The organism is Candidatus Methylobacter oryzae, from assembly GCF_003994235.2.
Lineage (GTDB): Bacteria > Pseudomonadota > Gammaproteobacteria > Methylococcales > Methylomonadaceae > Methylobacter_A > Methylobacter_A oryzae.
The window spans coordinates 1-115343 of the sequence record NZ_RYFG02000117.1 but is presented as its reverse complement, the minus strand read 5'-3'; the positions used below and the strand labels follow the sequence as shown (position 1 = coordinate 115343).

94 protein-coding genes (1 of these 94 running past the window's edge) are annotated in these 115343 nt (G+C 51.9%); 71 read left to right on the top strand and 23 right to left on the bottom strand.

Annotated elements, in window-relative coordinates:
• The 3 genes from nifL to EKO24_RS19010 form a co-directional block, all read left to right on the top strand.
• Window positions 1–752, top strand: the 3' portion of a protein-coding gene (nifL, locus tag EKO24_RS19020) for a nitrogen fixation negative regulator NifL (RefSeq protein ID WP_127029590.1). The gene continues 874 nt to the left of window position 1, outside the view; 752 of the gene's 1626 nt are visible here — the last part of the coding sequence; the start codon falls outside the window, past its left edge; its stop codon occupies window positions 750–752.
• Complete coding sequence (nifA, locus tag EKO24_RS19015; protein WP_127029591.1) at window positions 745–2286, top strand: nif-specific transcriptional activator NifA; 1542 nt, start codon at window positions 745–747, stop codon at window positions 2284–2286. Before nifL ends, nifA begins: the two co-directional genes overlap by 8 nt.
• 154 nt (window positions 2287–2440) lie before the next feature.
• Window positions 2441–2701: a hypothetical protein gene (locus EKO24_RS19010; protein ID WP_127029592.1), complete on the top strand. Its 261-nt coding sequence runs from the start codon at window positions 2441–2443 to the stop codon at window positions 2699–2701.
• Window positions 2702–2894: 193 nt separating this feature from the next.
• Here the strand turns inward: EKO24_RS19010 and EKO24_RS19005 are convergent, their stop codons facing one another.
• Both EKO24_RS19005 and ilvD read right to left on the bottom strand, forming a co-directional pair.
• Complete coding sequence (locus tag EKO24_RS19005) at window positions 2895–3350, bottom strand: hypothetical protein (RefSeq protein ID WP_241674700.1); 456 nt, start codon at window positions 3348–3350, stop codon at window positions 2895–2897.
• A gap of 460 nt (window positions 3351–3810) precedes the next feature.
• The gene (ilvD, locus tag EKO24_RS19000; RefSeq protein WP_127029593.1) at window positions 3811–5658 is read right to left on the bottom strand and encodes a dihydroxy-acid dehydratase; all 1848 of its coding nucleotides are present in this window, start codon (window positions 5656–5658) and stop codon (window positions 3811–3813) included.
• 223 nt (window positions 5659–5881) lie between these two features.
• Here ilvD and EKO24_RS18995 point away from each other — a divergent pair, with 223 nt between their 5' ends.
• Window positions 5882–6079 (top strand): DUF433 domain-containing protein, encoded by a 198-nt coding sequence (locus tag EKO24_RS18995; protein WP_127029594.1) that lies wholly within the window; start codon window positions 5882–5884, stop codon window positions 6077–6079.
• Window positions 6080–6201: 122 nt separating this feature from the next.
• Here the strand turns inward: EKO24_RS18995 and EKO24_RS22935 are convergent, their stop codons facing one another.
• Complete coding sequence (locus tag EKO24_RS22935; RefSeq protein ID WP_206667313.1) at window positions 6202–6426, bottom strand: PIN domain-containing protein; 225 nt, start codon at window positions 6424–6426, stop codon at window positions 6202–6204.
• The gene (locus EKO24_RS18985; protein ID WP_127029595.1) at window positions 6423–6683 is read right to left on the bottom strand and encodes an antitoxin; all 261 of its coding nucleotides are present in this window, start codon (window positions 6681–6683) and stop codon (window positions 6423–6425) included. Before EKO24_RS18985 ends, EKO24_RS22935 begins: the two co-directional genes overlap by 4 nt.
• 258 nt (window positions 6684–6941) lie before the next feature.
• Between EKO24_RS18985 and nifB the strand changes: the two genes are divergently transcribed.
• From nifB to EKO24_RS18945, 8 genes are all read left to right on the top strand, one after another.
• Window positions 6942–8435: a nitrogenase cofactor biosynthesis protein NifB gene (gene nifB / locus EKO24_RS18980; RefSeq protein ID WP_127029596.1), complete on the top strand. Its 1494-nt coding sequence runs from the start codon at window positions 6942–6944 to the stop codon at window positions 8433–8435.
• A 226-nt stretch (window positions 8436–8661) separates the two neighbouring features.
• On the top strand, window positions 8662–8940 hold the full coding sequence (locus EKO24_RS18975) for a 4Fe-4S dicluster domain-containing protein (RefSeq protein ID WP_127029597.1): 279 nt from the start codon (window positions 8662–8664) through the stop codon (window positions 8938–8940).
• Window positions 8941–8954: 14 nt separating this feature from the next.
• Entirely contained in the window at window positions 8955–9377 is a 423-nt protein-coding gene (locus EKO24_RS18970; protein WP_127029598.1) for an ArsC/Spx/MgsR family protein, read from the top strand.
• Window positions 9370–10653 carry an FprA family A-type flavoprotein gene (locus EKO24_RS18965; protein ID WP_127029599.1) on the top strand — a complete coding sequence of 428 codons (1284 nt, stop codon included), beginning with the start codon at window positions 9370–9372 and terminating at the stop codon, window positions 10651–10653. The genes EKO24_RS18970 and EKO24_RS18965 overlap by 8 nt, the downstream gene beginning before the upstream one ends.
• A gap of 226 nt (window positions 10654–10879) precedes the next feature.
• Complete coding sequence (locus EKO24_RS18960) at window positions 10880–11167, top strand: 2Fe-2S iron-sulfur cluster-binding protein (protein WP_127029600.1); 288 nt, start codon at window positions 10880–10882, stop codon at window positions 11165–11167.
• A 211-nt stretch (window positions 11168–11378) separates the two neighbouring features.
• Window positions 11379–11729 carry a 2Fe-2S iron-sulfur cluster-binding protein gene (locus tag EKO24_RS18955; RefSeq protein ID WP_127029601.1) on the top strand — a complete coding sequence of 117 codons (351 nt, stop codon included), beginning with the start codon at window positions 11379–11381 and terminating at the stop codon, window positions 11727–11729.
• 2 nt (window positions 11730–11731) lie between these two features.
• On the top strand, window positions 11732–12313 hold the full coding sequence (locus EKO24_RS18950) for a nitrogen fixation protein NifQ (RefSeq protein WP_127029602.1): 582 nt from the start codon (window positions 11732–11734) through the stop codon (window positions 12311–12313).
• A gap of 112 nt (window positions 12314–12425) precedes the next feature.
• Window positions 12426–14816, top strand: a complete 2391-nt coding sequence (locus EKO24_RS18945; protein ID WP_127029603.1) for a methyl-accepting chemotaxis protein — start codon at window positions 12426–12428, stop codon at window positions 14814–14816.
• 153 nt (window positions 14817–14969) lie between these two features.
• Here the strand turns inward: EKO24_RS18945 and EKO24_RS18940 are convergent, their stop codons facing one another.
• Window positions 14970–15359, bottom strand: coding sequence for a hypothetical protein (locus EKO24_RS18940; RefSeq protein WP_127029604.1), 390 nt, complete (start codon window positions 15357–15359; stop codon window positions 14970–14972).
• Between the two features lie 115 nt (window positions 15360–15474).
• Here EKO24_RS18940 and EKO24_RS18935 point away from each other — a divergent pair, with 115 nt between their 5' ends.
• Window positions 15475–16032 (top strand): TetR/AcrR family transcriptional regulator, encoded by a 558-nt coding sequence (locus EKO24_RS18935; RefSeq protein WP_127029605.1) that lies wholly within the window; start codon window positions 15475–15477, stop codon window positions 16030–16032.
• A gap of 38 nt (window positions 16033–16070) precedes the next feature.
• A complete protein-coding gene (locus tag EKO24_RS18930) occupies window positions 16071–16703 on the top strand; it encodes a pyridoxamine 5'-phosphate oxidase family protein (protein WP_127029606.1) in 633 nt (210 codons plus the stop codon).
• 74 nt (window positions 16704–16777) lie between these two features.
• On the opposite strand, the gene EKO24_RS18925 is transcribed toward EKO24_RS18930, so the two are convergent.
• Both EKO24_RS18925 and merR read right to left on the bottom strand, forming a co-directional pair.
• A complete protein-coding gene (locus EKO24_RS18925; protein WP_127029607.1) occupies window positions 16778–17116 on the bottom strand; it encodes a hypothetical protein in 339 nt (112 codons plus the stop codon).
• Window positions 17117–17276: 160 nt separating this feature from the next.
• Window positions 17277–17693: an Hg(II)-responsive transcriptional regulator gene (gene merR, locus EKO24_RS18920; RefSeq protein ID WP_127029608.1), complete on the bottom strand. Its 417-nt coding sequence runs from the start codon at window positions 17691–17693 to the stop codon at window positions 17277–17279.
• 320 nt (window positions 17694–18013) lie between these two features.
• On the opposite strand from merR, the gene EKO24_RS18915 reads away from it, so the two are divergent.
• The 7 genes from EKO24_RS18915 (at window position 18014) to EKO24_RS18885 (ending at window position 29708) form a co-directional block, all read left to right on the top strand.
• A complete protein-coding gene (locus EKO24_RS18915) occupies window positions 18014–19828 on the top strand; it encodes an ABC transporter substrate-binding protein (protein WP_241674698.1) in 1815 nt (604 codons plus the stop codon).
• Window positions 19829–19852: 24 nt separating this feature from the next.
• Entirely contained in the window at window positions 19853–20578 is a 726-nt protein-coding gene (locus EKO24_RS18910) for a response regulator transcription factor (protein ID WP_127029610.1), read from the top strand.
• Window positions 20579–21139: 561 nt separating this feature from the next.
• The gene (locus EKO24_RS18905) at window positions 21140–23845 is read left to right on the top strand and encodes an EAL domain-containing protein (RefSeq protein WP_127029611.1); all 2706 of its coding nucleotides are present in this window, start codon (window positions 21140–21142) and stop codon (window positions 23843–23845) included.
• Window positions 23846–23957: 112 nt separating this feature from the next.
• Window positions 23958–24185, top strand: a complete 228-nt coding sequence (locus tag EKO24_RS18900; RefSeq protein WP_127029612.1) for a 4Fe-4S binding protein — start codon at window positions 23958–23960, stop codon at window positions 24183–24185.
• A 172-nt stretch (window positions 24186–24357) separates the two neighbouring features.
• On the top strand, window positions 24358–26700 hold the full coding sequence (locus tag EKO24_RS18895; protein WP_127029613.1) for a methyl-accepting chemotaxis protein: 2343 nt from the start codon (window positions 24358–24360) through the stop codon (window positions 26698–26700).
• Window positions 26701–26781: 81 nt separating this feature from the next.
• The gene (locus EKO24_RS18890) at window positions 26782–27552 is read left to right on the top strand and encodes an oxygen-binding di-iron domain-containing protein (RefSeq protein ID WP_127029614.1); all 771 of its coding nucleotides are present in this window, start codon (window positions 26782–26784) and stop codon (window positions 27550–27552) included.
• Between the two features lie 2 nt (window positions 27553–27554).
• Window positions 27555–29708, top strand: coding sequence for a putative bifunctional diguanylate cyclase/phosphodiesterase (locus EKO24_RS18885; RefSeq protein WP_127029615.1), 2154 nt, complete (start codon window positions 27555–27557; stop codon window positions 29706–29708).
• A 105-nt stretch (window positions 29709–29813) separates the two neighbouring features.
• Here EKO24_RS18885 and EKO24_RS18880 read toward each other — a convergent pair whose 3' ends face one another.
• From EKO24_RS18880 to EKO24_RS18870, 3 genes are read right to left on the bottom strand one after another with little or no spacing between them, the layout of a single operon-like run.
• Complete coding sequence (locus EKO24_RS18880; protein ID WP_127029616.1) at window positions 29814–30266, bottom strand: GNAT family N-acetyltransferase; 453 nt, start codon at window positions 30264–30266, stop codon at window positions 29814–29816.
• A complete protein-coding gene (locus EKO24_RS18875; RefSeq protein ID WP_127029617.1) occupies window positions 30266–31219 on the bottom strand; it encodes an alpha-E domain-containing protein in 954 nt (317 codons plus the stop codon). Before EKO24_RS18875 ends, EKO24_RS18880 begins: the two co-directional genes overlap by 1 nt.
• Window positions 31219–32670, bottom strand: a complete 1452-nt coding sequence (locus tag EKO24_RS18870; protein WP_127029618.1) for a circularly permuted type 2 ATP-grasp protein — start codon at window positions 32668–32670, stop codon at window positions 31219–31221. Before EKO24_RS18870 ends, EKO24_RS18875 begins: the two co-directional genes overlap by 1 nt.
• A gap of 547 nt (window positions 32671–33217) precedes the next feature.
• Between EKO24_RS18870 and EKO24_RS18865 the strand changes: the two genes are divergently transcribed.
• From EKO24_RS18865 to EKO24_RS18845, 5 genes are all read left to right on the top strand, one after another.
• Complete coding sequence (locus tag EKO24_RS18865; protein WP_206667312.1) at window positions 33218–34474, top strand: hypothetical protein; 1257 nt, start codon at window positions 33218–33220, stop codon at window positions 34472–34474.
• Between the two features lie 261 nt (window positions 34475–34735).
• Window positions 34736–38134: a transglutaminase family protein gene (locus tag EKO24_RS18860; protein ID WP_127029619.1), complete on the top strand. Its 3399-nt coding sequence runs from the start codon at window positions 34736–34738 to the stop codon at window positions 38132–38134.
• Between the two features lie 238 nt (window positions 38135–38372).
• Window positions 38373–39677 carry a citrate synthase gene (locus EKO24_RS18855; RefSeq protein ID WP_127029620.1) on the top strand — a complete coding sequence of 435 codons (1305 nt, stop codon included), beginning with the start codon at window positions 38373–38375 and terminating at the stop codon, window positions 39675–39677.
• A 320-nt stretch (window positions 39678–39997) separates the two neighbouring features.
• Window positions 39998–42586, top strand: coding sequence for a circularly permuted type 2 ATP-grasp protein (locus tag EKO24_RS18850; protein WP_241674691.1), 2589 nt, complete (start codon window positions 39998–40000; stop codon window positions 42584–42586).
• Window positions 42583–43479, top strand: a complete 897-nt coding sequence (locus tag EKO24_RS18845; protein WP_127029621.1) for a transglutaminase family protein — start codon at window positions 42583–42585, stop codon at window positions 43477–43479. Before EKO24_RS18850 ends, EKO24_RS18845 begins: the two co-directional genes overlap by 4 nt.
• Before the next feature lie 12 nt (window positions 43480–43491).
• Here EKO24_RS18845 and EKO24_RS18840 read toward each other — a convergent pair whose 3' ends face one another.
• Window positions 43492–44403, bottom strand: coding sequence for a bestrophin family protein (locus EKO24_RS18840; RefSeq protein WP_127029622.1), 912 nt, complete (start codon window positions 44401–44403; stop codon window positions 43492–43494).
• 159 nt (window positions 44404–44562) lie between these two features.
• Between EKO24_RS18840 and EKO24_RS18835 the strand changes: the two genes are divergently transcribed.
• The 9 genes from EKO24_RS18835 (at window position 44563) to EKO24_RS18790 (ending at window position 53469) form a co-directional block, all read left to right on the top strand.
• A complete protein-coding gene (locus tag EKO24_RS18835; protein ID WP_241674690.1) occupies window positions 44563–45231 on the top strand; it encodes a TetR/AcrR family transcriptional regulator in 669 nt (222 codons plus the stop codon).
• 3 nt (window positions 45232–45234) lie between these two features.
• Entirely contained in the window at window positions 45235–46653 is a 1419-nt protein-coding gene (locus EKO24_RS18830; RefSeq protein ID WP_127029624.1) for an acetyl-CoA carboxylase biotin carboxylase subunit, read from the top strand.
• Between the two features lie 14 nt (window positions 46654–46667).
• Window positions 46668–48494, top strand: coding sequence for a sodium-extruding oxaloacetate decarboxylase subunit alpha (gene oadA / locus EKO24_RS18825; protein ID WP_143733258.1), 1827 nt, complete (start codon window positions 46668–46670; stop codon window positions 48492–48494).
• A gap of 4 nt (window positions 48495–48498) precedes the next feature.
• Window positions 48499–49545, top strand: coding sequence for an L-threonylcarbamoyladenylate synthase (locus EKO24_RS18820; protein ID WP_127029878.1), 1047 nt, complete (start codon window positions 48499–48501; stop codon window positions 49543–49545).
• A 338-nt stretch (window positions 49546–49883) separates the two neighbouring features.
• Window positions 49884–50639: a proteasome-type protease gene (locus tag EKO24_RS18815; protein WP_127029879.1), complete on the top strand. Its 756-nt coding sequence runs from the start codon at window positions 49884–49886 to the stop codon at window positions 50637–50639.
• Between the two features lie 95 nt (window positions 50640–50734).
• On the top strand, window positions 50735–51049 hold the full coding sequence (locus EKO24_RS18810; RefSeq protein ID WP_127029880.1) for a hypothetical protein: 315 nt from the start codon (window positions 50735–50737) through the stop codon (window positions 51047–51049).
• 203 nt (window positions 51050–51252) lie between these two features.
• The gene (locus tag EKO24_RS18805) at window positions 51253–51444 is read left to right on the top strand and encodes an addiction module protein (RefSeq protein ID WP_206667311.1); all 192 of its coding nucleotides are present in this window, start codon (window positions 51253–51255) and stop codon (window positions 51442–51444) included.
• Between the two features lie 463 nt (window positions 51445–51907).
• Complete coding sequence (locus EKO24_RS18795) at window positions 51908–52432, top strand: phosphatase PAP2 family protein (RefSeq protein ID WP_127029881.1); 525 nt, start codon at window positions 51908–51910, stop codon at window positions 52430–52432.
• Window positions 52429–53469 carry an MJ1255/VC2487 family glycosyltransferase gene (locus EKO24_RS18790; protein ID WP_127029882.1) on the top strand — a complete coding sequence of 347 codons (1041 nt, stop codon included), beginning with the start codon at window positions 52429–52431 and terminating at the stop codon, window positions 53467–53469. Before EKO24_RS18795 ends, EKO24_RS18790 begins: the two co-directional genes overlap by 4 nt.
• Window positions 53470–53536: 67 nt before the next feature.
• On the opposite strand, the gene EKO24_RS18785 is transcribed toward EKO24_RS18790, so the two are convergent.
• Window positions 53537–54220 (bottom strand): hypothetical protein, encoded by a 684-nt coding sequence (locus EKO24_RS18785; RefSeq protein ID WP_127029883.1) that lies wholly within the window; start codon window positions 54218–54220, stop codon window positions 53537–53539.
• Between the two features lie 638 nt (window positions 54221–54858).
• Between EKO24_RS18785 and EKO24_RS18780 the strand changes: the two genes are divergently transcribed.
• The 8 genes from EKO24_RS18780 to EKO24_RS18745 all read left to right on the top strand — a co-directional run bounded on the left by EKO24_RS18780 (window position 54859) and on the right by EKO24_RS18745 (window position 70645).
• On the top strand, window positions 54859–57072 hold the full coding sequence (locus EKO24_RS18780) for a PAS domain S-box protein (RefSeq protein ID WP_127029884.1): 2214 nt from the start codon (window positions 54859–54861) through the stop codon (window positions 57070–57072).
• Window positions 57065–57697 (top strand): response regulator, encoded by a 633-nt coding sequence (locus EKO24_RS18775; protein WP_127029885.1) that lies wholly within the window; start codon window positions 57065–57067, stop codon window positions 57695–57697. The genes EKO24_RS18780 and EKO24_RS18775 overlap by 8 nt, the downstream gene beginning before the upstream one ends.
• 424 nt (window positions 57698–58121) lie before the next feature.
• On the top strand, window positions 58122–60413 hold the full coding sequence (locus EKO24_RS18770) for a methyl-accepting chemotaxis protein (protein ID WP_241674688.1): 2292 nt from the start codon (window positions 58122–58124) through the stop codon (window positions 60411–60413).
• A 592-nt stretch (window positions 60414–61005) separates the two neighbouring features.
• Window positions 61006–62817, top strand: a complete 1812-nt coding sequence (locus tag EKO24_RS18765) for a GGDEF domain-containing protein (protein WP_127029887.1) — start codon at window positions 61006–61008, stop codon at window positions 62815–62817.
• A 99-nt stretch (window positions 62818–62916) separates the two neighbouring features.
• The gene (locus EKO24_RS18760; RefSeq protein ID WP_127029888.1) at window positions 62917–65805 is read left to right on the top strand and encodes a methyl-accepting chemotaxis protein; all 2889 of its coding nucleotides are present in this window, start codon (window positions 62917–62919) and stop codon (window positions 65803–65805) included.
• 1 nt (window position 65806) lies between these two features.
• Entirely contained in the window at window positions 65807–66976 is a 1170-nt protein-coding gene (locus EKO24_RS18755; RefSeq protein ID WP_161990626.1) for a putative bifunctional diguanylate cyclase/phosphodiesterase, read from the top strand.
• A gap of 237 nt (window positions 66977–67213) precedes the next feature.
• Window positions 67214–69724, top strand: a complete 2511-nt coding sequence (locus EKO24_RS18750) for a glycogen/starch/alpha-glucan phosphorylase (protein WP_127029890.1) — start codon at window positions 67214–67216, stop codon at window positions 69722–69724.
• A gap of 129 nt (window positions 69725–69853) precedes the next feature.
• Window positions 69854–70645, top strand: coding sequence for a hypothetical protein (locus EKO24_RS18745; RefSeq protein ID WP_241674682.1), 792 nt, complete (start codon window positions 69854–69856; stop codon window positions 70643–70645).
• Window positions 70646–70650: 5 nt separating this feature from the next.
• On the opposite strand, the gene EKO24_RS18740 is transcribed toward EKO24_RS18745, so the two are convergent.
• The 3 genes from EKO24_RS18740 to EKO24_RS18730 all read right to left on the bottom strand — a co-directional run bounded on the left by EKO24_RS18740 (window position 70651) and on the right by EKO24_RS18730 (window position 75771).
• Window positions 70651–72153: a methyl-accepting chemotaxis protein gene (locus EKO24_RS18740; protein ID WP_127029891.1), complete on the bottom strand. Its 1503-nt coding sequence runs from the start codon at window positions 72151–72153 to the stop codon at window positions 70651–70653.
• Between the two features lie 187 nt (window positions 72154–72340).
• Window positions 72341–73399: an acetate/propionate family kinase gene (locus EKO24_RS18735; RefSeq protein WP_127029892.1), complete on the bottom strand. Its 1059-nt coding sequence runs from the start codon at window positions 73397–73399 to the stop codon at window positions 72341–72343.
• Window positions 73399–75771 carry a phosphoketolase family protein gene (locus EKO24_RS18730; protein WP_127029893.1) on the bottom strand — a complete coding sequence of 791 codons (2373 nt, stop codon included), beginning with the start codon at window positions 75769–75771 and terminating at the stop codon, window positions 73399–73401. Before EKO24_RS18730 ends, EKO24_RS18735 begins: the two co-directional genes overlap by 1 nt.
• Before the next feature lie 404 nt (window positions 75772–76175).
• On the opposite strand from EKO24_RS18730, the gene hemP reads away from it, so the two are divergent.
• From hemP to EKO24_RS18650, 16 genes are all read left to right on the top strand, one after another.
• Window positions 76176–76373, top strand: a complete 198-nt coding sequence (gene hemP, locus EKO24_RS18725) for a hemin uptake protein HemP (protein ID WP_127029894.1) — start codon at window positions 76176–76178, stop codon at window positions 76371–76373.
• 252 nt (window positions 76374–76625) lie between these two features.
• Entirely contained in the window at window positions 76626–76868 is a 243-nt protein-coding gene (locus EKO24_RS18720) for a hypothetical protein (RefSeq protein WP_127029895.1), read from the top strand.
• Window positions 76858–77619, top strand: a complete 762-nt coding sequence (locus EKO24_RS18715) for an energy transducer TonB (protein ID WP_206667309.1) — start codon at window positions 76858–76860, stop codon at window positions 77617–77619. Before EKO24_RS18720 ends, EKO24_RS18715 begins: the two co-directional genes overlap by 11 nt.
• 5 nt (window positions 77620–77624) lie before the next feature.
• Window positions 77625–78476: a MotA/TolQ/ExbB proton channel family protein gene (locus EKO24_RS18710; RefSeq protein ID WP_127029896.1), complete on the top strand. Its 852-nt coding sequence runs from the start codon at window positions 77625–77627 to the stop codon at window positions 78474–78476.
• The gene (locus tag EKO24_RS18705) at window positions 78473–78895 is read left to right on the top strand and encodes an ExbD/TolR family protein (protein WP_127029897.1); all 423 of its coding nucleotides are present in this window, start codon (window positions 78473–78475) and stop codon (window positions 78893–78895) included. The genes EKO24_RS18710 and EKO24_RS18705 overlap by 4 nt, the downstream gene beginning before the upstream one ends.
• 256 nt (window positions 78896–79151) lie before the next feature.
• The gene (locus EKO24_RS18700) at window positions 79152–81449 is read left to right on the top strand and encodes a TonB-dependent hemoglobin/transferrin/lactoferrin family receptor (protein ID WP_127029898.1); all 2298 of its coding nucleotides are present in this window, start codon (window positions 79152–79154) and stop codon (window positions 81447–81449) included.
• A gap of 180 nt (window positions 81450–81629) precedes the next feature.
• Window positions 81630–85640 carry a cobaltochelatase subunit CobN gene (cobN, locus tag EKO24_RS18695; RefSeq protein ID WP_161990625.1) on the top strand — a complete coding sequence of 1337 codons (4011 nt, stop codon included), beginning with the start codon at window positions 81630–81632 and terminating at the stop codon, window positions 85638–85640.
• A 123-nt stretch (window positions 85641–85763) separates the two neighbouring features.
• Window positions 85764–86321, top strand: coding sequence for a MotA/TolQ/ExbB proton channel family protein (locus tag EKO24_RS18690; RefSeq protein ID WP_143733257.1), 558 nt, complete (start codon window positions 85764–85766; stop codon window positions 86319–86321).
• Window positions 86318–86629 (top strand): DUF2149 domain-containing protein, encoded by a 312-nt coding sequence (locus EKO24_RS18685; protein WP_127029901.1) that lies wholly within the window; start codon window positions 86318–86320, stop codon window positions 86627–86629. The genes EKO24_RS18690 and EKO24_RS18685 overlap by 4 nt, the downstream gene beginning before the upstream one ends.
• A 139-nt stretch (window positions 86630–86768) precedes the next feature.
• Complete coding sequence (locus EKO24_RS18680; protein ID WP_206667308.1) at window positions 86769–88901, top strand: TonB-dependent receptor family protein; 2133 nt, start codon at window positions 86769–86771, stop codon at window positions 88899–88901.
• Window positions 88902–88912: 11 nt separating this feature from the next.
• On the top strand, window positions 88913–90121 hold the full coding sequence (locus EKO24_RS18675; protein WP_127029902.1) for an ATP-grasp domain-containing protein: 1209 nt from the start codon (window positions 88913–88915) through the stop codon (window positions 90119–90121).
• Window positions 90118–91935 carry an IucA/IucC family protein gene (locus tag EKO24_RS18670; protein WP_143733256.1) on the top strand — a complete coding sequence of 606 codons (1818 nt, stop codon included), beginning with the start codon at window positions 90118–90120 and terminating at the stop codon, window positions 91933–91935. Before EKO24_RS18675 ends, EKO24_RS18670 begins: the two co-directional genes overlap by 4 nt.
• Complete coding sequence (locus tag EKO24_RS18665) at window positions 91932–93104, top strand: MFS transporter (protein ID WP_127030042.1); 1173 nt, start codon at window positions 91932–91934, stop codon at window positions 93102–93104. Before EKO24_RS18670 ends, EKO24_RS18665 begins: the two co-directional genes overlap by 4 nt.
• A 17-nt stretch (window positions 93105–93121) precedes the next feature.
• Window positions 93122–94945 carry an IucA/IucC family protein gene (locus EKO24_RS18660; protein ID WP_127030043.1) on the top strand — a complete coding sequence of 608 codons (1824 nt, stop codon included), beginning with the start codon at window positions 93122–93124 and terminating at the stop codon, window positions 94943–94945.
• A gap of 1 nt (window position 94946) precedes the next feature.
• Window positions 94947–96173 carry a type III PLP-dependent enzyme gene (locus tag EKO24_RS18655; RefSeq protein ID WP_127030044.1) on the top strand — a complete coding sequence of 409 codons (1227 nt, stop codon included), beginning with the start codon at window positions 94947–94949 and terminating at the stop codon, window positions 96171–96173.
• Window positions 96157–96945 carry an HpcH/HpaI aldolase family protein gene (locus tag EKO24_RS18650; RefSeq protein ID WP_127030045.1) on the top strand — a complete coding sequence of 263 codons (789 nt, stop codon included), beginning with the start codon at window positions 96157–96159 and terminating at the stop codon, window positions 96943–96945. Before EKO24_RS18655 ends, EKO24_RS18650 begins: the two co-directional genes overlap by 17 nt.
• 7 nt (window positions 96946–96952) lie before the next feature.
• Here EKO24_RS18650 and EKO24_RS18645 read toward each other — a convergent pair whose 3' ends face one another.
• The 4 genes from EKO24_RS18645 to EKO24_RS18630 are packed head-to-tail and all read right to left on the bottom strand — an operon-like array spanning window position 96953 to window position 99977.
• A complete protein-coding gene (locus EKO24_RS18645) occupies window positions 96953–97240 on the bottom strand; it encodes an encapsulin-associated ferritin-like protein (RefSeq protein ID WP_127030046.1) in 288 nt (95 codons plus the stop codon).
• A gap of 45 nt (window positions 97241–97285) precedes the next feature.
• Entirely contained in the window at window positions 97286–97696 is a 411-nt protein-coding gene (locus EKO24_RS18640) for a cytochrome C (RefSeq protein ID WP_241674678.1), read from the bottom strand.
• A gap of 24 nt (window positions 97697–97720) precedes the next feature.
• On the bottom strand, window positions 97721–98797 hold the full coding sequence (locus tag EKO24_RS18635) for a metallophosphoesterase (RefSeq protein WP_127030047.1): 1077 nt from the start codon (window positions 98795–98797) through the stop codon (window positions 97721–97723).
• Window positions 98790–99977 (bottom strand): cytochrome-c peroxidase, encoded by a 1188-nt coding sequence (locus EKO24_RS18630; RefSeq protein WP_127030048.1) that lies wholly within the window; start codon window positions 99975–99977, stop codon window positions 98790–98792. The genes EKO24_RS18635 and EKO24_RS18630 overlap by 8 nt, the downstream gene beginning before the upstream one ends.
• 536 nt (window positions 99978–100513) lie before the next feature.
• Here EKO24_RS18630 and EKO24_RS18625 point away from each other — a divergent pair.
• The 10 genes from EKO24_RS18625 to EKO24_RS22925 all read left to right on the top strand — a co-directional run bounded on the left by EKO24_RS18625 (window position 100514) and on the right by EKO24_RS22925 (window position 107870).
• Window positions 100514–100783 carry a hypothetical protein gene (locus tag EKO24_RS18625; protein WP_127030049.1) on the top strand — a complete coding sequence of 90 codons (270 nt, stop codon included), beginning with the start codon at window positions 100514–100516 and terminating at the stop codon, window positions 100781–100783.
• Between the two features lie 159 nt (window positions 100784–100942).
• The gene (locus EKO24_RS18620) at window positions 100943–103084 is read left to right on the top strand and encodes a TonB-dependent receptor (protein ID WP_127030050.1); all 2142 of its coding nucleotides are present in this window, start codon (window positions 100943–100945) and stop codon (window positions 103082–103084) included.
• Window positions 103085–103174: 90 nt separating this feature from the next.
• Entirely contained in the window at window positions 103175–103402 is a 228-nt protein-coding gene (locus EKO24_RS22930; RefSeq protein ID WP_127030051.1) for a hypothetical protein, read from the top strand.
• A gap of 37 nt (window positions 103403–103439) precedes the next feature.
• The gene (locus EKO24_RS18610) at window positions 103440–104111 is read left to right on the top strand and encodes a Fe2+-dependent dioxygenase (protein ID WP_127030052.1); all 672 of its coding nucleotides are present in this window, start codon (window positions 103440–103442) and stop codon (window positions 104109–104111) included.
• Window positions 104112–104131: 20 nt separating this feature from the next.
• The gene (locus EKO24_RS18605; protein WP_127030053.1) at window positions 104132–104788 is read left to right on the top strand and encodes a PepSY-associated TM helix domain-containing protein; all 657 of its coding nucleotides are present in this window, start codon (window positions 104132–104134) and stop codon (window positions 104786–104788) included.
• A 630-nt stretch (window positions 104789–105418) separates the two neighbouring features.
• Entirely contained in the window at window positions 105419–105685 is a 267-nt protein-coding gene (locus tag EKO24_RS18600; protein WP_127030054.1) for a hypothetical protein, read from the top strand.
• A gap of 7 nt (window positions 105686–105692) precedes the next feature.
• Complete coding sequence (locus tag EKO24_RS18595; protein WP_127030055.1) at window positions 105693–106463, top strand: energy transducer TonB; 771 nt, start codon at window positions 105693–105695, stop codon at window positions 106461–106463.
• A gap of 13 nt (window positions 106464–106476) precedes the next feature.
• The gene (locus EKO24_RS18590; RefSeq protein WP_127030056.1) at window positions 106477–107154 is read left to right on the top strand and encodes a MotA/TolQ/ExbB proton channel family protein; all 678 of its coding nucleotides are present in this window, start codon (window positions 106477–106479) and stop codon (window positions 107152–107154) included.
• Entirely contained in the window at window positions 107144–107554 is a 411-nt protein-coding gene (locus tag EKO24_RS18585; RefSeq protein ID WP_127030057.1) for an ExbD/TolR family protein, read from the top strand. Before EKO24_RS18590 ends, EKO24_RS18585 begins: the two co-directional genes overlap by 11 nt.
• A gap of 1 nt (window position 107555) precedes the next feature.
• A complete protein-coding gene (locus EKO24_RS22925; RefSeq protein WP_127030058.1) occupies window positions 107556–107870 on the top strand; it encodes a hypothetical protein in 315 nt (104 codons plus the stop codon).
• A gap of 13 nt (window positions 107871–107883) precedes the next feature.
• On the opposite strand, the gene EKO24_RS18575 is transcribed toward EKO24_RS22925, so the two are convergent.
• The 3 genes from EKO24_RS18575 to EKO24_RS18565 all read right to left on the bottom strand — a co-directional run bounded on the left by EKO24_RS18575 (window position 107884) and on the right by EKO24_RS18565 (window position 113095).
• Entirely contained in the window at window positions 107884–108849 is a 966-nt protein-coding gene (locus tag EKO24_RS18575) for a FecR family protein (RefSeq protein WP_127030059.1), read from the bottom strand.
• Window positions 108850–108931: 82 nt separating this feature from the next.
• Window positions 108932–111325 (bottom strand): penicillin acylase family protein, encoded by a 2394-nt coding sequence (locus EKO24_RS18570; RefSeq protein ID WP_127030060.1) that lies wholly within the window; start codon window positions 111323–111325, stop codon window positions 108932–108934.
• 99 nt (window positions 111326–111424) lie between these two features.
• Window positions 111425–113095, bottom strand: coding sequence for a cyclic peptide export ABC transporter (locus EKO24_RS18565; RefSeq protein WP_127030061.1), 1671 nt, complete (start codon window positions 113093–113095; stop codon window positions 111425–111427).
• Window positions 113096–113651: 556 nt separating this feature from the next.
• Here EKO24_RS18565 and EKO24_RS18560 point away from each other — a divergent pair.
• A complete protein-coding gene (locus EKO24_RS18560) occupies window positions 113652–114164 on the top strand; it encodes an RNA polymerase sigma factor (RefSeq protein WP_127030062.1) in 513 nt (170 codons plus the stop codon).
• Between the two features lie 103 nt (window positions 114165–114267).
• Window positions 114268–114489, top strand: coding sequence for an MbtH family protein (locus EKO24_RS18555; RefSeq protein ID WP_127030063.1), 222 nt, complete (start codon window positions 114268–114270; stop codon window positions 114487–114489).
• Between the two features lie 84 nt (window positions 114490–114573).
• Here EKO24_RS18555 and EKO24_RS18550 read toward each other — a convergent pair whose 3' ends face one another.
• Window positions 114574–114777, bottom strand: a complete 204-nt coding sequence (locus EKO24_RS18550) for a hypothetical protein (RefSeq protein WP_127030064.1) — start codon at window positions 114775–114777, stop codon at window positions 114574–114576.
• Window positions 114778–115343 lie beyond the last annotated feature (566 nt).

Sequence of the window (115343 nt, the reverse complement as noted above, 5' to 3'; positions counted from 1 at the left end):
TGGAAGAACTGCATATCCAAACCTTAAAAACCGTGATGGCGGAAGATGAGCGCGTGCGCGGCATTCGGGAAACGTTGCTCGGCGCAATGCACCAAATTCAAATGCCGATGAACCAAATTAGGGCGGCCGAGCAAATCTTGCGGCACAAAAAGGACGATCAACACGCCGGCCTATTGCAAATCTTGCAACAAATTCAGCAGTCCGGCGAAGAAGCGGTCACGACGATGCAAAAGTGCATTCCCGAGATTCTGCAAACAGCGGTTATCCCGGTGAACATTAACCAAATCCTGCATGAAGTGCTGCTGCTCAGTAACCAGCGGATTTGTAGTAACGATATCGAAGTGCATTGGCAACCGTTGTCCAAATTGCCGGCCATGCTGGGCTCCGAAAATCGCCTGCGTATCCTGTTTAAGCAATTAATAGACAATGCGATTGAAGCGATCCGCGAATCGCACGGCGCCGAACAACGGATCAAGATCGCGACCGATACCGATGCCGACTTGATTTACGTCAGCATTGAAGACAGCGGCACCGGCATTCCGGTTGAAAAGCGCGCCAAAGTATTCGAGCCTTTCTATACCACCCGCGCGATGGGCGGTCATCAAGCCGGCATGGGCCTGGTTATGGCGAAGGAAATCGTCAACCAGCATCACGGCTTTATTGAAATAGACCCGGACTACAATCAGGGATGCCGGTTCAAAATAAGTTTTCCTCTGCACAGACAATTATTTAAAGGGGTAGGCAATGACTGAACGTATACAACTGATCGAAGCTGAACTTGATACTTTGTATATCATTAGTCAGGTTTTAAACAGCACTCACGACCTGCATGCCAAACTACAGGCGGTTTTAGAGATACTGCATAAACGCTCGGGCATGCGCTCCGGCATGATCACACTGCGCGAAATTGAAAATAGCAGCATGATTGTCAGCGTCGTACACACCAACAACGCCAATAAACGTACCGAGCCGGTCAGGTATAACCCGGGCGAAGGCTTAATCGGCGCCATACTTGACGAAGGCAGCACGATCGTCATCGAAAAAGTCTCCGAAGAACCGCGCTTTCTAGGCCGCACCGGCCTATACGATCCCGAGCTGCCTTTTATCGGTTCTCCTATTTATATCGAAGACGGCGACACGATCGGCGTGCTGGCTGCCCAGCCGGATAACAGCCAATTTCTGGGCGAACGCGCCCGCTTCATGGAGATGATCGCCAACCTGATCGCGCAAAGCGTCAAAATGTTGCGGGACATCGAGCGCAAGCAACGCCATCTGCTCAGCGAGCGCGATCAGCTCAAACAAGCGTTAATCAAGAATTACAGCTTTGAAAACATTATCGGCCATTCGCCGCCGATGCTGAAAGTATTCGACCTGATCCGCCAGGTCGCCAAATGGAACACGACCGTATTAATCCGCGGCGAATCGGGCACCGGTAAAGAAGTCGTCGCCAATGCGATTCACTTTAACTCCGGCTGCGCCAGCGGGCCTTTTTTAAAACTCAATTGCGCCGCCCTGCCCGACACCTTGTTGGAATCGGAGTTATTCGGCCACGAGAAAGGCGCGTTCAGCGGCGCGGTCAGCCAACGTAAAGGCCGCTTTGAATTAGCCGACAACGGCACACTGTTTTTGGATGAAATCGGCGAAATTTCCGCCTCGTTCCAGGCCAAACTGCTGCGCGTGTTGCAAGAAGGCGAATTCGAACGGGTCGGCGGTACGCAAACGATTAAAGTTAACGTCCGCATCATTGCCGCAACCAATCGCAACCTTGAAGAAGAAGTGACGAAAGGCGAATTCAGGGAAGATTTGTATTACCGGCTTAACGTGATGCCGGTCCATATGCCGCCGTTGCGCGACAGGACAGAGGACATTCCGCAGCTCTCCGAGTTCCTGCTGCGCAGAATCTCGGAGCAGCAAGGCGGACGGCCGTTGGAAATCAAGGAAAGCGCGATACGCATACTGATGAAGCACACTTGGCCCGGCAACGTCCGCGAACTGGCGAACCGGCTGGAACGCGCGGCGATTATGAGCCAAAACGGCATTATCGACCGTGACGTGATGGTCAGTACCGGATTGGAAGATGAAATCGGCACGGCGGTTAATCTTAAACCGCAAAAAACGCCGCCGATCGATTTTAACGATGAAAACATGGACGACCGGGAGCGGGTCATTGCGGCTTTAGAGCAAAGCGGCTGGGTGCAAGCCAAAGCTGCGCGCTTGTTGAACATGACGCCAAGGCAAATCGCTTACCGGATTATGACCTTGGATATTACGATGAAGCAGATTTGATTACGGCTATTCCCAAGAAAAAACATAGTCCACGAAAAGCACGAAAGCCACGAAAAAAGTATAGTTGGGAAAATCTTGTTAAAAGCTTCTTTCGTGCTTTTCGTATCTTTCGTGGACAATTCTTTTGGATATTCCCAAAATATTCGGAGCAACAATGACTATTTTATATGTGCAACACGATTACGCCGTATTCGGCTTTGGAGAAACCCGGAAAGAAGCCATCGAGATGGCCGCGCAATGGCTCAAAGACGAAACCGGTAAACAAGGCTGTTCGTTTGAGTATGCGGAAAGCTTGCTGGTAATGTCCCCCAAACCCGGCCAGATGACGCTATACCAGACCGATGAACACATTCCCGGCAATGCCGAGAACTGGGGCGGAGAAGCGCTTTTGGACTGGTATTACGATGTGGCTTGAGTTTGACAAATATGTAAGACTGTAAAAATATTATGAAAATCAGTTTAAAAACCTAATCACCACGAAGACACGAAGTTTTTATTTCTTCGTGTCTCGGCAATTGCTCCTGCATTGCTAAGCCACAAGGATGTGGTGAATTCTTTATTTTGTTCTAAAGCGAATACTTTCACAGTCTCATGCACAACCCAAGCAATTATTGCGTTCCCGGACAAGGAGCAAAGCTGCATGACGGCGGCACACGGCCTACATAGGAACCGTCGGGACACAATTTGGCATCTTGCGTACAATAGACCACCTCGGTAATACAACTTTGGGTTGGTTTCACCGAATAGGCAGTAGTCTGCGGATTGGGATGAATAGTCTGCAACTGCCTTATAAAAGCGTCGAGGTCTTCCGCCTGCGCATGCGGAGAGGCCTCGACACAGCCTGAGAGTCCGCCCTCAACCCCGTAGCCGGATACAACGAATTTATCTATAACGCCCTTGGCAACCGCATGGCCAATTACCTGACGGACAGTTTCGTAAGCGGGCACATCAACTGGCGGACCGATACCGGAAATGCTGATTTCAACCGCACGGTCCTGCGCCAATACGGGTTGGCCTGTCAATAACGCCAACAAGAACATAAAAAAATAGCCTGATTTTTTCATAAATTCCCCCGAAATAAATTGGTTAAAACAAAGGAAAAGATCAGCCTGGAATAAAGTCCGTATCGTTTAGGCAAGCTAATGATACGCCTTCAAATTTATAATCAACTCGGTAACATTGCTTACCTTGTGCGGTAGAGAATTTGCGCGGATTAGACCTTCCAGGTTTTTACTGGAACCGCTCCCAGCCGCTCCAGTAAAAACCTGGAAGGTCTGCCTATCGGCTTTTTTGATGAGCGTAACGCGTGGTGACGAGGACATAACGATGTTATCATTAAACACGGAAACTTACTCAGGCACTGCCGGAGTGCAGGCTTCGCCTGCCAAGTACAAGCAAAGCTTGCACTCCAATAATCCCCACTGAGGTATTGAAAAAATCGCAGTCTCGATATTGTGACTAACAATCAGCCGGAACACGCGCTGATTCAGCGCGTGTTCCGGCAAAATCACCCCTTATTACCGATCACTCAACTTGGGAAACGTCTCTGACAGCCCCTTTCGCGGCTGAGGTTGTCATCGCGGCATAGGCCCTTAGCGCGGCCGAGACGACTCTTTCCCGCTTGACCGGTTTCCAGGCCTGCGTGCCTTTAGCCACCATCGCAGCCCGGCGGCGTTCGAGTTCTTCTACCGTCACCGTCAGATGGATGCGGCGATTAGGAATGTCGATTTCTATCGTATCGCCCTCTTCCACCAGACCGATCGCGCCGCCTTCCGCAGCCTCGGGCGAAGCGTGGCCGATACTGAGACCCGAAGTGCCGCCGGAAAAACGTCCGTCGGTCAGCAACGCACAAGCTTTGCCCAGGCCCTTGGATTTAAGATAACTGGTCGGGTATAGCATTTCCTGCATGCCGGGGCCGCCCTTGGGGCCTTCGTAACGAATCACGACCACGTCGCCTGGCTGTATCCGGTCGTTCAGGATACCGGCGACCGCGTCGTCCTGGCTTTCGAAAATACGCGCACGGCCGGTAAACTTCAGGATACTGTCGTCGACGCCGGCAGTCTTTACGATGCAGCCGTCCAACGCGATGTTACCGTGCAATACTGCCAGGCCGCCATCCTGCGAATAGGCATTGGCTTTATCGCGGATACAGCCGTCGACGCGGTTGTCGTCCAGAGCCGGATAGCGCGCCGACTGCGAGAAAGCGACGGTAGTCGGGATACCGCCGGGCGCGGCCCGGTAGAATTCTTTGACGCTTTCGTCCCGGGTGCGCTGGATGTCCCACTGTTCCAGCGCGGCCGCCATGCTTGGCGCATGTACGGTCGGCACATCGCGGTTGATGACGCCGGCACGGTCCAGTTCGCCCAAAATGCCGATCACCCCGCCGGCGCGATGCACGTCTTCCATGTGATATTTTTGAGTGGCCGGAGCGACTTTCGATAAACAAGGCACCCGGCGCGAAATCGCATCAATATCCGACATCGTAAAATCGACGCCGGCCTCGTGCGCCGCCGCCAGCAGATGCAATACCGTGTTGGTGGAACCGCCCATCGCGACATCCAGGCTCATCGCGTTTTGGAAGGCTTCGTAAGTAGCGATCGAACGCGGCAGCACGGAGCTGTCGTCCTGTTCGTAATAACGTTTGGCCAGTTCCACGATCAGGCGGCCGGCACGCAAAAACAGCTGTTCTCTATCGGCATGCGTAGCGACCAACGAACCGTTGCCCGGCAGCGACAGCCCCAAAGCTTCGGTCAGGCAATTCATCGAGTTGGCCGTAAACATGCCGGAGCAGGAACCGCAGGTCGGACAAGCGGAGCGCTCCACTGCGGCCACTTGTTCGTCGCTGATTTTATCGTCGGCAGCTTCCACCATCGCATCGACCAAATCCAGTGCGCGGGTTTGGCCGTTCCAGTTCACTTTGCCGGCCTCCATCGGGCCGCCGGAAACGAAGATCACCGGTATGTTCAGGCGCAAAGAGGCCATCAACATTCCGGGAGTAATCTTGTCGCAGTTAGAGATGCACACCAATGCATCGGCGCAATGGGCATTGACCATGTATTCCACGCTGTCGGCGATCAAATCGCGGCTCGGCAGCGAATACAGCATGCCGGAATGGCCCATCGCAATACCGTCATCGACGGCGATGGTGTTGAATTCCTTGGCTACGCCGCCGGCTTTTTCAATCTCGCGTGCGACCAGTTGTCCCATATCTTTCAGATGCACATGGCCGGGCACAAACTGGGTGAAGGAATTAGCCACCGCGATAATCGGCTTGGTGAAATCCTCCTCTTTCATGCCGGTGGCACGCCAGAGCGATCTGGCGCCGGCCATATTGCGGCCGTGGGTGGTGGTGCGGGAACGGTATTGTGGCATGGTGAACCTCGGAGGAAATTTTCATTAATGGAACGTAATAGCCGGTAATTTTACTGTAATCGGGCATCCGGCTCCACAAGTATGGTTGTTGGTGGGTTTGGGTGATGCTGTAAGCTGTAAAAAGCGCATCAGGAAGACTGTAGCTTGAGGTGGGTTGCCATGCGCATTTATTAACCAACGCGATATAATCCGGTTCGCCCTAATCGCAACCGAGTACAAAGTCATGAGCATCGATTATCACACCATGATTACCATTGAGCCCGGCAAACGCAGCGGCAAGCCCTGCATTAGAGGCTTGCGGATTACCGTTTATGACGTGCTTTCCTGGCTGGCCGACGGCATGGGCCGCACTGAAATTGTCGAAGACTTCCCCGAGTTAAATCACATAATTAGCAACCCCTTAATCTTAGTAAAGTGCTGATCTTTCGTATAAACAGGCATACCTTGCTGAAAAGCAACAGCCGCAATCCAAATATCATTGGTAGGAATTGGCGTTCCATTGTTTTTTAGCTGATCAAGAATCAAACAGTAATACTCAGCTGTCTACTCATCGATACTGTATAGCGTAACTCTGGGTGAATCAAGAAACTGGTTGAGTTCCTGTCGGTTGATTTTTTCTTTATTTCCCGCCTTAAAACCGGAAAGTAGTTCGCCTATTGAGATTGCGGTAATGCCGATATGAGCAACTTGCTGAAGGGTTTCAATTATTTCGGTATCGCCGCGCATAGCGTGGGAGTAAATATTGGTATCAATCAATAAAGCGTTCATTTCCAAAGCTCATCATCAATTTGAGATTCCTCGTCAATTTTTTCCTGAATCTTTTGAAATTCGCTATCCGTCCACTTTCCAAAAAGAAAATCCAAGTCATGGTATTCCTGGGTGAACTGCTTTTTTTTATGTAACCCTGTATGTTCTTTTAATACATCAAGCACCAGTTGATTGACGCTCTTTCCGCTCGCTTGCGCTTGTTGTTTAAGGATTGTTGCCAGGTCGGGATCGATTCCGCGTATAGACAGGTTGCTCATATTTGCCCCTTATATAAATGAATGCAGCTTGCTTGCATGTTATGAATGCTCTGGAGGTTTGTCAACAGAGGCCTAGAGGGACAATTGACTCACCAAAATCATTGTCCCATTAATTACAAAACCCAAAAAAATGACTGTTGCGTTTGCAACAATCCAGCCCAAAAACAAAATAATTACACTTACATATCAACAAGATAAATCCATTGGCACGACCTGTGCATTTGCTTTTGAGTAAATACAACTTACGAGGTCGATGCGATGCAATTACCAGTATTAAACGATGCCCCTGCGGCGAAAAAAGGCGGTTGTTCAGCCAGTTCTTGCGGTTCAACCGACAATCAAATGGATTCATTGCCGGATTCGATACGGGAGAAGGTACAAAATCACCCCTGCTATTCGGAAGATGCCCACCATTATTTTGCCCGGATGCACGTAGCTGTGGCTCCGGCTTGCAACATCCAGTGCCATTACTGTAATCGCAAATACGATTGCGCCAATGAATCGCGGCCAGGCGTGGTGTCCGAATTGCTGACGCCGGACCAGGCCGTTAAAAAGACGATGGCGGTCGCGGCGACTATTCCGCAAATGACGGTGTTGGGCATTGCCGGCCCCGGCGATCCGTTAGCCAATCCCGAACGCACTTTTGAAACCTTCCGCCGCTTAAGCGAGGAAGCGCCGGATATTAAGTTGTGCGTATCAACAAACGGCTTGGCCCTGCCCGATGCGGTCGAGGAATTGTCCAAGCACAATATCGATCACGTCACGATCACGATCAACTGCGTCGATCCTGAAATCGGCGCGAAGATTTATCCGTGGATTTACTGGCAAAACAAACGCATTAAAGGGGTCAAAGCCGCAAAAATCCTGATCGAACAACAACAAAAAGGCCTGGAAATGCTGATCGCCAAAGGCATTTTGGTCAAAGTCAATTCGGTCATGATTCCCGGCGTAAACGACCAGCATTTGGCCGAAGTCAGCAAGGTTGTTAAGTCCAAAGGCGCGTTTTTACACAACGTGATGCCGCTGATTGCCGAAGCCGAGCACGGCACTTTCTACGGCGTAATGGGGCAGCGCGGCCCTACTCCCGACGAGTTGCAAGACCTGCAAGACAGCTGTTCCGGCGATATGAACATGATGCGCCATTGCCGCCAATGCCGCGCCGACGCGGTCGGCATGCTTGGCGAGGATAGAGGCGACGAGTTTACGCTGGATAAGATTGAAGACATGGAAATCGATTACCAGGCGGCGATGGAAAAACGCAAAGTAATTCATCAAGCCATACAGGCTGAAATGGACAGCAAGCGTTTGGAAAAAGCCGAAAAAGCGGCACAGCATAAACAAGAACCCAAGCTGACTACGCGGCCGGTATTGATGGCGGTGGCAACCAGCGGCCAAGGCGTGATTAACGTGCATTTCGGCCATGCCAAGGAATTCCTGATTTACGAAGCATCGCCGGACGGCGTGCGCTTTATCAGTCATCGCAAAGCCGACCAATATTGCGGCGGCGATACGACTTGCGGCGACGGCGAAAGCACGTTGCAGGTGACTATCCGGGCATTGGCGGGCTGCGAGGCGGTGTTGTGCTCGAAAGTCGGCTATGAACCTTGGGAACAATTGGAAAAAGCCGGCATTCAACCGAACGGCGAACATGCGATGGAGCCAATTGAAGAAGCTGTAATGGCGGTTTACAAAGAGATGGCGGCGGCAGGCAAGCTGGATGAAAAGCCTGAAACCGTTAGAGCGAGTGCGTAGCTCCCGGGTTTTGCCCGAAAAGTTTGAGCCGAATTAAATCGCTTAGACAACGCAAACGCTGGTTTCGCCTGGGTTGCCTGCCTTTCAATTCCATAAGGCAGGAGTGCAAGCTTTGCTTGCACTGGCAGGCGAAGCCTGCATTCCGGCAGTCAATAAATTGCCGCTCGTTCCCAAACTGCAACTTGGGAACCAGAAAAAAGATGAACCAATATTTCAGGAGCTTGTCATGGCAGTAAAAATCATTGAATCCTGCGTCAATTGCTTTGCTTGCGAGCCGGTCTGCCCGAGCAACGCGATTTATGAAGCCAAGCCGCATTTTTTGGTCGATAGTAAAAAATGCACCGAATGCGAAGGCGATTTTCCGGTCCAACAATGCGCCAGCATTTGCCCGATTGAAGGCGCCATTGTCGATTCGTTCGGATTGGCATTTAACCCGCCCGGCTCTTTAACCGGCATTCCGCCTGAAAAAATGGCCGAAGCGATGGCCGAGTTACAGTCCCATTAATTGAGGACGCGTTCGTGGCTACTGTCCATTTCTACGAAAAACCCGGCTGCGCCAGCAATACCCGTCAGAAGAAATTGCTGGAAGCTGCGGGGCATCGGGTCGTCGCGCTCGATATATTGACAGAACCCTGGCAAGAAGAGCGTTTGCGTAGTTTTTTCGGCGAATTGCCGGTGCGGGATTGGTTCAATTACAGCGCCCCGCCAATCAAATACGGCGAGATTGATCCCGATCGCTTATCGGAACAACAAGCGTTGGCGCTGATGCTGGAGAACCCGCTATTAATACGCCGCCCGTTAATGCAAGCCGGCGACAGCGTGATGGCGGGATTCGACCAACAAGCGGTCGATAATTGGATAGGTTTGCAAGAAACCGGGACTCGGCAGGATATCGAAAGCTGCCCTCGCCTATCCGCATCCACAAACTGCGGCCATGACTAAACCGCCGGTCTTGACTCTCGATGGCGTGGCGCAAGCGGTTACGCTGTCCGAACGCGTTCATTGGATAGGCGCGCTCGATCCGTCATTGCGCACTTTCGACATTATCTTAAAAACCGCCAACGGCACCAGTTACAACGCTTATATCGTCAGGGGCAGCGAAGGCGTTGCGATCATCGATACCGTCAAGGAAAACTTTGCCGGTGATTTCTTTGCCCGCTTGGAATCGGTTGCGCGTTACGACGAAATTAAAGTCATCGTCCTGAATCACCTTGAACCGGATCATACCGGCGCCTTGCCGGAACTGATGCGGCGCGCGCCGCAAGCCCAGCTTTATATTTCCCAAAAAGCGCAATCGATGCTCAAAGCCCTGCTGAAGCAGGACGAGTTCGATTTCAAACCGGTGTTTACCGGCGACCGGGTATCGCTCGGCGACCGCACCTTGGAGTTTTTCCATACGCCTTATTTGCATTGGCCGGATACGCAATGCACGTATTTAATCGAAGAGAAAACCTTGTTTTCAGGCGACGTATTCGGCTGCCATTTTTGCGATGCGCGGTTGTTTAACGATGAAGTCGGCGATTTTCGCTTTTCGTTTGAATATTACTACGCCCATATCATGCGGCCGTTTAAAGAGTACGTAAACCGGGCTCTGGTTTTGCTCGAGCCTTTGCTGCCGCTGAACAAAATCCTGCCTGCGCACGGCCCGCTGCTGCGCGACCAGCCGCAACGCTACGTCCAGCGCTATCGCGAGTTATCGACGGCGGCATTGCAAAGCGAAATCAGCGCCGGCGAGAAAACGCTGTTGATTTTTTATATCAGCTCTTACGGCAACACGCGGCGCATGGCCGAAGCGATTTATGAAGGCGCGATGTCCATAGAGCAAGTGCGCGTCTCTTTATACGACCTGGAAGGCAGCGAAATAGCGCCGTTCGTCGATTTGATCGAAAGCGCGGACGGCATCCTGTTCGGCACGCCGACCATCAACGGCGATGCGGTCAAACCGGTGTGGGATTTATTGTCTTCGCTGGCTGTTATCAATCTCAAATCGAAGCTGGGCGGCGTGTTCGGCTCCTACGGCTGGACCGGCGAAGGCGTGAAAATGGTTGAGGACCGCTTGCGCGGTCTCAAATTGCGTGTCCCGATTCCGGGCATACGCATTAAATTAATTCCGACCGAAGAAGAAATCCAAATCTGTCGTGAATTCGGGCGTGATATGGCACGGGATCTAATGGGTTTAAGACAACCCAAAACAATCGATATGGCCGATCTTGCTTAGTATTTTTGACTACCAACTTAAGACGGGCGAACGCAAGGCTTAACCGTTCGCCCTGAGCCCTTCGACGGGGCTCAGGCGAACCTTGTCGAAGGGGGGCGTTAAGCCGCCGCTCATGGTTCTCAGGGCCCTCCTGAGTTTATCGAAGGGTTCACCACGAACGGCTTAACCTTAGATTATTCCTGATTAAGTTGGTAATCATATTTTTTAACACATCAGGAGAGTAGCAATGGCGAAAGCGTCAATTACCTTTGAAGACATTAACATCACCGTTTCGGCGCCTGCCGGCACCCGCGTGATCGAAATTTCCGAAAAGGTCGGTTCAGGTATTACTTACGGCTGCCGCGAAGGCGACTGCGGTACTTGCATTATGAAAGTCACCGAAGGCTGGAACAATCTGACTGAACCGTCTGTACTTGAAGATAAGGTCCTGCGCGAGAACATGGCCGGTAAACATAACCGGCTGGCTTGTCAGGCCCAGGTGCTGGGCGGAACCGTTAAGGTTCGGCCGGTTTAGGAACACACGTTTCGCATTTCCGCGTTTGATAGTCGCCGTTATACCAAATTCCGCGAGTTAGACCTTCCAGGTTTTTAAAGCCTGGAAGGTCTCCACCGGTATTTCCGGCAGCGCTATACAGCAGTAAACGTTTGTGGGAATGCAGACACAAGAATAATCGTCAGCATGGCCTCCCATGCAGCAATTTAGCAAATTTATTAAGGAGCAAATCATGGCTTTAATTACCTTTTCAAATCCCGAATACCGGGACAAAACCGTTTATGCGGTTGCCGGCAGTCATACAGAGACGCTGCTGAAATTGGCGCGGGAAAACAAAATCCCGATCAATTACGAATGCGAAGACGGCGAATGCGGCACTTGCCTGATAAAAGTCAGCAGTATCGACAAAAAACACCAACGCATGGGCGGCCCTTTAACTGAAAAAGAGAAATCGGTGCTGCAATCCAGCGGCAAAATCAGCAAAGAAGAAATGGAAAAAATGATTGTCGACGACTTGCCTTCGCCTTGGCGCCTGGCCTGTCAGATGATAGTCAGGGATGAAGATATTCTGGTCGAATATTAATTATGTCCGCCGCACTCCAACTCCATAGCGACCGTGAGCAATTCTTTGCCCGGCTGAAACCCGATTCGTCGGCTTGGCTGTCGCCCAATCACGAATGGCTGGCCTGCATGATCGCAAGCTGGTGTGCCGGGCAAGGCGTTCTGCCCGATTTTATGGGCTTGGAGAGCGGGCAATTCAGTCAATTAAAAAATCATCTTTTTCCCGGCATCGGCATTCCGGATCAAGCGGCCTCGGGCAGCAAGCCGGACTTTAGCCGGATGCTGGAAAAAGATGACCTGATTAATTTGCTGAAAAGTTCTAGTCAAGCGGATATTGCCGAAACAGACTGGATTATAGGCATTCTCGTAGCCGGCAGTTTAGGCAGCGACCACTTATGGCAGGATTTAGGTCTTTGGTCGCGCTCGCAATTGAGCGCGATGCTGCAATACAACTTTCCCGAATTAGCCGCAAAAAACACCAAGGACATGAAATGGAAAAAGTTCTTGTACAAGCAGCTTTGCGAAGCGGAAGGTTTGTACCTGTGCCGCGTACCCTCTTGCGAAGTCTGTACCGACTACGCCAAATGTTACGGTTCCGAAGAATAAGACTGATATTTATGGTAAACCCTATTCCCTTAATTCTAGTTGTTCATACATCCGAAGTTAGACAGTATCAATGCGCAACCACCGCAATCATAAATGTAAATAGGTGCACGTCATGCTTAATAGTTTAAAAAAACCTGGACAATTAACTATCGAAATGCGTTTTACGGTCATTTTGGGCACCTTGATCGCCGGTTTTGCGCTATTCGGTTTTTCAACCTACAAAGCCATGAATACATTGAATGTTAATGGTCCGGTTTATCAACGCATCGTTCAAGGCAAGGATCTTATTGCCGATGTGCTGCCGCCGCCTGAATACATCATCGAATCTTACCTGCTGGCGTTGCAATTAACCCAAATCATCGATTCTGCCGAAATCGACACGCTGGTAACGCGATTTCAAACGCTAAAAGCCGAATACGAATCCCGCCATCGCTATTGGCTAGACCAGCCGTTGGAGCAAGAACTGCAAACGCCGCTGCTTCAAACCTCTTACCAGGCAGCCCGGAATTTTTACAACGAAGCCGAGCATCATTTCCTGCCCGCCATTCAATCGTCTGATCGCAACGGCTCGTTGGACAGCCTGCAAAACATGCATCGCGCCTATGAGCAACATCGCGCGGCTATCGATCAAGTGGTTAAATTCACAACTGCCCGCAATACGGCCGATGAAGCGCAAGCTCAAGACACAATCCATCGTTACGGCATCGCCCTGACCGGCATTTTCGCTTTCAGTGTTGCGCTGGCCGTCGCCTTGACCATCGTGATCAGCCGCAGCATCGTCCGCCAGTTGGGCGGAGAACCGAACGATGTGACTGCGCTGGCCGAAAACATCGCCGCCGGCAATCTTGATAACGTCATAGCGATTAAAGCCAACGATACAGGCAGTTTACTGGCGACCATGAAAAACATGCAGCAACAACTGCTTGAACGCATCACGACGGATCGTAAAATCGCCGATGAAGCCCTGCGCATCAAAACCGCCCTGGACAGCATCAGCGCCAACGTGATGATTGCCGACAATAATCACACCATTATTTATATGAACCCGGCAGTTCATACCATGTTGCGGCTGGCCGAAAACGACATTCGCAAATCCATGCCGCATTTCGATTTCAACAAACTGCTCGGTTCAAGCATCGACACTTTCCATAAGAATCCGGCCCATCAACAAGAATTGCTGGCCAATTTCAATTCGACATTACGAAGCGAGATCACTATCGCCGGACGTACCTTTTACCTGGTCGCAAATCCGATCACCGACCAACGCGGAGACAAACTCGGCGTCGTCGTGGAATGGAAAGATCGCACGTCTGAAGTCGGCATTGAGCAGGAAGTCGCTAAAATAGTAAATAGCGCCGTACAAGGCGACTTTACCCAACGCTTCGACTTGCAAGGCAAGGAAGGCTTTTTCCGCGAACTGAGCATAGCCATCAACCAATTGATGCAAACCAGCGAGAGCGGTCTGCAGGAGGTGGCGCGAGTCCTTGAAGCCCTGTCCCGCGGCGACCTGACCGAAACAATCGCCAACGATTATTCCGGCACTTTCGGACAGCTCAAGGATGACTCCAATACGACAGTTGAAAAACTGAAAGCCATTATCAACCAGATCAAAAACACCTCCGACAGTATTAACGCGGCGGCTAAAGAAATTGCCGCCGGTAATGACGACTTATCGCATCGTACCGAACAGCAAGCCGCCAGCTTGGAACAGACCGCCGCCAGTATGGAGGAACTGACCTCCGCCGTACACAATAATGCCGCCAACGCCCAACAGGCCAACCGGCTAGCCGTTGACGCATCCGACATCGCGGACAAAGGCGTTGAAGCGGTCGGCCAAGTCGTCACGACGATGAATGACATCAACGAATCTTCGCATAAAATCGGCGAGATTATCTCGGTCATCGACGACATCGCATTCCAGACCAATATTCTTGCGTTGAACGCTGCGGTTGAAGCCGCTCGCGCCGGCGAACAAGGCAAAGGCTTTGCCGTGGTGGCCGTCGAAGTGCGCAATCTGGCGCAACGCGCAGCGACGGCTGCCGGAGAGATCAAACACCTGATTGACGATTCAGTCGGTAAGGTTGCTGTCGGCAGCAAGTTAGTCGCCCAAGCAGGACTGACGATGGAAGAAATTGCGGCTTCCGTTCGCGGCGTGACCGAAATGATGGCCGCAATCACGTCCGCTTCCGCCGAACAAAGTTCCGGCATTGAACAAGTCAATCGAGCCATTGCGCAAATGGACAGCGTGACCCAGCAAAATGCCGCGCTGGTAGAACAAGCCTCCGCTTCGGCGGAATTGCTGGAAGAACAAGCTCAAAACCTGGCGGCCATAATGAGCAGTTTTAAAGTGGACGATAACCCGCACAATTTGGTCAATGCGTTTCGTTCGCTGCCTGCACGCACAGAATCAAGACTGCCCGGCCCGAGTCTAGGTAAAAGCTCAATGCTTCCAAAGTTAAAATTGCTGCCTACCGCGGATAATGGTTATTGGGAGGAGTTTTAAAGCTGTCTTAAACAGGACGGTACTAGGATAAATAATCGAACACGGATAACACGGATCTGACGGATAATCACAGATAGAACACAGTGTTTGCTTCTTAAAAATCCGTTTAAATCCGTCTAATCCGTGCCATCCGTGTTCCATTTTGCAGCTCCGTTATACCGCATAATCCAACAAACCGATGCTCACCCAGACAAAACCTATCGTCGTCGCGGCAAAGCTCAAAGCCGTATAGACTTTCCAGAGTGTCTTTTCCCAAAAGTTCAGATCGAAGGCTGCAATAACAAAAACGGAAGGATTCGTGATGCCGCCTATCACCACCAGCCAGCAAGCCGTCACCGATAACGGCACTTTGACCGCATAAAATCCCAGACAGAACAAAGCCATTAGCGCAAAGTCAATGTGCGCCCGAATCAAGGTTTTGTAGTCGGCCAGGAACTCGCCGTCGATGCCTTTAACGGGGAACCATCTGGCAAAAGTCATCAGCCACGCCGAAGCCAACACGGCAAAAATCATCAGCACAGCGCCAATTAATAATATTTCCATCGTATTATCTCTATTCTTATTTCGTTTATAAAAATATACTTACCGGTCAGCATATTGACAACAAAGTATACCGATCGGTATAGTCGCAATCAACTTGTTTCCTCTACCCGAGCCTATGTCATTAACTCTGCAAGAAAAAATCCTGCAAGCCGCAGCTGAATTGTTTTATAGCCAAGGCATCAAAGCGACCGGCGTCGATGCGATTGCCAAAGCGGCCAACACAACCAAGATGAGTTTGTACAAATACTTTCCGTCCAAGGACGAGTTGGTGCTTGCCTTCTTGCGTAAACGGGACCAGGATTTTCGAGCCTGGTTTGTCGAGCAGATTGATGCCAGAGCGGATACGCCCAAGGCAAAGTTGCTGGCGGTTTTTGATGTGATTGGCGAATGGATGGCTATACCTGAATTTCGCGGCTGCGCTTTTATCAATGCGGCCGCTGAATTCCCGCTCGAAGGCAACCCGGTGCATCAAGTATCTGCCGAGTTTTACGACCATTTTCGCAGCTATATTGCCGGTCTGGCCGGACAATGCGGTTCTAAATCCCCGGACAGTCTGGCCCTGCAATTAAGCCTGCTGGTTGAAGGCGCTATCGTCTCGGAACAGATGAAGCGTCATTCAGGCGCGGCCGAACAAGCCAAGCAAGCCGCGATTGTTCTTATCGAAGCCGCTTAAACAACATCTCACCAACCACTAACACCCAGGAACAGCAAATGAGCGAATTTTTTCATGAAGGCAGCCGGCAACTGCAAGACCGTTTCGAAACCCGTCCAATGGCCGACCGCCTGGTCGAAGCGATCGTCAGCGCGCAAATCAGCCCGGAAGACAAAGCGTTTATCGAAGAACAGAACATGTTTTTCTTCGCCACCGTCGACCGGGAAGGACGTCCCAACTGTTCCTACAAAGGCGGCAGCGTCGGCTTGGTCAAAGTGATCGACGAGCAAACCCTGGCTTTTCCGCTCTACGACGGCAGCGGCATGTATTTATCGGCAGGCAATGTATTGGTGAACGAGCATGTCAGTATGTTGTTCGTGGACTTCCAGCGTCAAGCCCGTCTGCGCTTAAACGGCAGCGCTTTTATTCAGGATGACGATCCCCTGCAAAATCACTGGCCCGAGGCGGAACTGGTGTTGCGGGTCAAAGTGCGGGAAATGTTCCCGAACTGTCCGCGTTATATTCACAAGATGACTTTGGTTGAAGAGTCGGCGTTTGTTCCGAAGCAGCATTGCGAAACGCCGGTACCGGCCTGGAAACGCCTGGAAGTGGTCGCGGATGTATTGCCGCCCCGCGATGCGCATCTGGCCGGTCATGAACAGGATGCCGCGGCGGCGTTAAACCGCAGTTAAACAGCGTTCTTTAATTTGACAAACAAGCAGTCTTAATTTTTGTTAAGGCTGTTTGTAATCGATGATTTGAAGCATTACATATGGCGATGCATTTTTGCCATTTTCAAATTTTCCTCGGAAGCTTTTTCGTAAACATCAATCAGCTTTTGAGCATGTGCTTTTAAATCTTCGGCTTGCCTACCGTAGAGATAGCTTTTTTCCTCATATTGATCAAAAAGCTTTTTGTATTCCTTGGATTTTTCCTGCATGTCTTGCGCCGCTTCCTCATAATGTTCAGCCAGCGCCTCATGGTCTTCTTTGGTTTTCGCGTTTTGCAAGGCCAGATCCATATCCATCGGATGCGGGTTCGTCTGGGCGCAAGCCGTCAGCAAACTTAAGCTTAAAAACAAGGTAATCGGTAATTTTGCATTCATGAGCTTTCTCCGGAGAAATTCAAAGTGACGTCGTTTTTCAGATTACAAGCAAGGTAGAGACTCCAAGGCTTTTAATCAATAAGCGCTGTTACTTATTAGCGGGTCTCTGCATTAAGTTTTGAATGCCTTACATCGCATATGATTGCTCGCGGCTCACAAGCTACAAGCTTTCATCCTGCCGGTGTTTTAGTAGTGTATTAATTATCGGACAGGATACCGGATCGATTTGACTCTCGCAGTTTTCGAGTAAATTAGACAAGGTTATTTCTATCATACGCAAGCCTTCCATGCGCTCCCGAATTTTAATAAGCTTTCTTAGGGCTATTTCCTTGGCTTCACGGCAATGCATTTTTTTATCAAGTTTTAATAATACTGAGATTTCGTCAAGCGAAAAACCAAGTTTCTGGCCATGCTTAATGAATTGGATTTGCTGCACGTCTCGCTCGGTATAATGCCGAACGCCTTTTAATGGTTTAACAGGTTCTATCAGTAGGCCTCGGCGTTGATAAAAACGGATCGTTTCTACCCCCACTCCGGCTTTTTTTGCCAGAAGACCAATGGTAAAGTTCTTTTGCATTATTAACTTGCTTCCGTATATAGGTACGGCGTTTATAATATGAAAATTTCAAACAAATAGATATTCGTCGTGCCCCCCAAAAAACCCCTGCTGGTCTTGCATTGATGCGTCCTGTGTTTATGTTCCGGCTCAGCAAATTTTAGATGGCACTGCAAATATTCAAATCCAATCGGATAAACCTTACATTGATATTGTCTTCTCACTGAGTTTGCTGGTGTTTCTATAGCCTGACTCGCAGTTCTATTGAGCCATAGCCTATAAAAGCAAGTTTTAGAATGAACTATTCCCACATAATACCGATCCGTCTGATAGCGATCACGATGTTAATAGGTTTAAGCTTTTCAATAGCTGCCGAACCTGTTCATCTACAGTTACGTTGGCGTCACCAGTTTCAATTTGCAGGCTATTATGCGGCGCTGGAAAAAGGTTATTACAAAGATGCGGGGCTCGACGTCGTTATCCACGAAGGCACGCCTGGCAATAAACCGGTACAGGAAGTCCTGCAAGGCAATGCTCAGTATGGCGAAGCCAATAGTGAGTTGTTATTGGAACGCTTACGCGGCGCACCGCTTGTCGCCTTGGCTGCAATATATCAACACTCGCCTTCTATACTGATTGCGCGCAAAGATGCCGAAATTTCCTCACCCGACGATTTAGTCGGAAAAAAAATCATGTTGATGGATCAGACCGTCGATGCTGATTTTGCCGCGATGTTCAACAATGAAAGCATAGACATAAGCCGTATTCACATTATTCCCAGCAGCTATGAAATTGATGATTTGATTACCGGCAAAGTCGACGCGTTTAATTCCTACCTAAGCAATGAGCCTTATCTTCTAAAGCAACAAGGGATTGAATTTACCGTACTCAATCCGCGCAATTACGGCGTCGACTTCTACAGCGACATTCTGTTTACAACCGAAGACGAGCTTAAACAACATCCCGAACGCGTCAAAGCGTTCCGTCAAGCCAGTCTTGAAGGCTGGTATTATGCAATGAATCACCCGCAGGAAATTATCGATCTGTTGCTTAATAAATATAACGTTAAGAAATCCAGGGAGCATCTTAACTTTGAAGCCGACGCAATACGCTCATTGATAATGCCTGACGTGATCGATCTGGGTCATATGAATCCCTGGCGCTGGCGGCACATGGCGGAAACGTTCATCAACGCGGGCATGGTTGAAAACGATAAGTTCCTGCAAAATTTCAGCTATGATCCCGATCCCAAAGCCGACAATGAGAAACTGCTCAAATATATCAAGATTGCCGCGCTAATAGCCCTCATATCTACCAGCGTGGTTATCGGTTTATTGGCCGCCTATAGATCGTTAGAACGAAAAAATAAAATAATTAACGGTAGGGAAAAATATTTACGTAAGCTTTCCGCCGAGCTTATGTCAAAGCATAATGATAATCTCATTATTCAAAAAGAACTGCGGCTGGCCAAAGAAAGCTCCGACAAAGCCTTAGCCGAGCAGCGTCATTTCGTGGCCATGGTTTCACATGAGTTTCGCTCGCCGCTTGCGGTCATTGATTCCGCATCCCAACTGCTTGCTATTAAGCTGCCCGTAGAAAGTGAAGCCCTCCACATTGTTGGACGAATCCAACGCGGCGTCTCCCGTCTGGTCAATTTTATCGATAACTGTCTGACGGAAGATCGTTTGAATAGCGAAAGCTTAAGTTTGCATCGCCGCGCTATTGATCTTCGGGAATTTACAGCATTGTTAAAAGAAAACGCCCAGCTGATTTCAGAGGACTATCAAGTCGTTGTTGAGCTATCTCCCGGTCTTCCTCCCCTCAATGCCGATCCGCAACTATTGAATATCCTGCTGCTCAACCTGCTCAGTAACGCGATTAAATACTCGCCGCCCGGAAGCGAAGTTCGTTTACACATCAAGCATGTTGACCAAGCTTATGTGTTCGAAGTCATCGACAAAGGCTCAGGCATTCCTGCTGACGAGCTTCCTTTTATCTTTCAAAAATACTATCGAGGTCATGCAAGCTCCAGCATTCCCGGCGCAGGACTCGGCTTGTCGCTGGTGGCGCGCATTGTCGAGCTTCACAGAGGCCATTTAGACGCCGAAAGCCATGAGTCCAAAGGTACGCGTATGATAGTTAAATTTCCGCTATAAAAATAACCGAACGATAATATAAAAATGATAAATTCGTCTGAGCAAGTAACATCGTTGCGTATTGCAATCGTCGAGGATGATAAGGATCTGCTGGAGAGCACGCTGGAGTATCTTTGGGTGCTAGGCTATTATGCTTGGGGCGTCGACAGCGCCGAAGCTTTTTACAAACGGCTTTCGATCGATCCAGTCGACGTGGTCGTGCTCGACGTCGGTTTGCCTGGCGAGGATGGCATCAGCGTCACCGAGCATTTGCACAAACTGCAACAGTTGACGGTAATTATCGTCAGCGCACATGCCTCTCTCGACAGCCGGCTTTTAGGTTTGAGAGCAGGAGCTGACCGCTATCTCGTTAAACCGGTCAACCTGTCCGAGCTGGTCGCCAATATCGAAACGATTCGCAGACGGCTTGAGAATACGATATTGAAAGCCGAGGCTGAGCAGAAGCAAAACTTGTGGCTGCTATCAAGAGAAAATTGGTGCTTGACCGATCCGAATGGGATAAATATTAAGCTCACTGCACGGGAGTTTTTCTTTCTCAATTCATTGTTCGAAGCACAAGGCGAAACTGTTCCCAGAAAAAAGCTTGCTGAACTTATCTTCGGGCCGCGCGTTGTTAATAGCGGAGAAAGGTTGGATGTAATGCTTACCCGTCTGCGTAAAAAAGCCGCAAATAAATTAGAATACCAACTGCCGATCAAAACCGTCTATCAAGTCGGTTATGCCTTTACCGCCTGGGCAATAATCGCATAGAACATTCTGGGCGTATATGTTTCAGCCGAAATCATTACTAAGGATTGGCTTAGCTGCTTTACATACAATCCTAAAAAAGGCGAAGCATTTCCTCTTTCGGTTTATCAATATCCCTCTTGCAGACAATTTACCGGATCGTAGCGTAAGGGGATTTACTGCGCCAACGTGCTTTCTTAGTAGGAAAATCAATCTTTCCGATAATCTAAAAAACCTTGTTTGCAAGAAAATGCAATATTTCGTTATGTTACGACAGTTCAAATTGCCCCATAATTATCAATGAATTAGCATAAATTTAATAAGGTAATTATCAGCATGCTTCCGGTTTGTTTTGATGTCGCGATATTCTCGGATACAGCCAAAAGTTTTGACTTGTTATCCCACCATCGTCGGACAGCTAAGCAGACCTTCGAGCGGCCTAACCTGATCTAATAAAGCCTTCATTGGCTAAACAAGAAAATAAAGCTCGAATAGCAGATTAGCGCATTTGAATTTGAATAATTAAAAATTGATAACTACAGCACTGTCGGCTTATTAGCGACCTTAACTACCTAAGAAAATATTATGGATTCAGTTGAAGTTTTTCCATGGAATAAGAATTTCGAGGTTGGAGTGCCGCTGATCGATGAGCAGCACCAGCGACTGGTTGAGTTACTGAATGCGCTGGCCAGCCATTTGGCCAATCAATCCGATATGCCGACTTTGACCAACTTTTTCAATGACTTAGTTGAATACACTATTTACCATTTTCAGGCTGAAGAGACCATTTGGCATACAGTATTTTCTGAGGATGCTTGGGAAGCAAGCCATATAGACGATCACAGCAGATTCCTGACTAAAGTTAACATGATGATGGAAGCGCAGAGCATTCGATCATCCGATCAGACGATCGAAGAAGTTCTTGGATTTCTGACTCAATGGCTGGCCTTTCATATTCTCGACACAGACATGCGCATGGCTAAGGTCGTGTTGGCGGTGCAGTCGGGCGTACCGTTAATGCAAGCGAAGGAGCAAGCTGACCAGGAAATGAGCGGGGGAATGCGGGTACTGATAGAAACGATGATCTCCATGTACGATGCGCTGTCTTCACGCACTATACAATTAGCCAAAGAAGTCATTGAACGTCAAAAAGCCGAGCAAATAAGCCAGGAAGCCTTTGAGCGGCTCCAGAAAATTTCCAGCCAAGTGCCGGGAATGGTGTTCCAGTTCCAGCTATTTCCCGATGGCCGCTTCCGCATTCCGTACGCGAATGAAGCCATCCATGCTATTTACCGGGTCAGCCCTGAAGACGTCAGTGAAGACGCCTCCAAGATATTTTCAGCCTTGCATCCTGACGATCTGGAAAACTTTAAGGCCTCCTTTAGAGTATCGGCACAAGATTTGACGCCGTGGTGTCAGGAGTTTCGTCTACAGTTTGACGATGCTCCCCTGTGCTGGCTATTCGGTAACGCCCTGCCGCAACGACAGACGGACGGCTCCGTACTTTGGCACGGCTTCATTACCGACATCACCCAACAAAAGCAAGATGAAGTCGATCTGCGCATCGCCGCCACCGCTTTTGAATTGCAGAATGCGATGTTAATTACCGATGCGGACAAAGTCATTCTCAAAGTCAACCAGGCATTTACCCGAATCACCGGCTACAGTGCCGAAGAAGCCATTGGCAAAACCCCTCATATGCTCAGTTCCGGCCGGCATGACAAAGCGTTCTTCGCGGCCATGTGGGACAGCATTAATCGTACCGACGCCTGGCAAGGCGAAATATGGAATCGACGCAAAAACGGCCAGCTCTATCCGGAATGGCTGATTATCACGGCAGTCAGGGAACCTTATGACATGAGCCGCAAAATCAACAACTATGTCGCCTCGTTCTCCGATATTTCTTCGCGCAAGGCCGCCGAGGAAGAAATCAAACAACTGGCTTTTTACGACCCGCTAACGCAGCTTCCTAATCGCCGGTTATTACAGGAGCGGCTAAAACACAGCATCGAAATGGATCGGCGCGAAGGTAAACGGCTGGCACTGCTGATGCTCGACCTGGACCGCTTCAAGGCCGTTAACGACAGCCTGGGCCATCTGGCCGGAGACGACTTGTTGCAACAGGTCGCTGCACGCATCAGCTCAAGATTGCGTGACGTTGACATGGTGGCACGCTTGGGCGGCGATGAGTTTATTGTATTAATGGAAAACATTGCTCATCCGGAAGATCCTGCCCGCTTAGCGGAAGAAATCATCTCTATCCTCAATAAACCTTTCCAATTAAATCAAAATAACGATGTCCAGATTGGCGTCAGCATCGGCATCAGTTTGCACCCGGAACACGGCAGCGACTATGACGAGCTGCTGAGCTGCGCCGATGCCGCCCTGTATCAGGCCAAAGATCAGGGACGCGGTTGTTACGCCTATTTCTCTGAAGACCTGACGCTTGCTTCCCGAAAACGCATTGCCTTGGAAAGCCGATTAAGGCATGCCATTGAACAACACGAATTACGCGTTTTTTATCAGCCGCAAGTGGATATTCTCAGCGGTCGCATTGTCGGCGCCGAAGCATTGGTGCGCTGGCAAGATCCGCAGGAAGGCTTGATTCCGCCGTCACGCTTTATTCCTATCGCTGAAGAAACCGGGCTCATTTTGGAAATCGGCGAATGGGTGATGCGGGAAACGTGCCGGCAAGGGCGGCGTTGGCTGGACCAAGGATTGCCCCCGCTAACCCTGGCAGTCAACGTCTCTCCCCATCAATTTCGGCGCGGTGATATTAGTGCTTTGGTTGCTACAGTGCTGAATGAAACCGGCTTTCCGGCCGAGTGTCTTGAGCTTGAAATGACTGAAAGCGGGCTAATGGAGAACCTGGACAACGTGATAGAGCTATTGAATAAGCTACGTGGCCAAGGTATCCGCCTTGCTATTGACGATTTCGGCACCGGTTTTTCATCGCTGGCTTATCTGAAACATTTCCCGCTGGATGTGCTAAAGATCGATAAAAGCTTCATCGATGACATCCCTCACATCAAAGACGACATGGAAATTGCCGCCACGATTATCGCGATGGGCCATATTCTGGGTTTTAAGGTCTTGGCGGAAGGCGTCGAAACCCCGGAACAGCTCGAGTTCTTGCTGGAGAAAGGTTGCGACATCTATCAAGGCTATTTAAAAAACCCTCCCCTATCGGCAGACGCGTTTGCCAATATCTTAATAAATCAAATGCTTAACAATAATTATCAAAAACCGACAACGGCTTTTAATCACCAGGTTGTCAAATTAGCCGTATGAGTTTAGCTATTCGCGTATGACCAGAAATTCTTAAACAAACAGTAACGTGTTGAGTTTCGACCCTCATCTTGAGGGCCAATATTTAATTAACAAATGTAGTTATGAGTAAATTATGACCTTGATCATTAATGAGGATAAATGCGCCCGATGCGGCGTTTGCGAGCCTGAGTGTCCGAATGAAGCCATTTTCCAAACCGAGGATGCTTATGTCATTAACCCCGTACTATGTAACGGCTGTACACGCTATGGCGCCGCCTTGTGCGAAGCGGCTTGCCCCAACGATTCTATCCAAAAAGCCAAAAAGAGTTTTTTAAAAAAGTGCGGGGAATTATTTAATTGACCGGCAGATAGTGGCATGAAAAAGCAAGCCCCCCAATGCACAGGCATGACATGAGTCACTCCCGCGTTGCCAACGATTCGCTGGTATCTATTTGGATGGGCATCCTACCTAATACTTGATGTGTCAGTGAAAATTACTTTCAAAATATTGATGAATTCCGAGGAAATGTGACGTGAAAATTAATATGCCGACAACGCGTAACGAGGTCGTTTTAAAAAAAGGCACTATTCTGGTTTCACGAACTGACTTGATGGGACGCATCACCTATGTCAACGATGCCTTTGTCGAAATCAGCGGTTTTACGCGCGAGGAGCTGATGGGGGCGGAGCATAATATCGTCCGTCATCCGGATATGCCTTCGGAAGCTTTCGAGGATATGTGGAAGAGCTTAAAACAGCGTAGGCCCTGGCAAGGCTTGGTGAAAAACAGATGTAAAAATGGCGATTATTATTGGGTTGAAGCCAATGCCATGCCTTTATTTAAAAATGGCAAAGTCCATGAATATCTTTCCGTACGGCATCCGCCAAAACGCGACTTGATCCCCGGAACCGAGCTTTTGTACAAAAAAATCAGCAAAGGCGAAGTAAAAATCAACCCCACCGGTTTGAACGCAGTCTTTAAATTCATTAGCGAAATCGCCATAGAGAAAAAAAATGCGTTTGTACTCTGCGCTTTTTTAGCGTCCGCTTTTTTCTCTATGTATCAGTTGTTTTTATCTCAGCAATACGATTTGCTAGCAGGCGCCGGACTATTGGTTATCATTACCTTGATAGTCAATTTATCGATGATACGAGGAATCAATCAAGTCTTGGAATCGGCCATCACTATTTGTTACCGGTTGAGCAGTGGGGATTTTGGCAACAAGGTGGACCTGAAACGAAACGATAAACTGGGAGACTTCCTGCGCGGCCTTTACTGCATGGAGGTCAAGCTGGGCGATGACTTGGCGGATGTCAGGCAGGAGGCGGCCATATCCAAGCGCATCACGCAAGCGCTGGATAACGTTCAATCGGGAGTGATGGTAGTCAATAATAATTTGGACATTATTTATACCAATAACAGCGTAGAGCAATTGTTTAAAAGCGCGGAAAAACCTATTCGTAATCAATTGCCGAGTTTTGAAGCCGATAAATTGCACGGCAGCAATATCGACAGTTTTCATAAAGATCCCTCGTATCAGCGGCGCCTGTTGGAAAATCTCCGGCAACCTTACAGTTCAGAGTTGGTTATTGCCGGCCAGCATATGCAGGTAATCGCCAGTCCGGTGATCAATGATGAAGGTGAGCGCATCGGTTTTGTTGCCGAATGGCAAAACAGGACGCCTGAAGTTTTAATTGAACAAGAGATTGGGCAATTAGTGCAGGATATTAAAACAGGCGATTTAAGCAGCCGTATCGACATGGGGGATAAACAAGGTTTTGCCCGGATGTTGTCCGCCGGAATCAATGAACTAACGGATGTCATCGAAAGCGTATTCAGCGACGTCAATAACGTCATGGAGAATATGGCCGAGGGTGATTTAATCACTGCCATTAGCAGCGAATATCAAGGCGTCTATGCGGAATGTATGAATAACATCAATAACACGATGGCGAAATTGAGCGATTTTATTATTCAAATCAGGGACGCCTCTGACTTTATCGACAGTTCAGCGCAGGAAATGGCAAACGGCAATAACAATCTTTCCCGTCGTGCGGAACAGCAGGCGTCCAGTCTCGAAGAAACGGCCGCCAGCATGGAGCAGCTCGCCAGCACCGTCAAAAATAATGCGCAGAATACAATCCAAGCGACGGAAGTTGTCAATTCGGCAACCCAATTGGCCCAAAAAGGCGGCGGCGTCGTTCAGTCAGCTATCGATGCAATGCAGGAAATTAATGCCAGCAGTAATAAAATTGCAGAGATTATTAGCGTCATCGATGAAATTGCCTTCCAGACCAACCTGTTGGCGTTAAATGCCTCTGTCGAAGCGGCCAGGGCCGGAAACCATGGACGTGGGTTTGCGGTAGTTGCAACGGAAGTTCGTAATCTGGCTCAGCGGAGTGCAAGCGCAGCGAGGCAAAGTAATGAACTGATTCAGAACAGCGTCGAAAAAGTCCGGGCGGGAACCGCATTTGTCAATGAAACCGGTGCCGCGCTAACTGAAATTGTCGAAAGCATTACCAAAGTGGGAGATATTGTTGCTCATATCGCCAGCGCCAGTTCAGAGCAATCCTCGGGTATCGATCAAGTCAATCAAGCGGTTGCGCAAATGGATGATATTACCCAACAAAATGCAGCCTTGGCGGAACAGGCGGCAGCGGGGAGTATCGCCGTGAGCGAGCAGTCTGCCAATATGGCCCAGATGCTGGGTTTCTTTAAAGTAAATTCAAAGCGGGCCAGTCTACGCGTTGAAACAATAGACGGAAATAAATCACCGTCGGCGCCAGTAAAAGCAACCGCTAAAAAGCCAAGCGCCCTCGCCTTATCGTTGAGTACATCAAAAAGCGGCAGTAACGACGAGTGGGAAGAGTTTTGATGATAAAACCGCCGATTGCCGCCTTTATCATCATTATTCATAGCGAAAATCATTTTAACCTAACACAGAATATCAACACGCATGCGCAACATTAAATTATTTGAATCCGATGATCATCGTTTTATCTTGCTCAATGAAAGTGAGCCGGGCGAAGAAGATGGGATACGTTCCAACCAGTATCTGATTACTCACCATGATGAAGGCGTGTTGCTCGATCCCGGCGGTTTCGGGGTGATGCCTCGAGTGCTGGCGGAAATGTTGCGTTACGTAAGGCCTGAGCAAATTAAAGCTATTTTTCTGTCGCACCAAGACCCCGATATCGTCGGGGGTTTATCGACCTGGATGGAACTGTGCCGTTCGCCTGTGCATGTTTCGAGCATCTGGATACGGTTCTTGCCTCATTACGGTTTAAAAGACATGGACCGTTTTATCGGCGTACCTAACGAAGGCATGGATTATGAGTCAGAATTAGGATTTAAATTAAAAGTTGTACCCGCGCATTTTTTGCATTCCGAAGGCCAAATCAACGTATACGACCCGGTTTCTAAAATCCTGTTCACAGGAGACATCGGTGCAGCCATGCTACCCATGGAAAAAGATGACGCTTTTATAGACGATTTTTCCAGCCACCTCACCTATATCGAAAGCTTTCACCGCCGTTACATGTGCTCTAATAAAGCAATACGCTGCTGGTTGGAAACCATTGCCGATCTCGATATTGCCATGATCGCCCCGCAACATGGACCGGTTTATCGAGGAGCCGCGGTGCAGGATTTTCTAAACTGGCTTAAGGATTTGCAATGCGGCATTGATTTAATGCAGGCCGGCGGCCGCTTTAAGGAGTCCGACTGAGCATGAATAACTTACTCCAGCCGGATCATTTGGAGGCCTTACGCTACAGCGTTATCAGCCAGATTGCCGAGATCTTGGAAAATCAGACCCGTACCAAGCGTTATGCAATGAGTATTTCCTGGCTTAATCGTAAGGTACACCAAGAGATTATCAGCATGTTGCAAGGGGTTGTGGCCACCGGCGATTTGGCGGCGTTGTCCCAAATAATATTGCAAGTCATTGAAACAACCGACAAGCTTGACCGGAGTCTTGACTTGCTGTTCCGGCAACGCAGTAACCAGTGGGAAACGAACGACCAGCACATCCAGAGTTTGATGGTGGAGTTTAATCAAACTTTGTACGAGTTGTCTTCGGTTCTCATTGAAAAGGACTTATTGGAACGGCAAAGCCGGGTATTGGAACGCATCATCTTGTCGCATGAACACGTCTCGCACTGGAAGGAGTTTGTACAGGAAATTCTGGCGGATTTTTACGCCATTTTTCCTTTTGATTTATTTTACATCGCTTTTGCCGAAGAAAACGGCTTGGTGCTTTATTTGTATTATATGGGGCAGTGCTCGGATGAAATAAGGGATCAGGCGCGCGGATTACTAAGCCAGCAAATGCTGCAAAGCATTGGACTGCCTCCCGATGCGGTACTGCATATTGAGGAATTTGTTATTTCCGGCGGAGCTCAAATCAAAACACACTTGGATATTCGTATGATTAGTGTGCCTGTGCCTAACCAATCCATTAACTTAGCCGGATTATTGGGCGTCGCTTACGCAGCCAAAAACAATCTATCGCCGCAAGAAGAAAGCATTATTCGCGCGATACTTGCGGTCATGGTCATGGTGGTGGGCTCAAGCAAAGTTTTATCGCGCTCGTTAGCGGAACTTGAATATTACGCAATTCATGACCCCCTTACCGGGCTGCACAATCGCCGCCATTTTAACGAAATTCTACAGTACGAAATCGGCCGCTCCGGACGCCACAAACATCAGTTCAGCCTGCTGATGCTCGATTTGGACGACTTCAAAGACATCAATGATTCCTACGGTCACCTCACCGGTGATTCAGCGCTGTGCGCAATTGCCAATGTCTTGAATGGACACACGCGCAACGGCGACCTTTGCGCCCGCATCGGCGGCGACGAATTTGCTATTATCCTGTCCGAAACAGGACCTGAAGGCGGTAAGAAAGTTGCTGAGAATGTAGGCCGAGCATTGCGTGAGATGACCATAACATCAGCCAGCGATAACCGCTTCCGTTTAACCGTATCCATCGGCTTGAGCAGTTATCCGATCAATGGCCTAACCGCCGACGAGCTGCTTGAAAACGCGGACGCCGCCATGTATACGGTCAAGAATATGGGCAAAGACAGTGTTTATGCCTTTGATGCAACGGATGCCCGCGTAAGCGCTCGCGAGGTGCGCGATATTGCAGAAAACCTGCGCGAGGCATTGAAAGAAGACCGCATCATTCCTTATTATCAACCCATTGTTAATTGTCAAACCGGCGAGCTTTACGCTTTTGAAGCACTGGCCCGGCTTAAATCGCCAACGGGCGAGATTACTTCGGCGGCAGCGTTTATTGAAACCATCGATAAATACGGCTTGGCGCGCGATCTCGACATTGCCATGATCAATAACGCATTTTCCGCCAAGCGCAATTGCATGGAAGCCAACCGGCCGGAAGCGAACGCAAAAATTTTCATCAATTTATCGGTACAAGAAATTCAAGGCCGAGGCATTTTGGGCTATGCGGAAGAACTCTGCCAGAAACTGCAGATTCCTCCCGAAAAGATTGTATTCGAGTTATTGGAGCGCGACGCCATCGGCGATATGACCAATATGCGCCGATTCCTGACCAACCTGCGCCGGAAAGGTTTTGCTTTTGCGCTGGACGATTTCGGCACCGGTTACAACTCGTTTCACTATTTACGGGAGTTACGTTTTGAATACGTCAAAATCGACGGCGAGTTCGTGCGCAACATACTTAACTCCAAAATAGATTATGCGTTGGTGCATAACTTATCGAAATTATGCCAGGACATCGATATTCTTACCGTCGCCGAATTTGTAGAGAATCAGGAAGTTTGGGAAGCGCTAAAGGATATGGGCATCAATTACGCCCAAGGCTATCATATCAGTAGGCCGAAGCCTGACATGCAATAAATGTTTTAATGGAACAGGACACTTTTAAGGCCGGCCCGGCTCCCTTTCGGGAAGCGGCCTTCAATAAAGTGGGCCGGTACCTTATCTGACGTATCTGAAGCAGCGTTATATTTTGTTTAATAAAAGCCTTAACGGAATCATCGCCGAAAAACCGAAGCCGTGCTTTTGATAAAAACGTTGCGCCGGCTCGTTATCGCTGTCGGTCAACAAGGTAATGCGTTTGCAGCCGTTCGAGCGCGCGATTTGAACGGCTTGCTGCAAAAGCAAGGAGCCCACGCCGGAACCGCGGGCATCGGGAGCAACGACCATGTCCTCCAGTAGCGCGACACGGCCGCCGAGCGCGGTCGATACGGTATACAAAAGATTGACCATGCCCACCGCCCTGCCCTGTTCGCGGGCAACGACAATGAGCCCAATCTCGGGGTTGCCGATGATTTGAGCCAAGCCGCGGCTTTGCGCTTCGCGGTCCGGCGTGAAATCGGCTTCTTGCGAAAACAAAATATCCAGCAACTCGCAAAGCGCCGGGATGTCTGACATATTTGCCGGGGTAATTTCCATTATTCAGCCGCCGCATCTTCGCGAATGCCTTGCATAAACCAGTTATTGGCTATCCGGTTATGCAGCTCTCCAACCTTGTTTTGCAGGCTGTCGAGAATACCGCGCAACTGCGCCTGGGTGGTTTGCCGGGTATCGATGGTTTGCACGTACGCTTCCAGTTTTGTGACCTCTTCCGGCAACGAATCGCAATTAGGCAGCGCATTAACGCAGCCGGCAATTTCAGCAAGACAACAACTGACCGAACGAGGCAGGTTCTCGTTCAGCAATAAAAAATTCAGCACATCGTCGCCGTTGACGCTGCTCCTGACATGCTGGCGATACATCAACTGGGCGTTCAGCGCCTTTAAGATATTGACCCACAAGATAGTTTCGTATTGACGCATTTCGTCGCTACGCGAATCGGCCAACAACAACGAAGCCAGGTCCAGAATCCGGCTGGTCATGTCGGCGCGTTCGATATTCTTACCCAAGCGAATAAACCGGTAAGGATGGTTATGGCTCATATAGCCCGACAACAACCCGGTAAAGCACTGGGAGCCTTTCAAAATCTCGTTCAAAAGCACAACGCGGCTGCTGCGGTTGTAGACCGAATCGATATTGTTTTTAACAAACAAGTACATTTCATTGACCTGCTCCCAGGCTTCATCGGGCAGCAAATCCCTGGAAGTGCGGATATTCTCCCTCGCTGCGCTTAAAGACGAAAACAGAGAGCACGGATAAGTGTCATCGATTAACAAGAACCGGGTCACATTGTGTTCGTTGGCGGATTTATATTTTTCATAGAATTGCTGTTCCGAAGCGTTGATACGGACGAGCTGCAACCATCCCATTTCAACGCCGTTAGGCAAGTCCATCAATAGATTCATATGCACACTGACCAGTCTGGCGATATTTTCAGTGCGTTCCAGGTAACGTGCCAGCCAATAAAGGCGTTCTGCTGAACGGGATAACATTAGTTGCGCTCCATATCGATGATCCAGGTATCTTTGCTGCCGCCGCCTTGCGAGGAGTTAACGACCAGCGAACCTTTTTTCAGTGCGACCCTGGTTAAGCCGCCGGCCGTAACGAAGGTGTTTTCGCCCTGCAAAATAAACGGCCGTAAATCGATGTGCCGAGGCTCAAGCTTGCCTTTGCACAACGTCGGTGCGGTTGAAATCGACAAGGTCGGTTGGGCAATATAATTGCGGGGATTTTTTTGGACAATTTTCCGGAACGCAGCTATTTCCCTGGTTGTCGCATGAGGCCCGACCAACATGCCGTAGCCGCCCGATTCATTCGCAGGCTTGACGACCAGTTCCGGCAAATGCGCCAGCACATAGTCCAGATGTTCAGGGTTATCGCACAAATAAGTTTGCACATTCGGCAAGATCGGTTCTTCGTTCAGGTAATAACGGATCATTTCAGGCACGTAGGCGTAAACCACTTTATCGTCCGCAACGCCGGCTCCGGGCGCATTAGCCAACGATACGTTGCCGGCTTTCCAGGCCCGCATCAGGCCCGGAACGCCCAACGCGGAATCTTTTCGGAATACTTCAGGATCGAGAAAATCATCGTCGATACGCCGATAAATCACATCGACTTTTTCCAAGCCTTCGATTGTGCGCATATACACGCAATCGTCGTCGTTGACGACCAGATCGCCGCCTTCGACCAGTTGCGCGCCCATTTGCTGGGCCAGATAAGCATGTTCGAAATAAGCCGAGTTATAAATGCCGGGCGTCAGCACGACGATTTGCGGCTTTTTGATATGCTCGGGCGCGATTGACGCCAGCATATCCTGCAAACGCCCCGGATAATCGTCGATAGGCAGGATGTCTATGTTTTGCAATATTTCCGGGAACACGCGCTTGGTAATGACGCGGTTTTCCAGCATGTAGGAAACGCCGGAAGGAACGCGTAAATTATCTTCCAGCACATACATGACGCCGTCTTTATCGCGTACCAGATCGGTGCCGCAAATGTTGGCCCAGACGTTGTGGCGGGGCTTCAAGCCGATACATTCTTTACGAAAGTTTTTTGAGCTATTAATAATCGCGCCGGGCATTTTGCCCGCCTTGATGAACTCCTGCTGATCGTAAACATCCGCTATAAAACAATTCAAAGCGGTCAAACGTTGCTTTAAACCTTTTTCTATTTTTCGCCATTCTATGGAACTAATAATGCGGGGGATGATGTCGAACGGCCAAGCCCGGTCTATATTGCCTTCGTCGCTGTAAACAGTGAAACTGATGCCCATCTCCAAAATGGCCAATTCAGCAGCCATTTTGCGTTTATCGATGTCGTTTTTGTTCAGCGAATTTAGATATTGGCATAAGCGATAGCTAATCGGTCTCGGTTGGAACTCTGAACACATCAGTTCATCGTAAGCACGATCGGTTTTGTAGTTTTCCCAAATTGATTTCATGGCGTTTCATAAGGCTAGTTGGCTTTAATGAAATAAGAGCATGATTTATGCCATCTCTTACACAGCATAAATGGCTTACACGGCCGCATGTTTGAGGACTAATGCACGGCCACCCGTATCTTTAAAGTAATAGCCGGTACGACGGCAGTTTCAAGAAGGATAAATAAGCCGGTTTTCGATCCGGCCCGCTCCAATTTGGTGCAGCTTGAGCTTCAAAATGAGCTGTTCGGGCAATTCATTGGCGTATTTGCGTCGTTCGCATGCATGGCTCTCGTCGTTATACGCAAGTCCCTATTTTGGCAGTCCTAGATTTGGCGGTAGCAGGGAAACATCCCGATAAGCAGACCTTCCAGGTTTTTAAAACCCGGAAGGTCTAACCCGCACAGCATTAAAAACAGGCGAAATGAAGACGATTTGCTTAACAGGAGTGCAAGCTCCGGCAAATGTTGCGGAAAATTGTTATCTCTCATCCCCTATACAAGACCGGCTAACCACTTGGTACAACACTTGCTTTATTTTCAACAATAAAACTTGTAGAGAGTCCATTATGCCAGCCATTAGCCATTCCTTATCGTTTCCTGTTCAGGGGGACAAAGAAAATTCAGCATTTTTTAACGAATACCTGATCAAACTGCTTGAAGAACGCGACCGCCTGGGCTTGAGCAACATGATTCATCAAATCGATGCGATGATGCTGACCGTCGAGCCCGGAAAATCGATTGAATATATCGGCGAACTCTGCCTGATGTCGCCTTACCATTACCTGGTTACGCTGGAAAGCGAATCGCACTGGACTCATGTTTTGCGCATCGATATGAGCGCGCCGGACCTGATCATACGGGAAGTGAAAAGCAACGATACCAAAGGCATTTTCCGCAGCCTGAACGAAGTGTTTCCAATCGGTTCCAGCAAGCCGCACAGCCGCTACATGGGAGAGATTTTAAGGGTAAGCAACCTGCATAAAGTGGTTAAGTTACAGCAGCAACGGGGCTTTTTGTTCTTTTCACAAGACGATGTCCGCAAGTTGGAACTGCCGGGCAATATAGCCATTACCAAACCCTCCCCTTATACCCATAACATTGTCGCGTATTTGGAGCGTCAAGCCGATGAGCCGCGCGTTTATGCGCTGGGCGTCAGCAGTATTCGCAGCGATGCCCGGCAAGCCTGCGAAACCGCCAAGCAGCGGCAAAAAGCGCTGGGCATCGACGGCTTGATTTTACCGGTCGATCATTTGGCGACGCGCATTTACAGCCAAAACCGTGAAGTCGCGATTTTGGAATGGCTATCGCTGTCGAGTTATTACTACTGGGGCTCGTTCGATATTGTCGATCAAAATTCATCGACCAATGTCACCAAAAGCATTCATTATGCCGACGAAATGCGCAGCCCCGCGAAAGTGTTTACCGCCAACAACACGCCGTATTTCGTCAACCATTTCAAGATATTCCCGTCGCCGACCGAGAACTTCGTGCGCAACTACGGCCCCCGGCTGCACCATATCGCCTTGGCCGTTAAAGACGGCAATCAGCACGGCGTAGAAAACATCGATTTCGTCGTCGATGCGATTAGCGAGCAAGGCAAAAGCTTTTTGCTGGATGTGATCGGTTCGAAAGACGAAGGCTTAAAACAGATTTTTTCCAGCGCTTCCGAACATTCCTCGTTGATTATCGAGTATGTGCAGCGCTTCGGCGGCTTCCAGGGTTTCTTTACCAAGGATAATGTTGCCGAACTGACGCATGCGGCGGGTATCGAAGAGGAACTGTTGCGGATGCAGAATGAAGCGCAAAAAGCTGTCGGGGTTTAATAGGAACATTGTCCACGAACAGCACGAAAGCCGCGAAAAATAAGCGCTATGTTCACTTGTGCGGGGCAGGATTTCCCTCGTTCCCACGCGCTGCGTCCTGCTTCGATATGCCCGGCATTTAAGCTTGAGCGCACCTTGACTGCAACGAAATAAAGCTCCCGCTTGAAAACTAGCGCAATCCGGCTCTTTTTTCGTGCTTTTCGTGGACTTCGCTTTTAGAACTTTTTGTAACGCTGATACTTCGGCAATAGGAACGAAATCATGACCATTCGAGTCGCTGTCAACCACAAAACCGTCTACAGCTTTGACAGACCGGTAGCCCTGTCGCCGCATGTATTCAGGCTGCGCCCGGCGGTGCATAGCCGGACGCCGATCAAAGGCTACAGCTTGCGTATTGAGCCTGAAAACCACTTTATCAACTGGCAGCAGGACCCGTTCGGCAACCTGCTGGCGCGGGTCGTGTTTCCCGAAAAATGCACAAAGCTCAGCATTGAAGTTGAAGTCATCGCCGATATGACGGTCATCAATCCGTTCGATTTCTTTGTCGAAGATTATGCCGAACATTATCCGTTTCAATACGATACGCTGTTGCAAAAAGAGTTGCAGCCTTACCTGGAAATCACCGAGCAAGGCCCTTTGCTGAAGCAATGGCTGGCCGGCTTTAATCTCGATAAACGCAACACTAACGACTTCCTGGTCGATGTAAACCGCAAGATTTTCCAGGCGATCGGCTACAACATACGCATGGAAGCCGGCGTCCAAAGCTGCGAAGACACGCTGACCAAACTCAGCGGTTCTTGCCGGGATTCGGCCTGGCTGCTGGTGCAGACATTGCGCCATTTAGGACTGGCGGCGCGCTTTGTGTCCGGCTATCTGGTGCAATTGACCGCCGACGTCAAAGCGCTGGACGGCCCATCCGGGCCGGAACAGGATTTCACAGACTTGCATGCCTGGACTGAAGTCTATATTCCCGGAGCCGGTTGGATAGGGCTTGATCCGACCTCCGGCTTGCTGGCCGGCGAGGGCCATATCCCGCTGGCCTGCACGCCCGATCCGGCCGGCGCCGCGCCGGTCGACGGCGGCACCGATAAATGCGAAGTGAAATTTTCATTCAGCAACACGGTCGTGCGTTTGCACGAAGACCCGCGCGTAACCAAGCCTTATAGCGACGAGCAATGGCAGCGCATTGACGCGCTGGGCCGACGAGTCGACCGGCAATTGCTGGCTGACGATGTGCGCCTGACAATGGGCGGCGAACCGACGTTTGTCTCCGTTGACGACATGGAAGGCGCGGAATGGAACGTTGCCGCCGACGGTCCGCACAAACGCGAGCTGGCCAATGCGCTGACCCAACGCTTGCGCGACCGCTTTGCCAAAGGCGCGATGCTGCATTACGGACAGGGCAAATGGTATCCCGGCGAAGCTCTGCCGCGCTGGCAGTACGGCATTTTCTGGCGCAAAGACAACGTTCCGATTTGGCGCAATGCCGAATTGCTGGCCGATATTAATAAAGATTACGGCCATAGCGTTGAACAGGCCGAATTATTTATCAAGCAATTGACCTTACGTCTGGGCCTGCAACCGCGCTATATCAAGACCGCTTTTGAAGACTGTTTTTACTATCTCTGGCAGGAAGGAACGCTGCCGGAAAATATCGATCCATTAAAAACCGACCTGAAAGATTCGCTTGAACGCCTTACCTTGACGCAACTGCTCGATGCCGGTTTAGGCAAGCCCGCAGGTTTCGCGCTGCCGGTAAAATGGGACTGGTCGCAGCAAAAATGGCAAAGCGGCCCCTGGGATTTTCGCCGTGGTCCGATGTTTCTGCTACCGGGCAATTCGCCTATCGGCATGCGTTTGCCATTAAACAGTTTGCCTTGGATAGCCCCGGACAAACGCGATAGCCAGGACGCGCAAAGCCTGTTTCAGGAACTACCGGAACTGGGCGATTATTACGGCGAGATCTCGCGCCGTTACAGCCATATCGAGAAAAAACTGAAAGCTCATGCCGAGCTGAGCGAACAGGACTCCGGCGACCAGCAAAGCGTCGAAGTTGAAGTGCCGCATACCGCCGTTTGCGTCGAAGCCCGCGAAGGCCGCGTACATATCTTTCTGCCGCCGCTGACTTCGCTGGAACATTATCTGGAGCTGATCGCCGCCGTTGAAGCGACCGCGGAAAACCTGGCTATCCCGGCGGTATTGGAAGGCTACGAACCGCCAAGGGATTACCGCATCGAGCGCCTGATGGTAACGCCCGATCCCGGCGTGATCGAAGTCAATATTCATCCGTCGAAAAGCTGGCAAGAGCTGGTCGACAAGACCACGATTCTGTATGAGCAGGCGCGCCAGGTCAGGCTCGGTACCGAAAAATTCATGCTCGACGGCCGTCATACCGGAACCGGCGGCGGCAACCATATCACGATCGGCGCCGAAACGCCGGCCGACAGCCCATTGCTGCGCCGCCCCGACTTATTGCGCAGCCTGATCACTTACTGGCAGCATCATCCCGGCTTATCGTACCTGTTTTCCGGCATGTTTATCGGCCCAACCAGCCAAGCGCCGCGGGTTGACGAAGGCCGCGACGAAAAGTTGTATGAACTGGAAATCGCGTTCCAGCAAATGCCGGAAGGCGAAGTGCCCTCCCCTTGGCTGGTCGATCGCTTGCTGCGGCATTTACTGACCGACATCACCGGCAACACCCATCGGTCCGAGTTTTGCATCGATAAGCTCTATTCGCCGGACAGTTCGAGCGGACGCTTGGGCATTCTGGAATTGCGCGCGTTTGAGATGCCGCCGCATGCACGGATGTCGTTGGTGCAAACCTTACTTTTGCGTGCTTTGATCGCCTGGTTTTGGCGTAAACCTTACAAACACGGCCTGATCCGTTGGGGCACGGAATTACATGACCGTTTCATGCTGCCGCACTATGTCCGCGAGGATATGAAACAAGTCTGCAAGGATTTGCAACGGGCCGGCTACCCTTTTGAGCTGGAATGGCTGGAGCCGTTTTTCGAATTCCGTTTTCCGCGTTACGGCAACACGATGATAGACGGCATCGACCTGGAAATGCGTTTTGCGATTGAACCCTGGCATGTGCTCGGCGAAGAAATCGGCAGCACCGGCACCGCGCGTTACGTCGATTCGTCGGTAGAACGCGTCCAGGTCAAAGTGACAGGCTTTACCGAAGGCCGCTATCTATTAACTTGTAACGGCCGGCGCTTGCCGTTGCGCAACACCGGCCGCAAAGGCGAATATGTCGCCGGCGTGCGCTATCGCGCCTGGCAGCCGCCGTCCGCATTGCATCCGACGATCGGCCCGCATGTGCCGCTGGTGATCGACGTGATCGATACCTGGAACGGACATTCGGTCGGCGGTTGCACTTATCATGTCGCCCACCCCGGCGGCCGCAGTTACGACATATTTCCGGTCAACAGTTACGAAGCCGAGGCGCGGCGCGTAACCCGCTTTTGGGATTTCGGCCATACCCCCGGCATTATTACCCGTCCGCCAACAATAATGCAGACTGTAGCAGCGCCCGGACAGCCCGAATTGGCCGGATTTAGCGTTAACGAAACAACACCCAGACCGACGATACCGCCGATTGAGGAGCTAAATCATGAATATCCGTTTACAATGGACCTCCGGCACCGAGGCGGATAAAGCCAAAGTCCGCGGATTATTCTAAAATATGGGCCGCGTAGGGTAAGGGGCGTACCGTTAATTTCGACGACGCGCCCTATGCGGCTAAAAATTTTAGAAAGTATTTTTTCAAGCAGGAGCTTGGAAATCAGTAAGTGAACATGAGCGATCATGTCATCAGCTGCGTAGGATGTTAAACAGCCTACGAGCTAAATAAAATTAAGTGATGGTGGAACCATCAACTTGGAGATTGATGCAAATGACCGATAAATTAAAAAAACTACCTGCGGCCATATTGACGCTGGATGATAAAAATTACGAACTGCCCACTTTGGTCGGTGTCGAGGGCGAAAAAGCCATAGACATTTCCAAATTGCGTAGCCAAAGTAATTACGTAACCTTGGATGAAGGCTATGGCAATACCGCCAGCTGTGAAAGTTCAATCACCTATATCGACGGCGAGAAAGGCATATTGCGTTATCGCGGTTATCCTATCGAGGAACTGGCCGAAAAGTCGCGCTTTATTGAAGTCTCCTATTTACTGCTGAATGGCGAGCTGCCTAACAGCCGGCAATTATCGGACTTTTCAACCCGGCTTAACGAGTCTTCGATCATTCCCGAAGACATGCACCATTTTTTTAACGGCTTCCCGCGCGGCTCGCACCCGATGGGTATTTTGGCGACGATGGTTGCGTCGTTATCGACGTTCTACCCGATCCCGGACCGTCTTGACGCAGCATCCGAACAGCAGATCGTTATCAATTTGATCTCCCAAGTGCGCACGATCGCGGCTTTTTCGTATAAGAAATCGATCGGCGAACCGTTGATTTATCCTTCCTACAAGCTCAAATATGTGCGCAACTTCTTGAACATGATGTTCTCGTCGCCGGTACGCGATTACCAGTTGGACGACGATATTGTCCGGGCTATCGATATGTTCCTGATCCTGCACGCCGACCACGAACAAAATTGCAGCACCTCTTCGGTGCGGACCGCAGGCTCAAGCTTGGCGAATGTCTACGCGGTGGCTTCGGCCGGCATCGCCGCATTGTGGGGGCCACGCCACGGCGGAGCCAACCAGGAAGTCATCCATATGCTTGAACAAATACATGCCGACGGCGGCGACGGCACCGAGTTCATCAATCAGGCCAAGGACAAAAACTCGCCTAACCGCTTGATGGGTTTCGGCCACCGCGTGTATAAGAATTTCGATCCTCGCGCGATGGTATTAAAGAAACAATGCGACAAACTGTTCGACAAAGCCGGCGTCAGCGATCCGTTGTTCGACATTGCCCGCAGACTCGAAGAAATCGCGTTGAAAGACGATTACTTCATCTCCCGCAAACTGTACCCGAACGTCGATTTTTATTCCGGCCTGATTCTGCGCGCGGCCGGCATACCGACCAACATGTACACGGTATTATTCGCTATCGGCCGCATGCCCGGCTGGCTCGCGCACTGGCGGGAAATGCTGCACGGCGAACAAGTCGTCATTACCCGTCCCCGGCAGATCTATGTCGGCGAACCGTTGCGCCACTATAAAAGCGTTGAAGAGCGGCCTTAAGGTCCACGAAAAGCACGAAAGACACGAAAAGACCTATTATGCAGCTATAGAAGCTTAATCCGGTTAAGCTTCATTAATAACGGCATTTAAAGATGCAACACGGATGCGACGTATCGGCACGGATTTTTACGAGGCTAACTTCTTATAAAGTTCTCCGGTATTTTGGAGTGCAGGCTTTGAACATGAATCGGAAATTCATATTCGGCTATCTGTGTCAATTCGTAAAAATCCGTGTTCTTTATTAGTTGTCATCAATGTATTTTAATGACTTGCAACACCTAAGTTTATTCAACTTTTCGTGACTTTCGTGGACAATTCTTTTGGCATTAGCACAACAAGGCCGTAACGTGAGCGAATCCACCAACGATATTGGCGCGCAATTTTATGCGACCAAACTTGGCGTTTACGATGAAATGGTTGCCAAGGAACATAAAGTGCTGCCGTACTGGGAGCGCTTCATGGACTCGCTTGCAACGCTGGGCAGAGGCCAGCTGGAATTGCGCCGCCGCGAAGCCCAGCGCCTGTTGCGCGAAAACGGCGTCACCTACAATGTTTACGGCGATGCGCAAAAACTGACTAGGCCCTGGCGGCTCGACCCTATTCCGCTATTGCTCGGCAGCGAAGACTGGCTGCCTATCGAAGCCGGCCTCAAGCAACGCGCCGAACTGCTGAACCTGATTTTAAAAGATATTTACGGCAAGCAGCACCTGCTGAAAAAAGGCCTGCTGCCCAGTGAGCTGGTGCTCGCGCATGACGGCTTTTTGCATCCTTGCGTCGGCGCCCTGTCCCAACTGCAACGCGAACTGATTGTTTATTCGGCCAACCTCGCCCGCGGCCATAATGGCCGAATGCTGGTCCTGGACGACCGCACCCAGGCGCCGTCCGGCGCCGGCTATGCGCTGGAAAACCGCACCGTGATGACGCGGGTATTGCCCGACATTTTCCGCGAAACCCAAGTCAACCGGCTGTCCGGCTTTTTTAGAGCCTTGCGTAAAGGGCTGGCCGATATTGCGCCGCATAATAAAGAAGACCCGCGGATTGTGATACTGACGCCGGGCTCGCTTAACGAAACCTATTTTGAACACGCTTATTTGTCGTCTTATCTTGGCTTTTCGCTGGTGCAAGGCGACGACCTGACCGTACGCGACGGCCGCGTCTGGCTTAAATCGCTGGACGGTCTGCAACCGGTCGACGTAATTTTGCGCCGCGTCGACGATTCATTCTGCGATCCGCTGGAATTGCGCAGCGCTTCCCGGCTCGGCGTTGCCGGATTGCTGGAAGCCGTGCGCCGTAACAATGTCGCGATTGCGAATCCGTTGGGCAGCAGCATCTTGGAAAATCCCGGATTACTGCCGTTTCTACCTAAGCTGTCGCGGTATTTTTTAAATGAAGAATTGCTGCTGCCGTCGATTGCGACATGGTGGTGCGGCCAGCGCCTTGAACGGGATTTTGTGTTGCAAAATCTTGGCCGGCTGGTCATTAAACCGATCAATCGCAGTTCCGGGAACAATGCCCTGTTCGGCGCGCTATTAAGCGCCAACGAGAAAGAGCTTTTACGCTCCGCGATTACCGCCAAACCGCATTGTTACGTCGGCCAGGAGCATGTCGATTTCTCTACGGTGCCGTCATTTGTCGACCACCATATTGAGCCGCGTTTTTCGGTATTGCGGAGTTTCATCGTTGCTGGCAGCGACGATTATCACGTGATGCCCGGCGGCCTTACCCGGATTGCCCGGCAGCAGGACGATTTTATCGTGTCAAACCAGGCCGGCGGCATCAGCAAGGACACCTGGGTGTTGACTAACGAACCGGACAAGCACACCAGCTTATGGTTCCAGCCCGGCCAGGACGGGATCTTGTCCGCGGATATCGAGCCGTTAACCAGCCGGACCGCAAACAACCTGTTTTGGGTCGGCAGATACCTGGAGCGCATTAAAGCCGCTACCCGCCTGATGCGCATGACCTTGCTGAAGTTAGCGGAAGCCAGGGAACTTGACGATCCGCTCGACAGCCAAAGCCTGAACGTTTTGCTAAACGCGTTAACGCAAGTGACCGGCACCTATCCGGGCTTTGTAAGCAGCGATGCGTCTTTATTGAAAGACCCTCAGCCTGAATTACTGGCACTGGCTAAAAACAGCAATCGCTCCGGCACTCTGGCGACCAACATTCAAGCGTTCGCGCAAACCGCGTTCAGCATTCGCGATGTCTGGTCGCAGGATACCTGGCGTTGCGTCGATAATATTCAACGGCGCTGGCAGCAACGGGTCGTGAACAATCATTGCGACCTGGAGCAATTGCAAAAAAGCCTGGACGATTTGATTACCGGCTTTGTCGCATTCATCGGCCTGACCACCGAAAGCATGACCCGCGAAGCCGGTTGGTTGATGCTCGATAGCGGCCGCCGCTTGGAGCATGCGCTGGCGTTGATCTCGCTACTGCGCGCCACGGTCGTGCAGCGCCATGAAGCGGCCTTGCAAAACCAGCTGCTGGAAGCGGTGTTGATGTCTACCGACAGTTTGAGCATTTACCGGCGCCGCTACCGGGCATTCATTAAATTGCCGATGGTGCTGGATTTATTGCTGATGGATGAAGCGCACCCGCGTTCGCTGGCCTATCAACTACGCCAGTTGTCCGATCATATCGCGGCATTGCCGGGAGAACGCGGCAACAGGCAGCTGAGCGAAGAAGAACGCTTAATCCTCAAAGCCTACACCGACCTGCGTTTGATTAAAATTCCCGAACTGCTTAAGGCCGACGACGATGCCGGAATTTATACGGAGCTGGAGAACGTTTTGTCGGCGATGACCGAACAATTATGGCGGCTTTATGAAGTGCTTGCGCAAGCCTATTTCAGCCATTCGGAAATGCCGCAGTTGATTACGCCGACGCACGCGGAGGATGAGTTGTGAAATACCGCATTACTCACAGCACGCTTTACGAATACCATCAACTGGTCGGCTTGTGCCAGAACGAGGCCAGATTGCAGCCCCGCGATTTTTGGCGTCAACGCTGTCAAAGCAGCCGTTTTGAGATCAGCCCCGAACCTAGCGACTTTAGCGAACGCGAGGATTTTTTCGGCAATCGCGTCGCTTATTTTGCGATACAGCAGGCGCATCAACGTTTGATGGTGACTGTTGTCAGCGAAGTTGAGACATTTCCGAAGCAAAGCCGCGACGACTTGGCTAATTCAATAACCTGGGAGCAAGCGCGCGAGCAGTTGCAAGGCAATCCCGGACAAGCACAAAATGTCTGCGATGAACTGCTCGACGCGAAACTGTTCCTGCTCGACTCGCCGATGGTCGTTGCCACTGACGAACTGGCCGCTTACGCCCGAAACTCATTCTTACCGAATCGTCCATTGGTGCAAGCCGTGACCGATTTGATGCAGCGCATCCATAACGATTTTACTTACGATTCGAGCAGCACCACGATTGCGACGCCGTTATCCGAGGTGCTGCAATTCCGCCGCGGCGTCTGCCAGGATTTTGCCCATTTGGCGATTGGCTGCCTGCGCTCTTTCGGCATTGCCGCGCGTTATGTCAGCGGTTATCTGGAAACCCTGCCGTTGCCCGGCAAGCAGCGTTTGGTCGGGGCCGACGCCTCGCATGCCTGGTTTGCGGTGTACGTACCGGACGCCGGCTGGCTGGAATTCGATCCCACCAATAATGCTGTGCCGTTCGATCAACATATCACGTTGGCGTGGGGACGGGACTATGCGGACGTCACTCCGCTGAAAGGCATTGCCTTCGGCGGCGGCCAGCATACCTTATCGGTATCGGTGGACGTGCTCAGGTTGGAATAGCGGCCTCCTCCGTTAGCGTTTCTGCAATGCCAGGCAGTGAAGCTTTATGCCGTCGCAAATCGTTTGTAACGGTAAATGGCTCAGGCTTTCGGTAGCGAATGGATTTTGCAGCTCGATGCCAATCCTGTCCAAAGCCAACAACGGATAAGCGACGAGAAAGAAGATAAACACCGCGCTGAAGCCCAAATTCTCTATTAAAGAAAACGGCAGCAGTAATAAAAAAGTCAAAATGAAGCGCCGGGCTTTGATTGCGTAGACCAACGGCATTGGCGTTTTTAAGATTCTCTCGCAGCCGCCCAGGTAATCGATCAACAAAGTCCGCTGTCCTTCCAAACCCATAAAAACAAAGCCGTCGATATAATTCCCGGCCCTGCCCTGCTGTATTAACGCGGCTATTTTATTCGCGGCAAACATAGGCATGTGCACTGCGGATTTCAACTCGCCCAACTCCCGCTCGTTCAAAAGATCGGTTAGATGATTGAAATTGTTGCTATTGCGTAAAGATTCTTTCGCCGCAAAAGAAAATGTCACCGTCCATTTCACTATTTCCGTACGCCATAAACGCTGTTCAGGGCCGGAATCAGGAATCTGGCTGTAATTCAACGACTCAATCACGATATTCCTGCTTTGATTAACAATGCCTCCCCATAATTTCCGCGCCTCCCACCAGCGCTCGTGACCGGCATTAGTCCGAAACACCAGGACCAAACCGAGTACCGCGCCGGTATATTCAAACGGCGTCACGTCAAGATGCGGCAACGGCCGCCAATACTGGTCCAATGCAACGATCAAGCCGCAATAACAGGTCATCAACAGCAGGCTGGGCAAAATACGCGGCGTAACCGAGCCACGCCACATTAAAGCGCTACGTAAGAAATCCGGCGATTCCTCTTTATTGCTATGTAATTCTGTAGAACTTTTCATGCTATTCCCGTTAGTTAGAATAAAAGCAGTAAAACCATCTTTAAATAATAGTAACACTATCTTTTAAAGACGCAATACTTCGGTTATCATTTCTCTAGTGAAACGCAGCAACCCTTTTTAGCTTGACGGAAAACGATGGAAATACAGTTACAAATTAAAATGAATGAAAAATTATTTCTCAGGGATCCGGTACAATCGGAACTGGGCAAAAAAATCATTCTGCACAGTATTCAGTTAATTCACCAAAGCGGCTTTGAAGCGTTCACGTTTAAAAAACTGGCGGAGGCGATCGGTACAACCGAAGCCGGCATTTACCGGTATTTTGAAAACAAGCACCGTTTGCTGATGTACATTACGGCCTGGTATTGGAGCTGGCTTGAATACCAGGTTGCTTTTCATACCCACAACATCCAAGACCCTGTCGTTAAACTAAAAAAGATCATTCAATTGTTGGCGACGGCCGTGGAAGACGATGTTGCCACCAGCCATATCGACGAAAGCCTTTTGCACCAGATCATCATTACCGAAGGCTCCAAAGCCTACCTGACCCGGAAAGTGTCGGAGGACAACAAGGACCACCTGTTCAAACCTTACAAGGATCTTTGCGCCAAGATCGGCAACATCATCCTGGAATGCAAACCGGACTATCAATACCCGAAATCGCTGTCGAGCACGATTATCGAAATGGCGCATTTCCAGAATTTTTTCATGAATAACCTGCCGTCGCTGACCGACTTCGGCCGCAGCAAAGACGAGTCGGAAATTGTAAATTTTATAGAAAACCTAGTATTTTCCAGTTTAAATCGTCCGGCAAAAACGGAGGAATAAATCGTGTTACGTAAAATCCTGATCGCCAACCGGGGCGAAATCGCGGTGCGCATCATCCGCGCCTGCGCCGAAATGGGCATACGCTCGGTCGCCGTTTATACCGACGCCGACCGCTTTGCTCTGCATGTCAAAAAAGCCGACGAAGCCTATTGCATCGGCAGCGAACCGCTGGCCGGCTACCTGAACGTCTACGGCTTGGTCGATTTGGCCGCGGCGACCGGCTGCGACGCTATCCATCCGGGCTACGGCTTTTTATCCGAAAACGCGCAGTTCGCCAGGGCCTGCAAGGAACGAGGCATTACCTTCATCGGCCCCGAAGCCGACGTGATCCAACGCATGGGCGACAAAACCGAAGCCCGGAAAGCGATGATCGCCGCCGGCATTCCGGTCACGCCCGGCTCCGACGGCAACGTCGACAGCGTCGAGCAGGCGCTGGCCGTGGCCGAGAAAATCGGCTACCCGGTCATGCTGAAAGCCACGTCGGGCGGCGGCGGCCGCGGTATAAGACGTTGCGACAACGCCGACGACTTGCAGCGCAACTACCAGCGCGTCATTTCCGAAGCGACCAAAGCCTTCGGCAGCGCCGACGTGTTCCTGGAAAAATGCATCATCAACCCGAGGCATATCGAAGTGCAGGTCTTGGCCGACCAGCACGGCAACACCATTCACCTGTACGAGCGCGACTGCTCGGTGCAACGGCGCAACCAAAAACTGATTGAAATCGCGCCGTCGCCGCAACTCGATGAAGCCGAACGCCAATATATCGGCGGCTTGGCCGTGATTGCCGCGAAAGCGGTCGGCTATACCAACGCCGGCACGGTCGAATTCCTGCTCGACGACAACGGCCGCTTTTATTTCATGGAAATGAACACCCGCGTCCAGGTCGAACACACGATTACCGAAACCGTAACCGGCGTCGACATCGTCGAAGAACAGATCCGGGTCGCAGCCGGTTTGACCTTACGTTTCAAGCAGCACGAAATCGTCCGCCGCGGCTACGCGATCCAGTTCAGGATCAATGCCGAGGACCCGAAAAACGGCTTTTTGCCCAGCTTCGGCCACATCAGCCGTTATTACGCGCCGGGCGGTCCCGGCGTGCGCACCGACACCGCGATTTACACCGGTTACGAAGTGCCGCCGTTTTTCGACTCGATGCTGGCCAAAGTCGTCGTCAGCGCGATGACCTGGGAAGACACGATCAAGCGCGGCGAACGCGCATTGAAAGACATGGGTTTGTCCGGCATCAAGACGACGATCCCGTATTACCTGGAAATCTTGCGCCATCCCGAATTCCGGGCCGCAACGTTCAATACCGGCTTTGTCGAAAAATACCCTGAATTGATCAATTACTCGAACAAACTCCGCCCCGAAGAGCTGGCCAGCGTGATCGCCGCCGTGATGGCCGCCCACACCGGCTTGTAAATTAAGGAATCGCCATGCAAAAAGTTCATATCACCGACGTTATTCTCCGCGACGCGCATCAATCGCTGATCGCGACCCGTTTGCGCACCGAGGACATGCTGCCCGCCTGCGCGATGCTCGACGACATCGGCTATTGGTCGTTGGAATGCTGGGGCGGCGCGACGTTCGACGCCTGTCTGCGTTTTTTAAAAGAAGACCCGTGGGAGCGCCTGCACAAGCTGAAACAGGCACTGCCAAAGACCCGGCTGCAAATGCTGCTGCGCGGCCAGAACCTGCTCGGCTACCGCCATTATTCCGACGACGTCGTGCAAAAATTCATCGCCAAGGCCGCCGACAACGGCATGGACGTGTTCCGGATTTTCGATGCGCTGAACGACGTCCGCAACCTGAAAACCGCGATTGAAGCGACCAAAGCCGCCGGAAAGCATGCGCAAGGCACGATTTGCTACACGACCAGCCCCGTGCATGATATTGCAGGCTACGTTGCATTAGCCAAGGATCTGGCCAATCTCGGCTGCGATTCGCTTGCGATCAAGGACATGGCAGGCCTGTTAACGCCGTATGCGGCCGGCGAGCTGGTCAAGGCCTTGAAAGACGCGGTCGACCTGCCGCTGCACCTGCATTGCCACGCAACCTCCGGCCTGGCCGAAATGTGCCAGTTGAAAGCCATCGAAGCCGGCTGCCGGCATATCGATACCGCACTGTCATCGTGGGCCGGCGGCACCAGCCATCCGCCGACCGAAAGCCTGGTCGCGGCGTTGCGCGGCACGCCTTACGACACCGGCCTGGACCTGGACAAGCTGCAAGCGGTCAACAGCTATTTCGCCGAAGTCCGCAAAAAATACCGCCGCTACGAAAGCGAATTCACCGGCATCGACACGCAAGTGCACGTGTTCCAGGTTCCGGGCGGCATGATCTCGAACCTAGCCAACCAACTGAAAGAACGCAACGCGCTGGACCGGATCGGCGAAGTCTATAAAGAAATCCCGCAAGTCCGTAAAGACCTGGGCTATCCGCCGCTGGTGACGCCGACCTCGCAAATCGTCGGCACCCAGGCGGTGCTGAACGTATTGACCGGCAAACGCTACGAAACCATCACCAACGAAGTCAAACGCTACCTGCAAGGCGGCTACGGCAAAGCGCCGGCCCCGGTCGATGCCGATTTGCGAAACCGCGCGATCGGCAACGAAGACGTGATCGACTGCCGCCCTGCCGACCTGCTAAAACCCGAATTCGACAATTTACGCCAGGACATCGGCGAACTGGCGCTGAACGACGAAGACGTGCTGAGCTACGCGATGTTCCCCGAAGTCGGCCGGCAGTTTTTGGAACAGCGCGCCAACCATAACCTAGTGCCGGAGCCGTTGGAAATCGAATCCCGAGCCGCCGACGCGACCAAGAAAGCGCCGACCGAATTCAACGTCGCGCTGCACGGCGAGTCGTATCACGTCAAAGTCACCGGCGCCGGCCCGAAAAACCAGACCTTACGGCATTTTTACTTCATGGTCGACGGCGTGCCCGAGGAAATTGTTGTCGAGACGCTGGACGAAATCGTGCTCGACGGCGGCACCCAAGGCGCGATCAAGAGCGCGATTTCCCGCAAACGCGCCAAACCTTCGGCCGAAGGCGACGTCGTCGTCGGCATGCCGTGCAATGTACTTGACGTGCTGGTCAAAGTCGGCCAGCAGATTTCAGCCGGCCAAGCCGTGTTGATTACCGAAGCGATGAAAATGGAAACCGAAGTGACAGCGCCGATAACCGGCACCGTCAAAGCCGTGCACGTGGTCAAAGGCGAGCCGGCCAACCCGGATGAGGTATTGATTGAAATTGTGCCGGCCTGACATTATGAAACCGACTATTGCCACAGCCGACGCGATTGAACGCGCGGCCGAATTGTTGCGCCGGGGCCGCCTGGTCGCATTTCCCACCGAAACCGTTTACGGCCTGGGCGCCGACGCTTCCGATCCGGACGCGGTCGCCGGTATTTTCAAAGCCAAAGGCCGGCCCGCGACCCACCCGTTAATCGTCCATATCGGCGACGTCGCCAGCCTGTACGATTGGGCCGGCACCGTACCGGAAGCGGCGCTAAAACTGGCCGAACGTTTCTGGCCGGGGCCGTTGGCGATGATCTTGCCGAAAAAGCCCGAAGTGCCGCTAGCCGTGACCGGCGGCCAGCCTACTGTCGGCTTGCGCATGCCGAACCACCCGGTCGCGCTGGCGTTGTTGAAAAGCTTCGGCGGCGGCATTGCCGCGCCGTCGGCGAACCGCTTTTGCCGTATCAGCCCGACGCAAGCACTTCACGTCAGCGACGAACTGGGCGATGCGGTCGATATGATCCTCGACGGCGGCGCCTGCCAGGTCGGCGTCGAATCGACGATTGTCGATTTGAGCGGCAGCCGGCCGCGGCTGCTTAGGCCTGGCCATATCAGCCGCGAAGAAATTGAAGCCGTACTGCAAACCGAACTGCTGCTGCCGGAAAATGCCGCGCCGGCGCCCGAAATGTCCGACGAAGTACGCGCGCCGGGCATGATGGCCGTGCATTACGCGCCGACCACGCCGGCTATGCGTTGTCCGGCGGAACAACTGGCGGCCAGGATTCGGCAGCTGATTGCGGACGGCAAAAAAATCGGCTTGTTGAGTTATCAACTGGACGTGGCGGAAACCGCTCAAATCCGTGTCTTGCGACTGCCCGAGCACGCCGCCGACTATGCGCAAAGCCTTTACGCGGCACTGCGCGACTTGGATAATTTGCAGCTGGACACGATCCTGATCGAGCAGCCGCCGCAAACGGAAGCATGGCGGGCGGTTAACGATAGGTTAGGCAAAGCTTCCGCGTCCTCGGCAACCGCTCCCTGCGTTGCTCTACCTCCTGCATCCATGCAGTCGTGCTAACGCTCCTTGCCTACATCCCTGTAGGCAAAGCTGCCTCCGAATTACGCTAAAAACATTTTTCAGCACGAAGAATAGCTGTCGGGATAGCGGCCAACCTGGTCGTCGACCATGTCCATAAACCAAGCTATCTCCGACGTGATAATTATGATGACATTGACGCCGGAACTATTACCAACATACTGGGCCCGGAAGATAATTTACACAGCGCCAAGCGCGACAAAAACGACCGCGTGTTAATTAATCGCCGCCGTTAACGTGTTTCCGGGCGGCATGGACGTTGGCGTTGCTTTATTGGATAATGCCCGGCAGTATCTTTAACTCAACAAACGAATGTTTCTATGACTTATTGTATTGCAGCTTCCATAGATGAAGGGCTTATCCTGGTTTCCGACTCAAGGACCAATGCCGGTATTGATAACGTCAGTACTTACGGCAAAATGCACGCCTTTAAAACCAACGACGACCGCAAAATCGTTTTACTGTGCGCCGGCAATCTTGCCACCACCCAAGCCGTTTTAGAGCAGTTGCATCGCGATAAAATCAAAAATGCAGGCGTTAATATCAATAATGTCGAATGCTTGTCCGAAGCGGCCGCCTACCTGGGCCATGTCAGTGTCGAAAAACAAAAGCAACATGTTAATTCCGAAGGCCAATCGGCGTTTAATCCTTCGGCCAGTTTTATTTTAGCCGGCCAGATCGGCGACGAACCGCACGGCGCTTATATGGTGTATGCGGAAGGCAACAGCATCACCAGTTCGGCCAACACGCCGTTTTTACAAATCGGCGAGAGCAAGTACGGCAAGCCGATATTGGACCGTTTTCTTAAACTGGGCACGCCAATCGACGAAGCGGCGCGCTGCTGCCTAGTATCGATGGATTCGACGATCCGCAGTAACGCCAGTGTCGGAACGCCGGTTGAAATGCTGATTTACAGGAAAGACAGCTTCAGCTTCGACGAATATTATTGTTTTGACGACGACGATGATTATTTGCTGCAACTCCGGCGCAACTGGGAAAGCAAGCTTAAGGAAGCTATAGCCGCCCTGCCCGGTTTGAATAAAGGTTCCGTTAGGGTTATGCGGGTTAGTTTGTAGGGCGTGGTCCACAAAAGTCACGAAAAAATTATCGATCTCGCGCTTACACCCCAGTGGCCACGCTGGGCCCAAAACTTCACATAGGAGAAAGCAAAATGACTGCGGACTATATTACTGAGGAGCAAGAAGATGAATATAAAGGGGAGGTTCAAGACAGCTTATTAAGGGAAGTAGCTGTTCATATGCTACATGGTATGACAGAAAAATCTGCTATACAGCATGTAACAGAAGTTGCGCACCGACGCCAAAAAGCTGAGCAATCTGATAATGTTATTAAAGATGAAGATGGATTTGTGGAAAACTATCTTGAATCAGAATTAGAACCGCCGAACGAAAACGGACTTAACAAATCTCAAATAAATGCGATTTATCAAAAGCTAACTAATAAAGGCATTGAGATTGTCAATTAGTCCTGTAGGCCGGAATAAGCCGATTCGAGCGACAGCGAGAACCGGCGTTTCCGGCAACCCCACTCAAATTCGCCGGAAACGCCACCTCGCGCTAGGCGCTTGAAGGCCTTATTCCTATCAACACATATATTTTTTCCAACCATATTATGGAGGTTGACCCTATGCCCTTGACCGTTGAACAAATTGCCGAATAAACACTCGCTTTGCCTAGCGAAGCGCGCGCCCTACTCGCCGATCGTCTGGTAGAGAGTCTTGATCCGGCAGAAGACGGCTACATTCAACAGCTTTGGTCTGCCGAGGCGCGGCGGCGACGTGATGATGTGCGAGCTGGGCGAGTTCAAACCATCCCTGGCGATGAAGCAATGCAACGTGTTCGGCGCGCACTTGCCAAATGAGATATGAGTTTCATCCTGATGCACTCGCAGAATACGAAGATGCTGCCCGGTATTACGCCGGTTGTCAGTAGGGCTTGGAACTCCGTTTCATAGCTTCTGTTGAACACGCTGTCCAGCAGATTCTCGAAGCACCGGAACGCTGGCGTATTCTGGAGGAAGACATTAGGCGTTGCCTCACTCGCGTATTTCCCTATGCCGTGCTCTATACCATCGAAAAAGACTATGTGCTGATTATTGCAGAGATGCATTGTCATCGACTGACGTCACCGTATTTCCAACTGAGCCTAATCCAGCGCGCAAGCGGAGCGCTGCGATTTGATTGAATCGGGCTCCTCTCCTCCGCTGACGCACGCCCCATCGTCACAAAACCTTAAACAAACCTTCATTTCTCTGTCATACAAGCGTCTTACTCTTTATCCGGAAAGCTAATGCTTTTCAAAACTTCCCTATGGAGGATAAAGAAATGAAACTGCTCTATTCCATTCATAAATACGACGTAAGCCTGTTCACCTGGCTGATAAACGCCAGAATGCACTCCGCTTTAACCAAGATTTGCCGTTATATTTCCAAAACCGGCGACGGCCCGTTGTATGTGGCCGTCATCGGTTTGCTGTATTGGCATGAAGGCCTTGAAAGCCCGTTCCTGCAAGTAATCCTGCTGGCTTTTTTAATCGAACGGCCGATTTATTTCGTGCTGAAAAACGGCCTCAAGCGCAACCGTCCGCAAGCCGCTTTGCAAAATTTCCGCAGCACGATTACACCCTCCGATACATTCAGTTTTCCGTCCGGACATACGTCGGCCGCGTTCATGATGGCGACTTTACTCGGTTTTTATTTACCTCCGTTAATGGTCCTTCTTTATTGTTGGGCGGCATTGGTCGGCTTCTCCCGCGTGGTATTGGGCGTGCATTTCCCGACCGATACGCTGGTAGGCGCCATTTTGGGGATAGTCACGGCACTTTTTAGTTTGGGGCAATTGCTAATATGAAGATTTTTTATGGCGTACAAGGCACCGGTAACGGACATATCACTCGCGCCCGGGTTATGGCGAAAGAACTTCATGCCGCCGGCATTGACGTTCACTTTCAATTTACAGGTCGTCCCTCGGATAAGTATTTCGACATGGAAGTCTTCAACGGCTACGAAGCGCGTACCGGCCTGACTTTTCATACCGAAAAAGGTCAAGTCAGTTACTTGAAAACCGCACTTGATGCAAAGCCGATTACTTTTATCAAAGACATGAAGTCGCTGGATTTAAGCGGCTACGACCTGGTCATCAGCGATTTTGAGCCAATCACCGCTTGGGCGGCCAAAAGCCGGAAAATACCGGTTTTAGGCATCGGCCATCAATATGCGTTTAATTATAAAATCCCTAGAGAAGGCTCGGATCCTATCGCCGACCAAGTCATAAAGTATTTTGCTCCCGCCGATGTGGGGGTCGGTTTGCATTGGCATCATTTCGGCCAGCCTATTTTACCGCCGATTATCGATACGCCTGCAACGCCGCAAAACGTCATCAACAACAAGATCATTGTCTACCTGCCTTTTGAAGACCAAAATGAAGTCATCCGGCTGTTATCGCCTTTTGAAAATTTTGACTTTCATATTTATTCGCCGGAACCGGTGCCATCCACATTCAGTCACATCGCCTGCAATCCGCTGTCTCGCGACGGTTTCCAGAAAGATTTATACGATTGTGTAGGTATTATCAGTAATGCCGGGTTTGAATTGGCCAGCGAATCGCTACAAATGGGCAAGAAAATACTGGCTAAACCGTTGCATGCGCAAATGGAGCAGATTTCCAATGCCGCCGCATTAAAACAATTGGGTTACGGCCATGTGATGCACGATATGGATAGTTCAATCATTGAACACTGGCTACATGACGACCGCGCCGTTCATGTTACTTATCCGAATATTGCCAAAATACTGGTGCAATGGATTCAAAACGGCATGCCTGAAATGGATGGTGACTTTATTGAAGCGGTCTGGAGCGATGTGGAAGTTTTGCAAGTCAAGTTATGACTTGCCGCCAATGTCTTGCATCGTTCAGGGCTTTTGCTTTTTCTTTGGCAAAAAACCGACTTTAAGATCATGTCATCTTTTGCGGCGCATTTTGATCCAGCACAGCAATAGCCTCTTCGCAACTGATAATGTTGCCTTTTTTAGCGAGGATATAAGCGGCCAGCCGCTCAACGGCTTTCCAATAGGCCGGCGAGCTTATGAACTGGAAGGCCAAGTTAAACAACTCCGCCATCTTTTCACCATGCTGGCTTTTGGATGCAATAAAGGTATCCAGGTATTCGTAAACCTTTTCAAGATCCGATGTCCCGCCGTAATAATGCAAGGCGTTGATGTTGACCAGATGTGCGTTGAACTGTTCACCGTCGCGGAGAGCGACATACTTGGCTTCCGCCAGAGGCCCGATCAGTAAATTGACCATATCGGCCTCAAAAGCGGTCTGAAACGCATCTTTCTCGGCAGTCGACACGTAATGGGCGCTTTCAATCAACGCGACCGGCAAGCTATGGATCAAACGCCCGCCTTCGACAACCGCGGCAAAATGGTCGTAATTGAATGAACTGTTACCGGAAGAACCGTCTTCCAGCAGACCGGGAGACTTAATAGTAATTTGAAAATACACCTCAGGCAGTTGCTTTTGCTTATTGTAAAGATAAATACCAGTTGCATGGCCTGCCTCATGGAAAGCAATTTGCCTGATCAGATCTTGATCATTAATAAAGTTAGCTACATCAGTTTGATAATTCCGTTTCATGATTCCACCCGTAGGCTAAAAAAGATGCGGCCAGGACTGCTGACCGCATTTAGAGAGGAAGGAATAGATACAACACTCTAGTTCCCAAATCAGGGAAGTGACACAAGAGTTGCGACTATTCTAGTAGCCAAACTCATCTATGAAAATGCGGCCAATTGACGCGCGACAATAAGCCGCACTACTTGGCATAGCACATGCTTAACTTCTTGGTTTGTTTTGTAAAATCGCTTCAAGGCCTGATAATAGCGGGGCTGAAGAAATATGTCCGGGGCATTTCACACAGTGAAATAAGGCATATGCCGCAGCGTTTAACTGAAGGATTGAAGCACCTCTACGCAAAATGTAAGCTCATCGGTATTTTAGTTCGAAAAATATCTGTAATTGGCTGCCGGTTATACGATCCAAGCGCAAATGGAATCGTTATGTCTATCAATAAAAATAAGCGGCCATGTTGTATCCCTCTTTGCTATTGTCCGCCGAAACTCCAAAAGCCCGGCTAATTGCAAGTTGCAATAGCTGGAGTACGAACTCCGCCTGCATACGCTACGAACTGTTCAAATTCTTTTCGTCCCCCCAATCCAATATAATTAACACCACAATGAAAATCAGATACAAGAACAGGACATACCGAAAAGAAAATGAAATTCCTGATTATTGACGACGATGCCGCCGAGCGCTCCCTGACTATAAAGCTATTGCGCAGTAAACTCGCCGATGCCGCCATTGTAGAAGTTGACAGCCGCACAGCGTTTGACCGGAAAATCGCCGAAGCCGGTTTCGATCTGGCGATTACCGAGTATCGGCTCGCTTGGACGGACGGACTGGCTTTATTTAAAGCCATCAGATCCCGCTATCCGGGTTTACCGGTCATCATGTTGACCGATTCCGGCAACGAAGACGTCGCCGTGACCGCAATCAAGAGCGGTATGTCCGATTATATTGTTAAGCGCAATCGCCATCTGGTATTGGACAAGATAGCTCAAAGCCTGCCGGATGCGAAAAAAAGCCTCCATTACCAGAGCGACAATAAATTCCAGCAACATGAAAGAAGAGATCCTTTTATTTCACGGTTTACAAGGGATTATGCTTATTTCATCCGCATCTCTGCCGACGACAAACCGATATTCGAGTGGGCCACCGAACCGCTAAAACAGCTTACCGGCATTCCCGGTCATGCAAAAAAGCAGGATCGCGATTGGGTATTGCCGGTTCACCCCGAGGATAGGACCGTTGTTCAAAACCGGTTTAAGAAATTATTAACCGGCGTTGAAGACACCAGCGAATACCGGACTATTTGCAGTGACGGCGAGATTCGCTATTTCAGCGATCATTCCTTGCCGGTTCGCGATCCTATCGATGGCCGCGTCATACAATTGTACGGCGTTATGCAAGACATCACGGCCCGCCGCAGGATTGAAGAGAAATTGCATCTGATGCAACATGCTATCGACTCCAGCAGCAACGGCATTGTCATCACCGATCTAGCCGATACCGACTACGCGATTATTTACGCCAATGAAGCTTTCTTACGCATAACCGGCTATTCGATGGAAGAACTGTTGGGGCGCAATTGCCGCATCATGCAAAACAATGACAGGAACCAACCCGACATTGCGGAGCTGCGTAACTCATTGCAAAACCAGTGCGACAGCCATGCCATTTTGCGCAATTACCGCAAGGACGGCAGCCTGTTTTGGAACGAGATATTTATCTCGCCTATCCATGATCAACAAGGCAGAATCACCCACTACGTCGGCGTAGTGAGCGACGTCACGCAACGTATCGAAATGGAATATGCGCTGAGTAAAAGTGAAGCGAGGATGCGCTCTGTTTTCAATAACGTATCGGACGGCATTATCATTATCGATGAACGGGGAATCATTGAGAAACTTAACCCTTCGGCCGAAAGACTTTTCGGTTATTCTGCCGAAGAATTAGTCGGGAATAGTATTAACCTGTTAATGCCCGAGCCGGACCGGAGCCGGCACGACTCTTACTTGAGCGATTATCTGAGCGGCAACAAAGCTAAAATAATCGATATTAAACGCGAAGTCAGCGGCCTGAAAAAAAACGACTCTATTTTTCCGATGGAATTGGGCGTCAGCGAATTCTTCGTCGATCAGCGCCGTTTTTTTATCGGCACGGTGCACGATATAACCGAACGCAAAAAAGCGGAAGAAGCATTGCGGCATTTGTCCGGCCATCTGGAGACGGCCCGGGAAGACGAACGCACCCGGATTGCACGGGAAATCCACGACGAATTGGGCAGTCTTCTGACCGCGCTCAAAATGGATTTAAGCTGGCTGAATAAACAGTTACCGCTTGACTTGCCTTTATGTCATGAAAAAATAGCCACGATGAATCGGCATCTCGACGACGGCATTGGCTCGGTCAGAAAAATCATTGCCGACCTCAGGCCAAGCATTTTGGATCATCTTGGCCTATTAGCCGCTATCGATTGGAAGCTCGATGAGTTTAAAGAACAAAGCGGCATTCAATGCACATTGACAATGCCGGACAATAATATCGTTATGGATGAAGGCCGCGATATTGCGGTATTCCGGATTATGCAGGAAGCGTTAACCAATATTAAGCTACATTCCAAAGCCAGCCATGTCGCTATCGATGTTGAAATTGACGCCAACAACCTGATGATGAAAATAACGGATAACGGCTGCGGCATGACGAAATCGCAAATGCATAAAACCGGTAAATACGGCATTCTGGGCATGCATGAACGCGCCCGCCATTTCGGCGGAGAAGTTTCAATTACCAGCGATCCGGGAAAAGGAACCACGCTTAAACTAAATATGCATTTAACATCAAACGGAAGCGATAACTATCATGATTAAAGTGTTAATCGTCGATGATCACGCCATCGTCAGGCAAGGCCTAAAACAAATCCTGGCCGATATTCCCGATATGGAAATATTCGGCGAAGCGGCTTCCGGCGACGAGGCTTTGAAGTTTATCCGCAGCGAAGGCTGGGGGATCATGTTGCTTGATATTGCGATGCCGGGTAAAAATGTGATGGAATTGATCAAGCTGGCGAAACATCAATCCCCTCACCTGCCTATACTGATCCTGAGCATGTATCCTGAAGATCAATATGCCATCCGGATGTTGCGCGCCGGTGCGGACGGCTACCTGACTAAAGAAAGTGCGCCCGAGCAATTGGTCGCCGCAATTCGCAAGGTAGCCCAAGGCGGGAAATATATCAGCCCGTCGATGACTGAAAAACTGATCGCCGAATTAAATCCTAACCAGGAAATACCGTTGCATACTAAGCTGACAGACCGCGAATTCCAGGTTTTTAGCGGCATTTGTGCAGGCAAAAGCATTACCGATCTTGCCCAGCAGATGGCGCTCAGCGTCAAGACGATCAGTACTTATCGAACCCGGCTGATGAAGAAAATGAACATGTCCAAAAACGCCGAAATTATCCATTACGCATTCAAAAATGATTTGTTGGATTGAGAATCCACGATACCGTCACCACGGCAGATATTATCACCTGAATAACACCCCTACGCCACGTAGGAATTTTCTTACACGGCACTTCCTGAGAATCTTATAAATTTGATAGCGCTTGGCTGATTACTAGCAGCCATTGTTTGAGCAATAATGCGCACCCAAAATATAAGTAGGTGCTCATAAAAGCACTTATTAATGCTCGATCAAGATAGCATGGCAGTATGACTGCGTAATGACATCGCGAATAGACGCCTTCGATGGCGCTCATTTTAAAGCCGATTACAAATCCGTTTTAAAAAGCGGCCATATTCGCTAATTACCGTTAATACCGCCGCTAACATCAGAGCCAATAATAAAACGAATATTTCAGTTCGTGAGGAAGAGTTTTATGAGAGTCAATATGCCGGTAACGAATCGAGAAGCCCCAATGAAAAAAGGTGCATTGTTGGTTACGCGAACCGATTTAAAAGGCGTGATTACTTACGCCAATGATGAGTTTGTCGCTATCAGCGGCTTTAGCCGTGATGAAATCATCGGTGCCGAGCATAATATTGTCCGCCATCCGGACATGCCTCCGGCCGCTTTCGAAGATCTGTGGAAGACATTAAGAGCGCTACGGCCCTGGAACGGCATCGTCAAGAACCGGACTAAATCCGGCGATTATTATTGGGTCGATGCGAATGTAATGCCGGTCTTTAAGAACGGAAAAGTGCATGAATACCTGTCGGTCCGGCGTGCGCCAAGCCGGGAAAAAATTGAACAGGCCGAAGCGCTATACCAAAAGATCAACGCCAACCAGACCGCGCTCAGACCGACCGGCTTAGCGGCACTGGCTAAAACCATCAAGGAGATGAGCATCTGGAAGAAAATGGCTGCCGCGCTAGCTATCCTGTTGATGCCGGTCATCTATTGGATGGTGCAACTGTTCCTGGCGCAGGATTATGTCCTGCTGGCCGGCGTAGCCGCCGCCGTAATGGCCGCCTCGGCAATCGGCTTTTATGCGATCAAAAGCTATACCGACTTGTTGAACAAAACCATCGGCATTTTTTACCGCCTCGCCGAAAAGCGTTTCGGCAATGTCCAGGATTTAACCCGCAACGACCTGATCGGCGATTTCCAGCGCGGCTTATATTCGATGGAAGTAAATTTGAGCCTGGACCTGGCGCAAGCACGGGACGAAGCCGCCAAAGCGATGCGCATCAATCAAGCGCTGGATAATGTTCAATCCGGCGTGATGGTCGCCAATAACCAGCTGGAAATTATCTATACCAACCACAGCGTTGAGCAGATGTTCAAGAACGCCGAGCAAGACTTCCGCAAGCATTTGCCGCATTTCAACGCCGACAAGCTGATCGGCGCCAGTATCGACAGTTTCCACAAAGAGCCGGCCCATCAACGCCGCCTGCTGGCAAACCTGAAAGAAGCCTACAGCTCGGAAATGGTTATCGGCGGCCAACATGTGAAGGTTATTGCCAGCCCTGTCATCAATGCCGATGGAGAGCATATCGGTTTTGTCGCCGAATGGCAAAACCGGACCCAGGATATAAAAATCGAACAGGAAATCGGCCAATTAGTGCAGCATGTCAAAGCCGGCGACCTGAGCAGCCGCATCGACATGAGCGACAAACACGGCTTTGCGCAAATGCTGTCGTCCGGCATCAATGAACTGACCGACGTGATTGAAAGCGCCTTTACCGACATCAACAAAGTCATGGAAAGCATGGCCGAAGGCGACCTGACCCGTTCGATCAGCAATGACTACCAGGGCGTTTATGCCGAGTGCAAAAACAATATCAACGGCACGCTGACTAACTTGAGTAATTTTATTGTCCAGATCCGCGATGCGGCCGACTTTATCGACAGCTCCTCCCAAGAAATGGCCAGCGGCAACAACAACCTGTCCAGCCGTGCCGAGCAGCAGGCGGCGAGCCTCGAAGAAACCGCAGCCAGCATGCAGCAACTGGCCAGCACGGTCAGGAACAATGCCGAGAACACCCAACAAGCCAACCAAGTGGTCAATGCGACCCGGCAACTGGCGCAAAAAGGCGGCGAGATAGTGAAGTCGGCCATCATCGCGATGCAGGACATCAACGACAGCAGCAATGAAATTGCCGAAATCATCGGCGTGATCGATGAAATCGCCTTCCAAACCAACCTGCTGGCCTTGAATGCGTCCGTCGAAGCGGCGCGTGCCGGCGAACAGGGCCGCGGCTTTTCGGTGGTGGCGACCGAAGTGCGCAACTTGGCGCAACGTAGCGCCAATGCCGCCAAGCAAAGCAATGAACTGATCCAGAACAGCGTGCAAAAAGTGCGGGCCGGCACCGCCTTCGTCAACGAGACCGGGAACGCGCTGACCGAAATCGTCAATAGCGTGGCCCAAGTCGAGGAACTGGTGGCCCAGATTGCCAGCGCCAGCGCCGAGCAAACGGCAGGCATTGACCAAGTCAACCAAGCGGTCGCGCAAATGGACGACATCACCCAGCAAAACGCGGCGCTGGCCGAGCAAGCCGCAGCCGGCAGTATCGCGATGAGCCAGCAATCGACCAGCATGACTCAATTGCTCAGCTTCTTTAAGGCCGGTTCGAAAAAGGCCCCGGCAGCGGCTAAAACCGCCGAGCGAGTTAAAACGGCGGCTACCGTAGCTAAGATCGTAGCGCCAAAACGCGAAGAAACCACTGTTTCCGCCTATCACGATGACGGCGAATGGGAGGAATTTTAAACGGCCCTTTATCAAATTAAACCGGACCTAACCGGATGATAGTTCGGTACTTTGAAAATTAAAAAGCTCAACGATCGATATTTTTAAAATACCTGCTATCAAACGGATGATTGCATAGTCTTTTCTGACCACAAGCTCACTGCCTTTAAGTTAAGCTTTGTAGGAGCGGGCCGTGCCCGCGATGACGGCGCTACAGCTTTTGCAATCATTGTACAAATATCGCGGGCACGGCCCGCTCCTACGGAATATCGACCTGCTTAACTGGCATTAGACTAAGGCTTAGACGCTAAAACTCAGCTCGCCACCATGGCAATCCCATCGTTTTTCTAAATCGAAGAACATTAAGAGTATTTAAAAACGTCTCCAGCAAAAAACTGAAGCCAGTTGTTGGATATATCGATCACTTCCTGCTGAATCCAGCCTTCATTCCCCCCTGATTTAAAATATAAACTACATTTTTATCAATAACATAGATAACACACCTCGTCTCTGAATCATACGTGGAAACATTCATGTCATCATGAAGAAATATCCTCGTAACAAAAGCCCTCTATGCTGCCTATAACCTTTACATGTATAGGGGCTCTATCAGATGCAGGATCTACGCAAAGAAATACTCGATATCCTTGACGGCAAGCTGCTAACGCCGCATTTTCAACCGATTATTTCGTTAACTCAAAAGAAAATCATGGGCTACGAAGGGCTAATCCGCGGCCCATCCGATAGTCCGCTGCACAGTCCATTCAACTTATTTACGACGGCCGAACAGTTTAATTTAAGTACCCGGCTGGAATTCCTCTGCCGGGAGATAACCATACAACGCTATGCCGATCTGGACATCAAGGAAAAGCTGTTTATTAACGCCAGCCCTTTGGTACTGTTGCAGCCGGAATTTAAAAAAGGCGAAACGCTTAGATTGCTAGACCGATATGGCGTTAACCCGCGCTCAGTGATTATTGAACTCACCGAACACAAACCCGCCGATAATTATGAAATCATGCGCGCCTCGGCCAAGCATTACCGCAGCATGGGCTTTGAGATTGCCCTTGACGACTTGGGCGCCGGTTACTCCGGATTAAGGCTCTGGGCTGAATTACTGCCTGAATATGTAAAAATAGACAAACACTTCATCCACGGTCTCCATGACGACCCGGTCAAACTTAATTTTGTCCGCTCAATTCAAAGTATGGCGGTCTCCCTCAATTGCAGCGTCATTGCCGAGGGCATTGAAACAGAAGAAGAATTCAAGGCCATCGAAAAAATCGGCATTGCTCATGCCCAAGGCTTCTACTTCGCCAGGCCGACGATTATTCCGCTGGAGAAAATCGACAATAGCGTATTTCCTATCGAGCACGTTAAGGACCATAAATCGCCCCCGTTTAATAACGCCACCACAGCCGTTCATATCATCAGGAACATCACGCCTATTTCGGCAAAAACGACGATCAGCGATGTGATGAACCTGTTTCATCACAACGGCGAACTGACCATATTGCCGTTGGTTGACGACAATATCGCGTCGGGCATTATTTTTCGCGACAAATTTCTTACCAAACTATTTTCAAGCCGCTACGGCATCGATCTACACGGCAAGAATCCGATAAAAACATTTGTCGAGAATACCCCGCTATGTATCGATAAAAACATGCCGATCGATTTGGTCAGTAAGCAATTGACTTCATTAATGACAAACGACCCGGCTTTTGTCATTACCGACAACGGGAAATATATGGGTATCGGCACGTTGTTGGATTTGCTTGCCGAATTTACCCGCCAACAAATCGATAATGCCAAGCACGCCAATCCGCTTACCTTATTGCCGGGCAGCGTTCCTATCAACAATCGGGTTAATCAATTACTGGCCGAAAAAATACCTTTCAGTTTCGGCTATTTCGATCTCGATAACTTCAAACCTTTTAACGATGTTTACGGCTACAGTGCCGGCGACGATATTATTAAAGCCGTCGCCAACTCACTGACTCAACACGTTTCTACAGAGAGCGGCGTGATTGGCCATATAGGCGGCGATGATTTTATTGTAATTTTTACCTGCCACGACTGGCTAACGCGTTGCGAGAACATACTGGAATCTTTTAAAAACACAATCCCTGCTTATTACAACGACAAAGATATAAAAGCCGGCGGTATTCATACTGAAAACAGGGCCGGAGAACTTTGCTTCTTCCCGCTGGTCAGTCTGTCCGTCGGCTTGGTCGATCCAACATCAACCGGTCAATGCCAATCGCATGTCGATATTGCCGACTTGGCCTCCGAAGCAAAAAAAATGGCTAAAAAGATAAGCGGGAACAGTTTGTTTATTAACCAGCGCATGACAACAAAAAATACCGGCAACCTTCAATCCGCCATGCATAAATCGGCAACCAAACTGCACGTTGTTAACTAAGCGCGAATTTAAATAGCTTGCTTTTAGGCATTTTTAAACTCTGTAGGTAGAAGCCTCGCTTAAATGAAATTAACCAGTCACTCAACCCGGAAACAGCTCATGAAAATCAATCAGCACGTAACCGATGTAGAACATATTCTTACCGACAGTGATTCTATTGTTTCCAATACCGATCTAAAAGGCGTCATCACTTACGTTAACGACGCTTTTATTCGTATCAGTGGATATTCCAGGGAAGAATTGCTCGGCGCCTCGCATAACATAGTCCGTCATCCCGATATGCCGCCCGAGGCCTTTGCGGATTTATGGCGTTCGATTAAAGCCGGACGTCCGTGGACCGGGTTAGTCAAGAACCGCTGCAAGAACGGTGATTTTTACTGGGTATTGGCTAATGCCACGCCTATTCTTAAGAACAATGAGCTGGTCGGCTACATGTCGGTTCGCAACAAACCGGACCGCGACCAAGTCAAAGCGGCAGACGAGGCTTATCGCTTATTTCGCGACGGCAAGGCCGGCAAGCTGAAAATACAGGACGGTAAAGTCGTTAAACCTTCTCTTTTAAACCGATTACAGTTCAAGGATTTCACTATCAAATCCCGCCTGACAGCGATTATCGGTTTACTGTCTGTGCTACTGATGGTTACCGGCGGCATCGGCTTGCTCGGCATGAGCAAGAACAAAGAAGGCTTGCGTACCGTCTATGAAGACCGCACCCTGCCTATCAGCCAAATTGCCGCGATTCAGAAGTTGCTGCTGATTAACCGGGTAAATGTGATTGCCGGCCTCAATAACCCGGCACCTGAAGCGGTGTTAAAAAACATCGCCGAAGTTGAACAGAACATCGACAAAATTACCCGGCTTTGGGAAGACTATCGGGCCACCGGGTTCACCGGGTTAACCGATACCGAAAAAGTGCTGGCAGAGCAATTTACCGAAAACAGAAAACATCTTGTGGCGGATGGATTAAAACCGGCTATTGCCGCATTTCGAGCTAATGACTTTTCCGAAGCCAAGATTATCGTAGACAAAATAAATCGTCTTTATCTTCCGGTCAGCGATAGCATCGAGCAGTTGATGCAATTACACCTTGATGTGGCCAAGCAGGAATACGGCGCTGCTCAGTCACGTCATGAAACTATCCGCAACATTTCGATTGGCTTGATAGCGGCGGGTATCGCCCTGGTTTTATGGTTAGGTTCCGTCTTGATACGCATCATCATCCGTCCGCTTGAAACTTCGATAGCCCATTTCGGACAAATTGCCCAAGGCAATTACAGCGGCCTCATTGAAATAGAACGCCGCAACGAAATTGGTAAAGTCATGGAAGCCATTAAAACAATGCAAACCCGGCTCGGTTTTGATGTGGTCGAAAGCCAACGTATCGCAAATGAAAGCCTACGCGTCAAGATTGCGCTCGATAACGTCAGCACGGGCGTCATGATTGCCGACAACGAAAATAAAATCATCTATGTCAACAAATCGCTCACCGATATGCTCGGCAAAGCTGAAACGAGTATCCGTGACGATTTGCCGGGTTTCTCAGCAAACAACTTGATCGGCAAAAAGATCGACGATTTTCATAAAAATCCTGCGCATCAATCGCAATTACTCGGCTCTTTGAACGGCATTCATACGGCCACTATGGTGCTGGGCGGCCGTACCATGGCGGTAACGGCCAGTCCGGTCATCAATGAGCAAGGGCAGCGTCTGGGATCGGTAGCCGAATGGCAAGACCGCACCGCCGAAGTTGCTGTAGAAAAAGAAGTGGCCACCGTTGTGACCGCCGCTATTATGGGAGACTTCAGCAAGCGTTTTGATTTACGCGGCAAAGCAGGCTTCTTACGCGAACTGGGCGAAAGCTTGAACCAGCTTTTGCTCACCAGCGAAACCAGCCTCAACGAAGTGGTGCGCGTACTCGACGCCCTATCCCGCGGCGACCTGACCGAAACTATCACTAATGACTACCAAGGAATTTTCGGACAACTCAAGGACGATTCCAATATCACCGTAGAAAAACTCAGGAAAATTATTAACCAAATTAAGGAAGCCACTGATTCGATTAATACCGGCGCCAAAGAAATTGCTTCCGGCAACAACGACCTGTCGTATCGCACCGAACAGCAAGCCGCCAGCCTGCAACAAACCGCCGCCAGCATGCAAGAACTGACGTCCACGGTGCAACATAACACCGATAGCGCCAAACAAACTAACCAGCTGGCTATTAACGCTGTAGAAATAGCGAATCAGGGCGGGGTGGCCGTCGATCAGGTTGTCGTTACCATGAACGAAATCAAAGAATCTTCGCAAAAGATCGAGCAGATTGTTTCAGTGATAGACGACATCGCCTTTCAAACCAATATTCTGGCATTTAACGCTTCCGTACAAGCAGCCCATGCCGGCATGCATGGACAGGGCTTCGCCGTTGTCGCCAGCGAGGTGCGGAATCTTGCACAGCGTACTTCCGCATCCGCCGAACAGATCAAAAGCTTGGTTGAAAACTCGGTTAGAAGAATAGAGGGCGGCAGCAAGTTGGCCTCGCAAGCCGGCTCCACAATGAAGGAAATTCTTAGCGCCATCCATGGCGTCACCGCCATGATGGCGAAAATAACCAACGCCTCGATTGAACAAAACGCCGGTATCGGACAAATCAACCTGGCAATCGCGCAAATGGACGACATGACCCAACAAAATGCCGCATTGGTCGAACAAGCCGCCGCAGCAGCCGAGTCCCTTGAAGAGCAAGTGCAGAATTTAGCTGTCACGGTCAGCAGTTTCAAAGTAGATAAGACCCCCTCCACTCATGCGCTGGAACATCGTGCCACAGCAACCCTGGCTGAATTTCCGCCCCCTTATCACCATCGGGGATATAGAGAACATGTTATTTGGGATACCAGAAGAACCCATAACAGCCCTCTTCACAATCATGAAAACGCCTCAGAAAAATCTCAAATGCTGGCCGTCGCTAATGGCGACTGGGAGGAATTTTAAAATGAAAACGAGTTATGCCACACAAACCATTGACGACAACACTGTTACTGACGAAAAAGTTATGTCTAAAAAACTGAAGAAAGCAGTAGTCCGCGCCAAAGAAGATCAGCGCGCCTTACGCAAAAATAAAATCCAGACTCTGCGAGCATTGCAAAACAGCATCGGAAAACTTCATGTTTTTAGTACGCAACTGACTTGCCTGATCGATTCGATTCCGGATACCGTCCTGCTGAAGAATAAGGAAGGACGCAAGTTGATCACCGATAGAATGACCAAAAACCTTTTTAAACAACACGATCTTAACTGGTACGGTAAAACCAATGTATCGCTAACCATGACGCTACAAAAGATGAATACCGGCCATGATAAAGAGATTTCGTTGGAATCGGAGCTAAACCTGGCCTTGGAAAAGCGGCAACTGAAGCTTTACTATCAGATCCAGGTGGACAAAAATCGCCAAATGCTTGGCGCGGAAGCCCTGTTACGTTGGAAACATCCTAAATTCGGGCTGGTTGCAGCCGATCAGTTCATCCCGATAGCGGAACAGACCGGCCTGATTTTGCCGATAGGCATATGGGTATTAAAAACGGCGTGTAAACAACTTAAACGCTGGCAAAACGACCCGCGTACAAAAGATCTGTCGATCGCCGTCAACATCAGTTCCAGCCAATTCAATCATCCGGAATTTATCGAACAATTGCACCATCTCCTGAAAAAGAGCGGCATTAACCCTGCCCTGCTTAAACTGGAACTGACAGAAAGCCTGATGCTGCACGACATCACCGGCACCATCGAAAAAATGGAGCGACTCAAATCGCTCGGCATCGGGTTCTCAATGGATAATTTCGGCACCGGCTATTCTTCATTGAGCCATTTAAAGAAACTTCCTATCGATCAGCTAAAAATCGATCAGTTCCTGATGCGCGACATTGTCATTGATAATTCCGATGCACTGATCGTAAAAGCCATCGTCGACATGAGCAAAAATTTGGGAATCAATGTGGTTTCAGGAGGAGTGGAAACCGAACAACAATTTAATTGTTTGAAAGACTTCGAATGTTCAGCCTACCAAGGCTTTCTGTTCGGCAAACCGATGCCGTTGAGCGAGTTCGAACGGCTGATTCATCAAAACTCGCAGAACGACCAAAACTTAGAAGTACCCGCGTTATAAAATTTCGTAACTATTCAGCGCATGCTTAATGGAACACGGATGGAACCGATTCACACGGATTTTTAGTTAGAACCCGGTTTGTTTATGCTTTTAAAATCCGTGATGATCCGTTTAATCCGTGTCATCTCTGTTCCATTCCAGTTACTAAAACTCTTCAATTATTAACGATGAGGTTCTTTCTCGTTCCGCTCACCGGGTGGAACGGGAAGAACCGTCAATTTATTTCAGGATTAAATAATGCCCAGCAACAAATTTGTTATCAGCAAGCCCAAACCATCCATCACCAAACTCCCGGAACAGGGCAGGAAAAAATCGGATTTTATCGATGACTTTAAACAATACTACGTTCATCTATTGGGCAGGGATGAAAACTGCCGCTCGCCTTACTATGCCGGAGAAGCCTTATCCCAGGCGATTCGCGACCGCTTGATGGAGCGTTGGAAAAACACCCATCACACTTACAAAAGCAATGATTGCCGGCGCGGCTATTATCTGTCGATGGAATTCCTGATGGGGCGGAGTTTGAGCAACGCGATGCTGAATCTGGGCGTCACCGATACGGTTACCCAAGCCATGTACGATCTCGGCATAGCCATCGAGGAATTAATCAGCAGCGAGCAGGATGCAGGACTCGGCAATGGCGGCCTTGGCCGCCTTGCCGCCTGCTTTATCGACAGTTGCGCAACCTTGCAGTTGCCGGTGATCGGTTACGGCTTACGTTACGAATACGGCATGTTTACGCAAACGATCGTCAACGGCGAACAGGTCGAAAAGCCCGACCATTGGCTGCGCCACGGCAATGTCTGGGAAATCGAGCGGCTCGAATATTCGCATTCGATCAAGTTCGGCGGCCATACCGAAATCCAAACCGATGAAAACGGCATCCAACGACACTGCTGGATGTCCACCAGCAATGTGTTGGCCGTGCCTTTCGATACGCCGATACCCGGTTACCAAAACGGCACCGTCAATTCGCTGCGGCTGTGGAAAGCGGTCGCCACCGAAGAATTCAACCTGGACGAATTTAACGCCGGCGATTACGCCGAAGCGGTCGCGGCAAAAAATACCGCCGAAAATATCACGATGGTGCTCTACCCTAACGACGCCAACGAAAACGGCAAAGAGCTCAGATTACGGCAACAATATTTCCTGGCTTCCGCCAGTTTGCAGGACGTGCTTGCGCACTGGGTCGGCGGCGTCCACGGCCACGATTTCAGCCGCTTTGCCGAAAAAAACTGCTTCCAGTTAAACGACACCCATCCGAGCATTGCGATTGCCGAATTGATGCGCCTGCTGATGGACGTGCACGGCTTGGCTTGGGACCAAGCTTGGGCGATTACCAAAAACACGATGGCTTACACGAACCACACCTTGCTGCCCGAAGCTCTGGAAAAATGGCCGGTCAGCTTGATGCAGCGCTTATTGCCGCGACTGATGGAAATTATTTTTGAAATCAACGCCCGCTTCATGGCTGAAGTTGCGATGCACTGGCCCGCCGATAACGAACGTTTAAGCCGGATGTCTATCATCGAAGAAGGCGACCAGCAACGGGTAAGAATGGCCCATCTGGCGATAGCCGGCAGTTTTTCGGTAAACGGCGTTGCCCAGTTGCATTCGCAATTATTGCAACACGATTTATTCAAGGATTTTTACGACTTATGGCCGCATAAATTCAACAACAAAACCAACGGCGTGACGCCGCGGCGCTGGCTGGCCGGTTGCAACCCGGAATTAGCGGGCCTGATAACGGAAACGATAGGCGATAAGTGGATCACCGATTTGTCGGAACTGAAAAAACTGCAACCTTACGCTGACAACGCGCAATTCCGGCAACGCTGGCGCACAATCAAACAAGCCGCAAAACAGCGATTGATCGACTATAAAAAGCGCAAACACGATAGCGAACTGCATTTGAATGTCGAGGCCCTGTTCGATGTACAGGTCAAGCGAATTCACGAATACAAACGCCAGTTGCTGAATGTCTTGCATGTGATTCATCTTTATAACTGCATTAAAAAAGGCGACGCGGACCGGGTGCCAAGATGCGTGCTCATCGGCGGCAAAGCGGCTCCCGGTTACCGCATGGCGAAAAAGACCATCAAACTGATCAATAACGTCTCGAATATTATTAATTCCGACCCTGAAGTCGGCGATAAACTAACGCTGCTATTCTTGCCGGATTACCGCGTTTCAGCGATGGAGAAAATCTGCCCAGGCGCCGATTTGTCCGAACAAATATCCACAGCCGGTAAGGAAGCATCGGGCACAGGCAACATGAAACTGATGATGAACGGCGCGATTACTATCGGCACGCTGGATGGCGCCAACATTGAAATCCGCGAACAAGTCGGCGATGAAAACTTCTTTTTGTTCGGTTTGACCGAACAGCAAATCGAAGCCAAAAAAGCACACTACGATCCAGTTGAAATCATCAACCAGGACGAAGACTTACAGCAAGTCATGCATTTACTGGAGTCCGGCTATTTCAACCAGTTCGAGCCGGGCATTTTCGACGACCTGATCAACTCGATAAAAAGCCCGCACGATCCGTGGATGACGGTTGCCGATTTCAGAAGTTATATCGATACCCAAAAACGCGTCGAAGACGCTTATCGGGATCAAGACCATTGGACCAAAATGAGTATTTTGAACTGTGCGAGCAGCGGTAAATTCTCTACCGACAGGACGATTAGCGAATACAACCGTGAAATCTGGAAACTGGATCCGCAGCCGGTAAAACCCAGGTAGCCGGAGTTTCCAGCTATTTTTTTGCTCTATATGGAAATATTCATGTAATAAAAATCTTTTATTCTGGTGCTATGGGCGTTCAAAAATTGAGCATTTCTCAAACAATATATTCAAAAAACGGTATTCGACATGAAACGTAACAAGCTATTTAATAATTCCAGCCAGGATGAATTGTTAGAATATAAAGCTGAGTTGAGCAGCTTGTCTGCTCAAACGAAACTTATGCCCTTTGGGTATAAAGCTGAGTTGAGCGGCTTGTCCGCTCAAACGAAACTTATGTCCTCTGGGTATAAGCGATGTATCGCCTTTCACGAGGCTGGGCATGCTGCGGGAATTTATTTAAATAATAAAGCCAGAAATCTTCCTCCGGTCTTTTTTCAAATTATGTTCAAAGATTTAAATGGAGAGTCGGAAGAAGCTATCATGGTTTATCAAGTCGAACAAAATGAGTGTGTTGCGAAAGTGAAAGGAGGACGGTCAATCAAATCGCTGCCTTCTTCTACCGAGGCCCTAACCGATAAAGCTATAGATCGCAATGACGGCGTAACGCCTTTAACAAAGGATTATATGACCGCCTTTGAAGTGGATATTATTAACCTGCTAATCGGTCCGCTGGCCGAAGCTAAATATATTGCCGAGGCCGATGGTGAGCTGTTTAGCCAAAAATTAGTCGGCCTTGAAGCATTAAAAAACTATGGCGGCAGTTCCGACCTTGAACTTGTCTATAAATATTTACAATGTTTCTCCGCCTGCAAACAGCAGCAGGGCGAAAAATTGGCTGAGCTGTTCAACGCAGCGTTTAATTTCGTAACTGACCGGGCAAACTGGGCGGCAATTACTAAACTAGCCAACTATATTCTCAATAGCGATAAAAATATTATCAGCTGTGAAGAAGTAGCTTTACTGTTTGAACATTTGTAGCCCGGTTAACGGTCATCGATTTTAAAAAACGCCATCACCTGTTGCAGTTGCATGGCTTGGCCGCTCAGTTCTTCCGCTGTCGCGGCCAGCTGCTCCGATCCCGATGCATTTTGTTGCGCCGCTTTATCCAGCTGTCCAACCGCATCGCTGATTTGACCGATACCTTGCGCCTGTTCTTCGGAAGAAGCGGTAATGTCTTCGACCAAGCCTGCGGTTTTCTGGATATTCGGCACCATCTTTTCCAATAAGCTACCGGCCTCTTCGGCAATCTTGACGCTGTTTTTAGCTAAGCCATTGATCTCTTGCGCAGTCACCCGGCTGTTTTCCGCCAATTTCCGGACTTCGGAGGCCACCACGGTAAAGCCTTTGCCGTGCTCGCCGGCTCGCGCCGCCTCAATCGCCGCATTCAGAGACAGTAAATTGGTTTTATAGGCAATGTCTTCAATCAGGCCGATTTTATCGGCGATTTCCTTCATCGCCTCGACCGTGCGTTTGACCGCCTGTCCGCCGCTGTTGGCTTCTTCCGCGACTTTGATTGCCATGCTGTTGGTGACTTTGGCATTATCGGAATTTTGTTTAACCGATGCAGTCAACTCTTCAATAGAACTTGTGGTCTCTTCAACGCCCGAAGCCTGTTCGGTTGCACTTTGGCTGATCGCTTGCGCGGTTGCGCTGATTTGCTGCGAGGCGCTGCCTAAGGCGTCGGAGTTGCTGCGGACTTGCTGCACAACGCCGTTCAGTTGGTTGCACATTCCTATCATTGATTGAGCCAGAATACCGATTTCATCGTGATGATCGAGGTTAATACGGGCAGTCAAATCGCCTTTCGCCAAAGATTCGGCAAACTGCTGCATAATCATTAAGGAGCGCGAAATGCCTCGAACCAACATAAAGCCGATAAAAACAGACAACAGCAGCCCCACCGCCAGCAGCACAATTGAAATAAAACGGCTGTCGTCATAACGGACTTGGGCCGCCTCATATTCCTGTTTGGCAACATCCAACTGTAATTGCACCAGCGCATCGATACCTTTTCCAACGGGTATGAATAATGGGCGTACAGACTCTCTAACAGTTTTTTCCGCAGCTTCGATATTCCCGGCAAGCAGGTATTCTGTAGCGGGATTTAATCCTTCGGCAACAAAACGCTTTCGATCCAGGGCAAACCGGTCGGCCAGCCTTTTTTCTTCCTCAGTCAGGAAGGTCGCCATATACTCATCCCATATTTTGTTAATATCGACAATATTTTGCCTGACAAGCTCGGCATTTTTCTGAGTTTCTTCCTTGAACGCCAACGAATTGGCGATAGCGAGGCGATTAGCGAGTATTTTTGCCTTGATTTCACTCAACTGCCCCACCGGGACGGTGCGGTCGACATAAACGGTGTGTAATCCTTCATTGCTTTTCTTCATGCCGTTCAAGCCGAGCGTTCCTAATGTAATGGCAAGCAGCGACATAAGCCCTAAAACTAAGATCAGCCGGGCTTTGATAGTAAGATTATTTAACATGAAGGCGCTCTCGTGATGTTGTCATTTTTATTATCAGGGCTCATAGTGTTATACGCAAATATCGATATGATCAAAAAAATGTCTCCATTAAACTCATTGAAGAAGATAGCATTGGCGAACAGGCCGGAAAATAACCGTGTTATCGATGCCGGCAAAAACCGGCCGTAGTAGTGGCTAATCTAAATGATTACCGGCAAGCGCCCAGGCAAAGGTCGCGTATCATGACTTCCTCATCAGCCGGGATAATCAGTACGGGTTTGTGACCGGCAAGGCCGATTATATTTGCCCCGGACCGGTTAGCCGCCCGGTCCAACGCAAAACCGAGAAAGGTCAACGGTTCGCAGATTTTTTCACGAATTTCTGCGGCATGTTCACCGATACCGCCGGTAAAAACCAGCGCATCGATGCCGCCCGCCTTGGCCGCGAAACCGCCGATTGCGGCCCGCACTTGGCGACAGAAGTATTCAACGGCGAATTGCGCATGTTCGCTGCGGCTGGAAAGCAGTTCGTTCATTTCCGAACCTTCTCCTCCGGACAAAGCCAGCAGCCCCATCTTATGGAATACCATATCGCTCAATTCTTCGGGACCGTATCGTTTCGCCAGTTCCAGCATCACGCCGGGATCAAGATCGCCGCTCCGCGTGCCCATCGGAATGCCGCCGGCCGGCGTGTAACCCATCGAGGTGTCCACCGATTTCAGGTTTTCCATCAGGCAAAGGCTGGCGCCGCTGCCCAAATGCGCGACCACAACTTTCCGGTACGCCACTTCGCCCAACAATCCTGCAAGCATTTTGGCGATATAAGCGTAATTCAGCCCGTGAAAACCAAAGCGGCGCAAGCCCAGTTCGTTAGGAATCGGCAGACGTTTGGCTAAATCGGGCATGGCCGTATGAAACGCCGTATCGAAGCAGGCGATTTGCGGCGCATCGAAGCGTTGCAGGCACAAATCCAGCCCCAGCAGGTTGCCCGGCAAATGCAGCGGAGCGAGATGGACCAAGCCTTGCAGCCGGGCATGTTCGGCATCGTCAACCCGCCTTGCCGGATCGCTAATATCGCCGCCGTGAACAAAACGATGACCGACCAGATCCGGCAGTTCACCGGCCAGATCGTGCAACAGCCGGTCGAACGCTTGCTGTTGGTCGCGTACATGCTCATAGCGGAAATTACGCCGCGAACCGTCGGCCGAAAACAGGCTCGCCTTGATCGAAGACGAGCCGCTGTTAATCGTTAGAACCGAGCGATTCATTAATACGGCCACACCCAATTATCGACTTCCGGCAAATCGGTGCCGTACTCGTAAGCATAGTTACGGCATTCGATCTGCATGTCGCGCATGCTTTCCTTCACATGCGCGCCCGCCACGCGTAAAGCCGGAACGCGGTTGATCGCATCGATGACCAGGCTGAAACGGTCGATCTCGTTCTGGATCGCAAGCTCCAACGGCGTATTGATGCTGCCTTTTTCCTTATAACCGCGTACATGCAGGTTCTTGTGGTTGTTGCGGCGATAGGCCAGACGATGGATCAGCCAGGGATAACCGTGGAAGTTGAATAAAACCGGCTTGTCCAACGTAAACAGGCTATCGAAATCCCTGTCCGATAAACCGTGCGGATGCTCGCTGTCCGGAGTCAGCTTGTATAGATCAACGACGTTAACGAAGCGGATCTTCAGTTCCGGGAAATTCTCGCGCAACAGCACCACGGCGGCCAGCGCTTCCTTGGTAGGAATGTCGCCGGCGCTGGCGATCACCAGATCCGGCTCCACGCCTTGATCGTTACTCGCCCAGCCCCAAATGCCGATGCCCTTCGTGCAATGTTTAATCGCCGCATCCATGTCCAAAAATTGCAGGTGTTTTTGCTTGTCGCAGACGATCACGTTGATGTAATTGGTGCTCTTCAAGCAATGGTCGGTCACCGACAGCAGGCAGTTCACGTCGGGCGGCAGGTAAATGCGCGTCACTTCGGGGCTTTTGTTGACGACGACGTCGAGAAAACCGGGGTCCTGATGCGTAAAGCCGTTATGGTCCTGGCGCCATACGGTCGAGGTAATCAGCAGGTTTAGCGACGATACCGGCGCGCGCCAAGCGACTTCCTTGGACATCGCCAGCCATTTGGCATGCTGGTTGAACATCGAATCGATCACGTGCACAAAAGCTTCGTAAGTGGAGAAAAAACCGTGGCGACCGGTCAGCAAATAGCCTTCCAGCCAACCTTCCAAGGTGTGCTCGGACAGCATCTCCATGACCCGTCCATCCGGCGACAGTTCTCCGCCGTTGCTGTCTTCCGGCAAATAATCGGCCAGCCAGGTTTTCTTGCTGGCTTCATAAACGTCGTCCAGTTTGTTCGAGCTGTTTTCGTCGGGACCGAACACGCGGAAATTATTCATGTTCAGGCGCATGATGTCGCGCAGGAATTTGCCTAGCGGCCGGGTGTTTTCCGCACTGGTCGTTCCCGGTTTGGTTACGACAGCGGCATAATCGCGGCTGTCCGGCATATGCAGCGCTTTGCGCAACAAGCCGCCATTGGCGTGGAGATTGGCGCTCATGCGCCGCGCGCCTTTCGGAGCCAACGCTTTGAGTTCGGGCAACAGGCGGCCGTTCTCGTCGAACAATTCTTCGGGTTTGTAGCTGCGCAGCCAATCTTCCAACTGCTTGAAATGCGCCGGCGTATCGCGCACATTGCCAAGCGGCACTTGGTGGGCGCGCCAGAAACCTTCCACTTTCTTGCCGTCAACCTCTTTCGGCCCGGTCCAACCTTTGGGGCTGCGCAGCACAATCATCGGCCAGCGCGGGCGAACCGGCCGGCCGCTGCTGCGTGCTTCCTGTTGAATGCGGCGAATCTCCAGTACGCATTCTTCCATCGCCGCGGCCATGGCCTGATGCATCGTGTCCGGGTCGCTGCCTTCGACAAAGTAAGGCGTCCAGCCGTAGCCCTTGAACAGGTTCTCTAATTCTTCATGGGATATGCGCGACAGAATGGTCGGATTGTTGATCTTGTAACCGTTCAGATGCAGGATCGGCAGCACCGCGCCGTCGCGGATCGGGTTCAGGAATTTGTTCGAATGCCAGGACGTAGCCAGCGGCGCGGTTTCGGATTCGCCGTCGCCGACCATTACCGCAACGATCAAATCCGGATTGTCGTAGGCTGAACCGAAAGCATGAGAAACGCTGTAACCGAGTTCGCCGCCTTCATGGATGGAACCCGGCGTTTCCGGTGTGCAATGACTGCCGATGCCGCCCGGAAAGGAGAATTCCTTGAAAAACTGGCGCATGCCGTGCTCGTCTTCGCTCTTGTTCGGGTAAATCTCGCTGTAAGTGCCTTCCAGATAGACCGGACCCAGTATGCCCGGCGCGCCATGCCCTGGTCCCGCCAAAAAAATCGCGTTCAGGTCGTACTTGTTAATCAAGCGGTTGAGGTGGATATAGGCGAAAGAAAGACCGGGACTTGCTCCCCAATGCCCCAGCAGACGATTTTTCACATGCTCTATTTTCAGCGGTTCGCGCAATAGCGGATTGTCGCGCAGATAAATCATGCCTGCGGCAAGATAGTTGCAGGCTCGCCAGTAGGCGTCGATATTGCTGATTTCTTGTTGAGATAGCTTTGTTGCTTCTATGGTCATGATTGATATACCCGGACTGGTTTTATATGAAACGGTTAATTCTCGACATTAAACTCTTTCACTGTGACGCCTGTATGACAGCCGGCTGAGAATACAGGGCAATCGCTTCTAATGAAAGTAACACATGGACAATTTAATAAGCAAATATGAGCTGTTAATGAATATCTTGTCGATATTGTCAACATCAGCCCTTTATTAAACAAACTATCAGGAATACAACTGTTCGCTTAATTTTAAAGTTGAGCAGCTTGCCTGCTCAAACCCTACTTATGCCCTTTGGGTATAAAGCTGAGTTGAGTAGCCTAGCTGCTCAAACGAAACTTATGCCCTTTGGGTATAAGTAATTCAAAAGAACTAACAACAATTGTTGACTCATCAAATGATAATCATTATTATTTGAACCCATGAACAAAAAAACTATTTCTTCATTCAAGCCATTCGATAAAGCGCTCTCTACGCAGCAGGACGCCGCTCCAACTTTACGGCAACGTGTACAAAGTGCGGAGCTGTTCGGTACGGCGCGTGAAGTTGTGATTGAGCATGCGGGTGAGGAATACCGATTGCGTTTAACTCGTCAGGGCAAGTTGATCCTGACCAAATAATTGATCTTTGCACTTTATTGTCGGCAGGCTATTTTTCTTCTCCTGCAGTCAATCTCTCCTCCTGATAGTAAGGAATGAGCATGCCGACAACAAAGTGCAAACAGTAAAATCGACTAGCCAGCCATCCAATACATTCGGGTATTGGTAGCCAGCCAATGTTAGAACGGCACACTGTGAATAAGCAGTGTGCAATCGCTGCGCACAGCAGCTTCGGCAGACTCTCCGCTGCCTAACGTTTGGATGGTGAAATCAATGAATTCAAATAAACCGCATAAAAAAGTGAGCCTCTCCAATAGCGGCGATTGCCGCGTGGTATTTTGCCCGAATTGCGGCACCCTAGAGATCAATTTGGGAACCTCGACGATTCGCACCAATAGAGAATCGTTACACCTGCTCAGCTCAGTGTTAAACCATGCCAAAGTACGGCTGGCCCAAATGCAGCATGCCCCATCGACAAATAATACCGCTCCGATGAGGCTCGGCCGTGTTCACTAAAATGATGTTCCCGGCCATCAACACCTGTCTGTTGGAGCCCCATCAAAAAACCCGGTTGGGCAACCTTCATTACGGCAGCGTTACTCACGATAACGACCGGCCCTGGTTAGCGCTCGGTTTGGTGCTGTGCGCGCATCTGGCGGTATTTGCGGCGTTAAGCCGGCAAGATCAGCCTTTACCGGTGCAAACTCCGCCCGAACCGATTACGGTCAGCTTGGTAAGCGCCCCGCAGCCGGTCCAGCCCAAAACGACGCCGGTGGTCCAACCAACAGCAAAACCGCAACCCGTCATTAAAAAACCGGTTAAATCGCAGCCGGTCGCAAAACCGGTCGTAAAACAGGCGAAGCAAACTATCGCTCCTCCCGTGCAGCAGACCGCCGAGCCGGTAGTGGCGTCGGCTGCGGACGCGCCTGCTGCCAAGCAGGAAAACAAAATATCGGATAGCAAACCTGCCGAACCGCAACCCTACCAATCGCCCAGCTTCAATGCCGCTTATTTGAATAATCCGGCGCCGAGTTATCCGCCGGTCTCAAGGAGGCTCGGCGAAGAAGGCGTGGTATTGCTACAGGTACAAGTCAATACCGACGGCGCTCCCGAATCCGTGCAACTGCAAACCGGCAGCGGTTCAAGCCGGCTCGACCAGGCGGCGTTGGAAGCAGTCAAGAACTGGCGCTTTACTCCGGCCAAACGCGGCAACCAACCGGTCAGCGCATCGGTGGTCGTACCGGTCAGATTTTCATTAGAAGGATAAACATCATGCAAGCCGAATATTTTTCAGATAGCCTTAAATTTATCAGCGAAGGCGGCATCGTATCGATGACCGTAGCCGCAGCCCTGCTGGTCATGTCCGTCGGCAGCTGGACATTGATGATCGCCAAAGCCGTGCAGGCCCGGCGCATCAAAAACAGCAGCGCGATTTTCTTAACGCGCTTTTGGCAAGCCGCAACCGCGTCGGCCAGATCCTCTCAATCGGCCAGCGCTGAACCTGCGTTGGTGTCATCGATAGCGACAACCATGCGCGGGCATATCGCAAAACCCGAAAACCCATTCGCCCGTCTTGCGTTACAAGGCATCAACGCCGCGCTGCATCATAAACGCTACACCGGACAACGCTTGGCCAAAGGCAGCGACGCATCGCAAGATCATTCGCGCTATGACGAATTCATTAGTCAAGCGCTGCGCCGTACGATCGGCCAGGAAAGCATGCGGCTGGAAAACGGCCTGACTTTATTGGCGTCGGTCGGCAGCATCGCGCCGTTTATCGGGTTGTTCGGCACCGTCTGGGGCATTTATCACGCGCTCGGCACCATTGCCGTCGGCGGTCAAGCCACGGTCGATAAAGTCGCCGGTCCGGTCGGCGAAGCCTTGATCATGACCGCGTTCGGACTCGCCGTCGCGATCCCGGCGGTATTGGCCTACAACGCGCTGGTCCGCGACAACCGCGTGTTGCTCGGCGAAGTCGAAACTTTCGCCCACGACCTGCACACTTACCTGACGACCGGCGTCCCGTTAGCGGCCGAACAAACTGCCGAAGCGGCGCTGCACGCGCACGACGGCATCAATGAAACCTATGGCGTATTGGCCGGCACAATCGGAGCGTCGTCATGATGTCCGGCGGATTCGGCGGCGACCGCCACGCGCAACCGATGGCGGAAATCAACACCACGCCGATGGTCGACGTAATGCTGGTATTGCTGGTGATTTTTATCATCACCGCGCCGCTATTGACCCACTCGATAAAAATCGACCTGCCGCAAACGGCAAGCCAACCGAACCCGGAAAAACCCGATATCGTCACGTTGTCGATCGATACGCAAGGAAAAATGTTTTGGAACGACGCGCCCGTGGCGGAAACGGAACTGGCCTCGCAAATGACGGCAATAGCGCAGAAAGAACCGCAACCTGAACTGCATCTGCGTGCCGAAAAGGCCACGCCGTACCAAAAACTGGCCGAAATCATGTCGGCCGCGCAAAACGCAGGCGTCGTGAAGATCGGCTTCGTGACCGAACCAAAGCAAAAGGAATAAAGTTGCCCCCGAACTCCTAGCTTCAACGCGTTGAGAAGCTCGCAGACCAGGATGAAGTCAATAAGCAATTGTGCAAACCGGGTCACCGATGCGTTCTCAACGAACCGAAAAAATCCTTTGTAGATATGGATAAATCCGTGTCTACAAAACCAAGAGACAAACAGTAAACAGACAGAAAACCTCCATTTAAAGCCAGCCATCGCCTTATGTGTGAATAGCCAGCCAAAAGCATGCTAACTACAACAAGAAGGTGTTTATGCGCTATTCCCAAAATCAGCGGCTATTGCTGGCTATTGCCGCATTGTTGAACTCGCTGTGCTCCGAAGCCGGAGAAATCGCTTCGCAGCAAATTCCTGCCGTTAAGACAAAAGCCGCCGCAACAAAACAATCGACCAAGCTTAAAGAGGTCGCGGTAACCGCTACCCGTAGCGAAGCCGACGTCAAGGATATTGCGGCCGATATAACCGTGCTGGACCGCAGCACCCTGGATCGGCGCATGCCGCGCGATCTGGCAGACCTGTTCCGCGACGAGCCGGATGTCGTCGTCGCCCGCGATTTGCGCCGTTTCAACAGCACCCGCGTCAACATCAGGGGTCTTGAAGACGTACGCGTCGTTCAAATGATCGACGGCGTGCGCCTGCCCGACTTCTACAACGGCGGCGGCCCCACCAACTTCACGATGTCCGGCCCGCAATTGATGATGCCCGACTTCATCAAGCGCGCCGAAATCCTGCGCGGCTCCGCATCCAGCCTGTACGGCTCGGATGCGATCGGCGGCGTGGTCGGTTACCGTTCGCTGAACCCGGAGGACTTGCTTAAAGGCGACGAATCGATTGCCGTCCGCTACCGGTCCGGCTATTTCGGCGCCAACGACGGCATTTCCAATACCGGCATGCTGGCCTTTCGCCAAGGCATCGCGGAAGGATTGATCGGCGTGTCCGGCGTGCATAGCAACGAAGCCGACAACAAGGGCAAGGTCTATACCAAGTCGGATAGCCGAACCGCCCCCAACAACCAGGATGGCTGGGACTCAGGTCTGCTGGCCAAACTGATCGTCCGCCCTTTCGACGGACATAAAATCACCGCCCAGGTGGAAGGACGCGAGCAAGCGATGAAGACGGACGTGCTGCGGCTTGCCGGCTCGCTGCCCCGAGTCACTTACATGCAGGGCGACGACAATAGCCGCCGCGTACGCGGCAGCCTGGAATACGAACACAAGGCGCAGACCCGCATCTACGACCGCTTGCAGGCCAGGTTCTATTACCAGGACAGCAGCACCGAGAACACCAACGTCCAACGGCGCACCAACAGCTCGTCCAGTTGCTCCGCGGTCACGGCCGGCAGCAACACTTGTCTGATCGACCAGGATTTTTTGTTCTCGCAAGTATCCATCGGCGGCGGCCTTCAGTTTGAGAAAGCTTTCGACATCGGATCGCATAGCCACTTTTTGACTTACGGCACCGACATCAGGAACGACAAAACCGAACAATTGCGCGACATGGACCTGTTTCTAAATAACGCCGCCACGCCGTCCAAGGCCCTGGCAGGCGATGTGTTCCCGTTACGCGATTTCGCCAACGGTTCGACCGATACGCTGGGATTTTTCTTCCAGGACGAAATCAGCGGCCTATTCAACGACAGGCTTACGGTCACGCCCGGCGTGCGTTACGACTGGCGCAGGCTCAGTCCGGAGGTGGATGAACTGGCGCAACAAGTGCTGACCGCCAATCGCAAACAAGCAGTGCAGCAAACCGATAACGCGGTTTCGCCCAAACTGGCCGCGTTATGGCGCTTCACCCCGGAAGTAGCAGGCTGGGGACAAGTGATGCGCGGCTTTAGAGCGCCCAATTACAACGAAGTCAACGGCAGCTTCCGTAACACCGCGCAACAATACGGCATCAGCCCGAATCCGAATCTAAAACCGGAAACCAGCGTCGGCTTCGAGCTGGGGCTGCGTTACACCTCCGACAATCTGCGTTCGCAAGTATCCGTCTTCGACAACTATTACCGTAACTTCATCGAAAGCGTGCGCCTGAATTGCCCGTCCGATCCGAGCTGTATCGGCTCGCTAGCCACGACCTTCATGTCGGTCAATCAAAGCAAAGTCAATATTCGCGGCGTGGATGCGCGCGGCGCTTGGGACTTTATGCCGGGATGGCGAGTAGACGGCGCGGCCGCTTATGTTTACGGCAACAACAATGCGATCAACCAACCGATCAACAGCATCGAGCCGACCCGGTTTTCGTTGGGGCTCGCGCACGATGCCGGCAAATGGGGCGCGGAAACGCGTTTGCGCGCCGCTTTGCGCAAAACCGAAGTAAACGATACCGACGGCGTCTGGTTCCGGCCGCCCGGCTATGTAACAACCGACCTTACCGCCTGGTGGCAGCCTCATAAGAGTACCCGCATCACCGCCGGCATCAATAACCTGCTGGACAAAAAATACTGGCTGTGGAGCGACATCCGCCAAGCCGATGCGACCAACCCCGTCGGTGTCGATTTCTACAGCCAGCCCGGCCGCAACGTATCGGTTGCATTGAGCGTCGACTGGTGATGGTTTTCACAGTCTGGAACGAATTAAAGCGAGCAAGACCTTCCAGGTTTTACGACTGCCATGGATGGCGGAAGTGCTGGAGCCGCCGGGAGCGGCTCCAGTAAAAACCTGGAAGGTCTACCGTCCGCGACAACGGATTTATCCGAATACCCATGTCACTCAACAGAATTAAGAGAACACATGCACAAACATTCAACAATTTTTAAGCGCTTACTTTTTCTTATCTCGGTGACGCTGTGGCTAACGGCGTCGATCAAGCCTGCAATAGCGTTGACCCAGCCGATGCCTGCGTCCGAACCTATTCTGTTCCTTGCCGCCGCGCCGACGCAGCCGGGTAAATTCGAACATCTGAAAAAGATCGCCGCAGAGCAAGGCATGCAGATTGAAGCGCGCTTCCTGGATAAATTCACCGGCCAGGAAAAACCCGGCGATTTCGAGCGTTACGGGCTTATCGTCATCGATACGCCTTACGGCCCGACGCAGGGCGTCGCCAAGGAGCGCCTTGGCCCGCTGTTGCCGCAAATCACGACGCCTTGGCTGTTGATACAAAACGAAGCGCCGGACGCAAAAGGCATCGCTCCCGCGCTGGTGAAGACGCTGCACAGTTATTACAGCAACGGCGGCCGGGCCAACTTTGCCGAATTTTTCTGCCAAGTGCGGGCCCAAGTCTATAAACAAGCCGCCCGCGCGTGCCTGCCGCCGCAAATATTCCCGGACGCCGGCATTTATCATCCCGATTATACGGGCCGGATCTTTCCGACGCTGGATGAATATCTGCATTGGAAAAAGCCCAAGGCCGGTCAACCGGTCATCGCGATTCTGTTCCACCAAGCGCATTTCGCTTCCGAACTGACCGGCTTTCTCGACGACACCGTTCGCCGTATCGAAGCGGCCGGCGCGGTTGCGTTGCCGATCTATGCGTCCATGATGACTAACGGCGATATTACCCGGCTTATCCAGCGCAACGGTAAACCCGTTGCCGACGTCCTGATCAACAACCAGATCATGCTGAACGCCGAAGGCCGCCGCAGCGAATTCGAAGCGCTCGGCATCCCGGTCATCCAGGCGATGCCGTTCCGGCGCGGCGAACAGGCCGACTGGGAAAAAGACAACCCCGGGGTCAGCACAATGGATATCCCGTTTTACTTGGCCCAACCGGAATATACCGGCATCACCGATCCGTTGATTGCGGCCTACTCGCGCAAAGCGGACGGCGATATTGTCGCGATCGACTACCAATTGCAGTCGGTGGTCAACAAAGCGGTGAACCTGGCTAAACTCAGACACCTGCCGAATGCCGAGAAAAAAATCGCCGTTTTGTTCTGGAATTATCCGCCGGGAGAAAAAAACCTCAGCGCGTCTTTCATGAATTTGCCGCACAGCCTGGAAAATACGCTGCATGCGATAAAACAGGCGGGTTATAAAACCCAAACCCCGGACCAAACGCAACTGACCGAACAATTGCAACGCCTGCTGGCTCCGTTGTACCGGGACGGGCAATTGCCGTCGCTGTTGCACGACGGTTTGGCCGCGCGTTTGCCGATGAACCGCTACCGGGCATGGTTCGATACCCTGCCCGCGCCGGTCAAGGAAGCCGTGACCGCCCGCTTCGGCGCGCCGGAAAATTCAGGCATGGCGATAAAGGAAAACGGCGAGTGGTTCTTCGTCATCCCGCGCCTGGATCTCGGCAACACCGTGATCCTGCCGCAACCGCCGCGCGGCGAGAGAAAAGACGACAAGGAAAAAGCGCTGTATCACTCCACCAGCGCACCGCTGAATCATTTTTATCTCGCCGCCTACTTGTGGGCGCGCGAGCTGCACGGCGCTCACGCGTTGGTGCATTACGGCACCCACGGCAGCCAGGAATGGACGCCGGGCAAGGAGCGCGGCCTGTCGATTTACGACTCTCCTTACCTGTTGCTCGGCGATACGCCGATCGTCTATCCGTATATCGTCGACGACATCGGCGAAGCGGTGCAAGCCAAGCGGCGCGGGCGCGCCACCATCATTTCCCATGCCACGCCGCCGTTCGCGCCAGCTGGCTTGCATGGCGAAATCAACCGCCTGCACGATTTAGTGCACACCTGGCTGAATATGACCGAAGGCGAAGTGCGCGACAAAACCCGCGACGAGATCATCCAGGTTGCCGCGCAAAACAAGATCGACCGCGACATGGCTTGGGAACCGGCGCGTATTCACGACAACTTTAAAGAATTCGCCGATGCGCTGCATGTCCAGTTGCACGAACTCGCTCTAGCCAACCAACCATTGGGGCTGGCGACTTTCGGCTTGCCGGCCGAATCCGACCTGCGCTTGTTCACCGTCATGCAAATGCTCGGTAAACCGTTGCTTGCCGCACTGCAACCGAAAGATCCGGAAGAAATGATCGTCGGCGATTATAAAAAGCTGCGCGACACGCCGGTCTGGAAGTTGTTGGACCAACACGTCAGGCAAAACCAGCCTTACACCGGCGACGCCAAAATCGGCGAGATGCTGACCAAGGCGCGCGAATACTGGCTGAATCTGACCCAAACCCAGGAAATGGCAAACTTGCTTAAAGCGCTGCAAGGCAACTATATTCCGACCTCCTACGGCGGCGATCCGGTCAAGAACCCGGACGCGCTGCCGACCGGGCGCAATCTCTACGGCTTCGATCCTTCCCGCATCCCTACGCAGGCGGCCTGGGAAGCCGGACGCGCGGAAACGGAAAAACTGATCGCCCAATACCGCGAAAAACACGGCGAATATCCGAAGAAGCTCGCCTTCAGCTTATGGTCGGTGGAGACCATGCGCCATTTCGGCGTATTGGAAGCCCAGGCTTTTGCGGCCCTCGGTTTCAAACCGAAGTGGGATGAAGGCGGCCGGGTGATCGGCATCGAGCCGATCCCGGCCGCCGAGCTGAAACGCCCGCGTGTCGATGTGGTGCTTTCGGCCACCGGCCTGTATCGCGACCATTTCCCGAACGTGATGCGCTGGCTGGCGACGGCTGCGGCTCAAGCCGCCGCATTGAACGAGCCGGACAATCCGGTCGCGGCGCATAGCCGCGCAGTCGAAGCCGACTTATTACAGCGCGGCGTCGAAGCCGGATTGGCGCGGCGGCTGGCCGACACCCGCATTTTCTCCAACCGGTCGGGCAGCTACGGCACCGGCCTGGACGACGCCACGCTGGCTTCCGACACCTGGGGCACCGGCAAGGACGGCAAGGAAGACCGCGCGACCGGCGACAAAAAACTCGCCGATCTTTACCTTAACCGGATGCAATACGCCTACGGCCCGGACGAAAAAGAATGGGGCAGTCTGCCGCCGGATGCGGCAAAAGGCGTCAATCTGTATGCCGAAAACCTCAAAGGCGTGCAAGCGGCCTTGCTGTCGCGCAGTTCCAACCTTTACGGCATGCTGACTACCGACGATCCGTTCCAATATTTGGGCGGCATCGGTCTTGCGGTGCGCAGTTTGAACGGCAAGAGCCCGGAGCTTTACATCGCCAACCTGCGCGATACCGGCACGCCGAAGCTGGAAACGGCGGCGGGTTTTCTCGCCAAGGAACTCAAGACCCGCCAGTTGCATCCGGGCTGGATAGCGGCCATGCAAAAAGAAGGCTATAGCGGCGCGATCGACATGCTGGACGCGGTGAACAATCTTTGGGGTTGGCAAGCCGTGGCGCCGGAAACCGTGCGTAGCGACCAGTGGGACGAGATACGCGACGTCTATGTCAACGACAAATACAAATTGGGCATGAAGGAGTGGTTCGAGAAAAACCATCCCCACGCCCAGGCGCAGATGATCGAGCGCATGCTGGAAGCCGCGCGCAAGGGCTACTGGCAGACCGACGCGAAAAGCCTGACCGAGCTGGCGCAACGCTACCGGGAACTGGCGCAACGCTTCGATGTCAGAACCGATAACCAAAAGTTCGCCGAATACACCGACGGCTTGATTAAGCAGGCGGCCGAACAAGGCGTTGCGGGTTTCGGGCTAAGCGACCTGCCGCCGGTTCAGACTAAAGCCGAAACTGCCCAGACAGCGCCGCCGGCACCGACGAAAATGGTTACCGGACAACAGTTGGTGAAGCAAAACGCAGCTGCCAACCCAAGCAAATCGATTTACCTGGGCATCGGCTTGATTTTTCTCGCTATCGGAGCGGGTGCCTGGCACCAGCAGTATAAAGCTATTGGGCGGTGTCATGGCGTTTAAGACTATTTTGCGTAAGACCTTCCAGGTTTTAAAAACCTGGAAGGTCTAGTAACCATAATCATCAATCGGGTTTGCAAACCACCATATTTAACCGAATAAAACACAAAACCAAAAGGAGCCCTAATGAGTAATCTCATCGAAACCAACCTGTATAGCCTCAGCCAATTGTTTCTGATCCCGGTGCTGCTGAGCGTTATCGCGGTCTTCTTCTACGCCTTTTATGCACTGGGCGCATTTTTATGGCAAGCGGTGCAGCGGCATCGCGGCGATGCGCGCGGCTTTGAGCTGCTGACCGCAAAGCATAATGAACCGTCGCTGACGGTCATCGACCTGGAGACGCTGGCGCTGAAACGCCTGGAAATTTCCCGCCTGATCAGCCGCGTCGCGCCGATGCTCGGCCTGGTCGCGACGATGATCCCGATGGGGCCGGCGCTGAAAAGCCTGGCCGACGGACAGTTGCAGGAAGTCAGCGCGAACCTGATGGTGGCTTTTTCCGCCGTGATCCTGTCCCTGATCGCCGCCAGCCTCACGTACTGGACCGTCAATGTGCGCCGGCGCTGGTATGCAACCGAACTGGCCGAAGTCGAGCATGGCGCCAAACGCCAACCGACGCAACCCGCCGGGCACGATGCCGTTCTCCATGATCCGGCGGCTGTATTAGCGGCGGGGAGCCTGCAATGAGCCTGCGCCTGATGGACGATCTGGAAGCCGACGACCCTATCCTGTCGGTCGTCAACATCATCGACGTATTCCTGGTGATTATCGCCGCGTTGCTGCTGGCGGTAGCCAATAACCCGATGAACCCGTTTACAGCCGACAACGTTACCGTGATCAAAAATCCCGGCAAACCGAACATGGAAATGATCGTCAAGGACGGCAAAAAAATCGAGCAGTACAAATCCACCGGCAAAATCGGCCAGGGCGAAGGCGCCAAGGCCGGAGTGGCTTACCGCCTGAAAGACGGCACGATGGTTTATGTACCGGAGTAACGGCGGCCGTAAGTCATGCATAGAGTGTCCGCTTGCCCGACTCGTAAGCATGGCGGCTAGACTCTCAAGCTGGAACAAGCCTCGCAGTTTTATTAGCAGGTCTTTTTACACAACTAACACTATTTACCTGGAGTTTTTCATGAAACGCGTAGCCACCCACATGGCGATCACCTTAGCCGGCAGTGCCTGCCTTGCCTCATCAGCGCTCGCCGCGGCGGAGCCGGATCAAAAGCCCACCGTATTGGAAGAAATCACAGTCCGGGGAGACTGGCTGGGCGTGCCGAACAAGGACAATATCAAGACCTATCCCGGCGGGCGTTCCGCAGTCACCAATACCGAATTGCAGCAATCCGGTTCCCGGACGCTGGAAGATGCGTTGCGCCTGGTGCCGGGCGTGCGCGCCCAGGACGAGACCGGTACCGGCATCCTGCCGAATATCGGCATACGCGGATTGGACCCGAGACGCAGCACGCGTACTTTGGTGTTAGTCGACGGCATACCTATCGCATTGGCGCCTTACGGACAGACGGGCTTGTCGATGTTTCCGCTGACCATGCAAACAGTCGACAGCATCGACGTAGCGCGCGGCGGGGCCGCGGTGCGTTACGGGCCGAACAACGTCGGCGGCGTGATCAATTTCATCAGCAAACCGATACAGGACAAATTCAGCGCCACCCTAAGAGAAGCGCTGACCATTTCCACCGAATCCGGCAACGTGCTGACCGACAGTTACCTGCGCGCCGGCGGCTTCGTCAACGACAGGCTGGGCCTGCAATTCCAGGCCAATACCGTGATCGGCGATTCGTCGCGCGCGCATTCGGACACCGAAGTCGAAAACGTGGCGCTGGATGCGCACTGGTTCGTCACCGACACCGCCGACATCAAGGCCGGCATACAATATTACAACACCGATACCGAGCTACCGGGCAGCCTGTCGCCCCAAGCCTACCGGCAGGACCGCTTCCAATCGCAACGTCCTTACGACAAATTCCAGGGCGATACCGTGAAGGGCCATTTGATTTATAATCAGGATTTCAACTTTTTCGGCAACGCTGCCGAATTCAACTGGACCAATTTCGCCCATACCAGCGACCGGGAGTTCACCGTCGGCTGCCAGCTCAATGCGGCCGCCACCTCATGTAATCTCGATCCGTCCCTAACCTCCAACGGCACGCAAACCAGTCCGCGCAGCTTCACCGTTTACGGCACCGAACCGCGCCTTACCGTGGCCGGCAAAACCGGCTGGCTGGACCACAAGTTCACGTTGGGCGGCCGTTACGTCAGCGAAAGCGTCGACCAGGGCGTCGACCGGTACCGACTGAACGGCAGCTCCGTCACCGCGCAGAACTTCCATTTCGGCACCGACGCGTTCGCCCTTTACGCCAGCGACACGCTGAGCGTATGGAAAGAAAGGCTCAGCATCACGCCGGGATTGCGCTCTGAATGGATCGAGCAATCCAGCAACAACCGGTTGAACGGCGTAGCGCTCAATAGCAGCGGCAACGAATTGCTGCCCGGCGTCGATGTCGGCATCAAGCTGTGGCCGGATAAAGTATTCCTATTCGGTAACGTGCATAAATCGCTACAGCCGGTGCAATTCACCCAAATTACACTGGGCGGCGATACCGGCGTGGAAAAAGCCTGGAACTATGAAGCCGGTTTACGCGTATCGCCGCTTTCGGAACTCGACGCGACGGTCAGCTATTTCCGTTTCGATTTCGACAATCAAATCGTCGGCGTCGTCGAAAACGGCACCACCCTGTTCCGCAACCTCGGCCAAGCCATGCATCAAGGTTACGAAACCGAACTGGATTGGCGCCCGAGCTTCCTGTCCGGCCTCGACCTCAAGGCAGGCTACACCTTTGTCGACACCGAGCAGTTGAACAACCTGTTCAGCGGCGCCACGCAAGTCGCGTTTAAAAATAAAGAAGTACCGTTCAGCTCGCACCATCAAATCAGCCTGCAAGGCAATTACCGGATCAATACGTTTAATTTCAACGTCAACGGCTCGTACCTCAGCGCCGCCTTTACCGACGCGGCCAACACCGTGCTGGAAAACGCCGTCGGCGACCGGGGCAAAATACCGGGCTATTGGCTGTGGAATGCCCAAATCACCAAGGACTTTCGCGTAAATAAAACCAATCTGCGGCTCGGCCTTGGCGGCAACAACCTGTTCAACCAGGACTACTACTTCCGCGGAGTCGACACCAGCCTGGGCAGAATGCCGGGGCCGGGACGCTCGGTCATGCTCAGCGTACAAATGGATATATAAGGAAAAAAATCATGTCTACTCAAGAATTAATTCTACTGGCCCACGTCTCGACCGAATCGGTCAACGACGGCTTTCTACCGGCGGCCCGCCGCCTCGGCCTATCGCCGGTGCTATTGACCGACCAGGCCGAAGCGCACCGCCAGCACTTTAGCCAAGGCGGGCTGCCTGCCTATCCGGAAACCATCATCGCCTGCGACGTATTCAATCCGCTCGCGGTCATTGAAGCGATAAACCGGCGCGGACAAAAACCGGCGGCGATTTTCTCGAACAGCGATCATTTGCAAACCAGTACCGCGATTGCCGCCGATTATTTCAATCTACCCGGCAAGGACTGGCATGTAACTTACCGCGCCAAAAACAAGGCTGAGATGCGCGCTTACCTGCGCGAACACAACATTCAACCCATCCGCTACGCGGTCGCATCGGAACCGGAAAGCCTAACCAAGGCCGCGGCCGACGTAGGTTTTCCGTGCGTGGTCAAACCGCGCGAAGGCGTCGCCAGCCAGGAAGTGGCTCTGGCGCGCGATTACGCTGAACTCGCGGCCCATTGCCTATCGGTTTGGCAAGCGCGCCCCGGCCAAGTCATGTTACTGGAGGAATATATCGAAGGGCCTCTGTGTACCTTGGAAACATTGGGCGACGGCCAAGGACTGCGCGCCCTGGGCGGATTTCATGTCCGGCTGTCCGCTCCGCCGCACTTTGTCGAGCTGGAAGCCGATTGGAGCAGCGAATTGGCGCAGCAGCAGGATGTACTGGACCGGATCGTCCGTTTCGGCGTCGGCTTCGGCGCCTGCCATACCGAGTTTGTATTGGCCGAACAAGGACCGCGCCTGATCGAAATCAATTACCGCAGCATCGGCGACCGGCGCGATTTCCTGCTGGAGCAAACCTTGGGCATTCCGCTGTTCGAAACCGTGCTGCGGCTGCACTTGGGCGAGCCTCTGTCCGCGTTGCCGTTATCGCCGCGCGCAGCCGCGATCCGCTACCTAACGCCCGCTACGGACGGCCGGATCGTCAGCGCGCCGGCATCGTTCATGCGCAGTGAAGCCGCAGCCGACATCGGGCTGCGCGTGTTGCGCCAAGCCGGCGACACGATTGCAATCACCCATTCCAATAAGGACTATCTGGGCGTATTGACCGGCGTAGGCACCGACGCGGATGCGGTGCATCAAGCCCTGGCGCAAGCCCGGGCAGGCTTGGCCTGGGAGATACGTTCATGAGCGTACAACAGGAATTTGCCGGTACCGCGAATAAAAACCAGCGCGATTATATCTGCCGGCGCGTTGTCGATGCGCTGCTGCGGGAAAACGTGCTAGACATTCTAAGCCGGGGGAAAGTCATTTTTGCCGAGGACGCGCAATTGCCCGATCCGCCGGTGCAGCCCAGCCATTGGTTGGCCGTCGATCATTTGGCCGACGGTTGCCTGTGGATTCCGCTCCGGCCTTGCACTTTCATGCAGGAATGGTCGTTGCACGATCTACCGTTAATATGGCAAAGCAGCGACGGCAACTATCGGCTGGACGATATAACCGCCATTCTTAAACTATTCCGCAAGGGTTTGGATCACGACTTAGCAACCGACTTTGAAAGCTACACACAGGAATGTCTCGCCGCGATCGAACACGGCGCCCTGTGCGCAAAAGAGCAGATGCGCTATTTTGCCGAAGCGCAAGTTAATGGCCAAGGCGCCCATTTCAGCCCGCACTGGCAACAGCGGCAGTTGCACTATGAACGGCTGGCCGCGTTTCTTGACCATCCGTTATATCCGACCGCGCGCGCAAAATTGGGACTGGCTGCGGACCAACTCGCTTTATACGCGCCGGAATTCCAACGCCCTTTTCAATTGCGCTGGCTGGCGGTGGACAAAACTATTCATTTCGGGCCGGAAGCCGGGACAAGCCTGCAACAATGCTGTCCCAGCTTTGCAGACGTCGGACTCGACGCCGGCTTGAGCGGCAGCCATGCGTTGTTGCCGGTCCATCCCTTGTTTACGCAAGAAATGTTAGATGCGCTGGCCGAAACGCACGGATTGCAAGGCAAACTGCTGCTGGCGCCCAAAACCCACCTGGACGTGCTGCCCACCTTGTCGGTGCGCACCTTGGCAATACAAGCCATGCCGGGGCTGCACATCAAACTGCCGATGGCGATTCGCACCTTGGGCGGCAAAAACATACGCACGATCAAGCCCAGCACCATCGCCGACGGCCATGCCGTGCAAAGCCTGCTGGGCCGTATAACGGCTCAGGACGCGGACATCTCCGGCCGCTTGCTGCTGACCGATGAAAGCGCCGGCGCGCATGTCAACCACCTGCCGGAGCTGGGCTATATTTTGCGCCGCTATCCGGCCGGACTGGAACAGAGCACCGTAGTGCCGGTCGCTGGCCTGCTCGCACCAACGCCGCAAGGTTTATCGGTGGCCGAGGAACTGGCGCAACATTTCTTTGCCGGCCGGCTGGAGGATTTTCTCGACGCTTATCTGGAGACTACATTACGCCTGCACTTGGTTTTGTGGTTACGCTACGGCATCGCACTGGAATCCAACCAGCAAAATACCATGCTGGTGCTCGGCACCGGAACGCCGGTCTTACGCCTGCTGCTAAAAGATAACGACGCGCCGCGCATTCACGGCGCCCGCCTTGCCGCGCGTTGGCCGGCGCTCGCGGCGTTTGTCGACGACTTGCAGGACCGCCGCATCGTGGTAGGCGATGAATTGCCGCTGGCGCAGATGTTCACCACCATCACCCTACAGCTCAATATTGCCGTGCTGATCGAAGGCTTGGCGAATATCGGTCATTTGAACCGCCGGCAACTCTACGGCTGTGTGCGCAATAAGATAGCGGCAGTGCTCACGGAACTCGCTATGCAAGGAGAAAATATCACCCTCGCTCGCCGCATCCTGCTCGAAGACGAGCGGCAATACGTCAAATACCTGCTGACCGCGGCCAGCCTGAAACCCAAAGCCGCAACCGGAGCCAGCGACGTGAATAAGTTTTACGGCAAGACCGGGCCGAACTTTCTGAGGGTGATCGCGTGACTATCGCCCAGCGCCGCATCGTAACAACCGTGATGTTTTGCCATTTTATCGCGTCCTTCGCCGCTCTCGGCATGCCGCCGTTCTTTGCGTTGATACTCAGCGAGTCGCTGCACAACAGCAACGCTTACCTGGCCGGCTGGTTTTACGTCGTGCCGACATTTTTCACCGCGCTAGCCAGCCCCTGGTGGGGTGCGTTTGCCGACCGCATCGGCAAAAAAGTGTCATTGTTGCGCGCGCAACTGGGATTATCGGCCAGTTTCCTGCTGGCCGGTTACAGCAACAGCACCGGACTGTTCTTTCTGGCTTTAGCCTTGCAGGGAATACTGGGCGGCACTTTCGCCGCGTCCAATGCTTATTTGGCGACCTTGTCCAGCGGTCCGGCCTTGACCCGCAACCTGACCCTGATGCAAGGCTCGGCGCGCGCCGCGCTGGTGGTCGCACCTGCCGTGCTCGGCCTGTTCGCGGCTTCGGTTTCGCCGATTAAGCTTTACCGCTACCTGGCCCTGCTGCCGCTGGCCGCGGCCTTGTTGCTGTGGCTGCTGCCGGAACCCTCGAAAACCGCAGACAACGGCAAGCCGTCGAAAAACACCTGCGCAAGCCTCCCATTACTGTCGGCAAACAGCGTTTACCTGCTGCAATTCGCGTTCGTGTTCGCGACCGTCGCCACCTACCCGTATTTCATCCCTTATGCCCAAGGGTTGGCATCGGTTACGGTCGAACTGGCCGGTCTGCTGTTCGGCCTGCCCAACCTGCTTTATCTGGTTACGGCCGGCATCTTAACCCGTGCTTTCGGGCAACAAGCGTCGCCGGCCGCTTTGGCATGGCTGTTCGCGTTAGTCGCCGCTTCGCTGTTCGCTCAGGCCGGAACGCAAAGCCTGGCCGGGTTGATCCTGTGGCGGGCGTTGATGGGCCTGGCAATGACCGGCTGCTTTATTGCGCTGCATGCGCTGGTCGCGGCGCTGGTGCACGAAAGCAACGCCGGCCGCACTTTCGGCCGTCTGGAAAGCGGCTCTAAATGGGGTGCTGTCGCCGCCGGCCTCGCTGCCGGCGTCATAGTCGAAGGTTTCGGCCCGCACACACCTTTTTTACTCGGCGCCGGAATTATGACCGTGGCCGCCGTTTGGTTGGCAATTGCAAACTTTTGCCGCCGCTGTATCGAAAATACCTGACCTTTTGGAGATAAATCATGAGACAACAAGCACTGCAAACTTACTACCAAGCCTGTTCCGCCGAGGATCAAGCCGGCCAGCGCAGCCTGGAGACATTGCTCAATTGCTATTGCCGGGAAGTCGCGGCTCCCGCCGGGCAAATCGGTATCGGCCCGCTGTTCGGCCAGAACGACTGGCCGCTGGCCTTAAGGACGGCGCTGGGCCAAAGCGGCGGAAAAGCCATGCATATCCTGCTACCGCAAAGCGGGGAACGGCTTTTAGTGGCGGTCGACCAGGCTTCGCCTACCGGCAATTACCGCTACCGCTCGCCTTTTTACCACAAATTGCCGGGACGACCCTGGGCGCCGCTGGATTGGCAGACCTTGGCCACGCTGCTGTTGCGCGACCTGGCTAGCCAAAACGGCGTGCCGTTCAATCGGGAGTTGCTGGAACAAATCCGCGACAGTGTTGCGGTAACCACGGCCATTCTCGCCGCGCCGCAAGCGGCGGCGCCTCGCGAAGCCGTGGCTGCCTACCTGGATTCCGAGCAGTCCCTGGCGTTCGGCCATCCGTTCCACCCGGCCCCGAAAAGCCGGCAGGGCTTTTCGGCTGCCGATCTGGGGCGCTACGCTCCCGAGCTGGGCGCCAATTTCCCGCTGCATTATTTCGCGGTACGCCGCGAACACTGGCTGCAACAATCGCTGCTGCCGCAATCCACCGACGCCCTGCTGGCCGAGCAAGCACCGGAAGGTTTAAGCGTGGACGACGATTTCGCGCTATTGCCTACGCATCCTTGGCAAGCGCGCCATTTGCTGTCCCAGCCGGCGGTACGGACGGCGCTTGAACAAGACCGGCTTCGCGACTTGGGCCAGCAAGGCCCCGAATATTTCGCCACGTCGTCGATACGGACCCTGTTCCATCCGGACAATCCTTATTTCTACAAATGTTCGCTGCATGTGCGCATCACCAATTGCGTGCGCAAAAATGCGATTTACGAGCTGGAAGGAGCTTTGCAGGTCACCCGCGTGATGCGGACCATCGGCCCGCGCCTGGCCGCGCAATTCCCTAACCTAAGAATATTGGAGGAACCGGCTTATGCGTCGGTACGTCTGGGCGATAATGAAACCCAGGCCGAACGCGAAGCAACCGAAGGCTTCGGCCTGATTCTGCGTCAAGGCTTGGCCCCGGCCGACACGCGCGGAACCACGCCGTTACTGGCAGGCTCATTGTTCGGCAATCATAGCCGGGGACAGACGCGGCTGGCGGAAATTATCGGCAGGCTGGCGCAAAAACAGGCTGCGCCGTGGGACGCGGTAGCCGAGGACTGGTTCCGCGCCTATGTCGAACAATTGCTGCCGCCGGTGCTGTATTGCTTCTTCAATCACGCCATCGTGTTCGAACCGCATTTGCAGAACGTGCTGATCGGCCTGAGCAACGACTGGCCCAGCCACGTCTGGCTGCGTGATTTCGAAGGCGTCAAATTGGTTAAAGAACGCTTTAACGCGGTTCCGCTCGACGGCGTCGATGCAAGAGTGAAACAAGCGCTGTTTTATAGCGAGGAACAAGGTTGGAACCGCATCGCCTATTGCTTGCTGGTCAACAACTTCTGCGAAGCCGTCGCACAATTGAGCACCTTGCGCCCGTCGCTGGAACCGGGCTTGTGGCGTATCGTCGGCCACCGGTTGCGCCATTACCTGATACAGCACGGCAACCCGAACGCGGCGCGGCACATCAACGCGCTGCTGTCCGGTGCGCCGTTCCCCGCCAAAGCCAACCTGATCAACCGTTTTCATAAACGGCCGGACCGCGAATCCACCTATATTCCATTGTCCAGCCCGTTGGCCTACCTGGGAGAGTTTTAGCATGACGCTATCGTTAACCCGAGTGGCGGAGACCGCCCTGCTCGCTTGTGGCGATGAGCCGCTATGCGCCTATATCTATGATTTGGACGCATTGGCTAAGCACGCCGCCGCTTTGGCCGCGTCGTTGCCGGACAATTGCGAGCTTTTTTATGCGGTCAAGGCGAATTCCGACCTGCCGATCCTGCAAACCCTGGCGCCGCATGTGCGCGGTTTCGAGGTCGCATCCGGCGGCGAACTGGACTGGATACGCCGCCATTTTCCCGATGCGCCGGTCATTTTCGGCGGGCCCGGCAAGCTGGACAGCGAACTGGCCGCCGCGCTGGAGTCCGGCGTGGAATTGCTGCACGTTGAAAGCCTGCTGGAGCTGCGTCGGCTCGCTTGGCTGGCCCGGAGCATGAACAAGCAAGCCGATGTGCTGCTGCGCATCAACCTGGCATTGGACGGCGTGCCGGCCACCACCCTGACCATGGGCGGGCGGGCCACCCCGTTCGGCATCGATGCCGGCCGGTTGCCGGAGTGCCTGACATGGCTGGCGCGACACCCGGAAATCCGTTTACACGGCTTCCACTTCCACCTGATGTCCCATCAATTGGACGCCGGCGCCCATCTGGCTTTGCTTAGACAATACTTCCGCCAGACTCGGCAATGGCAAGAGCAATTCGGGCTTACTATTAACCGCCTGAACGTCGGCGGCGGCATCGGCATCAATTACCGCGAACCCGGCCGACAATTCGACTGGAACGCATTCAGCAACGGGCTTGCGGTCTTGGTGGAAAGCGAAAATATGCAGGATTGGCGTATCCGCTTCGAACCGGGCCGTTACCTGACCGCGGCCTGCGGCTATTATGCGATGCAGGTGCTGGACATCAAGCAATGCTTCGGGCGCTATTTCGCGGTCGGCCGCGGCGGCACCCACCATTTCCGCACGCCTTACGCCCAAGGCCACAGCCATCCTTTTTTCATAGTGCCTCGCGAACATTGGCCTTATCCGTTCCCGCGCCCCGGCGTGGAACAGGCCGAGATCACCGTGGTCGGCCAACTCTGCACGCCCAAGGATGTCTTAGCCGTTAACGCGCCGGTGGAACGGCTGCGGGTCGGCGACTTGCTGGTGTTCAGCTATGCCGGCGCCTACGCTTGGCATATCTCCCATCACGATTTCCTGCGCCATCCGCATCCCCGGCACATCTACTTAGACCCACAGGAGCCGGTTCATGCTGCAAACCAATAAACTGAAACAAGCCCTGCGTAACGGCGAAACGGTCTACGGGCTGCTGAATTCGGTACCGGCGCCGTTGCTGGTGGAAATGCTGGGTTATGCCGGGTACGACTTTGTGATTCTGGACCTGGAACATGTGAACACCAATCCGGAAACCCTGGAGAACATGATCCGGGCCGCCGAATGCGCCGGACTTACCGCCTTGGTGCGCGTGCCCGGCGTGGACGCAGCGATGATTCTGCGCGCGCTCGACAGCGGCGCCCAAGGCATCGTCGTCGCTCATCTGCAAAGCCGCGCCGAAGCGATCGCTGCCGTCCATGCCAGCCGCTACCACCCGCTCGGCCAACGCGGCATCAGCGGCGGCCGCACCACCGGTTTCGGCCGCCTGGACCTGTCGAGCTATTTCGAGCTTGCCAACGCCGAGCTATTGGTCGCGGTCATGATCGAGGATAAGGCCGGCGTGGAGAATATCGACGAGATCGTCTCCGTTCCAGGCGTCGATCTGGTGCTGGAAGGCGCAATCGACCTGTCCCAATCCTACGGCGTACCGGGCCAGGCTCAACATCCCGACGTGCAGGCCGCGGTCCTGCGCATTGCCAACGCCTGCCAAAAACACGCCGTGCCGTTTTGCGCCTTGCCGCGCCTGCCGGAGCAATGTGAATATTGGCGGCAACGCGGCGTCCATGCATTCCTGCTCGGCGATGACCGGGGCGTTGCTTTTCGAGCGTTTAAAGCCAACCTGCAACACTGGAAAAACCCGCTTGAGAGCCCCCCTTCCGATTAAAGCCGTGCTAACCGTGAGCGATGGGTTTATCGGTAAACAGATAATCTTTCAATTCGTGGTCGAACTTCGGATCCTGCCGCCGAATCCATTCGAGTATCATTGCCGCATGTTCTTTTTCTTCATCGCGGTTATGCGCCAGAATGGCTTTTAACTCAGGGTTCTTGCAGGCATCGACTCGCTGGTTATAAAAATCGACCGCTTCCAGCTCCTCTCTAAGCGAAATTATCGCTCTGTGCATATCTCGGGTTTCATCGCTCAGTTCATGAGTGGGTTCTTGGTAACTATCGCCTGCCATCGTTTTTCCTCCAAAAGATAGGTCTATTTATGTATCTGTTGTTCTTCAATGCTTGCCGGGCTCCAGTTTAACACCGCGACGTTCGTAAGTGATGTAAGCTTGAATCGCCACCATTTTCGGATCGTCGGCCGCCAGCGGCTGGCCTTCCAGCGGATTGCGCAGGCACCAGTTAATCATTTCCCACACCGGTATCACCTTGCCGATCTGCTTCTGGAATTTGGGATAGGTTTCAGGGTGGGTATTGGCGGCGTTGGGATGGCATTGCGCACAGGCGACGCCGTTACTGCCCAGGGTCGGACTGGTCCATAACTCCCGGCCTTGCTTAACGCTAGCCATGAACTGCTGCTGCCAGCGTTGCTCGTCGGCGCCGGTGAACTCGTCGGCCTGGGTCGCATTAAGGCTTAGCGTAAAACCAAGCACGGCAATAGTTGTAATGATGTAGTTAATTCTGGCCATTTCGTTGCTCCTTTTCCGGATTAATTAATAGTGTCGTTGCGGATTAATCCGCGCTTTTTCGTCTTGAAAATCCTTATCCTCCGGATGTTTCCTGATCTTATCGAAACGCACCACCCGATCGGTGTTGTTGTACAGGGAAAAGTTCAGATCGACGTTGCCGCTGGCGACATTGATGAACTGCCAACCGGTGGCATCGCGCTCGAAGAACGGATCGGCGCGGTTCATAGGTACGGTCAGTTTCGGCAAATATTGCTCGGCCTGCGCGTAACTGGCCGGATAAGGCCACGGCCAGGCGGTTGCCATCACCGAGTTAAAGCTGATGTTACCGATCTGGTTATATTGAATTTGGTGCACATGGCCGTAAATCACCGAGACTTTCTGGAACGGTTTCAACAACGCCTGAATTTGCTCGGCGTCTTCAGTCCAGAAATTCCAGCCTTTATAGATTTTTTGCAGCGGCGAGTGCGAAAACACCACAATCGGCGTGGTCTTGGCGACTTTGGCCAGGTCGGCTTTCAACCACTTGCGTTGTTCATCGCCAACCATGAACGGCGAGCCGTTGGGATTGTCGAGACCGGCCATTTCCAGCATGCGCTGTTCGTTGGTCGGCCAACGTTTATAAGTCCAGTCGCCGTAGGTGCGGATGCTGTTCAGCACGATGAAATGCACGCCTTTATGATCGAAGCTGTAATATTGCGGGCCGAACAATTTTTCCCAATGAGCGCCGAGGTCGAGGTAATAATCATGCTCGCCCATCACGTAATGCACCTTGTGACTCAATGCCGACATGATTTCCGCGCCGTGATCCAATTCGGCCTGCGTGCCCAATTGGGCCAGATCGCCGCCGAACATCACGAAATCCGGTTTGGGAGTCAGCAGATTGGTTTCGGCCACGGCCCGGATCAAACCCCGGTCCCAGTTTCTAACGAAACGGTTGCCTTTGATGTGCTGGATATGAGCGTCGGAAATATAGGCAAAGCTAAAGTTTTGACTCGGTTCGGCAAAAGCCAACTCGACCAGGCTGATCGGCAACGTGCTGCCCAATGCCAAAGCGCCGCCGGTTTTTAAAAAATTACGGCGACTGCGATTGATGTTATTCATGACTGCCTCCTGTTTTCGCGCCGTTTTTGGCATATTGGTCACTGGTCAGCGCTTCCAAAAACGCCACCAGCTCGTCAATTTGGACATCGGTCAAATTCAAAGGCCTGATGCCGCCGCTAAGAAAAGCGGTCGCCTGGGCATCGGCCGGCGTGACGCCGCCGTTGTTGTAATGATTCACCACCTCTTTCAAGGTCTTCAGGCTGCCGTCGTGCATGTAAGGCGCGGTCAAGGCAATATTGCGCAGGGTTGGGGTTTTGAAGGCCCCAATATCGTTAAAACTGTCATTAATGGCAAAGCGCCCCAATTCGGAGGATTTCTTATCGGTCAATACGATCTTATCGACATCGCCCCCCCGTATTTTGGCTTCGAAAAACGCCTGCGTCAGCCGGGGCAGATCTTGCTGAACGGCGTTAATGCCGATACCGATATTATGAAAGCGGTTATCGGTGAATAAGGCATGATCCTGCTCAATGGTATGACAAGAAACACAGCGCCCCTGCCCAAGGAATAATTGAAAACCGCGCTGCTGCTGTTCGGTCAGGGCCGTCTTGTCGCCTGTGAAGTAATAACGGTCGAATGCCGAATTACCGGCAACAATGCTGCGCTCGAAACTGGCGATGGCCTTGGCGACATGATCCATGGTCAGTTGCGGCCCTCCGACTTTGAACACCTCGGTAAATGCCGCTTTGTAGTCGGGATCTTCGCGGACGATATCCAGTATCGGCTGATGATTGGGCAAACCGGCTTCGACCGGATTAACGAAGGGCTGTTTGGACTGGCGTTCCAGATCCGGCTCGCGGCCGTCCCAGAATTGCGATTTGAAAAAAGCCGCGTTGATTACGGTCGGTGCGTTTCGGGTACCGGTCAGACCGTGATGGCCGGCGGATACCGGCAAATTATCGGTAAAACCCTTACTCGCATCATGGCACGTGGCGCAACTGATAGTGCCGTCGACAGAAAAACGTTTGTCGTGAAACAACTTGTCGCCCAACGCGATTTTGGCCGGCGTTTGCGGATTGTCGACCGGCACGGAAAGCGGTGGAAGACCCAGCAGGTTGCCGCCACCGCTAGTACTGGATACCGGAACCGGAACGGGACTCGGGTTGGATTGCTGGCTGTAGACTGCCTGGCTGCAACCGAACACGGCTGCACCGAGCGTCAGTAAAAACAAATCGCGCATACTACCCCCTTATGTGTCTTTTTTAATAATGACAACCGAACTAGGCCCAAAGTCTGCGGCAACTAAACTTTTGAGTCAATACATCTCGCCATTGCGTTAGCAACAAGCAGGAGTACGGTTTTGTAGCCCGAAGCATGGTTGACCTCTTGCAACAAAACTCATACCTAAATTTAAGGCAGTGCCATAGCCCGATCATCAGCGAAGTATGCCGTTTAATTAACGCCGGGGCGTCTATTTAAGCGCATTCCTTTACATCTCTTTGCTAAGTTAACAAAAACGAACAACAACTGTTGACCTGACAAATGATAATCATTATCATCTACATCAAAGTAACTTGACTTGTTTCATTATGGAAAACAATTGGGTAAACATAGCAATCTCAGTAAATGCCTTAGCATCGCTCATTGAAAGTGAATGCATTCATGCTGTGGATTTCAAGTGTCTGGATATTGATTCGAAAAAAACGGTCTGGAAATTATTTCTAGCCGCAGTGAAATTAACAAAAAAAGAATAACTCTGAACATCAGGAGAAACATATGTCTGAAAAAGATCAGCAAGAAGTTTTATTGATGGCGATTGAATATTTAAAAACTCAATATGAATCTCTGCAAAACCCGTGTATTGCCCTGCTTATTTCCCGGTATTACCGCTTACTTACAAACTTTAATGTGGTCAAAAGTAAAAAGGAAAAGTACGACAAATATTCAAAATCATGGCTTAGCTGTCATATCAACAGCTCAAGGCATTCAGAAAAAATGCAAAATCAACTTAACGATTTTATTCAACCTCATGAACTCAACGGATAAAGGAAAAACATGGGACATAACGCGGACAGCGAAGGCGTCCAGCATGCCGTTTGAAGCGTCAGATTAGATTAATTCCAACCCCATAAAAATAGCCAGCCATCGCCGTTTGTGTGACCAGCCAGCCAATAACAAGCTATATACACAATAAGCGAGATATTTATGAAAAATCACAAAAACCGGCCGTTGATGTTGGCTATCGCGGCATTATTAAACGCATCGCATACCGAAGGCGCCGAGATCGGCAAATCGGTTCTTCCTGAAGTTAAAGTGAAAGCCGCTGCCGAAAAAGAACCCGCCTACAAAGCGGATACGTCCAGCACCGGGCTTAAGTTCGAGGCCGAGCTCCGCGACATTCCGCAATCGGTCAGCGTCGTCAAGGAAGAACTGGTCAAATCGCAAAACGCATTCAATTTGCGCGATGCGCTGAAGAACGTCAGCGGGCTGACCATTGCCGCCGGCGAAGGCGGACGCACCGGCGATTCGATTACGTTGCGCGGGTTTGCCGCCAACTCCGACACCTATCTCGACGGCGTCAAAGAAAACGGCCAGTACGCTCGCGACACGTTTTTCCTGGACCGCGTCGAAGTATTGAAAGGCGCGTCGTCGGTCCTGTTCGGGCGTGGCTCGACCGGTGGCGTGATCAATCCGGTTGCGAAAAAGCCGATCATGGGCAAATCATTCGCCAACGCCGATTTCACTTACGGCAACTACGACTTCAAACGCACCACATTGGATGCCGGAACAAAATTGACCGACAACATAGCCGTGCGGCTCAATGCGCTATACCAGGATGCCGACTCGTTCCGCGATTACAATTACACCAACCGATGGGGCGTCGCGCCGTCGATAAAATTCGACATTACCAAGGATACCGACCTGACCCTGATGCTGTTGCACCAGGAAGAAGACAGCGTATTCGACTACGGCGTGCCGATGATCGGCGGAAAACCCGCCAATGTGCCCGTCAATCAATTCTACGGTTTCAAGGACGACCTCCTGCAAACTTACGATACCTCGGTCGCGACCGCGATTTTCAACCATCGCTTTAACTCGGAATTTTCAGTGCGCAACACCTCCCGGTACGGCAATTACGACCGCAACTACCGCACATTGTTGTTTTCCGGAGGCGCCACCGGTACCGGAGCCGCGGCAACGATAGCGCGAACCCAGGCGCTACGCGCAAGTCCGCAAGAAAATTATTACAACCAGACCGATTTCACCTTCAAGAAACCGCTATTCGGCTTTAATAACACCTTGCTATTCGGCGCGGAAGTCGGCTGGGAAGATTATACTTTCAAATCCAAAGACTCGACCGGCGTCACCCGGGTTTCCGTTTACAACCCGGTAGGAACGCCAACCGTGGGCTTGGGACGCGCCAATGATTTTTCGGGCGTATTGACGACGAACAGGAATACAAAAACCAATACCGTGGCCGGTTACGTGCTCGACCAGTTTGAGATTACGCCGCAATGGAAACTGCTTGCCGGCGGACGTTACGATGTCTTCCAGGCAAAACAGGATGACTTTCTTCTTAACACCAACGATTTCGAGCGCACCGATCACCAATGGAATCCGCGGGCGGGACTGGTTTGGCAACCGAAAAACTGGCAGTCCTATTATTTCAGCTACGGCACCTCATTCAACCCTTCCGCGGAAACTTTTACGCTCGCCACCAATACCGCCAACCTGAAACCGGAGCAGAACCAAAATCTGGAAGTCGGCGCGAAAATCGATCTTTTTGACGGACGGCTCAGTGCGACAGGTGCGTTATTCCGTCTGGAAAAAACCAATGCGCGAACCACCGATCCTACCGATCCGACCCGCAATATCCTGTCCGGCGAACAAAGAACCGACGGCTTTGAATTGGGCTTAGCCGGAGAACTATTGCCCAACTGGAACCTTTCGGCAACCTATGCTTACCTCGACGCCGAAGTCACCAAATCGACGACCTTTGCAACAGGCACGGTAAGCGGGCTATCGAAATCGCTCCAAGGCAAAAACTCGGTGAACGTTCCTGAAAACAGCGGCGTCGTCTGGACCAGCTACAACATCACGCCGGAATGGGAAGTCGGCGGCGGGGTATTCATGTCCGGCTCGCGATTCACCGACGCGGTTAATGAAGTGACGCTACCCGGTTACGCCCGCCTCGACGCGACAGTGGCTTATCACCATAAGCACTTCGATATCCAGGCCAATGCGTTCAACCTGCTGGACAAGGTCTATTACGAATCAGGGCAAACCAATACGGCCTTGCCCGGAGTGCCGCTTTCAGGACAGCTGACCTTACGGGTGAAATATTAAATTCAATACAAATAAGGCCTTCCAGGTTTTACGACTGCCAGGGATGGCGGCCGAGACGGCTCCCGGCAGTTCTCGGCATTTCCGCCATCCATGGCGGTCAGAAGTGTCGCAATCGGTCGGGAACCGATGCGGCCGACTGCCACGGATGGCGGCCGAGACGGCTCCCGGCAGTTCTCGGCATTGCCTCCAGCCATCGCGGTCAGAAGTGCTGGAGCCGCCGGGAGCGGCTCCAGTAAAAACCTGGAAGGTCTGGCGGTCATATTTCCGACAACTTATAAATACGCCTCAGCGTCATCCGGTTCTATTTTTGACTGCTGAGTAGTTATTGCAATTACATCATCGATAGAGGCTGAACATGCTACTTGCCATTGAAAATATATTAACCCGGGAAGAGCTCGCCGGTGTGCGTGACTTATTCGCAAAAGCACGCTTCGTGGACGGCCGGGTTACCGCGGGCGAGCTGGCTGCGAAAGTCAAAAACAATCTACAGTTGCCCGCCAATGCAGAGGAAACGCAAGTGCTGACCGACATCGTTCATGATGCCTTACACTGCAATCCGCTATTCGTTTCCGCCGCGTTGCCGAAAGTAGTCTGCCCTCCCTTGTTTAACCGCTATGTGCCGGGCATGGATTTCGGCATCCATGTCGACAATGCGATTCGCGTCGGTGCGACGACCTTTCGCACCGACGTATCGGGAACGCTGTTTTTGTCGGAACCGGAAGAATATGACGGCGGGGAATTGATCATCGAAGACACTTACGGCGTACAACAAATCAAGCTGCCTGCCGGGAGCCTGGTGCTTTATCCGTCGAGCAGCCTGCATCGGGTGGAGCCCGTTACCGCCGGCCACCGCGATGTCGCGGTGTTCTGGGTACAAAGCATGATTCGCGACGTCGCCCAGCGTAGCTTGCTGTTTCAACTGGACGCCGGCATCCAAAGTTTACGCGCCCGCGCGCCCGAAAGCCCGGAAATTACCCCGCTGGTCGCGACTTACCATAACCTGTTGCGCATGTGGGCAGACATTTAACAATAAAGGAGATCATCGTAATGACGAATGCACAAAGCCCGGAATTGTCAATCCGGCAACCTAAACGTATCCACTGGCTCAAATGGCTGCGCCGTACCCATGCCTGGGTCGGACTGTGGGGAGCCGCGTTGGGGCTGTTATTCGGCATTAGCGGAATTTTGCTGAACCACCGGATGATAATGAAAATTCCGGCAGTAAAAATGGAACAGTCGCAAATTGAGTTGGCTTTGCCTACGCCGCGTCCAGCCGATGCCAAAGCCCTGGCAAGCTGGGTGCAGGCGCAACTAAACATCGGCCGGGAAGCCGCTAAAATTTCCACCGAACCCCCAAAAACCGTGACTTGGTTCGGCCAAGCCATCCAGCAGCCGGGCCAATGGCGGGTGGATTTTCACAGCCCGCAACAATCGGTTAACGCCGAATATTGGGTGGGCAATACTTTTGTTTCGGTCAAACGCCAGGATGCCAACGTATTCGCCTTCATCACCCGGCTGCATAAAGGCGTCGGCATGGGAACAGCCTGGGTGCTGCTGGCCGATACGTTGGCCGGCGGCTTGGCGTTTCTTTCGCTGACCGGCCTTTTATTATGGACCAAGCTGCACGGTTCGCGTTTGACCATGGCCGGATTGGGGCTGACTTCGTTGGGACTGGCGGTATCTGTCGTATTGAACTCGCTATAGGCTGCGCAATGGCCACGAGGCACGAAAAGCCTTTTGCTAACCCAATTTAGTCATTGGCGCGCACGGCGCGCCCTACGGCTAACGGACTTGATTGTTTTCCGTGCGCTATTTCTCCAACTTCCGCCCCCCTTGCCTGATTTTCTCGTTTGACTATCTACTGACGTTGCACTGTCCACGAAAAGCACGAAATCCACGAAAAAACAAAGCTGTATGTTTCCAGATTCGTTGTAATGCCAAGTATTCATCATCTAGCCATCGACTACGCTTTATTTATGGTGCGAATAGATAAAACATCAGTTATTTAAAATTTTTTATCTCTCAGGTGAGGATTTTTTGCGTCTGAAACGTCTTATAGATGAAGCCTGGAATTCGTTGGTTTTCCCCGAAATCAATTGCTAATCCGGGCTTCTGTCTTTCTTATTTTATATCAAGTACGGTAGATGATTATCCAGGGATGGACTTTTTAAGCTGATCGTGATGATTAAGACAAACAACCTGTTTATTATCCTGGCGCGGATTGAAGGCGCTTAATTCGGCTTTATACCCAAAGGGCATAAGTTTCGTTGAGCAGGCCAGCTGCTCAACTCAGCTTTATTAAAAAAGACGAACGCAAAAAATGAGGAAGGAGATATGGAATCGTTAAAACTGGTACAAAAAACCAAGAGTACAAGAAGTCCTGCAAAACCCGCTAAAAAGCACACTGTCAAAATCGATGACGATTTAATCGATTTATTTCCCCTGCCCCGATATTTCCAGGTGCATTTTCAGCATATTCATGAAAACGCCAGCGATCTTCACGATGAACTGACGCAACTTAAAGATTATGTGGCTAAAGTCGACGAAAAACTTGACCGTTTGACGGCCCTGTTGAGCCGTCTGCCCGAACACGCGCTTTAACGTCTTTATGTATTTATTCGACAGCAACAAAGACGGCGCGTTAACGTTCTTCAGCGATGTCGCGCTACCGGCTGCGCCTAAAGCACGCTCACTGTTTGACGCTTTAACAGGCGAAGAGAAGCCGCACTCAATCGGCAGTTTATTGTTGACTTTAGTCCTGTTGCTGCATTTATCGGCAGTTATCTGGATCAAGCAACCGGCTGCCCCTTTCACCAAGGCTCAACCGATGGCAATGGAAGTATCGCTGATTGCTGCGCCACACCGGCAGCCGGCAGCACCGGCCCCGGCTCCCGCGCAACCTAAACAGGAAGAAGCGAAAAAACAGCCCGATAAAAAACCGGTCAAAAAGAAGCCGCTTATCCGCAAACAAGCGGAACTGCCGAAACCGTCAGCCGTGGACGAGCCGATGCTGCCGGCGCCGTCGCTTGCCGAGTCCGTACCGGCTCCAGCTGCTCCCAGCCTTCCGAGCAGGCCCGCACCGGAAACCGTGCCCTTTACCGAAGCAAATTTCAGCGCCAATTACGGCTCCAACCCTAAACCCCAATATCCCGGCATTGCTTCCAGCCGAGGCTGGGAGGGCACCGTGCGGCTGCTGGTAAAAGTCTCCGCCGAAGGCGATAGCGAGGAAGTCACCGTACAACGCAGCAGCGGTCATGAAGTGCTTGACGAAGCCGCGATTGAAGCGGTCGAAAAATGGAAGTTTATTCCGGCCAAACGCGGCGAAACGCCGGTCTCGAGCACAGTCATCGTACCCATCGATTTTGTTTTGAATCACTAAAAAAGGAAACCTCATGCCCAATCATATTGCTCCGTCACTTATTATCGACGGTACCTTGTATACGCTGCTGGCCTTCTCGGTAGCGACCTGGACCGTGATACTTTTCAAATCCTGGCAGTTCACCAACAATAATTATCGCAACCGCCGTTTCAACCAGGCATTCTGGAACGCACCGGACTTGGCGCAAGCGGCATCAGTGCCAGCCAATACCGCGCTCGGCCCGCAAGCCCGCATTGCCCGCAGGGGCTTTGCCTGGCTGAACGAAAGCCGCCATAACAATGACAAGCAACTTAAATACATCGGCTCCCCGTCTGAATTGCTGGGACATTTACTACAGGTACAGATGCAGCAGGAGCAACACCGGATGGAAAGAGGTCTGACGCTGCTCGCCAGTATCGGCAGCACATCGCCGTTCGTCGGCCTGTTCGGCACCGTGCTGGGCATCATGCATGCGATGCACGAGATTACTGCCAGCGGTTCGACCAGCCTGGACGTCGTCGCCGGACCTATCGGCGACGCGCTGGTTGCGACCGCAATCGGCATTGCCGTGGCCGTGCCTGCGGTATTGGCGTACAACTTTTTCGTGCGCAGGGCCAAACAGCAACGTGCCGGTTTGGAAAACTTTGTGATTAGTTTTCTGCACGTCGCCTTAAATTCCAATGACAATACCGAGAATAAACATGGCTTTTAAACCGCAATCCGGAGACGAAGGCGCAATCAGCGACATCAACGTCACGCCGCTGGTCGACGTGATGCTGGTGCTGGTGATCATTTTGCTGGTGACCGCGCCGTTGCTGACCCAATCGGTGCATGTGACTTTGCCGAAAACCGCCGCAACCACGGCCGATACCAAAGACCAGCCGCTCCAGCTCGGCGTCGATGCGGAAGGGCTTATCACGCTGAACAAACAGCCTATCGCCGGCCTGACGGCATTGGAAACCGCTTTAAAAGACGAGCTGGCAAGAAATCCCGAAATCGGCCTGCATCTCTATGCCGATCAGGGCGTTGTCTATGCCAAGGTTGCCGAAACGATGGCGGCCGTTCAACATGCCGGCATTGCCAAAATAGCCTTTGTGACTATGGAGCAATAATTTGTTCGTCCGGTTTTATACCGCTACCGGGGTAAGGGCATGCCGCATAACGGAAGCTATTGCTCTGCCTGCCCATTTTAATCGGCGCAGTCCTATTGCCGACGGCAAGTTGCACAGCAACGCCGGAGTAACGCAATGGTTAAGCGCTTTTGCCGGCCCCACGCTAACTGAATTGATACAAGATCCGCTAAACCTTAACTATGACCAAAAAACCGCCACTGCGAGAGTGAGTTCAACCCGGGAGCAAGCGCGTTTGAACGGAGTTACAACACCATACAGCATAGAAAAACTTCTTATTCTTCGGCCTTGGTGGTGAAAACTAAAATTCGTTAACCGACAATCACCAGCCAGTCGGTCAGATAGGTCATCTTTATCGACAGGTTTTTACCCAAAACTTTCAGCATGTCGTCCGAACCCTGCAAATTGATCCGGCCGTTGATTTTGAGCCCGCGCAACGCATCGTCCTTGTAAACCACCAAACCGGTGCGATAGCGGCGAATCTGGTCGATTACGTTTTCCAGCGGTGCATTATCAAACACCACGAATCCTTTCACCCACGACGTACTCAGCCCCGAATCCATCAGCAACACTTCACCCAGCCCGGAATCGTCAGCCGACACGGATTCCCTGTCATGCAAAATCGACGACTGCCTCAAGCCCTTGCGGCCGCTCACTTCAACCCGTCCGGACACGACCTTGACTTCATCGTCGGCGCTCTTTTCATGCACGAAAAACCGGGTTCCCAAAACACGGGTCGTCGAATGCTCGGCCTGGACAATGAACGGACGATTGGGGTCGGGCTTGACTTCGAAGTAAACCTCGCCTTTCAATAATTCGACCCAACGTTGCGGGCCGTCCATGCTAACCGCTATAGAACTGTCGGTATTCAGCATAGCGGTGGAGCCGTCATCGAAATAGACGGTTTTGCGTTCGCCCACTCGGGTCGAATAATCGCTTTGTATCAGGATTCTCAGCTCGTTGCTAAACAGCAAGCCTAAGGCCAGACAAGCGGCCATCGCCAAAGGCAACTTGAAATGCGCGGCTGTTATTTTTTTACGCGGCGCTACGCGATGTGTTTGGGCGGTATCGCCAAGCGCTTGCAGCAGGTCGGCATCCCCCCACAATTTGCCGATTTCATTAAAGGTGTCGCGATGCGCATCGTCCTGGTTCAGCCATCGGATAAACGACGCTTTTTCCTCGCTGGTGACATTATCGGCTTGTAACCGCACGAACCAAGTCACCGCTTGCTCGTCAAGGTCGGCTTCCAAACTGTTGTTCTCGTTTTCCTTCTTCACAGCTAACTCCTCATAAAAAGCGCGCCATAGACTGATCGGTGATTGGCATAACCGGCGGTATGGCTAATATCCATCTGGAATTTTACTCGCTATCCGGCTGTAGCAGCAAAGTATGTTCCGGCTTTCCGGCTGTTAACGGCATCGGCAAGCCTTTGAGCCAATACGCCTGCTGATCCCGGTAATAAGACGACAACGGATGCCCCGATTGGCCGCCGGGCATATGCAGGATCGCCTCGTCAAAATGGCCCGGCGAGACGACCAACCGTTCGCTGGCGCCAAAACCGGGACCGGCTGCGCGCACGCAAAAAGAGCAACCCGGCAATGCCTCGCTCGGCATATCCAGTAAATTGCTCAGCATCGGCAAAGCCTTGGAAAACGGATGACTATGTTTGACTTTATTCTGCATGCCCCAGTTCAATTCCATTAGCGCCACATCCGGATGCTGGGCTTGCAGTTGTTGTCGGCTGCGTTGCAACTGCTCCAGAATAAAAACATTCCAATTTTGATAATGCGCTGCATCGGGCAGTGCGTGCAACGGCTTTTCGGCTAACAAGGCTTGCAACGGCGTATCGATATAAGTCCATGCATAATTGAAGTTTTTATCGGCTTCCCGACTGGCCGACAACATCGGCTTAAATACCGCTTCAATTAATTGCTTTCGAAACTCGACCAGCAACGCAAAACCCAAGCTGTCGGCATCGGCCCGGCCATTCCAGGCCAGCAGGTAATCGCGCACGCCGGCCAAGTCCGGCTGCTTCGTAATCGCCTCGGCAGTCAGGCTGTTCAAGGCCAACTGCTGGTAGAAGACATAAAACTCGCTTTCGGTATCAAGTTGCAGGTTAAACATCGCCCATTCGCCAATCTTCGGCATTTGCGTCAGTTGCCGGGTAATCCTGTAAGCACGATAGCCGTTACCGAACTGGTGACCGATCACGTACGGATAATTTTTGCCGAAACGGCGGTCGTTGGCTGACGCCAAAATGCCTTCAGGCGGGTCGATGACCTGCGGCAAATCTTCGGGTTTAATATAACCGTCCCAGCCCACGCTGCCGTCCGCCCAAGAACGGCTAACCAAACCGTCATTGCCGAAGCGCTTGGGGATCTTGCCCATCAAAGTCCAGGCGATATGGCCTTTATCGTCGGCCAATAAAATATTCAGTTGCGTGCCGCCGGTGCTGTTGACGACCTTTATCGCCTGCTCCAGCGTTTCGCCTTGCTCTAATTCAAACAAATTGAGGTTAACGGCATCGGCATCCAGCGCGACCCAATGGATTGCGACCGGTTGATCCAGCAACGGCTGGCCGGCAACAGGCCCCCAGCGCGTTTGTTTGACTATAATCTGTTTGGCCGCGCCGCCTTTGACCAGGATGGTTTCGGGATATTCCTCAAAGCGTTGCCATTGCCCGCCTACCCGGTATTGATCGGGATTGGCGGGATTGACGTCGAGCTTGACCAAATCCAGGAAATCGCCGGAAAGATTGGTCGCTCCCCAGGCGATATGCCGGTTGCTGCCGGCAATCAATAACGGCGTACCGGGCAAGGCCAAGCCGGCGGCATGGGTATCTCCGTAATTCAGCTCAATGCGATACCAAATATTGGGCACCGATATGCCCAGATGCATATCGTTAGCCAAAATGGCCCGCCCGTCTTCCGTCTTCTTGCCGCTAACTACCCAGGCATTGGAACCGGCCATGAAATCGGATTGCCGAACCCATTGCTCCAACTCGCTTTTCTCCGATGACTGAGCGGCTAGTGCGCTTGCCAGAGCCTCGACCGGAATCGCTTTTACCGGGCGCAACGATTTGGCCTGTTTTTGCAGCTGTTCGGTGTAAAAATCGGTGTCCGGCGTTAAAAAACGCATCATAGCGTCCGGCAAGGTACTATCCATTACCGTCAGCATGCGCTCGCCACGCTCCTCCCAAGCGGTTAAATTCTCGCACATGCCCAAGACCACCAGCAGACTGTCCTCGGGCGTCCAAGGCTCCGGTTGATAGCCCAACACCGTAAACTCGAAAGGCAGTTTGCCGGATTCCGTCATATAGCTGTTGACGCCGTCGGCATAGCTTTGCAGATAGCGCCGATGCTCGGGCGGCAGTTTTGCCGCGATAGTTTTCGCCTCCCGATGAAAACCGTAAGTCCGGGCCTTGATGTCATTTTCCAGCGCCATGTCGCCGAAAATCTCCGCCAAGCGCCCGGCGCTTTTACGCCGCATCAACTCCATCTGGAACAAGCGGTCGCGCGCGGTCACATAACCCAATGCCCGAACCGCATCGACGCGGTTAGCGGCCTTAATCGCCGGAATACCGTGCGCGTCGGAGCTCACGCGAACCTCCGCCGTAAGCTTCGCCAGCTGCACTGTACCGTCAAGTTGCGGCATAGCATTATGCAAAACCAAAAAAACGCCGCCGATGGCGACCGCCACTAAGCTAACCAGCCCCACGCCGGCATACAAAACAGGTTTTCGAATATTCGTCATGGCTATCCAATACGATGAAGTACGCTAAAACTTAAAAGATTATCTCACCACGGAGACGCAAAGTTCACGAAGAAAAATCAAGAAATCAGTCCGTATATTTTAACTGTAAGCTTGAACTGCATCTTCATTGGCTTGTTCCTGTTTAGCCGACGCTACAAGTGTTTCAATCGCGACTATCTGGCCTTCTTCCAACTTGATGCAGCGATCGGCCAAGTAAAAATAACGGTCGTCATGACTGATGACCAATACTGTTTTGCCTCGTGCTTTCAAGGCAGGCAACAGCTCTGTGTAGAATAAATGCTTGAATTCCGGATCCTGGTCCGCCGCCCACTCGTCGAACACATAAAATGGCCGGTCTTCCAAATAAGCGACCACTAACGCCAAACGTTTGCGCTGGCCTTGCGACAAATCCACCGAGGAAAAACGCCCGTTCTCAATTTTCACTTTGTGATGTAAATGCAGGCGTTGCAAATAATCGTCGGCCAGGCTTTGGTTGTTTTCGTTACCGACACCATACAATTCGTCAAACAAATAAAAATCCGAAAAAATTACCGAGAAGTTTTGCAGATAATCATCCCTGTTACGCTCATCGACGGCCTCTCCGTTCCAGCGAATAAATCCCTGCTCCGGCACGTAGAGTCCGATCAGCAACATTGCCAATGTCGTTTTGCCGCTACCGTTGCCGCCGATTAAAAACACCAACTCTCCAGGCTTAAAGTCCAGGTCGATAGGCCCCAAAGTAAAGTTTCGGTTTTCCTTTTCCCGATGAAAACTGTGCGCCACGCCCTGTAAAGACAACCCGGAAAAATTTGGGTATGCCTCGTTTTTATCCGGCATATCAGCTTGTGCCGCCTGGCTTTTAAGCTGGTCCCCGAGTTGCCGGACTTTTTGCAACGAAACCGTGGCCCGGCTAAAAATCGGCAAACTGGTAGTAAGTATGGTCAACGGCGACATCATGAACAAAAACACCAGCGCATAACCGCCGATCACCTTTTGATCGATAACCTGGCACATCGGAAAAACGTAGAGGATCACGCCTATGGCCGCATAATACAGTAGCTGCGCCCACTGATTAACCACCAAAAAAGCCATTGCGCTCCTGAAAGAATAGCGGCGATAAGCCAGGGCGCTGGCCGCCAGCGACTGCGCCATAAACGCATCGCTACGCTGCCGGTGTAATTTCAACTCGCGAATGCCTTCCGTCAAAGCCCGGAAATTGCCGCTAAGCACATCGTATTCATTCCTCGTCTTGAGCACGGCTTTTTTCGGCCACTCCCTGAACAGGCTGGAACTCAATACCCCGAAAAGAATCACCCCGCCCAAAACCAAGGACAACTGCCAGGACAGCCAACTCAGATAAACCATGCAACCGGCCACGACCGCTAAGTTAATGCAGACGCCCGGCAATACTTGACTTGCCATAGCTATCGCAGTGATGTCCTCGGTCAAATTAGCCAATAACGCCGACTTGCCGAACTTTTGCAGATAAGGATAAGGCGCGGCCAGGATTAAACGGCTAATGTGAATGCGAAGATCGCAAACAATCTTGGTGCTGAGTCGATTAAGTAAATAATGCGATAGAAAACCGCTGGACAATACCGCAATAGACAATCCGCCGAACAGCCACGGCAAGAGCCTGGCATCCAAAGAATTCGACAACGTAGAATTAATCAACGCCACCAGAGCCGCACTGCTTAAGCCACTGCTAAGACCGGTAAGCAGGACGCCAAAAATCATTAGCCGGGAAGAACGGCACAAAAAAATTAACATCGAATATTTTCCTTTAAGCTCGTCTACATCATTGTTCAATACGTTAGAACACATTCTTCATTTGCCGCATAAGGATTAAAATCAAAGCAGCTTTATAGTAGGACGCTTTAAAGCCTTTTTAACCTCATTTGCTTCTCTACAAACATACTCGGGAACAATTCCACACAAACGCCGCTGTCGTCTTAGCGTTTAAAATAACTATGTTATATGACGCGTCTTGGCTGCGTTATATAACGTATTTTCCCAACATCTTCGCAACGCCTGACTTTATCTTGTTGAAATTAAAATTGTTTGCGAATGGCACAGTCGTTGCTTTATTGCTGTAGCCAACGTGATGAATTTTGATCGATAAACCGCCTTTGAGAACGCTTCAAGCAGGCAGAATGATCGACAGGCTTACAACCGTAATATTTCCCGGTTTACCCAACTTCATTACAAAGCGCTTATCCGTATACCGATAGCCTGCTAATGCTGTTAAACCGTAAAACCGAATCCGCCCTTATTCCAATGCCGAAGGCGCAACAACAACTCAACAATAACGAAGAGGGATTTGAACTTGAACGTAGAAGCCATTTATTTAAATCACCAGTCCGAATTGCAGTTCCATTTGGCCAGGATTGTCAACTGCCCGGATATAGCTGCCGACATCGCTCAGGAAAGCTTCATTATTTTTTTCCGCGAAGCGCAAAAACAAACCATCGATCATCCACGCGGATTTTTGTTCAGAGTTGCCAAAAACCTGGCTTACGATTACATCAAGCATCAAAAAGTCACTGAAAATTACGAACAAGCGAAAGAGCAAAGCCAGCCCCTGCACAGCGAATTCCCTTCCGCCGAAAAACTCGTATCCGTCGATGAAAGATTAGCTACTGTCACGCGGATACTCGATGAATTGCCTCTGCGCACTCGGGAGATATTTATCATGAATAGAATTTACGGCATGACCTATGCCGAAACCGCCAAGCAGCTCAACATATCCGATAGTTCCGTTGAAAAACACATGGCCAAGGCCCTGCTGCATTGCCGTAAACAATTCAAAAACCATAGACTGGATCAGCATGACTGCTGAGGTATCTCAGCGTTTCTATCGTCTACTACTTGGAACATCAAAGAGACCATCGTAACGAATGGCATGATGTGTTACAGCAACTAACTATCAACGGAGAATAACAATGGCTTGGGACGACGAAGAAGATACCACCCTTTATCAGGTTGTAGTCAATCATGAAGAGCAATATTCCATTTGGCCGGAATACAAAGAAATACCGGGCGGTTGGAAAACCGTCGGAAAAATCGGTAACAAACAGGAATGCCTGGATCACATCAAAGAAATCTGGACCGATATGCGTCCGTTAAGCCTTCAAATACACATGCAACAAACGGCATTGCAATAGTCAATGAATGGCGAAAAACGGGGTTGCATCCAATACGCGCCAACTTAAGGAAAAACAGACCGCTGGACGGGTTATGTAACCCGTTCACACGTTTAACAGTGAACGCATCCATTGATAACGATAACCGGCTTGCCAAAACGCCGGCTCCGCATAACCGATCTTTTCAGTAGGCATACCCGGATATTCATCCAGGATCAGCCTGAGCTTGCCGTGACTCACAACATAACGCCTGCCATGCACCGCTTGCACAAAACGCGAAGCCTTGTCTTGCTCATTCTTGTCCGGCAACGCCCCTTAATACCGATACGCTTAGTCGGGAACGGATAATTGTTCAAGCTATACATCGATAGCCATATACCGAATCATCAGCCGTTTAGTTTATTACCTTGTTCAAGGCCGATATAGTTTTGGTCGAAGATGCCGTTTTTGTTCACTTAGAGCGTTTCTTTGTTAGTTAGAAACATAGGCCAAATTATTCAAATATAAGGTGTCGCTAGCGCGACGGTTTATTTGAATCGGGGTCTCGCCCCCGTGGGCGAATTACTTTCTTTTGCGTCGCTTCGGCAACTGCTCCTGCGTTGCTCTCGATCACTGTTCCAGACGCGATTCTACCTCCCCCATCCGTGGGGTCGTACCTCCTGCATCCATGCAGTCGAAAAGAAAGTAACCAAAGAAAAGGCGACCCGGTTGCCGCTATCCAGCTGCGCTCCTCACTTTCACCGGGGGTTGCCAGAAGGGCCTTCCTTGGTCCTCTGGCAACCCCCGGCTTCCTGCCGCGCCCCTGCGGGCTATTCACTCGGTACAGTCCCTGTACCTCTCCCTTCGGGTGCTGCGCATGCAAATCGGCTATCCTG

Coding starts and splice junctions, on each gene's coding strand:
- EKO24_RS18650 (WP_127030045.1), top strand. CDS start 96,157: ATGCTGCAAACCAATAAACTGAAACAAGCCCTGCGTAACGGCGAAACG.
- EKO24_RS18620 (WP_127030050.1), top strand. CDS start 100,943: ATGAAAAATCACAAAAACCGGCCGTTGATGTTGGCTATCGCGGCATTA.
- EKO24_RS18985 (WP_127029595.1), bottom strand. CDS start 6,683: ATGAGCAACCTGTCTATACGCGGAATCGATCCCGACCTGGCAACAATC.
- EKO24_RS18610 (WP_127030052.1), top strand. CDS start 103,440: ATGCTACTTGCCATTGAAAATATATTAACCCGGGAAGAGCTCGCCGGT.
- cobN (WP_161990625.1), top strand. CDS start 81,630: ATGCACAAACATTCAACAATTTTTAAGCGCTTACTTTTTCTTATCTCG.
- EKO24_RS18700 (WP_127029898.1), top strand. CDS start 79,152: ATGCGCTATTCCCAAAATCAGCGGCTATTGCTGGCTATTGCCGCATTG.
- EKO24_RS18775 (WP_127029885.1), top strand. CDS start 57,065: ATGATTAAAGTGTTAATCGTCGATGATCACGCCATCGTCAGGCAAGGC.
- oadA (WP_143733258.1), top strand. CDS start 46,668: ATGCAAAAAGTTCATATCACCGACGTTATTCTCCGCGACGCGCATCAA.
- EKO24_RS18815 (WP_127029879.1), top strand. CDS start 49,884: ATGACTTATTGTATTGCAGCTTCCATAGATGAAGGGCTTATCCTGGTT.
- EKO24_RS18660 (WP_127030043.1), top strand. CDS start 93,122: ATGAGACAACAAGCACTGCAAACTTACTACCAAGCCTGTTCCGCCGAG.
- EKO24_RS18860 (WP_127029619.1), top strand. CDS start 34,736: ATGACCATTCGAGTCGCTGTCAACCACAAAACCGTCTACAGCTTTGAC.
- EKO24_RS18975 (WP_127029597.1), top strand. CDS start 8,662: ATGGCAGTAAAAATCATTGAATCCTGCGTCAATTGCTTTGCTTGCGAG.
- EKO24_RS18915 (WP_241674698.1), top strand. CDS start 18,014: ATGTTAATAGGTTTAAGCTTTTCAATAGCTGCCGAACCTGTTCATCTA.
- EKO24_RS18835 (WP_241674690.1), top strand. CDS start 44,563: ATGAATGAAAAATTATTTCTCAGGGATCCGGTACAATCGGAACTGGGC.
- EKO24_RS18640 (WP_241674678.1), bottom strand. CDS start 97,696: ATGGCCAGAATTAACTACATCATTACAACTATTGCCGTGCTTGGTTTT.
- EKO24_RS18945 (WP_127029603.1), top strand. CDS start 12,426: ATGCTTAATAGTTTAAAAAAACCTGGACAATTAACTATCGAAATGCGT.
- EKO24_RS18600 (WP_127030054.1), top strand. CDS start 105,419: ATGGAATCGTTAAAACTGGTACAAAAAACCAAGAGTACAAGAAGTCCT.
- EKO24_RS18690 (WP_143733257.1), top strand. CDS start 85,764: ATGAGTAATCTCATCGAAACCAACCTGTATAGCCTCAGCCAATTGTTT.
- EKO24_RS18790 (WP_127029882.1), top strand. CDS start 52,429: ATGAAGATTTTTTATGGCGTACAAGGCACCGGTAACGGACATATCACT.
- EKO24_RS18670 (WP_143733256.1), top strand. CDS start 90,118: ATGAGCGTACAACAGGAATTTGCCGGTACCGCGAATAAAAACCAGCGC.
- EKO24_RS18905 (WP_127029611.1), top strand. CDS start 21,140: ATGGATTCAGTTGAAGTTTTTCCATGGAATAAGAATTTCGAGGTTGGA.
- EKO24_RS18730 (WP_127029893.1), bottom strand. CDS start 75,771: ATGACCATAGAAGCAACAAAGCTATCTCAACAAGAAATCAGCAATATC.
- nifA (WP_127029591.1), top strand. CDS start 745: ATGACTGAACGTATACAACTGATCGAAGCTGAACTTGATACTTTGTAT.
- EKO24_RS18940 (WP_127029604.1), bottom strand. CDS start 15,359: ATGGAAATATTATTAATTGGCGCTGTGCTGATGATTTTTGCCGTGTTG.
- nifB (WP_127029596.1), top strand. CDS start 6,942: ATGCAATTACCAGTATTAAACGATGCCCCTGCGGCGAAAAAAGGCGGT.
- EKO24_RS18955 (WP_127029601.1), top strand. CDS start 11,379: ATGGCTTTAATTACCTTTTCAAATCCCGAATACCGGGACAAAACCGTT.
- EKO24_RS18745 (WP_241674682.1), top strand. CDS start 69,854: ATGAAACGTAACAAGCTATTTAATAATTCCAGCCAGGATGAATTGTTA.
- EKO24_RS18795 (WP_127029881.1), top strand. CDS start 51,908: ATGAAACTGCTCTATTCCATTCATAAATACGACGTAAGCCTGTTCACC.
- EKO24_RS18900 (WP_127029612.1), top strand. CDS start 23,958: ATGACCTTGATCATTAATGAGGATAAATGCGCCCGATGCGGCGTTTGC.
- EKO24_RS18605 (WP_127030053.1), top strand. CDS start 104,132: ATGACGAATGCACAAAGCCCGGAATTGTCAATCCGGCAACCTAAACGT.
- EKO24_RS22935 (WP_206667313.1), bottom strand. CDS start 6,426: ATGAACGCTTTATTGATTGATACCAATATTTACTCCCACGCTATGCGC.
- ilvD (WP_127029593.1), bottom strand. CDS start 5,658: ATGCCACAATACCGTTCCCGCACCACCACCCACGGCCGCAATATGGCC.
- EKO24_RS18555 (WP_127030063.1), top strand. CDS start 114,268: ATGGCTTGGGACGACGAAGAAGATACCACCCTTTATCAGGTTGTAGTC.
- EKO24_RS18645 (WP_127030046.1), bottom strand. CDS start 97,240: ATGGCAGGCGATAGTTACCAAGAACCCACTCATGAACTGAGCGATGAA.
- EKO24_RS18865 (WP_206667312.1), top strand. CDS start 33,218: ATGCCAGCCATTAGCCATTCCTTATCGTTTCCTGTTCAGGGGGACAAA.
- EKO24_RS18740 (WP_127029891.1), bottom strand. CDS start 72,153: ATGTTAAATAATCTTACTATCAAAGCCCGGCTGATCTTAGTTTTAGGG.
- EKO24_RS18570 (WP_127030060.1), bottom strand. CDS start 111,325: ATGACGAATATTCGAAAACCTGTTTTGTATGCCGGCGTGGGGCTGGTT.
- EKO24_RS18760 (WP_127029888.1), top strand. CDS start 62,917: ATGAAAATCAATCAGCACGTAACCGATGTAGAACATATTCTTACCGAC.
- EKO24_RS18680 (WP_206667308.1), top strand. CDS start 86,769: ATGAAACGCGTAGCCACCCACATGGCGATCACCTTAGCCGGCAGTGCC.
- EKO24_RS18590 (WP_127030056.1), top strand. CDS start 106,477: ATGCCCAATCATATTGCTCCGTCACTTATTATCGACGGTACCTTGTAT.
- EKO24_RS18950 (WP_127029602.1), top strand. CDS start 11,732: ATGTCCGCCGCACTCCAACTCCATAGCGACCGTGAGCAATTCTTTGCC.
- EKO24_RS18925 (WP_127029607.1), bottom strand. CDS start 17,116: ATGAATGCAAAATTACCGATTACCTTGTTTTTAAGCTTAAGTTTGCTG.
- EKO24_RS18685 (WP_127029901.1), top strand. CDS start 86,318: ATGAGCCTGCGCCTGATGGACGATCTGGAAGCCGACGACCCTATCCTG.
- EKO24_RS18875 (WP_127029617.1), bottom strand. CDS start 31,219: ATGTTATCCCGTTCAGCAGAACGCCTTTATTGGCTGGCACGTTACCTG.
- merR (WP_127029608.1), bottom strand. CDS start 17,693: ATGCAAAAGAACTTTACCATTGGTCTTCTGGCAAAAAAAGCCGGAGTG.
- EKO24_RS18750 (WP_127029890.1), top strand. CDS start 67,214: ATGCCCAGCAACAAATTTGTTATCAGCAAGCCCAAACCATCCATCACC.
- EKO24_RS18880 (WP_127029616.1), bottom strand. CDS start 30,266: ATGGAAATTACCCCGGCAAATATGTCAGACATCCCGGCGCTTTGCGAG.
- EKO24_RS18870 (WP_127029618.1), bottom strand. CDS start 32,670: ATGAAATCAATTTGGGAAAACTACAAAACCGATCGTGCTTACGATGAA.
- EKO24_RS18585 (WP_127030057.1), top strand. CDS start 107,144: ATGGCTTTTAAACCGCAATCCGGAGACGAAGGCGCAATCAGCGACATC.
- EKO24_RS18820 (WP_127029878.1), top strand. CDS start 48,499: ATGAAACCGACTATTGCCACAGCCGACGCGATTGAACGCGCGGCCGAA.
- EKO24_RS18910 (WP_127029610.1), top strand. CDS start 19,853: ATGATAAATTCGTCTGAGCAAGTAACATCGTTGCGTATTGCAATCGTC.
- EKO24_RS18935 (WP_127029605.1), top strand. CDS start 15,475: ATGTCATTAACTCTGCAAGAAAAAATCCTGCAAGCCGCAGCTGAATTG.
- EKO24_RS18810 (WP_127029880.1), top strand. CDS start 50,735: ATGACTGCGGACTATATTACTGAGGAGCAAGAAGATGAATATAAAGGG.
- EKO24_RS18855 (WP_127029620.1), top strand. CDS start 38,373: ATGACCGATAAATTAAAAAAACTACCTGCGGCCATATTGACGCTGGAT.
- EKO24_RS18930 (WP_127029606.1), top strand. CDS start 16,071: ATGAGCGAATTTTTTCATGAAGGCAGCCGGCAACTGCAAGACCGTTTC.
- EKO24_RS18720 (WP_127029895.1), top strand. CDS start 76,626: ATGAATTCAAATAAACCGCATAAAAAAGTGAGCCTCTCCAATAGCGGC.
- EKO24_RS18675 (WP_127029902.1), top strand. CDS start 88,913: ATGTCTACTCAAGAATTAATTCTACTGGCCCACGTCTCGACCGAATCG.
- EKO24_RS18735 (WP_127029892.1), bottom strand. CDS start 73,399: ATGAATCGCTCGGTTCTAACGATTAACAGCGGCTCGTCTTCGATCAAG.
- EKO24_RS18890 (WP_127029614.1), top strand. CDS start 26,782: ATGCGCAACATTAAATTATTTGAATCCGATGATCATCGTTTTATCTTG.
- EKO24_RS18705 (WP_127029897.1), top strand. CDS start 78,473: ATGATGTCCGGCGGATTCGGCGGCGACCGCCACGCGCAACCGATGGCG.
- EKO24_RS18595 (WP_127030055.1), top strand. CDS start 105,693: ATGTATTTATTCGACAGCAACAAAGACGGCGCGTTAACGTTCTTCAGC.
- EKO24_RS18755 (WP_161990626.1), top strand. CDS start 65,807: ATGAAAACGAGTTATGCCACACAAACCATTGACGACAACACTGTTACT.
- EKO24_RS18630 (WP_127030048.1), bottom strand. CDS start 99,977: ATGCGCGATTTGTTTTTACTGACGCTCGGTGCAGCCGTGTTCGGTTGC.
- EKO24_RS18780 (WP_127029884.1), top strand. CDS start 54,859: ATGAAATTCCTGATTATTGACGACGATGCCGCCGAGCGCTCCCTGACT.
- hemP (WP_127029894.1), top strand. CDS start 76,176: ATGAACAAAAAAACTATTTCTTCATTCAAGCCATTCGATAAAGCGCTC.
- EKO24_RS18840 (WP_127029622.1), bottom strand. CDS start 44,403: ATGAAAAGTTCTACAGAATTACATAGCAATAAAGAGGAATCGCCGGAT.
- EKO24_RS18565 (WP_127030061.1), bottom strand. CDS start 113,095: ATGTTAATTTTTTTGTGCCGTTCTTCCCGGCTAATGATTTTTGGCGTC.
- EKO24_RS18625 (WP_127030049.1), top strand. CDS start 100,514: ATGTCTGAAAAAGATCAGCAAGAAGTTTTATTGATGGCGATTGAATAT.
- EKO24_RS18765 (WP_127029887.1), top strand. CDS start 61,006: ATGCAGGATCTACGCAAAGAAATACTCGATATCCTTGACGGCAAGCTG.
- EKO24_RS18965 (WP_127029599.1), top strand. CDS start 9,370: ATGACTAAACCGCCGGTCTTGACTCTCGATGGCGTGGCGCAAGCGGTT.
- EKO24_RS18995 (WP_127029594.1), top strand. CDS start 5,882: ATGAGCATCGATTATCACACCATGATTACCATTGAGCCCGGCAAACGC.
- EKO24_RS18655 (WP_127030044.1), top strand. CDS start 94,947: ATGACGCTATCGTTAACCCGAGTGGCGGAGACCGCCCTGCTCGCTTGT.
- EKO24_RS18785 (WP_127029883.1), bottom strand. CDS start 54,220: ATGAAACGGAATTATCAAACTGATGTAGCTAACTTTATTAATGATCAA.
- EKO24_RS18960 (WP_127029600.1), top strand. CDS start 10,880: ATGGCGAAAGCGTCAATTACCTTTGAAGACATTAACATCACCGTTTCG.
- EKO24_RS19005 (WP_241674700.1), bottom strand. CDS start 3,350: ATGAAAAAATCAGGCTATTTTTTTATGTTCTTGTTGGCGTTATTGACA.
- EKO24_RS18635 (WP_127030047.1), bottom strand. CDS start 98,797: ATGAATAACATCAATCGCAGTCGCCGTAATTTTTTAAAAACCGGCGGC.
- EKO24_RS18710 (WP_127029896.1), top strand. CDS start 77,625: ATGCAAGCCGAATATTTTTCAGATAGCCTTAAATTTATCAGCGAAGGC.
- EKO24_RS22930 (WP_127030051.1), top strand. CDS start 103,175: ATGGCGGTCAGAAGTGTCGCAATCGGTCGGGAACCGATGCGGCCGACT.
- EKO24_RS18885 (WP_127029615.1), top strand. CDS start 27,555: ATGAATAACTTACTCCAGCCGGATCATTTGGAGGCCTTACGCTACAGC.
- EKO24_RS19010 (WP_127029592.1), top strand. CDS start 2,441: ATGACTATTTTATATGTGCAACACGATTACGCCGTATTCGGCTTTGGA.
- EKO24_RS18770 (WP_241674688.1), top strand. CDS start 58,122: ATGAAAAAAGGTGCATTGTTGGTTACGCGAACCGATTTAAAAGGCGTG.